We start from the raw sequence: 115343 nt of genomic DNA, 5'->3' as shown, positions 1-115343 counted from the left end.
CTTTTCTTTAACATAATTTTATTTACGAATATGGAGATGGCAAAAACGAAGCTACTGATTGTTACACACGAGATGTCGCCTTTCCTTGAGCTCACTAAAATTTCAGAAATTACCCGCCAATTGCCTCAGGCCATGCAGGAAAAAGGATTTGAAATCCGCATTCTGATGCCTAGGTTCGGAAACATTAACGAAAGAAGGAACAGGCTGCACGAAGTTATTCGTTTATCCGGAATGAACATCATCATTGATGATAATGACAACCCCTTAATTATCAAGGTTGCCTCTATTCCTGCCGCTCGCATGCAAGTTTATTTTTTGGATAATGAAGATTATTTTCAACGTAAGTATGTTTTCAGAGACAAAGAAAGCAAGTTTTACGATGACAATGATGAAAGAATGATTTTCTTTTGTAAAGGTGCGCTGGAAACGGTAAAAAAACTTGGCTGGGCCCCTGATATTGTGCATTGCCATGGCTGGATGACTGCGCTGATCCCTGCATATATTAAAACTACCTACAAAAACGATCCTACGTTTAAGAATTCTAAAGTAATGTACTCTATTTATGACAACTGCTTTACCGAAACTTTAAACGTTGATTTACATAAAAAAGCGATTATGCCTGGCATGACCGCAGAGCACACCAAAATATTTGAAAAGGCAGACTGTAACGCATTGCATATGGGTGCTGTTACGTATTCAGATGCTATTGCTTTGGCTGGTGAACATATTGATGACGCTATGTTAAAATTTGTTAAAGATTCTAATAAGCCAACTTTAGCTTATAATTTAACCGAAAATTTTGAGAACTTCTACAGCATGTACGAAGAAATCTCAAATGAAGAATTGGTTTCAATAGCATAACTCAGGCCTTATTATTTTAAATATGAAATTTACAAAACTAGACTTATTGACCCTGTTGATAAGTCTTTTTCTTTTTGCATCTTGTGAAAACTCTAACACGATTGGACTGGATGTTGACCCCGCTACAGAGATACAGGGTAAACTGATAGACACCATTACAGTTAGTTCTAAAACTTTAACTGATGATGTTATTTCTACGATTGGGCTAACACGGTATCCTTTTGGTTATTTACAAGACCCGACTTTAGGAACTTCAGAAGCCAGCTTAGCGATGGCCATTAATGTACCTAGTACAAGTTTCCGTTTTGGTAAAAACGCAGTATTGGACTCTGCAGTTCTCGTACTTCCATACTCTACCCAATTTTATGGAGATACTACAATTTCCAGATATGCGGTAGAAGTGCATCAGTTGGCCAAAGACATTTCAATGGAGGAAAATTTCAAAAGTAATGTGGATTGGGCCTATGGCGATTTGCTTTCACAGCCTGCTTCCGGAAATGTAAATATCTTTAGAATACAACCAACAACAACTGTTAAGACTACGGACATTGTAACCGGCGCAGCAGATACGATTAAAACTGGCGTAGCACAGCTAAGAATTAAGTTAAATACTGCTGTAATGCAAAACAAGATTGTAAGTATTGACACCTTTAAATTAAACAACAGTGCGGCGCTTGCGGGTATTTTTAAAGGACTCCATTTACGCATCAATAAAAGCTTAAGTACAGGCACTGGCGGTATCATGTTTTTTGACATGAGCGGAACAAATTCAAGAATTGAGTTTTATTACAAAAGACCTAATGCCACAACTTCTACCAACATAGATACTGTAGCCTCGTATTTCCCTATCGCTTATGCATCTAACCCAGTTGCTGCTACTATCAAGCATACTTATACAACAGCAGTAAATGCGCAGCTTAACGACGTAAGCAACACACAGTACAATGTTACTTACTTACAAGGCCTTGGTGGTTTGAGAAACAAAATAACTTTTCCATATCTGGATAAGTTTTACGCAAATTTTGGAGTTAAAGCCGGCACTAAAATAATTGTTAATAAAGCTGAACTGGTAATTGATTTAAGCTCCGGAACAGATGTGACTCCTTTTACACCTGCACCAAGACTTGCATTATATCGTTATGATATCGCTGGTCAGAGAACTAACCTTCCAGACAATAGCAGCACTGATCAAAGAGCAACGGCTTTTGGCGGGTATTATGATGCCGTTAACAAGAAATATGTTTTTAGTGTAACCGCTTACCTTCAAGACTTACTTGATGGAAAACTTATAGATTATGGCACTTACCTTTCTACCAGTTCTTCAACTGAATTTAATGCAACTCCAGCACTTACTTCAAGTGCCAGATCAATCATCGGATCAAAAGCAAATGCGACTAATAAACTGAAGTTGAATGTATATTATACCGTAATCAACTAAGAAATTCCAAAAATAAAAAAGCCCCTCGCTAATCAGCAAGGGGCTTTTTTTGTTTACGAGCTTAGGTTATTATCTCTTTAGAATGGCAAATCGCCCGACAAATCACCCGGACTTGCAGTAAATTCATCTTCATTTTTTTGTGTTTGACCGACACCCGCCAATGGTTGAGCGGCGGTTTCAAAATCGCTTTTTCTACCAAGAATGGTAAAGTTTTCGGCTACAACTTCTGTAACGTACTTTTTCACCTTCTCCCTGTCCTCAAAAGAACGCGTTCTTAACTTACCTTCAACATAGATAAGCTTGCCTTTTTGCAGGTATTTAGAGGCTACTTCAGCTAAACCCCGCCAAAGAACAATGTTATGCCATTCTGTTTGTTCTACCCTTTTACCGTCTTTGTTGTAGGTTTCGGAGGTAGCTAGCGGAAAGCTGGCTACTGTTACACCTCCATCTAAATGCCGAACTTCCGGATCTTTTCCCAGATGTCCAACCAGAATTACTTTATTGATGCCTGACATATATAATTTATTATTTGGTTAAATAGAAGTTTAAAAAATCGGTGATCATTTTTGGCTGAGGAAGCTCCTCTAACTCTGACAGATCTACCCATTTAAATGTGCTATCGTGATTAAAGTTAAGGATATAATTCTCTAAACCAAAAAACTCGGCAAATATAGTTTGATGGGTGAGTAAATGCTTTACTTTCATGATTGGCTTAATAACAACGTTTGCACCAAATTTGTGTTTAACTTTATTTACTAAGCCAGCTTCAAAGAGATTATCTTCCTGCTCCGTTTCAATCATCGGAAAATCGTATAAATGCTGCCAAATATCCCCTGCCCCACGGTGATTTAGTAAAATTCGACCTTCTTCTACGCATATGAAATAGTTAAAATAACGATTTCGTTTGATCAGCTTTTTTAACTTAACCGGCAATTGATTTACCTGGTTATGCTGATAAGCATAACAACCTGACTGAACCGGACAGAGCCCACACACTGGAGATTTTGGTTTACATTGTAAAGCGCCAAATTCCATAATTGCCTGGTTATATACCGAAGCATCCTGACCTTCTATAAGACTTTGCGCGAGTGCAGAGAACTCCTTTTTACCAATGCTACTGTTGATGGGATGGTTAACCCCAAAATACCTGGACAACACTCTAAACACATTTCCATCCAATACCGCTTTTATCTCGCCCGAAGAAAAGGAAGAAATAGCTGCAGCTGTATATTCCCCTACTCCTTTTAACTTAATTAATTCATTATACTGTACTGGAAAAACACCATCATAAAGATCGTTAACTTGTTGTGCGGTGAACAACATATTCCTGCCGCGTGAATAATAGCCCAGGCCTTGCCAGAGTTTTAAAACCTGTGTTTCTGAGGCTGAAGCAAAGTCGCCCACCGTTGGATAAGCCTCCAGGAATTTATTAAAATAAGGAAGTCCCTGCTCTACTCTTGTTTGCTGAAGGATAATTTCAGAAAGCCAGATAACGTATGCATCCTTTGTTGAACGCCAGGGAAGATTTCGTTTATTAATTTGGTACCAGGAGATGATTTCATTTTGAAAATCCATGGTACAAAAATACAAGCTAATTGGTCGCTTTTTATAAAACTTGCAATTCCCTGATTGTTTGGGGCGCAAATAAATCATCTTTTATTTTCCTATCTCATTAAAAAGCAATACTTTTGCAACCCCAAAACACTTATAATATTCAAATAACAATAAACTAATAATAGAAAATATGACTAAGGCAGATATTATTTCAGAAATATCATCAAAAACAGGAATTGAAAAAGTAGATGTACAGGAGACTGTAGAGGCGTTTTTCAAAGTGATCAAGAGCAGTATGATCGGAGGAGAAAATGTTTACGTTAGGGGTTTTGGAAGTTTCGTAGTTAAAAAAAGAGCACAAAAAACTGCAAGAAATATCTCAAAAAACACGGCTATTATTATCCCGGAACACTTTGTTCCAAGCTTTAAACCAGCAAAAGTTTTTGTTGAAAAAGTAAAAAACAACTCTAAACAATTAGCTTAATATTCCAGGCATTACATGAAAACTAACACTCGTTTAAAACAGACAATTATTATAGGGGCAGTAGTGCTTCTTGTAGCATTTTTGTTTACGCGTGATGTTAAAAGTCTTGTAAAGCCGAAGGAGGAAACAACAAATGTTCCGGCATCCGGACAACTTACAACTTCCACAGCGCAGGAAATTAGCTTATCAGAAGTATCAACTACTGGCAAGAATGTAATTGGATCTGCACTAGCTACAGAGATTACCTCATTAGAAACTGCCTTTAAAGCAGCTTCTGATGAGGATAAACTTAAAGAAGCTCAATTGCTGGCCCAAAAATGGGACGATGTAGAGCAACCTGTTCCAAGTGCATTATACCTTGAAATTATAGCCAATAAAGAGGAAACCCTCAACAATTGGCTAAATGCGGGTCTCCGCTTCATGAAAGCTTATGATATTACGAGAGATAGTGTATTACAGCCGGCATTGTTACAAAAAGCTAACGCAGCCTATACTAAGGCGCTTAATCTTGATTCCACAAACACAGATGCGAAAACAGGTTTGGGCATTACCATTGTAAATGGTATGGGTATGCCTATGCAGGGTATAGCAATGTTGCTGGAAGTAGTTAAAAAAGAACCGAGAAATATTAAAGCAAATATGAGTTTGGGCACTTTTGCTATTAAATCGGGACAGTTTGATAAAGCGATTACCAGGTTCAACGATATTATTGCCATTAAGCCATCACCTGATGCTTATTTTTATCTGGCAACAGCATATGAAAACCTGGGCAAAAATAAGGAAGCTGTAAGTGCTTACTTAAATAGTAAGAAACTGGCTGCCAACCCAACTCTTTCTACTTTTATAGATAAAAGAGTGGCGGAGTTGAAAGAAAAAATTTAATAAACAGATTTAAAATATTTAAAAACTAAGATTATGCCAAGCGGTAAAAAAAGAAAAAGACATAAAATGGCTACCCATAAACGTAAAAAACGTTTAAGAAAAAACAGACATAAGAAAAAATAGTCTTTTTTATGTAACCGTACCAACAATGATATATACCTTGATAACTTCATGGTATATATTGTTGTTTGTACTGTTTTTTATAGTCCATGTATTAATAAGGCAGCAATGCCTTGAAATCTATAGCTTTTGGTAAAGGAATTAATTATCGATTCAACTCCTCTTGGAGTAACCATAGCTTTAATTGAAGACAAATACCTTGTAGAACTTCATAAAGAACGCATCAACAACAATTATGCTGTTGGAGACATCTATTTAGGCCGCATTAAGAAAATTATGCCGGGTTTAAATGCTGCGTTTGTTGATGTGGGATATGAGAAAGATGCGTTTTTGCATTATTTTGACCTTGGTCCGCAGGTACAGTCTTTAATAAAGCTTACAAAAATTAAGCGAAATGGTAGTGCTGGCGGAACACTTTTAGATAACTTAAAACTTGAAGCCGATATCAATAAGGCAGGCAAGATATCCGAAATTGTATCCAAAAACATGATCGTCCCGGTTCAAATAGCCAAAGAGCCTATTTCTACCAAAGGACCTCGTTTAAGTTCAGACCTTTCAATAGCGGGCCGTTATATTGTATTGGTCCCCTTCTCTAATGTCATTTCCATTTCCAAAAAAATTAAGAGCAATACAGAACGTAATCGCCTAAAAAAGATTATTGAAAGTATTAAACCCAAAAATTTTGGCGTTATCATCAGAACTGTTTCTGAAGATAAAGGAGTGTCAGAACTACAAAAGGATCTACTTGATTCTGTAGCTAAATGGGAGAATTTCATGAAAAAATTGCCCGATGCAGAACCTTCCAAACGTGTTTGGGGAGAAATGGATCGGACATCGACGTTAATTCGTGATATCCTGAGTACCGACTTTACTAATGTATATGTAAATGATCCCGGACTTTTCGACGATATCAAATCTTATGTTCATGAAATCTCTCCGGAAATGGAGAAGATCGTAAAGCAGTATAAAGGCAAAGAGCCTATATTCGAGCATTTCGGTATTGAAAAACAAATTAAAAACGGCTTTGGAAAAACCGTAAACCTTCCTGGCGGCGCCTATCTTGTTGTAGAACATACAGAGGCCCTTCACGTTATTGACGTAAATAGTGGCAACAGAACTGCCAGTAAAGAGAACCAGGAAGAAAATGCTTTACAAGTAAACAAGGAAGCAGCTAAAGAAATTGCACGTCAGCTTAGGCTACGTGATATGGGTGGGATTGTGGTCATCGATTTTATTGACATGCACAAACCTGTAAACCGTAAAATGCTATTTGACCATTTGCGTGACCTGATGCAACTTGACAGGGCCAAGCACACGATATTGCCGCCGAGTAAATTTGGTTTGGTACAAATTACCCGGCAAAGGGTAAGGCCAGAAATGAACATCGTGACGAACGAAAAATGTCCTGCATGTGGTGGTACCGGTGAAATTAAGGCTAGTATTGTTTTGATGGATGACATTGAGAACAACCTCAATTATATTCTTCAGGAACAAAATGAAAAAAATATTACGCTTTGTGTACATCCGTACATTGAAGCATTTATTAAAAAAGGTATTGTTTCATTGCAGTGGAAATGGTTCTTTAAATTTGGTCAGCGGATCAAAATAAAGGCTGTTTCATCTTACAACCTAACTGAGTTTCATTTCCTTTCATCAAAAGATGAAGAGATAAAATTATAGTAAGCCTATGTCTTTATCACAAGCCTGGTTCTATTTTAGAATCAGGCTTGTTTGTTTAAGGCCATTTTTGGGAAATATGTGGAAGAGCCGGCCCTATATCTGACACAATTGACTAAATTCGAACTTCTAAAAAATAAAACATTGGCTAAAACGAAATCAGCATTTTTCTGTCAGAGTTGTGGGTACGAATCTGCCCGATGGCTGGGCAAATGTCCTTCCTGCAATTCGTGGAATACATTTGTAGAAGAAATTATTGAAAAGGCCGAAGCCAGGGTACCAACCTGGAAAACTGCTAACGGAACCACCCGATCAAATAAACCCAGTAAGGTTAATTTGATTGTATCATCTGAAGAAAAGAGAATATTTACAGGAGATCAGGAACTTGACAGGGTTTTGGGCGGCGGACTTGTAACCGGATCCGTAACCTTAATTGGGGGCGAACCGGGCATAGGTAAATCTACCTTAATGCTTCAATTGGCTTTAAGTTTAAAAGGCAAAAAGATCTTATATATATCTGGAGAGGAAAGTGAACAACAGATTAAAATGCGTGCAGAGCGAATTACCAATACGCCTGATGCCGATTGTTACATTCTTACGGAAACCTCTACTCAAAATATTTTCAAACAAATTGAGGCTTTGGAACCGGAAATCATTATTGTGGATTCTATTCAGACCTTACATTCGGCACATATTGATGCTACGCCCGGAAGTGTATCACAGGTGCGGGAATGCACTGCGGAACTTCTGCGTTTTGCGAAGGAAACCGATACGCCAGTAATATTAATTGGCCATATTACAAAAGACGGAGCCATTGCAGGCCCTAAGATCCTTGAGCATATGGTTGATACTGTATTACAATTTGAAGGCGACAGACATCATATTTACCGAATATTACGTGCCATCAAAAACCGATTTGGTGCTGCAGCGGAGTTGGGAATTTATGCCATGGACAGTACCGGACTACGGCAGGTATCAAACCCCTCTGAGATTTTATTATCGCAAAGAGATGAAGAGCTTAGTGGCATAGCCATTTCGGCTACATTGGAGGGCGCCAGACCGATGCTAATAGAAACCCAGGCTCTTGTTAGCCTGGCAGCCTATGGAACGCCTCAGCGCTCTGCTACAGGCTTTGACACAAGACGAATGAATATGCTATTGGCGGTACTTGAAAAAAGATGTGGTTTCAAACTAAGTACGCGTGATGTTTTTTTAAATATTGCAGGTGGCATTAAAGTTGAAGATCCTGCAATAGATCTTGCAATTTTGGTGGCCATCATCTCCTCTCACGAAGACATATCAATTTCTTCGAAGAACTGTTTTGCTGCAGAAGTTGGGCTTTCCGGAGAAATAAGAGCTGTAAACAGAATAGATCAGCGCATTTCAGAAGCGGAAAAATTAGGCTTTGAACGCATTTTTGTATCAAAATATAACCTAAAAGGAATAGCGCAGGAAAAATATAATATTGAGCTTGTAGGGGTAAGTAAAATAGAAGATGTGTTCAATTTTCTATTTGGCTAACAACGAGAAGTATTTCCCCAAAACTACACGGAGTGTAGAAAAAAACACCCAAATAGAGTATCCCCAAAAAATCAGGCAGATACTGAAACCCATTTATAGTCAAACAATTCCTGTAGTTGTTCTCTGACGATTAGCTTGGGTACGAAATTTGAAAAGAGATTATTGTTCCAATCCGATCATGGGTTTTAACGTAACAATAGGGATGATTATCCTCGCTTTCGTAAGATTGCGAGGATTTTTTTATACAATTAATTGCTATATTTATTAAAAATATAAATATGATCATAGCAATAATCACCATCGCACTCTTTCTGCTAGTTGGAATAGCCATTTACAACTCACTAATTGGCAAGAAAAACCAGGTTACTAATGCATTTTCAGCAATTGACGTAATGCTAAAAAAACGGTATGATTTAATCCCGAATCTTGTTGAAGTTGTGAAACAATATTCAGCATATGAAGAAAACACACTTACAAAGATTACGGGTCTGAGGGCAAAAGCTGCATCAGGGACTTTAAATAATCAGGAAAAGATTGAGCTTGACAAACAAATTGGGTCTGCAGTAAATGGGATGATGCTTACCGTAGAAAATTATCCGGACTTGAAAGCCAACCAAAATTTTTTAAACTTACAATCTACATGGACAGAGAGCGAAGAACAAATTGCAGCTGCCCGAAGAAATTATAATGCTTCAGTTACAGCTTATAACGATGCCATTATGATGTTTCCTGGGAACATTTTTGCAGGCATGATGAACTACCAGCCCATTAATGTTATAGAAAACACCGTAGAAGAAAGGCAAAATATAAGCGCCAAGGACTTATTTAAAAATTGATGTCTCAGGATTATCACAGTCAGCCTGCATTAAATAATGTATTGCAGGAATTAGAGCTGGTACGGCTAAAAATTAAGTCTACCCGGGTTAAGGCAATTACATGGATTGCATTGGGCGCGCTTTACACTACCATTGCTTTTATAATTGGACTTGCCGTTATTTGGGCTTATCTCCCTGGCATCCTGACCTTAATTTATGGAGTCTATTTATATTCCTCAACAGCCACCTCCTTTTCGCAATATAAAAATGATTTTAAAAAACGTATAATAGGCACTGCCTTAAAATCAATTAACGAAAGTCTGGTTATAGAACCTAATACGGGCATGAGCAGGTCAGAATTTGTCTCTTCGCAGCTTTTCTCGCAAAATCCCGATCGATATAGCAGTGAAGACCAGGTAAGCGGGAAGGCAGACAAGACTTCATTTTACTTTTCAGAAGTGCATGCAGAATATAAAACTGTTAGTACAGATAGCAAAGGAAGAAGACAAGAATCGTGGCATGAAATTTTAAAAGGCATTGTCTTTGTTGCCGATTTTAACAAAGATTTTAAAGGCTTTACTATTGTGCGTCCTAAAAGCATAGGCAGTCAAATCACATCCTGGATTTCGAAAGCAATGCCCGGTATCTTTTCATCAGGCAACACCCTGGTTGTGCTGGAAAATGTTGCCTTTAATAACCTGTTTACTACGCATTCAACTGACCAAATAGAAGCCAGATACATTCTTACCCCGGCATTAATGGACAAGCTTTGTAGCCTTAATGATAAATGCAAATACACCATTTCAGTTTCATTTGTAAAAAGCAGCCTCTATATTGCATTTCCTCTGGATCATAATTACTTTGAACCGCCTGTGTACAAGAGCCTGCTCCTACCATCTTGTATAGAAGAAGATTTAAGTGTAATTCGTTTTATGCATGACATTATAACTGATCTGGATTTGAACACCAGGATCTGGAGCAAATCTTAAATCTGCATTTTGCGTATAAAAAAAGGCCCCGTAAGGGGCCTTTCACATATCTATTTACTTAAGTACATAGACTTATCTTTATATAACTTTCTGAAATATGGGTCTTCTAAATCTTTAATGAAACGAATTGCCTCACCTGTGGATTTCATTTCAGGACCAAGTTCTTTTTGAACTTCCGGAAACTTATCAAAAGAGAATACCGGTTCTTTAATTGCATATCCCTGAAGCTTACGCTCAATGGTAAAATCTTTGAGTTTATTTACCCCTAACATCACTCTTGCGGCAATATTAATGTAAGGAACATCATATGCTTTAGCAATAAATGGAACAGTACGTGAAGCCCTTGGATTTGCCTCAATTACATAAACCATTTCATCTTTAACAGCAAACTGAATGTTCAACAATCCAATTACATTAAGCGCCTTTGCTATCTTAATAGAATATGCTTCCATATCAGCAATCACCTTTGCCGACAAGCTAAATGGCGGCAATACAGCACTTGAATCTCCAGAGTGAATACCAGCAGGTTCAATATGTTCCATTAACCCAACAATGTGAACATCCTCTCCATCGCAAATAGAATCTGACTCTGTCTCTTCTGCTCTATCAAGGAAATGATCAATCAAAACCCTGTTTCCAGGAAGATCACCTAATAGCTTAACAACAGCTTTTTCCAGATCTTCATCGTTGATTACGATGCTCATACCTTGTCCACCCAGTACATAACTTGGGCGAACCAATACCGGATAACCTACTTCGTTTGCAACAACAATGGCCTCTTCAGCATTTTCTGCTACACCGTATTTAGGATAAGGGATTTCAAGTTCCTTTAATAAATCCGAAAAACGACCACGATCTTCTGCAACGTCCATATCATTGTATGAAGTTCCAATGATCTTAATGCCATTTTGCTCCAGCTTCTCAGCCATTTTAAGTGCAGTTTGTCCGCCCAACTGAACGATAACACCTACTGGCTTTTCAAGATCGATGATTTCGCGAACATGCTCCCAGAATACTGGCTCAAAGTATAACTTATCTGCCATGTTGAAATCTGTAGAAACAGTTTCAGGATTACAGTTCACCATGATGGCTTCAAAACCACTTTCTTTTGCAGCAAGTAAACCATGCACACAAGAGTAATCAAACTCTATACCCTGGCCAATTCTATTTGGTCCTGAGCCAAGCACAATAATTTTCTTCCTGTCTGACGGTGTTGATTCATTTTCTTCCTCAAAAGTAGAATAGTAATAAGGAGTTTTGGCAGAGAACTCTGCTGCGCAGGTATCCACCATTTTATAAACACGCTTAATACCGAGAGCCTTTCTACGCTCGTAAACTTCATCTTCAGAAACATTCCCTAGCAAATAGGCAATCTGCACATCAGAGAAACCTTTTTGTTTAAGCGTAAAGAAGAAGTCTTTAGGGATATTATTTAACGAATAACGTTTAAGTTCTACCTCCAACTGGACCAGCTCATGGATTTGAGCTAAAAACCATTTATCGATTTTAGTGACCTTACGAATGGACTCAAGAGGCACACCCATGCTCATCGCATCTTTAATCAGGAACAAACGGTTCCAGCTTGGATGCTCCAAACCATGCATAATCTCTTCAATACTTCTATTGTGCCTTCCATCGGCACCTAATCCTGCACGGCCTATTTCTAAACTCTGACATGCTTTTTGAAGGGCTTCAATAAAGCTACGGCCAATACCCATAACTTCACCTACAGATTTCATCTGCAGTCCCAGCTCCATATTAGCTCCTTTAAACTTGTCGAAATTCCAACGTGGAATTTTAACAATCACATAATCCAGAGTAGGCTCAAAATAAGCGGAGGTAGTTTTGGTAATTTGATTTTCTATTTCATCCAGATTGTATCCAATGGCCAGTTTAGAGGCAATTTTTGCAATCGGATAGCCTGTAGCTTTACTTGCCAATGCAGAAGAACGTGATACCCTTGGATTAATTTCGATAGCGATGATATCGTCATTATCAGGATTAACCGAGAACTGCACATTACAACCACCAGCAAAATTACCTATGGCGCGCATCATCTTGATAGCTTGATTACGCATATCCTGATAACAGGTATCAGACAGGGTCATTGCTGGGGCAACGGTAATGGAATCACCAGTATGAATACCCATCGGATCAAAGTTTTCAATAGAGCAAATGATAATTACATTATCGTTGCTATCTCTCAACAACTCCAATTCATATTCTTTCCAACCCAATACCGCTTTTTCAACCAATACCTCGTGAGTTGGAGACGCTTCTAAACCACGCATTAAAGCATGGTCAAACTCTTCCTTTTTATGAACAAATCCACCACCAGATCCTCCAAGTGTGTAAGAAGGACGGATAACCAAAGGGTAACCGATTTGCTGTGCAGCTTCTTTACCCTCAAGAAATGAGTTGGCAATTTTAGATGGAGCAACGCCCACACCTATATCTACCATTAACTGGCGGAATGCCTCACGGTTTTCTGTTTTTTCAATGGCATCGATGTCTACACCAATAATCCTTACACCATACTTTTCCCAAATTCCACGTTCGTCAGCTTCTTTACAAAGGTTTAATGCAGTTTGGCCACCCATAGTTGGCAATACCGCATCAATTTTACGCTCTTGTAAAATCTGCTCAACTGAATCAACTGTCAATGGCCATAAATAAACATGGTCACCAATAACCTTATCGGTCATGATTGTTGCAGGGTTTGAATTGATGATGGATACTTCAATGCCTTCCTCTTTTAAAGATAAGGCAGCCTGGGATCCTGAATAATCAAATTCACAGGCCTGGCCTATAATAATAGGTCCGGATCCGATAATTAATACTGAGCGTATGGAGGTGTCTTTAGGCATATTGGCTTTAAAATTTAGCGCGGGAATTTCTATGCTTTAGAGAGAATATCCCGACTGTTCTGTCGGGATGCAAAGTTACGCTTTTAGAAGATACAAAAGCGAGGTTTTTTAAAAAACACTTTTAATTTAGATAAGCCTAAAGAATTGAAGTCATATAACAGTCAGAAATACCGATTGTCCAGTACCCTCTTGTACTAGTGCGCCACAATCTTCGTTAAATAATCAGATTACCAATGGAGGCATCAGTACTTCATAATAGTTTGTTTGGTTTATACCGGAAGGGCGTAGTTTCCCTTCCGGATTTTTTTGTGTTACATTTGGCATATGCTTAAGAAAATAGCCATTGTTGGACCAGAAAGTACAGGCAAATCAACCTTAACACAGCAACTTGCCAGACATTATCAAACTTTGTGGGTAGCGGAATATGCTCGATACTACTGTGAACATTTGACCCGAGATTGCACCCTACAGGATGAAATTAATATGTTTCATGGACAGATTGCACTGGAAGACTCAATAGTGGCCATTGCTGAAAAAGATTTTATCTTTTGTGACATCACCGTATTAACTGTAAAAATATTTTGTGATGATGTATTTGGAGGCACCCCTCAAATGGTATTGGATGCAGTTAAATCTAAAAAATATGACCTCTACTTATTGATGGATATTGATTTGCCATGGCAAAATGACCCATTACGTGGCTCGGCCGGTAGACGAGGTCATTTTATGGAGGTATGGAAAAAAGAATTGGAGGGTTTAAATGCAAATTATAGAATTATAAGCGGGATAGAAGACAGGCTGATTAATGCTATAGAAACTGTGGACACCTTTTTACAATCTCACTAAATATCTTTGCTAGGCGATTAGAATATTATTTCTACATTTGCCACATCAAAAGGGGGTGCCTTGTTTGTATAAACACAAAAACAGGCTGAGAACATACCCAATACAATTGCAAGCAATTGTATGCACCTGATCTGGATAATGCCGGCGTAGGGATGGAATATGGAGTTTAACTGGACTGTAAGTGCCCCTTACTTACAGTGGTTTAACTAAAAAACAAAACATTGAAAAAATTAATCATTGCACTTTCAGTGCTGCTTGCGCCAGCCTTGCTGAACGCTCAAACTAAACCTAAGGTTAAAATAGCCCGGGACACTACCACAACACTTGACGAAATTATTGTAAAGTCTACCAGGGCTACTGAAAAATCTGCAACTACCTACAAAAATTTAAATAAGCAGGAAATTGAAGTTAACAATTTTGGACAGGATTTACCATTCTTGCTTAATAATACTCCTGGAGTTGTAGTTACATCAGATGCCGGTGCCGGAGTAGGTTATACCGGAATCCGGATTAGAGGAAGTGATGCAACACGTGTTAATGTAACCATTAATGGCATTCCGTATAACGATAGTGAAAGTCAGGGTTCGTTTTGGGTAAACATGCCTGATTTCGCATCATCTGTAGACAATATTCAAATCCAACGTGGGGTAGGAACTTCTACCAACGGTGCGGGTGCATTTGGGGGTAGCATTAATATACAGACTACTGCCACTTCTGCCCAACCATATGCAGAATTAAACAACTCATTTGGCTCGTTCAATACCTGGAAAAACACCGTTAAAATAGGAACGGGGCTAATTAATGATAAATTCAGTTTTGACGGCCGTCTGTCAAGAATTAAATCTGACGGATTTATAGACCGTGCCGCTTCAGATCTAAAATCATTTTTCCTTTCAGGTGCTTATTATGGAAAAACAGATCTGTTGCGAATCAATGTTTTTTCAGGAACTGAGCGAACTTACCAAGCCTGGAACGGTGTACCGGAAGCAAAATTAAGAGGTGATGTTACTGGGCTGAATACCCATTATAATAACAATATCGATTATCTCTACTATACTCAGGCAGACCGCGACAACCTCTTTAGTGCTGATAACAGAACTTATAACCAATTTACTTATAAAGATCAGACCGACAATTACTGGCAAAATCATTACCAGGCTTTGTATGCTAAAGAGTTTTCTGAACAATTTTCATTTAATGCAGCTCTGCACTATACCGACGGAAAAGGTTATTTTGAAGAGTTAAAACCAAAAGCAAAGTTCTCGGCTTACGGACTGCCAAATCCGGTAATTAATGGCTCTGCTTTAACAAGGACAGACCTGATACGCAGAAGGTGGCTGGATAATGATTTTTATGGCGCAACGTATGCTTTCAACTATCAGCCGCAAACCAACCTAACTTTTACACTTGGTGGTGCTTATAATGAATACAAAGGCAAGCATTTTGGTCAGATTATATGGTCTCAGGTTGCCTCTACATTAAATAATGCTGATCATTATTACGACAATAAGGCAAACAAAACTGACTTTAACATCTACGGAAAAGTAAATTACAGCCCTGTAGATAAGCTTAGCCTCTTTGCAGACCTCCAGTATAGAAAAATTGACTACAGCATCAACGGGACTGAAAAAAACATCAATTTATTAGCCATAAAAGACAATCTGGACTTCTTTAATCCTAAAATAGGATCTACTTATTTCATCAATCCTTCAAGCAATGTTTATGCTTCCTTAAGCGTGGCTAATAAAGAACCGAACAGGGACGATTATATCAATACTGAGCCGGGGATAAGTCCTAAAAAAGAACGTCTGAACAATGTTGAAACCGGCTACCGTTTTAAAAACAAAGCGTTTAATGCAGGTTTAAATTTATATGGAATGTTCTATAAAGATCAATTGGTAGTAACTGGAAAAATCAATGATGTAGGCGAGTACTATCGTCAAAATGTAGATAAAAGTTATAGAATTGGAGCAGAGCTCGATGCTTCTTATCAAATTAGCTCCAAACTAGCAATTAATGCTAACGCAGCGCTGAGCAAAAACAAGGTAAAAAACTTTACTGAGTTTTTCGATGATTACGACAATGGTGGTCAACAAACTGTTAATTACAGCAGTACTGATATCTCCTTTTCACCAAACCAGGTTCTTTTCGGAGAAGTGGTTTACAAACTGTTTAGCAACTTTGCTGTAGCGCTACAAAGCAAGTATGTAAGCAAGCAGTACATGGATAATACTCAAAATGAAGGTAGAAAGTTAAATGCCTATTGGGTTAACAATGCTCGCTTAGGTTATGACTTTAGCTTTAAAGGAGTTAAGAATGTTAACCTCGGTGTATTGGCTAATAATTTACTAAACAAGAAATATGAGAGCAATGGATATACTTATCGCTTCTTAAGTGGAGGCGATGTATATACAGAAAACTTTTATTTCCCGCAGGCGGGTACTAACTTTTTAGTATCATTGAACGTTAAATTTTAATTCACAAACCCTCATTGGTCCAGGTCAATGAGGGTATATATTTCTACAATGAAAAAGTTCATAGAAAAACTCCACTTTATTACACACGATATTAAACAGCATACACATATAGAACAGGCTCAAATTGCCTGTGAAGCTGGTGCAAAATGGATTCAGTATCGTTGTTTAACTAAAAGTGATGAAGAACTTTTAACTGATATTCATGCAATTGCTGAGATCTGCGACGACTGGGGTGCTACTTTGATTGTAACAGATCATATCCATTTAAAAGGCCAGGCAGATATACAGGGCTTTCACATTGAAGATATGGATGCTGATTTTGAAGCCTTAAGACTTCAACTTGGAGAAGAATTTACATTGGGTGGATCTTCCAATACCGTTGAAGGCTTAATTAAACTTGCAGCGAAGGGAGTAGATTATGCTGGCTTCGGTCCTTTTAGCGTAACTACCACAAAACCTAATAATGCCCCACTGTTGGGTATAAAAGGTTATGAGGATGGCATTGCCTTATTAAAAGCAGAAAATATAGAATTACCTATACTGGCGGTTGGCGGCATAACAGAAGCCGATATAGATGCCTTAATGGAGACTGGAATATTTGGAATAGCCGCTTCTTCGGCAATAAATCAGGCGCCAGATATGTCAGCGGCCTACCTCGCATTTTACAATAAAGTGAAATAGGTACTTTCAAAAAAGGCTACATTTGTTCAAATCATTTTCTTTTGGACACTCCTGACATTACAGAAAAACACGATTCTTATGCGGCTTTGCGGTATAAAGAATTTCGCTCTTACATGGGCATGCGCTTCTTTTTCACTTTTGCTTATCAAATGCAGGCCGTTATCATCGGTTTCCATATTTATCACCTCACAAAAGACCCGCTTGCATTGGGCCTTGTTGGCTTATGCGAAGCTATACCAGCGATAGGGATCGCTTTATATGGCGGATACGTAGCTGATAAATCAGAGAAAAGAGGCTTGCTTCTTAAAATTTTTATCTGCGTATTTATATGTTCGCTGGTCATGCTGGTATCAACAGCGCATCAAATGCGACCATATATCCCCGAGTCTTACATCGTACCTATCATGTATCTTATGGTTGCTATCATTGGCTTTGCAAGGGGTTTCTTTAGCCCTGCAAACTCTGCATTGATGGCACAAATTGTACCTAAAGCCTTATATCCAAACGCCAGCACATGGAACAGCTCATCATATATGTCTGCCTCTATAGTGGGGCCTGCCGCGGGCGGACTCATTTATGGATTTTTTGGAATTACTGTTACGTATATCATCATCCTGCTTTTTATATTTATCGCTCTCATTTGTATCTTCTTCCTTAATAAACACGAAGCACAATACATTCCAAAAGAAAGTATATATGATAGCTTAACAGAAGGTGTCCAGTTTGTATTTAAAAACAAGATGATGCTAGGTGCCATGAGCTTAGACTTATTCTCCGTGTTTTTTGGCGGTGCCGTTGCGCTGCTCCCAGTATTTGCCAATGATATTTTGAAGGTAGGCTCAGAAGGATTAGGATTTATGCGCGCAGCGGCATCAAGTGGTGCCGTAATTACCATGCTTGCCATGGCACGTTTCTCTCCTATGAACAAACCATGGCGCAATTTATTAATTGCAGTTACTGGATTTGGGACCAGTATCATCTGCTATGGCCTTTCCAAAAGCTTTTACCTCACCTTATTTTTTCTGTTTATGGAAGGTGCATTTGATAGTGTAAGTGTAATTATACGCTCAACAATTATGCAATTGCTAACACCAGACCGTATGCGTGGCAGGGTCTCTGCGGTTAACAGTATGTTTATTGGTTCTTCAAACGAAATTGGTGCGTTTGAATCGGGCTTAACGGCAAAGCTGATGCGCACTGTTCCTGCCGTGGTATTTGGCGGTTGCATGACCATTGCAGTGGCAGGAATCACTTATTTAAAAACCAAGCAGTTTACAAAAGTGACCCTGCAGGACATGAACGAGCAGACTAATTAGTCTCTACCCGTTCGCCTACTTGCTGGCGCCACATCGCATAATACAGACCTTTTTCTGCAAGCAATTCTGCATGTTTTCCTTGTTCAATAATACTACCTTTTTCCAACACGAAAATACGATCGGCATGACGAATGGTAGAAAGCCTGTGAGCGATCAATATGGTCATGTGGCTGGTTTGATCAGAGACCTCCCTGATCGTTGCTGTAATCTCTTCTTCTGTTAATGAATCTAATGAAGATGTTGCTTCGTCAAACACCAGAATATCTGGTTTACGTAATAGCGCACGCGCAATAGACAACCGCTGTTTTTCACCACCAGATACTTTAACGCCACCCTCGCCGATCACCGTATCTAAACCATTTTCTGCTCTGGCCATCAAATTTTGAGATGCAGCCTGCTCCAGTACCTTCAAACATTCTTCATCAGTAGCACCCGGCCTCACAAACTGGAGGTTTTCCCTTATCGTGCCGGCAAATAACTGGGTATCCTGAGTAACAAAGCCAATCCGCTCACGTAGCTGATCCAAGTCAATATCCTTACTTGAGATATCATTATATAACACATTACCTTCTCCTGGCTGATACAAGCCTACCAAAAGCTTAACCAGTGTGGTTTTTCCAGATCCTGAGGGACCAACAAAAGCGATCGTTTCACCATTGTGGGTATTAAAACTGATCTGGTTTAAAGCATTGAATTTGCCCGTAAGGTGTCTAAAGCTAACGTCTTTAAAAGAAAGCGCAGTGATTTTATTTAATTTAACCGGATTTACCGGTTTCTGATCAATAGGTACATTTAAAATTTGTTTAAAATTACCTAATGATACCTCCGCCTCTCTCCAGGCCAAAATTACATTACCAAGCTCCTGTAATGGCCCAAAAAGGAAAAAGGAATAAAACAAGAAGGAGAAGTATTGCCCCGGAGAAATGGTATTTTCAAAAATCAATATTAACAAAACTACTACCATAGTACTTCTAACAAAGTTTACGGTTGTACCCTGCACAAAACTCATGCTGCGTACATATTTAACTTTGCGCAGTTCCAGTCCTAAAATTTTGTAGGTTGTCTTGTTCAGACGCTCTATTTCCTGATTTGCCAGGCCCAGACTTTTTACCAACTCAATATTTCTTAAAGATTCAGTAGTAGAGCCAGCCAACGCAGTAGTTTCTGAAACAATACTTTTCTGTATGGTTTTAATTTTACGGCTCAAAAACCAGCTGACAAAGCTGATGATCGGTATGGCAGAAAAATAGATTAACGTTACTTTATAACTAACCGCAGCGGAATAAACGATGACAAACACCATCCCAATTAAACTAACGAATAAAATACTGATAAATGCAGTAATGAATTTCTCGCAATCTAACCTTACCTTTTGTAAAATACCGAGGGTTTCGCCACTTCGTTGATCTTCAAAAACCTGATAAGGCAGCTCCAAAGAGTGCTTTAAACCGTCTGCATACATTTTTGCACCTACCTTTTGCACAATAATGCTGGTAAAATAATCCTGGAAATTTTTAGCAATTCTGGAAACCATTGCAGCACCAACGCCCAAGCCAACTAATCCCAGTACTCCCCATATGTACTGACTGCGCTCCAATGCGTCCTTTTTCTCTATAAAACGATCTACGATTCTTCCCGTAATATAAGGATCGAGCAGAGAAAAACCGATGTTAACCGCAGCCAGGAAAAGCGCCAGTACAACTACCCACTTGTATTCTTTTAAATATTGTATTAATAAATTCATTGGAAAATTTTGGAGCACAAAAATAAACAAAGGGAATGTAGCTATGGCCACATTCCCTTTAATTTACAAGTATATTATAAACCGAGGTTTAAACTGTCATGATATCTTTCTCTTTTAACTCCGCGTGCTTATCAACCTTAATGATATAAGCATCAGTTATTTTCTGAACTTCTGCTTCGCCCACTTTAATTTCATCTTCGGCTACGCTTTCTGCCTTCAGTTTTTTTATCTTTTCATTGGCATCTTTACGGATGTTACGTACTGTAATTTTTCCTCTTTCCGCTTCTTCTTTAACCTTTTTTACCAGGTCTCTTCTACGTTCTTCGGTCAAAGGAGGTACTACAAGTCTAATTACTACACCATCATTTTGAGGATTAATCCCAATATTAGCCTCCATAATGGCGCGTTCAATAGGAACCAACATATTCTTCTCCCATGGCTGTACAATCAGCGTACGTGCATCTGGAGTAGTAATACTTGCTACCTGGGACAAACCTGTAGAGCTACCATAATAATCTACATATATTCCTTCAAGCATACCTGCAGAGGCCTTACCAGCACGGATTTTGGTCAATTCATTTTCACAATGATCTATCGCCCTATCCATGTTAGCCTGCGCATCCTGAAGTTGTTTCTTTATGAGGTCATTCATCTGTATAATTTTTGTGCAAAAATATAAAAAATATTAAAATCAGCCTTTAACAAGTGTACCGATGTTTTCTCCCTGAGCAATCTTCATGAAATTACCATGCTTATTCATGTCAAAAACAATAATAGGAACCTGATTTTCCTCGCAAAGCGTAAAAGCCGTCATGTCCATTACATTTAAGCCTTTCTCATATACCTCTTTAAACGTAATTTCTTCATAACGTGTTGCAGAAGGATCTTTTTCAGGATCAGCAGTATAAATACCATCCACACGTGTTCCTTTAAGTACAACATCAGCTTTAATTTCAATTGCCCTTAATGCTGCTGCCGAGTCTGTTGTAAAATATGGATTACCGGTACCTGCACCAAAAATAACCACTCTCCCTTTTTCAAGGTGACGTACAGCACGACGACGGATAAAAGGTTCGCAAATCTGTTCCATTTTTATAGCTGTAAGCAAACGGGTTTTTAAGCCTACTTTCTCAAGGGCATCCTGCAGTGCCATACTGTTAATTACAGTAGCAAGCATGCCCATATAATCAGCCTGAGCACGGTCCATACCAGATTTCTCCGCACTCAATCCTCTAAAAATATTACCACCACCTATTACAATGGCTATTTCTAATCCCTGATCGTGTACCGCTTTGATGTCCTCAGCGTATTGTTTAACGCGTTCGTTGTCAATACCATATTGCTTTTCGCCCATCAGCGATTCACCGCTTAATTTCAGTAGGATCCTTTTATATTTCATGACTTCAAAAATAACCATTTGTTTTAATTATACATCATAAAAAAAGCGGATGCCCAATGGACATCCGCTTTTGTATACGAATTTGTATATCTGATCAGATTAAGAACCTAACTGTACACGTTTGAATGAAGTAACCGTTAAACCTTTAACCGTATTATCTAAGAATTTACGAACATCTACTGAACCGTCTTTTACAAACTCCTGGTTTAATAAAGTACTGTCCTTGTAGAATTTATTCAATTTCCCTGCAGCAATTTTTTCAACCATTTCTTCTGGTTTGCCTTCTTGACGGATTACATCTTTGGCAATTTCAATTTCGCGTTCAATAGTAGCAGGATCAACACCGTCTTTATCAACAGCAACCGGGTTCATTGCAGCAATCTGCATGGCAACATCCTTACCAGCTTCAGTAATATCTACGCCATTAGCACCTTCAAATACTACTAAAACGCCCATTTTACCATTAGAGTGGATATAAGAAACGATTTTTTCACCAGATACATTTGCATACTCCTGAATAACGATTTTCTCTCCGATTTTACCGGTTAGTTCAGTAATCGTTTCGGCAACTGTACGTCCATCTTCCAAAGTAATTGCTGATAATTCTTCAACAGATGCAGGATTGTTGGCAACTGCTGCTGCCAAAACAGCCTGAGCTAGATTACGGAAATCTTCAACTTTAGAAACTGGCTCAGTTTCACAAGCTAAAGCCACTAATTTACCATTTGTACCATCCGCTGAAACATGGATTGATACAAGACCTTCAGAAGTAGCATTACCAGAACGAGCGGCAGATACTTTTTGACCTTTTTTACGCAATAAATCAACTGCGGCTTCGAAATCGCCGTTAGCTTCTACTAATGCTTTTTTGCAATCCATCATACCGGCACCGGTCTGTTGGCGTAATTTGTTTACATCTGCTGCAGTAATTTGTACTGACATTTTATTTTCTTTTTAAGTTTTAAATAAAAAAATTATGGGTTGTACGTTGATTGTTGTAAGTAAAACCTGCAACGCACAACACACAACCCAAATTATATTAGTTACGCTTCGCTGGTACCTTCTTCGGTATCGGCATTAACTTTTCTTCTTCTCTCACCAGGAGCAGCAGCTTCAGGTGCATCAGCAGCAGCTTTAGCAGCTACAGCTTCTTTTTCAGTTTCCTCGTCTTTTTCACGTTTGCGCTCATCTAAACCTTCTTCAATTGCTTTGATAATTACATCGGTAATTAAAGAGATAGATTTAGTAGCATCGTCATTCGCTGGAATAGGGAAATCGATGTTAGATGGATCAGAGTTGGTATCAACCATTGCAAAAGTTGGAATGTTTAATTTCAACGCTTCGCTAACAGCGATGTGCTCTTTTTTAACGTCAATTAAAAAGATTGCAGCAGGTAAACGGTTTAAATCCGCAATACCACCCAATAAACTTTCTAATTTAATACGCTCACGTTGGATCATCAAACGCTCTTTCTTAGAAAGAATTGAATATGTTCCATCTTTAGTCATTTTATCGATGTTAGACATCTTTTTGATTGACTTACGTACAGTTTGGAAGTTAGTTAACATACCACCTAACCAACGTTCAGTTACGAAAGGCATGTTTACTTTTTTCGCTTGTTCAGCAACAATTTCTTTAGCTTGTTTCTTAGTTGCTACAAATAAGATCTTACGACCTGATTTTACAATCTGTTTGATTGCTGAAGCAGCTTCTTCAGTTTTTGTTAAAGTTTTGTTTAAATCTATAATGTGAATCCCATTACGCTCCATAAAAATGTATGGTGCCATTTTTGGGTTCCATTTACGGGTAAGGTGACCAAAATGTACACCTGCATCCAATAAGTCTTGATATGTTGTTCTTGCCATTGTGTTGTCTCCTTAAGATTAACGTTTACTGAATTGGAATTTTTTACGAGCTTTCTTACGTCCTGGTTTTTTACGTTCAACCATGCGCATATCACGGGTCATTAACCCTTTAGCACGTAATGCTGGTTTTTTCTCAGCATCTAATTCAACAATAGCTTTAGCTATAGCTAAACGAACAGCTTGTGCTTGTCCTGTAATACCACCACCAGTAACATTTACAGTTACATCATACTGACCAATAAGTTCTGAAACTTCAAATGATTGGTTAACGATGTATTGTAAAGGTAACGTTGGAAAATATTCTTTATGGTCTTTACTGTTAACAGTAATAGTACCGTTGCCTTCTTTCATGTAGATTCTTGCAACAGCAGTTTTTCTTCTTCCTGAAGTGTTTGTAACTGACATTTCTTTCTTCCTTTAATTAAAGTGTAATGGTTTTTGGTGATTGTGCCTCGTGTGGATGCTCTCCACCTGCATAAACGTAAAGATTGGTGTATAATTTAGCACCAAGTTTAGTCTTAGGTAACATACCACGAACAGCTTTCTCGATAACACGTGTAGGATGTTTCGCCAATAACTCTTTAGGAGAAATGAAACGCTGACCACCTGGATATCCTGTATAAGATGTATACACCTTATCGTTCATCTTGTTTCCGGTCAACTTAACCTTGTCTGCATTGATAACAATAACGTTATCACCGCAGTCTACGTGTGGGGTGTAATCAGGCTTGTTTTTACCACGGATGATCATTGCGATCTTCGATGACAAGCGCCCCAAAATCTCGCCTTGTGCATCAACAACAACCCACTGTTTGTTAGCAGTTTTTGCATTGGCAGAGACAGTTTTGTAACTTAACGTATTCACTTGCTTGTATTTAATTTGTTAAACAATTTTGTATTCCCCTAAAATTTTAGGGACTGCAAAGATAGATAGAAATAATTAAACATCAAACAGTTGCTCTATATATTTTTAATTATTCAGTCTTTTCTGGCAATTAAACTCAAGATAACCTGAAAAAGCAATGCCACACTAAATACAAAGCTGTAACAGTAAAGCGTAATCAGTCCCAAACTACTATAGCCGTGCAGCATTGCAGCTTGTATCAAAACAATACCGCTATACAACAGAAATCCAGCAGCAAACAAAACTGGTATTGCTATAAACAGTTTAATGATTGGCCAATAAGCCACATCCTTTCTATCCAATAATAAACAAGCGCAGCAACCCATTACCACCAACATCCCAATAATGGCATAACCACTACCATTCTGCAACCAAATTAATAAGTAAAGCACCGATAAAGCGATATTAATATAGACCACTATTTTTAACATATCATTCTTCAATTACATTTTGAAAGATAATTTTCATACTCAATTCAAACAATAAAGAATACGGAATTGTTAACTTCTTAATTAAAACAATTAGATCATGACAAAAGAAACAAAGATAGTAGCAGGTATATTGGCAGGAGCAGCACTTGGCGCTGCAGTAGCACTTATTTTATCAACAGACAAAGGCGACGATATTAAAGGAAGCGTTACTGACTGGTTATGTGATCTTTTAGATTCTTCTAAAGATAAAATTTCTGACTTAAGTGACTCCGTTAAAGAGACCATATCCAAAGTTCGCGCCTAAAGCTGCTAAATGAAAATAGCATTTCATGGCGCTGCACGTGCGGTAACTGGCAGCAAACACCTCATTACACTCAGTAATGGCACTCAAATTTTATTAGATTGCGGCATGTTTCAGGGCATGGGAGAAATAACTGATAAGCTAAATGGCCGCTTCGGCTTCCATCCATCATCGGTTAATTACATGATCTTGTCACATGCCCACATCGATCACTGCGGCTTATTGCCAAGACTTGTTGCGGAAGGTTTTACAGGAACTATCTATTCTACCCCCGCAACAATGGATCTGGCACGTATCTTATTACTTGATTCTGCGAAAATACAGATGCAAGATGCAGAATATAGTAACAGAACACTAAGAGAAGGAGAGGATATAGAGGAAGCACTCTATACAGAAGACGATGTAATCAAAACCCTTAGTCAATTTAAAATCATAGATTATAATGAAGACTATGAAATCGATAACAGAATTACCCTTCGTTTCACTGATGCAGGTCACGTTGTAGGCAGTGCAGCGGTACATCTAACCATTTTAGATGAAGGCAAGGAAACGAAAATTACCTTCAGTGGTGATGTAGGCCGATACAGTGACCTTCTTTTAAAAAGCCCCCAAACTTTTCCTCAGGCCGACTACATTTTACTTGAATCAACCTATGGTGATTCCTTACATAAGGACCTTGAACCCATACAAGATCGGTTGCTTGAAATTATTAACCATACCTGTATGGTCAAAAAAGGCAAAGTAATTATTCCAGCTTTTAGTGTCGGGAGAACACAGGAATTACTATATGCATTAAATGGCCTTGAGTTAAAGGCCAAACTGCCTGACATTGCATTTTACGTAGACAGTCCACTTTCAATTCAGGCCACGCAAGTTTTAAAAAACCATCCCGAAGTTTACAATAATGGTGTCAAAGAAACGCTCAAAGTAGATGATGACATTTTTGCTTTTAAAGGATTAAAATTTATTCAAAGCATCGAAGAATCTAAATCCCTGAATAACGACACAAGACCCTGTGTAATTATATCCGCATCGGGGATGGCGGAAGGCGGAAGAATAAAACACCATATCCGAAACAACATCAGCAACCAAAAAAACACCATTTTAATGGTAGGCTATTGCGATCCAAACTCCTTAGGGGGTAGGCTCCTGGCTGGTGACAGATCCGTTCAGATCTTCAAAGATGATTACACTGTTGTAGCGGATGTAGAATCGATCCGATCAATGAGCGCCCATGGCGATTATGAGGATTTATTACATTTCATTTCTTGTCAGGATCCAGAACAGGTTAAACAGGTGTTTTTAGTTCATGGCGAATATGATGTTCAACAGAAATTTGCCCAGCGCATTATAGACAAAGGGTTCAAACACGTTGCCATTCCAGAATACCATCAGGAATACGAACTTTAACAAACAATAGCTTATGGATTATATAGACAGCATTTTCGGGCAGCCCATACCATCCTTCCTGCAAAATATCATACTTGCTGTAGTTGCCATTGGAGCTGGGCTATTATTATCCTTTATTTTCCGCAAACTTTTCCTCCTGTTTTCTAAATATTGGCTTACCTTTCTTATTGGCTCAGTCATTAAAAGGCTTTATACTCCTGTAAAGCTTTTCGTCCCGCTCTTGTTGCTCAACATCGCCATTAACTTCATGGAAATGGACAAGGTTTATTTTATTCAACTAAACCGAAGCATAGAAATTGCACTTACTATTGTATTTGCGCTCATTCTGGTCCGCATCATCAAAGTGATGGAAGACTATGTGTATCATAAATACGACTTCAATAAAGAAGACAACTTAAAAGAGCGTAAAATAAGGACTCAATTGCAGTTCTTAAGAAAATTTACCGTTTCTCTAATTGTCCTAATCACAGCGGCCATTGTATTAATGAGCTTTGAAAACATGCGTAAAATTGGCACGGGATTACTCACCGGAGTCGGTATAGGTGGCATCATCATCGGCTTCGCCGCACAAAAGTCACTTGGCAATCTTCTGGCGGGCTTTCAAATTGCCTTCACCCAACCCATCAGGATCGATGATGTTCTGGTGGTAGAAGGAGAATGGGGCCGTGTGGAGGAAATCACCCTCACTTACGTGGTTCTCAACATCTGGGATCAACGCAGGCTAATTCTGCCCATTACCTATTTTATAGAAAAACCCTTTCAAAACTGGACAAGAGTATCCTCAGAACTTTTGGGCACAGTTTTCCTTTACCTGGATTATATGACACCTATCAGTCCGTTAAGGGAAGAACTAACCCGTCTGTTAACCAATCACAGGCTTTGGGATAAACGCGTAAATGTAGTGCAGGTAACAGACAACAAAGAGAACAACATTGAAGTAAGACTCCTGATGAGCGCCAGAAGCTCTTCTCAGGCATTTGATTTGCGTTGCGATGTGCGGGAAGCAATGATTGCATTTATCCGTGAAAATTATCCGGATAGTCTGCCGAAAACCAGATTGGAGTACAAAGCAATTCCATAGAATTTTTACCTTTACCCTATGGATGTTTTTGGAGAAGCCTTAAAAGATGAATTTACAAATGGTGGAGCAGAAACTTTGTGGCTGCATAATTCATATGGAGAGCCAGAAGAAATGCCCGTTGATATTTTCTTTAGAACAGAAACAGACATGCCAGATCTGGAATATAAGGCCTTAGAAATGTGCCATGGAGACATTCTTGATGTTGGTGCTGGTGCAGGAAGCCATGCGCTTGAACTTCAAAGCCAGGGCTTTAATGTTACGGCATTAGATCTGTCTCCGGCAGCAGTCATGATTATGAAACAACGTGGTGTAAAAAACGTAGTTGAACAAGACTTAAACCAATACACAGGAGGGAATTTCGACACCATTCTACTTTTAATGAATGGTATAGGTATAACCGGAACTTTGCAGGGCCTCAAAGCATTTTTGCTCAAGGCAAAAGAACTGATCAAACCAGATGGCCAACTTATTTTTGACAGCTCAGATATTGCATACCTATACCAAAATACACCTAAGCCGTTAAATAAATATTACGGAGAAATAGCCTACCAGTACCAATATAAAGGCCAAAAAGGAAACTGGTTCAACTGGCTCTATATAGATGAGCACAGCCTTATTTCCATTGCAGAAGAATGCGGATGGAATTGCGAGATTGTCATGGATGATGGGCAAGATCAATACCTTGCCCATCTCACACTTTAGCTTAAGCCTTTTCTTCCCAAATTGCTGCAATGTTTATAATAGTTTGAACGGCCTTTTCCATATCCTGTAAAGAAACCCATTCTTGCTTGCCATGAAAAGCATGTTCTCCGGCAAAGATATTTGGACAAGGTAAGCCCATAAGTGATAAGCGAGAACCATCAGTCCCCCCTCTTATACTTTGGTTTATCGGCTTAACACCGGCACGCTCAATTGCTTCTATTCCATATTCAATTACCTGTGGATATTGGTCGAGTACACTCTTCATATTGCGGTACTGCGGACTAATCTTAAGCTCGTAAGATGCATTAGGATAATCTTTAATTACAGAATGAACCACCTGATCTAAAGTTTTTCCATGTATAGCTAATAAGTCATCATCAAAATCACGAAGTATAAAACGCGCTTCTGCCTGTTCTACATTCCCTTGTATGCTTACCGGATGAATAAACCCTTCCTTAAGTTCGGTAGCTTCTGGCGTCAATCTGTCCTTTGGTAAAGCATCGATAATGCCACACAAAATTTTTATGGCACTTTCCATTTTTCCTTTTGCAAAACCCGGATGCGAACTCACACCATTGATGGTGAGTACCGCTCCATCCGCAGAAAAGGTTTCATCCTCAATAGAGCCACAGGTTTCACCATCTATAGTATAGGCAAAATCTGCAGCAAGTCTTTTTAAATCAACATTGTCTACCCCTCTTCCCACCTCTTCATCAGGCGTAAAAAGAATTTTGATCGTACCATGTTTAATATCCGGGTTTTCCATCAAAAAAGCAGTAGCTTCCATAATTTCAGCCAGTCCAGCTTTATTATCTGCCCCAAGCAAAGTTGTGCCGCTTGCGGTTACAATGTCATTGCCAATTTGATGCTTCAAGTCCTTATGCTCGGCCATTTTTAACACTACAGTCTCGTCGTCAGGCAAAACCAAATCCTGCCCCTGATAGTTACGATGAACAATAGGCTTAACATTTAAGCCGCTGCAATCAGGCGAGGTATCCATGTGTGCGCAAAAACAAATTACAGGAACTTCTTTGTTAGTATTGGCAGGAATAGTTGCATACACATAACCATATGGATCAAGCTCAGCATCTGCAATGCCCATTTCCAGTAATTCAGCAACCAGCACTTTCCCTAAATTCTTTTGCTTTTCTGTTGAAGGCGAAGATGTTGATAAAGGGTCCGATTGGGTATCTATTTTAACATACTTTTTAAAGCGTTCTGCAAGGGATTCCGTTTTATTTTGATAGTTTAGCATAATAATAGTAAAAATGTAAAGGTAGATAAATGAAATTAACACTCACAAGCATACTGGTACTTCTGAGCATATTCTCAGGTTTCTCACAATCCAATTTTTATAAATTAGGGATCGGTAGCGGTTTTGGCACCACACATTCTTTCACAGATGTAGAAAAATCAGGTAATGGCATTTCGGTGTATGGTACCGCAGATTACTTTTTCACACCCTTTATTAGTATGGGTGTAGAAGGACAAATCGGTCAGATTGCAGGAGGTGATGTTTTTACAGATTCCAGAAACAGAGAATTTTTAAACAATTATAAATCCTTTACTTTTAATGGAAAACTATATCTGGGAAGCATCATCAATTACGATTATAGCCCAACGGCAAATTTGTTAAAAGGAATATATGGAGGAACCGGTATAGGTCTCATCCAAAATAAGATCATCGCCATCAACAGGAGAAATACTTACGCCAACACCACCTCTCCCGGACAAAATAACTCGTTCAATATTCTCGTTCCATTAAACCTCGGTATAAATGTCTATTTAGCCGACAGGCAGGGCGACTATCGCTATGTCTTAAATTTAAACCTTCAGGGCAATCTAACATTTGGTGAAGGATTAGATGGCTACAACGATTCATCTATACGCTTCAGCAATAACCGTCCAGATGCTTATAGCTATATAAGCGTTGGGTTTAAGTACCTCTTAGGTCCTATGGGCCTTTCCATGAAAACATTTAGACGCCCATAAATAACAAATTTAGTATATTAGCCCTACATGATACAAGAATATTTAAGTGCAACTCCAGTAGCCTCAGTCATTTTCCTTTTTACAATAGTTACCAGCCTTTATGCATTTAATGACCCCTCCTTGTATGGAAAGTTTATGCTGCATCCATATACCGTATCACGTAATTCCAAATTATATACTTTCGTAACCAGCGGACTGATCCATGCCGACTGGATGCACTTGTTTTTTAACATGTTTACCTTTCATGCCTTTGCTTTTGCCCTGGAAGAGCGTATTGGCCACTGGCAGTTCGGTTTACTTTATATTGTGGGCTTAATTTTAAGCGATGTTCCTTCCGTAATTAAACACAAGGATAACTACGGATACAACAGTCTTGGCGCATCAGGAGCCATCAGCGCAGTATTGTTTAGCTATATTCTTTTCAATCCTATGAGTTTAATTGGGATTTTTCCACTGCCTTTTCGTATTTACGCCATAGTATTTGGCTTCCTTTACCTGGTGTATTGCTGGTATATGTCTAAAAACTCGCGAGATAACATCAACCATGATGCACACTTATTTGGTGCACTAACAGGGCTAATCGTTACTATAATTTTAGTTCCGGGAATTATTCAGAATTTCCTTACGCTCTTAACCGGCAAGGGGTAAACAGGCAGGATCGAAATAGCTTAATGGTGCATAAGGATCTTTGATGATCTCAAAAAGCGTATGCCCCCAGGGTTTCCAAAAATTTTCTAACACCTGCCCATATGTTTTATGCTGCCACACATCAAAAAGAGGTTTATTAAACGTTCCTTTTAATGGCATCGCATCTATATATATAGACCCTTCTACCGGCATAATGGCATATTCCGGAAGTCTGTTAAAAAGATAGGCCGAATAAAAAAACCGCGCACAGAGCTCTTCAAACTGTTGTTCAGAAAGTGGTTTATCTTTTATTTCATCCAGTATCTCCTGGTGATATTTTTTATTGGTTCCATTGTCCTGCAAACAGGCTATGATGCCAAAGTCTTTGAGTTTCAAAGAAAAGGTAAGCGTATTGATTTCATCACGAAAACTAAAATAATGATCGGTTTGATCCAGTGGTACCACCACGATAGACCATGGTGTAAAATCTTCAAAAACCACATCCAAGTAAATACCCTGAATCATGGTATTTAAATTCCCAAACTTATGCATCAAACCTTGAGACATGTTTATGCCATCTCCACTAAGCTGCTGTTGCCTAATGGCACCAACCATCTCCACATAGATCAAACTGTACATAAATTTGCCTATCCACCTAAAAAGGTCCTTCTCCTCAATTTTAGAAACGCCGGCATAACCCTCTCTAAAAGCCTGGGCCATCTTTTCTTCCAGTGGGTTCACAAAATGATGAAGCACTTCTTCATTTACGGGCACTTTCAATGTATTGTAAGCGCGGACACTTTCATCCAGCAACTTAATTTGTTCATTGCCACTATAATTTGCTACTTCTAATAACCATGCAGGCAATACAGGGCTTTCTACAAGTGCAGTTTTAAAGGTATCACCACTCAAGAAGCATGTCTTGTACTTAAAATCAAAGTTTTTAAAAGGCTGGTAGATGGAACTGTTCATAACGCCGATAAAATTAGGTATATTATCTTTACATTAGCAGAAGCATACTTTTTTTAACCTTCATATTACTATAGCCGCTATCATGCAAGCACGTTACATTTCTTTTAATCTGGAACTTAAACATACCTTTTCAATTGCCAAATTTTCCAGAACCAACACCCCTTTACTACTTTTAAAACTCACTTATAAAGATGGTGTTATTGGGTACGGAGAGGCGTCAATGGTTCCTTACATGGGCGAGAATTATGAAAGCGCAGAGGCCTTTTTAGCCAAGGTGGATTGGAGCAGGTTTGAGTTTCCTTTTGATTTTAAAGAAATCATAGCCTATCTGGATAGCCTGGCGCCGGGTCATCCCGCCATAAAAGCAGCGATAGACATTGCGCTGAACGACATCAACGGGAAGTTACGGCATAAACCCTGTTATGAAATCTATGGCGCAAATCCAGAGAACATGCCCCTCACCTCTTATACCATAGGCATTGATACACCAGAAGTGATCAGAGAAAAGGTTGCTGATGCAAAAGGCTTCAAAGTATTAAAGATTAAGTTGGGGCGTGACAATGACAAAGAACTAATCAACACCATAAGAAGCATCAGTGATTTGCCCTTATATGTGGATGCCAACCAAGGCTGGAACAATCGAAAAAATGCAATAGAAATGATTTATTGGTTGCATGACCAGGGCGTTGTACTCATAGAGCAACCTATGGATAAAGCAGACCGTGAAGGAAATGCCTGGTTAACCGAAAGAAGCCCAATTCCAATTCTAGCCGATGAAGCGGTACAGCGCCTGGCTGATATGGACAATTTAAGAGGAGCTTATCATGGTATAAATATCAAATTAATGAAAAGCACGGGGATGTATGAAGCACATCAGATGATCCTTAAAGCACGCTCTTTTGGCATGAAAGTTTTAATAGGCTGTATGAGCGAAACCTCTTGTGCTACCCTTGCAGGAATAGCTTTGGCTCCATTATGCGATTGGGCAGATCTGGACGGGCCCTGGCTTACAAAAAACAATCCGTTTACCACCCCAGAGATGATAAACGGAAAGTATGTATTAAAGAATATTCCAGGCCTTGGACTGGAACAAATAGAAAATGCTAATTTGTTTTATCCTTAATGGATTGCTGAAGGTCTTTAATCAACCTGATCTTTAAATAAATAAAAAAGATTGCTGTTGCCACAAAAAGGGCAACAACGGGATAATTATCATTTTCAAGCCCTTTTTTCAAGCCTACTACAGACACAATCATGCCAATGTAGAAGAAAACATTAAGTGCTATTTTCTTTTTCATCTTAGTATACTTGCATGTCAGGATCAAACGCTTCCTGCCAGGCCAATATGCCTCCTTTTAAATTGTACAGGTTAGTAAAACCATGCATTTGCTCTAGTTGCATTACAGCAGCAGCGCTTCTTTTGCCACTTCTGCATTGCATAATTACGGGCTTATCTGTAGCAATTTTTTCCACCTCAATTAAAATGCCTCCCAATGGAATATTCTCACCGTTAAGGTTCGAGGTCTCATATTCAAAAGTTTCCCTAACATCAATCAGTTGGAAATCTTCATTATTGTCAATTTTATGCTTCAGTTCTTCTACGCTTATTTCTTTCATTGCTTTCTTTATCGTCTTGTTTATGACAAAGATAATGATTTAAAATAAACGGCGAAGCGCTCATAAAGCCCAGCGCAATGAAGAATACTGAATAATGCCGTATGGTAAGCAGTAATTGACATGCAAATCAGCTACTTCTTGTAACAAAGCAGCATAACGCGCGTTTAATAGCTGGTTAATTAAAAACTGCTACATATCATGAATGTAATCTCCCGTTTTTTCTGGTTCTGCGCCGGCGTACACCTCAATACATTAAAAAAACACCCTACAGAGTTTAACAAATACATAGGCATTGGCGCCACCATTTTCTTCACCGGCTTGTTTGCAGCACTATCCGGCGGATACGCCATATATTTTGTTTTTAAAGGAGATACAGCCGCAGTTTTGTTTGCTTTATTTTTTGGTCTGCTTTGGGGCCTGGCCATCTTTAACATGGACCGCTATATCGTCTCCAGCATCAACAAAAATGCAGGTACCGGCAAGCAAATCTTACAAGCAACGCCCAGAATTTTACTGGCCATTATGATCGGAATGGTTATTTCGCGCCCTTTAGAACTCAAGATCTTCGACAAAGAAATCAAAGAACGTCTTAAAGTCAGTTACCTCAACAATCAGCAGTCTAAAATTGATACATTAAATAAATCATTTTCCAACAAATACACCATTGAACTGGCCAAATTACAGGATGCAAAACGTCAGCGAGATTCAACCGAAGCAGGAATTAAGAGTGACCGGGAAAAGCTCAATTTTGAGATTTTTGGTAATAAAACGGCAGAAACATCGGGTATCATGGGCTATGGGCCTTATGCAAAAAGAAAAGAAGCAGAGCTTAAGCAAAGGGAAACGCAACTTGACACATTAAGTGCCGAAGTAAGGAGAATGGAGCGCTTTGTAGACGACCGCAAGGAATTTGATGGATTGTTATCTGAGCGGCTTTATACCACCAAGCAATTAGATAGCCTTGCCAATGTAGCAGGCTTTGCCGATAGAAACTGGGCACTGGGACAGTTAAGTTTCAACACCAATGGTACACCAGATGTGAATACCTCACTGGCCATAACCTTTATTGGCCTGCTATTTATCTTTTTTGAATGCCTTCCGGTTTTTGTCAAGCTCATGAGCGCACGCGGTCCATATGACCGTTCTGTTTACAACCTTGAAGCCACGCAAATTCACGAATCAGAAAAAGAAATGCAGTATGAAGTTGCGGTTATAGACAACATCCATGAGACCCGCGTAAGTACCGAAACTGACAAACGCAAAGAATTGATTGTCAAAAAAGCCGCGCATGACTTAAAAAATCACGACTTTAACGCTTAATTTTGCTTACTAACTTACAATCATGAAGAAACTATCACTTTACCTCCTATTTGCCCTGCTTATCACTGGGCAGGCATCTGCGCAAAAAATTAACAAAATCATCAATAAAAAATACGTAGACAATCTTATAAAAACACTAAGCAGTGACGACATGCAAGGCAGGGCAACGTACAGTCTGGGCATTGATAAAGCAGCAAGTTTTATCGAAGGAGAATTTAAAAAGATCGGGCTTCAACCACTTCCAGGCACTACAGGCTACAGACAGAACTTTCATAAAGATTCTACAGATAAACGTCCGTTATTCAATGTGGTCGGTACAATTCCTGGTAAATCTAAAACTAAAGAAATGGTTATCTTTTCCGGGCACTATGATCATCTGGGTATACTAAAAGCAGATGGCCAGGATAGCATTGCAAATGGTGCTGACGACGATGCCTCGGGCATTACAGCCATGATTGCCTTAGCAAAATACTACAAGAAACTTAACAACAATGAAAGAACACTCATTTTTGTTGCCTTTACAGCAGAAGAAATTGGCGGCTTTGGCTCGCAGTATTTCTCAAAACAACTTAATCCAGATGATGTTGTAGCCATGTTTAACATAGAAATGATTGGTAAAGAAAGTAAATTCGGTAAAAATGCTGCTTTCATTACTGGCTACGAACGTTCCGACTTCGGCAAAATACTTCAAAAAAACTTGAGCGGCAGTCCCTTTTCTTTCCATCCAGACCCCTATCCGCAACAGCGATTGTTTTACAGAAGCGACAATGCTACACTGGCTGCTTTAGGCGTTCCAGCCCATACCATTAGTACAGACCAGATAGATACAGACCAATTGTACCATTCCGTTAAAGACGAATATAGCTCACTCGATGTAGATAACATCCTATCAACTATCAAGGCCATAGCACAGAGTGCCATCACTATTGTACAAGGTACAGACACGCCAACAAGAATTCCTAAAAGAAAATAGCTTATATAGCTTTCACCATTACATAATCATTCATAAAGAAACCGTTGCCAATCTCAATGTCAACGGTTTCTTTTATTTCGAAGCCCGCTTTCAAATAAAAATCCCTTGCGGCATTCTCCCGGTTAACATTTAACTCCAGCGTCTTACCTCCACCATTACGCACTTTGTTTACCACTTCGTTGATCAATAATTTGCCTACTCCTTTACCATGCGCTTCTGGAAGCACATAAAGCTTATGGAGTTTGTAACTGAAGTTTTCAGGATCTGTTAGCGAGTAGGATGCAAATCCGAGACTCTCCTCATTATCCTCTGCAATAAGAAACAAATAACCTTTCATCATTTCCTCTAGCAGTACCCCGGTATTATACATTTTATCCAGCATATAATCCACTTGCTTCTGCCCAATAATCGGCAAATAAGTTGGCTCCCATGTTCTTCTGGCCATCACTTGTATATCGGGAATATCATCTTCCTTACCTTTTCTTAATGTAATCATAAACTCAGCAATAGTATATAAAAGTACAATAGTATAAATTATACTGATGTTCTTTTCATCAAACTGTAGAGAAGTGCAACACACTAAAAGTATAGCCTTAAAATAATCCTTTAATAACAAGATAGTTACCAAAATAAGGGTTTAATGGCATGGAGCTTGCGTTTTTGGCTTTCATAACATCACCTAATTGAAATACGTAATCAAATGAGAAAAAACACTCTACCCAGTTTACTCTGCCTCTCCATTCTAATTATCGCAGGCACAACATCCAAAAGCTTTGCTCAGCAGGATACCATTCCAAAAGTTACAAAAAAACCAGACTCAGTTCCCGCTCCAACAAAACCTGCAGCAGCAGCTAAAGACAGTTCGGTTACACCAGTTACACCTGTTGCCACACCAGCGCCAACAGTACAAGATTCCGTAAAAGGTACGGTATTTGACGCTACTGGTCCTTTACCAGGGGTTATTGTTTCCGTGAAGGGCACAGATGCCAAAACAGGCACAGATGCACAAGGTCGCTATCGCATCGCCGCTTCCGGAACCTCTACACTTATCTTTTCTTTTGTAGGCTTTAGTCCCAAAGAAGAGCCGGTAAAGAACCGCAAAACAGTTGATATCCTACTTCAAACACAATCCAAAGTTTTAAATGAAGTTCAGGTTGTAGGAACCGGCTACGGAACGGTAAACCGGTCAAAACTTACAAGTTCTGTGTCAAGCATAGGTGCCGGACAAATCAAAAATGAAGTACTACCCACCATTTCGCAAGCCATCCAGGGCAAAGCGGGAGGTGTTCAAGTTACTCAAAAATCAGGCTCGCCTGGTGGTGGACTCAACATCAGGGTACGGGGTACCACATCCATCAATGCCAGCTCAGACCCCCTTTACGTAGTTGATGGAATACCAGTAAACAGCACCACCAACTTTACAGGAGGTAGCGATTTCAACTTTGGTGGTGGAACACAAGGGATTAACATTCTCGCCTCCATAAACCCATCAGATGTACAATCGGTTGAGGTTTTAAAAGATGCAGCCTCTTCTTCTATATATGGAGCCAGAGCTGCTAATGGGGTTGTCTTAATTACAACTAAAAAGGGACAGGCCGGAGCCAGTACTTTTAGCTTTAATGCTTACGAAGGTTTTTCTCAAGTACCCAATGAACGCAAGTATAAGTTTATGAATACGGCAGAGTATCAGGACTACATGCGTGATTTCTATCAATACATGACAGATAATGCCGGAAATCCTACACCAATGGCACCACCGGCCTCCATATTAGCCAACTCCAATATCAATACCGATTGGCAGAATGAGATTTTCAGAACAGCCCCAACAAGGAATTATGAACTTTCGGCAAGTGGGGGATCTGATAAAACTCAATATTATACCTCTGTAGGTTACATGCGTCAGGGTGGTGTAATTCAAAATTCCGATTTCAGCAGGATCAGTGCACGTTTAAATCTCGATCACCAACATAGTGAAAAACTGCGTTTCTCTGCCCGTATTAACTTAACCAGAGCATTAAATGACAGGGTACAGGAAGAAAACTCTAAAGAGGGCTCTACAAAAAACGGGATCGCTGCACCCCCAAATTTACCAGTATACAATGCAGACGGATCCTATGCACTAGACCAGGTTACACTGAACCGGGAGAATCCTATTGCAATGCTCTTACTACCCATAAATAAAGCTGAAACTTTCAGAGTACTGGCCAGTACTTCTGCAGAGTATAAGTTTATCCCTCAGCTTACCTTAAAAACCAGTTTTGGGGCAGACATGAGTTATATAGACGAAACATTTTTTATGCCTCCTAATGGCATCCGTGGCTTTGCCAGCCAGGGTGGTATAGGGGCACAACGAAATACACGGGACCAGCTTTGGATCAATGAAACTACCCTTACCTATGACAATGTATTTGGCAACCATAGCCTTAATGTTTTAGCCGGCGGATCATTGCAAGGCTCAAAAATTATATTTGTAGATGCACGCCGATCTAACTTTCCTTCAAACGACATTGAATACATTTCTGCTGGTGGAACGCTTACAGGCGCTAATTCATATCCCGAGGAATGGAGTATAGCCTCCGCATTTTCAAGGGTAAACTATGATTATAAGGGTAAATACTTGCTTACGGCAACTCTAAGGGTAGATGGTTCTTCCCGTTTTGGCTCCAATAGCCGCTATGGTACATTCCCTTCCGCTGGTGTGGCCTGGCGCGCATCTGATGAGGATTTCTTAAAAACTTCAAAGGTCATCAGCAACCTTAAATTCAGGGCCAGTTGGGGAGTTACCGGTAATCAGAACATCCCTAATTATGCCAGTTTTTCATTATACAGCGGCAGTAACAATTACTTAGGAAACTCAGGATATATTCCAAATGTTCTAGGCGATAAAAACCTTAAATGGGAAACAACAGAACAGAAAAACTTTGGTCTTGACCTCGGATTGTTTAACAACCGCATTTCCATTTTAGCTGATTATTACATCAAGAATACCTCAGATCTGCTTGTAGGTATTGCAACACCAGGAAGTTCCGGCTTTTTAAGCAGATTCACTAACGTTGGTGAAATCCAGAATAAAGGTTTTGAGTTCGAATTGACCACCAAAAACTTAACTGGTGAATTTAAATGGAATACTAGTTTTAACATGTCCTTTAACAGGAATAAAGTGATTTCCCTTCCTGGCGGCGAGTTATATGGTGGATTAGGAAACCTAAACATTGCCAGAGAAGGATTGCCTCTTGGAACTTTTTATGGTTGGAAAATGCATGGGGTAAACCCTCAAACCGGACTGATTGATTATGTTAAACAAGACGGTTCCCTGGGCACGCCAACAGATGTGGCCGACCGGGTGATCATTGGAAATCCAAATCCTGATTTTTATGGAGGTATCACCAATACTTTTCAATATAAAAATTTTGATTTCAGTGTTATGGGGCAATTCTCTTATGGAAACGATGTATTCAACTACAACCTGGCAACAGGACTTGGTGGCAGCAGCTTAAGCAGCAATGGCTTTACCGACTGGACCCGCCGCTGGAGAAATCCCGGTGATGTTACAGACATTCCCCGCCCTACGCCAAACAGTTTTGACAACTCAGCAGTTTCAGACCGGTTTGTAGAAGATGGATCATTTTTTAGAATTAGAAATATAACCCTTGGTTATACCCTCGGCGATAAAGTTGCACAAAGCTTAAAAATAAAAAGCCTGCGCATCTATGCCACCGTCCAAAATGCCTATGTATTTACCAAATACAAAGGATATGACCCTGAAGTAAGTTCAAACCAGGGAGGTGCAAATCAGGGGTTAATTTATGGTTATGACTATGGAAGTTACCCACAACCACGAATTATGACTGCCGGTGTTAATCTAACTTTTTAAGCCAACTCTTTACACATTTACACATGAAAACGATTATCAAATATATTCTAGCCGCCACCGTTATACTGAGTGTTTCATCTTGTAAAAAGTTCCTTGATAAGGAACCAATTGCACAAGTAACCCCAGATAATTTCATCACCAACGAACAGAATGCAAAAGCTGCTGTATCCGGAATGTACCGCACAATGTTAAGTGCTTATTCTTATGGTCAATCTACTGTAATCATCCCCGAATTTTCGGCGCAGCATGTTAATCATGCTTCCAGTTACCCGGAATTTGTAGAATTTTCACAAAACAAGATTCGTGTAGATAATCCCTGGACAATGAACATCTGGAATGCCACCTATGCAACCATTAATGCCGCAAATAACATTATAAAACGAGTAGCCGAAATTCCTGCTAATGCCATTAATGGAGAAAAAAGGCAGCAATTTATTTTAGAAGCTAAGTTTGTTAGGGCTTTAAGTTACTTTACACTGGTTCGGGCATTTGGAGCTGTGCCGCTACTTGTTGTTCCAACAGCAGAAGATAGTGATTTAAGACCAAGCAGAACACCAGCAGAACAAGTGTATACACAAATCATTACCGATTTAACAGAAGCCGCAACTTTACCAAATGGATATGCAAATACAGCAGAAACTAAAGGTCAGGCTACAGGATTTGCTGCTAAAGCATTGCTTTCAAAAGTAAACTTATATCATGCTAACATTACCAATAATTACTCAGAATCAGCCAGATTGGCAAATGAGGTAATTACCACAGGGGGCTTCATACTCCCAGACGATTTCAGCTCGGTTTGGACAGATGAAAACACCACAGAATCCATCTTCGAACTCCAGTTCGATGCACAAGCAACCAACACGTTGGCTTCTGTAAGTAATCCAAGTCCATCTATGCTATTTTATGCTCGCGATGCTTCCATAGCAGATCTCTATGAAACAACAGATGTAAGAAAGAATTTCACTATTTATCAAGGTACTGCCCCCGATGTAAGGTATTATATTGGTAAATACAGACAATTCAGTCCACCCGTACAAAACTTCCCTGTAATACGCCTGGCAGAAATTTTACTGATACATGCAGAGGCCAAAGCACGTTTAGATGGCAACGTAAGCGAAGCAGCTTACAGTTCTTACAAAAAAGTTAGAGATAGGGCAAACCTAACTACAGCAGCCCGCAGCAGCTTTACATCCGTAGCACAATTTGTTACCGCTGTACAAAAAGAGAAAAGACTGGAGTTGATGTTTGAAGGCGAAGCCTGGTTTGATTACTGCCGCACGGGATTGGCTTTAACAGAAATGATGAGCATTGCGAACACTGATTATTACCTTTATCCAATTCCTGCTTCAGAAAGACTGGTAAACACCAACTTAAGTCAAAACAAGGGATACTAGTTCTTTTTGTTTTAAAAAAGGCGCTATTTACAAGTACTCTAACTAGTAAATAGCGCCTTTTAGGTTATAGCAATTCACTAATCAAAAGGTATGGTACATTAAAGGTAAATTCTACAAATCCATCTTTAATCACTACAAAATCTGCCTGCTCGTTTTGCTTCAAATTACTGGTTTCAAAATAAGCATTTAATGCAATTCTAAAAACACTGCCTTCCGTTTTCCAAACCCTAAATCCATTGGGTATAGCATATGATTTTTCAAGTTCATTGAACAATACAATGTTGATGCTTGGAATATAATAGTCAAGATCTATGAGCTTCTTATCCTTCGCAATAATATTTACTGCGGGGTATTTTTCAGAGATTAGGTAATTCAGTACCGTATTAAAGTCATCACCAGGCCCAGCTATGGCTTTTGTATTTTCCTGGAAAGCTTTGCCATCAACAGGATTAAGTACAACATCAACCTTTAAGCCAAGGCTAATGATCTTTTCATAAGCCCCGGAATTAACAATTAAAGTGGGGCTCCATTCCAATAATTGGCCCAAATATTCTTCATCAAAAGCCCCCAGATCATGAATATACAGGGCAGGCTCTTGCTTTTCTCTTACGATGTGATGCGATGACATCCTGCTAATATAGGTTATTCCTCAATTATAAAATGCCGCGTTTGATTAAAAGTCCTGTCAAACATATCTGTAGCTTTAACAGAAATAGTATGTTTCCCCACAGGGAGAACGGTAGGTAAAACGCCCTTCCAGAGGTGCGTACTTTTCGCGGGGTTAGAAGGCCGCCTTGCTTTCTTAGTTTTGTCTGTGATGCTTTTCCAAATGACATAGTAAATATCGTTCAAATCATTTAACATTTTTTCACCCACTTTCAGTTTTGAAGTTTCTAATATCTACAAACCCAAATCAATAAAAAATGAATAAATTAAATTATCTATTATTACCAGCGTTATTAATATCATCTTCTGTGTTGGCTGTTGAAAGTGAAAAAGTTGTAAAATCTAAATTTGAAAGTATTGGACTAGAGTCTTCAAATTTAACCATTTCCGACGTCGAAGACAGGGTAAAAAACGTGATCGTTGAGCAACTAGCCGTTGACTTAGTGGAAGTTGTCGGCACAGCAAGGTTGGTCGAGGATTTAGGAGCAGACGATCTGGATCTCATCGAACTTAGATTTGCACTAGAAGAGGAGTTTGAAATATCGATCCCTGACGAGGATTGGGAGAGGTTAACTTATGTTCAAATAATAATTGATTATATACTAAGTGAAATGCGAAGAAGGAACCGTTTGCCTATGGGTGAATTTATTTTTGCAAGTACCCAGAACCCAATGATAACACGTTTAGATTGATATCATATGGCTTTAGTCACAAAATATTAATTTAGATACCTAAATTCTAGTGAGGAGGTAATTTATCATGCGATTACCTCCTTTCTTATTACACATTATCATTTGGTAGTTAGCCGCAGGATCGCATTTCAACTGTAGGAGATTTCGCTGCTGTTATATTTACATCCTCCAAGCTTCATTCTAAAATAGCATATACATCAATTGTTGCCATTTAGCAACATTTATCTTTTGAAATAAGCTTACGAAGTAAACGTAATCCTTGCTTTTTGTGTGTTTTGATGGTATTTATACTGAGTCCCATCTGCTGTGCTATTTCTGCATTCTTTAATTCCTCTAAATAGCTCATACGAAATATTTCCTGATAATTTTTCGGAAGTGTAAGTAGTGCGCTATGTAATTCGGAAATAACTTCTGATCGCATGATTGAATTTAAACATATTGGTTCTTCAGATGGATTATTGTCCTGGATACTTAAAAAAAAGCTTTCGAGTCTTATCCGTCGCAGTTTGTTTAAACAGGCATTTCTAACCGAAGAATAAAAAAAGGGTTTTACCGATTCGGGTTTAAGATGAAGCTTATCTTTATGAGTCCAATAGATGATAAATGTTTCTTGAACTATATCTTTTGCTGAATCTGCATCATTTAAATATTTGCAAGCAAAGTATTGAAGATTAGCTTGGTGACAATTGAATAATTCGTCAATCGTCATTTCTGAGAGTTTTGATTGTGTTAACATAAGAAAGGCTATTAATCCAGGGAGTTGTTGTATCTAAATTAGTTTTAGCAACAAGAACCGCAAAAAACAAAATCGGGTGAGCCAAAATAAAAAATAAAATTAACTGACCTTTTAAATGAGAGATCTTCACGGCAAGTTTCACACCGTTTGCTGAAATTTACGTCCCTAGCCTAGATTAAACAAAGATCTATTAGTTCTCAGTAATTTGTAACATATTCAATACAATATGTTACCTTAATATTAGGCAAGCTAATTTTTATAACCTTTTTAAGAGTAGATTTGACTTTTTTAAAATAAAGTCTGAGCCATCAGCCTTTAAGATTACCTTCAATTGCGATAGATATCCATAAGAAACCTGAAAAATCAATGGACAAAAGAAATCGAAAATATTCCTCAATAGGTTTAAGAATACAAAAAGCTCCCTGCAGCGTCCGAATCTCCGATTAATTTATCTTTAACATTCCAATAAGACAACAAATGCTTCTTGCACAATGTCTTTTGCATCATCATCATCGCTCATGAACTGCCGCGCAAAATGACATAACTTCGCATAATTGTCATTAAACAACCGGGCAAAGGAATCATCATGTTGTGCTTGTTTTAACATTCAGCTCAGGCATCAGGATAAAGTATCTATCAAAAATAGCGTTTATCTGCCAGCGATACAAGGCTCAGATGATCCTTTACTCCAGGATGAACTATAAAGGCAAATTAAAAATCACTTTCTTCAGGGTCAACCTCGTGGGCTCCATTAATGGAGAACAAAGTTGAAGCGATAAAAACTAGTATGTTAATGCTAAACAGCGTAATAAGTATATTGATCATGATTGAGTCCTCCTAAGGTTTTATATTGGTTAGTGTTTGTAGCAACAAGGTACAGTATATAATGTTCAATTCGTCATTCATTTTATTCAAATAAAATTTTATTTATTAGTAGATACCAGACATTTAATATTAACTGACCAAAGAGTTAAAACAATATGGTTTCTTTTGCCTTTATAAGGACATTAAAAGCTTAATCGGATCGCCTTATAAAAAAACAAAATTAAACGGATGAAAAACACAGAAGTAAAGATCAGTTCAGACCTGCAGAAATTCATTGACAAATTTGAACCTAACAAATTTAAGCTGATGGCTAAAGGCATTGAAATCAGGGGTATCAATGACTTGCACAGAAACATCACACAGGCAAAAGAATTGATAGAGAAATTAAAGCTCAAACTTATCGTGTCCCATAATGCAGAAATGGTATGTTATGGTGGTTTTGAAGTAAACAACGTATAAAAACTCAAATTCTTGGTGAGTAAGGACTTATTCACCAAGAATTATTAATGGATGGCTTTACCTCAGATCCAAATCCATCTGAATATCGCAGCGTTCATAAGGTGATGGGTATCCTAAAATTTTCTGGAATCCCAATTTATTATAGAGGTTTATCGCAGGTTTTAACACTGTATTGCTTTCCAGATACAATTTATCAGCCCCTAGTTCCTTTGCCTTTTTGATGGCTGCTTGTCCCAGCAACCAACCTACCTTTTTCCCTTGGGCTTTTGGAGAAACCGCCATTTTGGCCAACTCATAGTCATATACGGCATCATTCATTTTTATCAATGCGCAAACACCAATCGGCTCTCCCTCATGCAAGGCCACCAAAATGCATCCTCCTCTGCTCAAAATATATCCTTCAGGATCATCCAATGCTTTATAATCCATTTCTTCCATCTTAAAATACTGGCTAATCCATTCTTCATTAAGATCTTTGAAAGCCGAAGCATACCTGGGCGTATAGTCCACAATGTGTACTTGATTATAAAATTCCATTATCATTGGTTAAGTAACTAGTCCGGCAATTTTAGAATATACAAGTTGCTTCTCCAAATAGGTCGCGGATTCATGACAAAATCTTAACAACAATAGTAGATTTGTGCTTGTTAAAGTAATTAGATGAAAGCAATAATTTTAAAAGATTTTGGAGGTGTGGAGAACCTTGCAATCACAGAACTGGAACAGCCTAACATTAAACCAGAAGAGGTATTGGTAGCCATAAAAGCCATTAGCATCAATCCTATTGATGTAAAAACAAGAGCGGGCAAAGGAGTTGCTGGTTTACTAAAAGATGAACAACCCATCATTTTGGGTTGGGACATTTCGGGTATCGTAGAAGAAGTTGGAGCTGAAGTCACCATCCTTAAAAAAGGAGATGAAGTGTTTGGCTGTATCTCCTTTCCTAAATCAGGAAAAACTTATGCCGAATTTGTTGCCGCTCCCGCAGCGGAACTGGCTATAAAACCTGACAACATTAGCCATCATGAAGCCGCAGCAGCAACGTTAGCTGCCCTTACTGCTTTACAGGCACTCCGTAATTACGCAACTATAAGACCGGGGAATAAAGTATTGATTCATGCCGCATCAGGGGGCGTTGGCCATTATGCCGTCCAAATTGCAAAACAAATGGGGGCCTATGTAATTGGAACCTCTTCTCTCCAAAATAAAGATTTTGTTTTGTCATTAGGAGCTGATGAACACCTGGATTATAAGGCCAAACCAATAGAAAATGTATTAAAAGACATTGATTTTGTACTGGATACCATTGGAGGAGACACCATCGATGCTTCTTTAGCCGTTATGAAAACCGGCGGTACAATTGTAAGTATCCCTTCTGGCTTAAATGAGCAGGTCGTTGATAAGGCTAAAGAAAGCGGCAAACATGGTTATACCATGAAAATGAAGCCTAGCGGTGAGGACATGAAAATTATAGCCGGATTTTTGGAACAGGGTACCCTTAGCTCCCATGTTTCTAAAACCTTCTCTTTTGAACAAATGGCCGAAGCACATTTACAGATTGAAAGTGGAAGTACTGTTGGTAAAATTGTTATACTACCAAACCAGTAAAACTTTTCCGCTAGCCTTATGTTAGTTCATTGAACTTGCCAAAGCAAACAACCCTTATGAGAACCAATAACATGTCTGCCAAATTCATCCAAGCCATTATTCTAAGCATTGTAATAACCAGCTGCGGAAACTCTGACAATAAAGATGCACATAAAGGGACCGATTCTGCAGCCGTTACAGACTCATCAGCAGTTACAACTCAAACCCAGCCAGATCAGTCGGCAGCAAGTACAGAAATTTTCAAAGACTTTGATTGGACTACTGTGGCTCAATCAAACGCAGTAATAGGCGCCTTCCCTTATATTAGTGCTCCCGAAGGCTTTTACATTCAGGAAAAAGATAGCTACAGCGAATCCAAAACCGGATATTCATACTACAAAGATTTTAATAAGCTATTCATATTTAACGGACAGTCTTTTTATAATGCAGAAGGAAAAGTTGCCAAACTGAAATTTCGCATGAAAGGAGAAAATACAGAATGGAATCAGTACAAGTTTGACAGCAGTGTAGACAAATATTTAAATAGCATCGGAGCAAAGCTATTAGGAAAGCTTAAATTAAGTGATGAGCAGGAGAAATTCTTAAACAAGGATGATGACATGGCTATCCACAACCACCTTATCGGAGACCCTTACAACGTACCTGTACGGTTTTACGCATTAAACCACGCTAAGGGTAAGATCATGTTCCAGGTATTTTCCAATACAGCAAGTGCTGAAGTTGGCGTGGTAGAATTAGCTGCTTTTGAACAAACCATTAAAGCCCCTACTGCTGTTGAGATGAAAAGAGACATCGATGCAAATGGTAAAGCTATATTGAACATCAATTTCGATACAGATAAATCTAATCTACTACCTGAAGGCCAAAAGATCGTTGACGAAATCCTGATCCTGATGAAGAACAATCCCGATCTAAAAATTGCCATAGAAGGCCATACGGATAATGCTGGCTCAGCCGAGCGCAACAAAAAACTATCTGCAGAACGGGCAAACACCATCTTAAAATCTATCACCGGACGCGGGATCTCTGCAAGCAGGCTTAGCGCCGCCGGATTTGGAGCAGAGCGTCCACTTGTAGCTAATGATAGCGAGGCTAATATGGCCAAAAATCGAAGAGTTGAACTGGTAAAGAAATAAATGTACCATTTAAAGCGCTTACTATTCAGCATCGCATTTTTTGTACTGATTTTTGCAACAACTTATCTTTCGATGCATGATTTTGCAGATCAACCATCAGCAACCTGCATGGATTGTTCTTATTTAAAAGATGTATTTTTCTTTTCCATATTTTCCCTTTTTTTATTTCATTTCGTTCTATTCATCATGAACAAAGCGAAAATAAATAAAACACCATTTTCACTGATCATTTCTGCAATCTTTATCCTACTTATATTCATAAATAATTTTAATCTGTTCAAAGACAGGGTCTCTTCCTGGAGTTCCTACAGCTTTAAAGACGAAGTTATTGCTACGATACTTCAATCGTATCCTTATGTAATGACGGGCGGTATAATAGTATCCGCCATTTTTTATAGCTTTTACAAAATAGATCAAAAACGCTGATAAGCTATTTTACAGATGACTTGCATAATGCAGCAGGTCTTGAGGATGACTCATATAACCCACTCCCGCATGGTTAAACATAACGTTAACTTCATTTATCTTTTAAGCCAGCAATAAATTGCTGGCTTTTCATTATCTTTCAACTCTTGCATGAGCCGATAGAGCCGCTAATTAGCCTTCCAAAATGGAGATCAGATCTCCGTTAATATAAAAGACTTCTTTTCCTTCTTTTGTTGCTTGCAGAATACCTGCATCAACAAGCTCGGCAAAATATTTAGTAAGGGTTGTCCTTGAAGTAATCCCCAGCAAATCACCAATAAACTTAGGTTTAATGTAAGGCTGACTAAAAATCGCCTCATTAACCTCTTTATTGTACCATTTTATTCGCCCTCTTGCATGTTCAAGGGTAGCCTCCATCTGGTCCAGAATACTAACGATTAATTGACTTGTTAATAGTGCCGTCTTCTCTATAGCCTCTAGCATATAAAGTATCCACGGTTTCCATGATCCTCTTTGAGTTACAATGCCCAAATTGTAGTAATATTCGTCTTTATTTGCAATGATGTATTTCGATAAGTACAAGACTGGTTGATCCAATAATCCCTTATGCACCAGATAAAGCAGGTTTAATATCCTTCCAGTTCTCCCATTTCCGTCACGAAAAGGGTGTATAGCTTCAAATTGATAATGAGCGATACACATTTTAATCAACGGGTCGGAGGAATGTTTTCGATCGTCATTTAAATACTCCAATAGGTTTTCCATTAAATACTCCAGAACGCCTACACCTCTTGGCGGAGTGTAAATAACCTCACCTGCACGAAATTCGCTTTGTCCGCGATTGATTACTGTTAACGATTGAGGAGCGCGTAAACCATCTGTAGAATTTTTGATTTTCCTAAAAATCCCTGTAATACATTCCAGATCAATTGTTGCTTTATCACGCAGCAAATCATATCCTTGCCACAATGCTTCTCTATATCTTAGCACTTCTTTTGTACCGACATTAGCATCACTCTCTTTCACTGAATCTGACACCGCCTTATACAATTCATCTTCGGTCGTAAAAATATTTTCTATAGCCGTTGATGCTTTCGCCTCCTGTAAAGCTATGGTATTTATCAGCATATAAGGGTTTGGCAATCTTTTAACTGTGCTATTTGCAGCAGCAAGTGCCCGCGATGTTGTTACGAGTTTTTTTAGAATCTCTATATCCTCTACGTCCTTAGATGGAGGAAGCAGTGGAAGATCATTAAAAGGCTTAACTCTATCGTAGGCCATACACGTGTTCACTTTATGATTAAAAATTGGACATATATGCAAATTAAAGCATAAATATGAACATATCAAGTACACATGTTCATATTATTTCAAATATTGGACACGTTACATGTATTTGTTCAATTTTAATGCGCAATTCTCTATATGTCTAGATTTTGAAATAAATAAGGCCCCTAGACATTCGTCTAAAGGCCTTGTATTAAAATCTTTATCCGATAAAACTCTCGGATAATCATCCCATGTTATTCCCAAGATGGGAAAAATTTTGTGGTCCCGACGAGAATCGAACTCATATCTAAAGTTTAGGAAACTTCTATTCTATCCGTTGAACTACGGGACCAATATTTTAACTGTTCGCATCAGCACTTATAAAGCGCTGATAAACAACCTGTCAATTCGATTTCAGTACATATAACCGAACATTAACTGGCGCAAAGATAATTAAAGTTTCTTTGCTTTTACACAAAACTCATCATTTTGCCGAAGCCAGCAGGACTTAAAGAACAAAATCCCTCACAAAATGAAAAGCAATTACTAAGTCCGACTTCAACGTTAAAAAATACAGTAAGTAAACGCATCTGGAAAAGACCATGCTTAGCAACTCATTTACAGGAAGGCATGTCGTAAAAAAACGGCTAAGCAATCCAATAAAACACTGCAAATAAGATAATTATTAATTTTAGATGCTATATTTGGTTAATTTTAGGGCTTTTAATTATCAAAATTAGGTATGGGATTTTCGCTCAAGCGCATTGACGGGTTTATTACGGCATTATTAAAACGTGAAACCGACCCTATCAATCAGGCTAGAATAAGAGTACTAGCATATATCATCCTCGGTTATATCTTCTATTCAGGTATCCTAATTGTGGCCTATATCCTGGAAAAGGAGATGCTGCAACTCATTAGGGCAATTTTCACCTTTGTATCCTGTTTTGTCTTTTTAAACATTATTAAAAACTTCGGCTCCTGGAAAGTAGTGTCACACCTCATTATATGCTTTCTCACGCTAACCGTATGGAGCAACCTATCAATTTTTGTAATGGGGGTTAATGTCGCCACACTCCAGTACGTTTGGTTTGCCTGCGCGCTTGGTTTTTATATGCATGACATAAACTGGGCATGGTTTTATTCTGCCATGAATGTACTCCCAATAGTCATCTATACCGCAACAGACAATAATTTTTATTTCCTGGGTTCAGGCCCACATCATATCGCCCTCAACACCTATATTTTTGTAATCTGTTATAACTTCGGCTTTATTCTTTTCCTCCATTACTACTTTTTTAAAGCCTTTCATAGAAATTTCACAAACCTTACCTACGCCAAAAACGAACTTAAAGAACTCAATGAGAAATTAAAACTGACCTTAACAGATTTAGAAAAACTATCCAAAGATCGGATGAATTTCCTTTCTACCATGTCGCATGAACTCAGAACCCCAATGAATGGTGTTATTGGAATTTCTAATGAATTATTGTTGCAAAACCCAAGAGCAGATCAGGAAGAAAACATGGCCATCTTAAAGTTTTCAGCAGACAATCTATTGGCGCTGATTAATGATATCCTTGATTTTAATAAGCTGGAATCCGACAAAGCAGAACTCGAAAATATCGCATTCGACCTGCACATCTTGCTGGAAAATAACTTTGCCAGTCTAAGGCCAAAAGCCCAGGAGAAGCAACTGGACTTTAGATTTGAGATGGACGAAACGATTAAAGGGAAGGTATTAATTAGTGATCCAACCCGTTTAACACAAGTTTTATGCAACTTACTTAGCAATTCCATCAAATTTACTGCGGAGGGTGCTGTTCATCTCTCAGCAAAACTTGTAAAACAAACCGCAGATTTAATGAGGATACAGTTCTTGGTTGAAGATACCGGCATTGGAATTGAATCTCACCGGCAAGACGAAGTTTTCGAAGCTTTCGTACAGGCCTCATCAAGCACCAACCGCAAGTATGGAGGCACCGGCCTGGGACTTCCTATTGTAAAGAAAATCCTGCACATGTTTAACAGCCAGATTAGTTTAACCAGTGAAAAAAATGCCGGCACAAAAATTTCCTTCTCCATAGATTTCAGGTATACTGAACTGGATTTATCCAAAATAGAAACCATAAGAAATAAACCAGCAGAACTTGGCCACCTCAGGGTATTAGTTGCAGAAGATAATCACGTCAATATTTTGGTGATCAAAAAAACGCTGGAACGATGGGGTATCTCTCCTGCAATTGCCGAGAATGGTGTCCAGGCACTTGAACAGTTAGAAAAAGAAGATTTTGATGTAATTTTAATGGACCTTAACATGCCAGAACTTGATGGTTACGAGACATCCATTGCCATACGTAATTTACAGGCACAATCTAAATCATCCATTCCTATTATTGCGTTCACCGCTACAACAAATAACAATGTTTCCAGAAAGATCTTAGAAGCAGGTATGAATGACTACATGCCCAAGCCATTTAAACCAGAAGATTTATTTGATAAACTCCAGCAACTTAATGCTGTAAAAAGTCCTAATTAACTAGATCTATACATAGCATAGCAAAGTGCAGCGCCCAAAAATATCAGGCGCTGTACTTCTAAATTACCTAATCACGCTGCCGTTCACATGGTTTTGAACAGGCGCAACAAAAGTTAATTTTCCATCCGAATTTTCGGACATCAAAATCATTCCCTGAGATAAAATACCTTTAATCTCTCTTGGAGCAAGGTTCACCAATACACTCACCTGCTGTCCAATAACTTGTTCAGGCGTAAAAAACTCCGCAATTCCAGAAACAACCGTACGCTGATCAAGGCCTGTATCCAAAGTAAGTTTCAATAACTTCTTCGTTTTTTCCACCTTTTCTGCAGCAATAATGGTTGCCACACGGATGTCCATGGCACTAAACTGGTCAAAATCTATATTTTCCTTTGCGGGAGCAGCAACAGCATTCGCCAAAGTATTGTCTATTTTACTTTGGTTCAGCTTATCAATCTGCGCCTGAACTTCAGCATCCTCAATTTTCTCAAACAACAACACAGGTTCGTTCAGCTGGTGCCCACGTACCAATAGGTTCATTTTACCCGCATCTTCCCATTGATGACCGCCATAGTTCAGCATTTTCATCAATTTATCAGCAGTAAATGGTAAAAACGGCTCAATTAAAATTTCAAGCGTAGCAATAATCTGCAAGCCAATATTTAAAATTGTACGCACCCGGTCCTCATCCGTTTTTATCACCTTCCAGGGTTCCGTATCTGCAAGGTATTTATTACCAAGGCGCGCCACGTTCATTACCTCTGTTAAAGCCTCTCTAAACCTGTAATTTTCAATAGAAGCACTAATCTTTCCAGGAAACAAAGCCAGTTCATCAATCACCTGCTGATCCTGTTCCGTAACCTCCATCAACATTGGCACCTTACCTCCAAAATATTTATGGGTCAACACCACTACCCTATTCACAAAATTGCCAAAAACAGCAACCAGTTCATTGTTATTGCGCGCCTGAAAATCTTTCCAGGTAAAATCATTATCCTTTGTTTCCGGAGCAGTAGCTGTTAATACATAACGCAAAACATCTTGCTTATCCTTAAACTCAACCAAGTACTCGTTTAACCATACCGCCCAGTTTTTAGAAGTAGAGATCTTCTGACCTTCCAAATTCAAAAACTCGTTTGCCGGCACATTATCAGCTAAAATATAGCCACCGTGTGCCATTAACATCGCAGGGAAAATGATACAATGGAAAACAATGTTGTCTTTCCCTATAAAATGAACCAGTTTAGTCGCATCATCTTTCCAGTATTCCTCCCAGCTTCCCTTCTCCATCCCGTTTTCGGTGATGTAGTATTCCTCTGCTTTTGGGTTCCAAACATCCAGTCTGGCATACTCAAACAATTCTTTCGTAGCAGAAATATAGCCAATTGGCGCATCAAACCATACATATAGTACTTTGCCTTCAGCATCCTTTACCGGAACCCGTACACCCCAGTCCAAATCCCTGGTCATGGCACGGGGCTGTAAACCTGCATTTAGCCAACTCTGACATTGTCCATAAACATTTGGCTTCCATTCCTTATGGCTTTCAATATAAGCCCTTAAACGTTCCTCATACTGCTCCAAAGGAAGAAACCAGTTCTTCGTCTCCTTCCTCACCGGAGGCTCGCCAGAAAGTGTAGATTTAGGGTTAATTAAGTCCGTTGCATTTAAAGTACTGCCGCAATTTTCGCACTGATCGCCATAAGCATTTTCAAAGCCGCATTTAGGGCAAGTACCAGTGATGTATCTATCTGCTAAAAATGTCTTTGCCGACTCATCATAATATTGTTCTGTAATCTCTTCCGTAAAAACACCTTTTTCATATAAGGTTTCGAAAAAATCAGATGCCGTTTGGTGGTGCATTGGAGAAGAAGTCCTGTGGTAAATGTCAAAAGACACCCCAAATTCCTTAAATGAATCGCCAATAATTTTATGGTATTTATCAACTACAGCCTGCGGGGTAGTCCCTTCCTTTTTAGCCTTTAAAGTAATTGGAACACCATTTTCATCCGAACCACAAATAAATTTAACATCTCTATGATTTGAACGCAAATAGCGCACATATGTATCCGCAGGTAAATAAACGCCTGCCAGGTGACCAATATGCACCGGACCATTGGTATACGGCAAGGCCGCAGTTACTGTATATCTCTTTATTTTACTGTTATCCAAAACTATTTTTATTATTTTGGCAAAGATAAGTGTTTTACGAATGATTAAGCAGCCAGCATATTTAAAAAAGAACGACAAAGTAGCAATCGTTTGTCCCGCAAAGAAGTTGCCCAAGTCCATTGATGCGGCAATTACCATTTTGCAAGACTGGGGTTTGGAGGTTTTAACCGGGGAAACGGTTTCTGCATCCTACCATCAATTTGCCGGAGATGATGCACTAAGAACCAGAGATCTTCAGAAGTATTTAGATGATCCGGAAGTTAAAGCGGTCATTGCTGCACGTGGTGGATACGGCACCATCAGAATTATTGACGAGCTGGATTTCAGTGCTTTTAATGAAAACCCCAAATGGATTGTAGGCTTCAGCGACATTACCGTACTGCTTTCGCATGTATTTAGTGTTTTAAATACACAGAGCATCCATGGGCAGATGCCTTATACCTTTCAGGATGGAACGCCAGAATCCCTGGAGTCTCTGCGAAAAGCCTTATTTGGAGAACCATTAGCTTATAAATATACAAGCGAAAACAAGGTTCCAAACCGTAGTGGAAAAGCAGAAGGCATCCTAATCGGAGGCAACCTTACCTTATTAACCATGCTGGAAGGTTCTGCTTCAGAAATGGATTATACAGATAAGATTCTATTTTTAGAAGATGTAGGCGAGCAGGAATTTTCCATAGACCGCATGGTGCACATGTTAAAACGCAGCGGCAAATTGGCGAAGTTAAAAGGATTAATTGTGGGTGCCTTTAATGAAATTGAAGTAGAAAGCATTCCTTTTGGACAAACGGCAGCAGAAGTAATCTGGGAATTGGTAAAGGAATATGATTATCCGGTTTGCTTTGACTTCCCAACCGGGCATATAGAAGATAACAGAGCAATGGTGGTAGGAAAACTCATAACTCTTGATATAAATAAAAAGGCTGCCTCGTTATATTGAGACAGCCTTAGTAATTTTCATCTAAAATCTTAGTTAGATAGTCTATTGCACAACTTCTATGGTAAAAGTTTGTTGTGCTGAATTGGCATTTTGACCAATTGTTAACGATTTACCATCGGCTGTCTTAGCACTTACTAAGGTGAAGACCGCAGTCGAACCAACAGCAGCATTAACAGGTATTGTCAAAGACGCGCTTGCTTCTGTCTCTTCAGCAGGAAAAACTACGGTTGCAGAAGGTGTATTAATAATGCCAGTTACCTTATAAGTTGCTGTGACAGATTGCTGCAAACTTGTTCTCATTTGTAAGGTCACATCTACAACATCTCCAGCTGCAACTTCAATATCCTCTAAGGCTTCTATAGTTACATAAGGAGCAATGCTATTACTGAAGTCATAGTTATCTCCTGGAGAGTCTTCTTTTTTACAAGACTGAAAGGCAGATATTGTTAAAATTGAAATTAATATTATAAATTTTTTCATGATATACTTATTAAAGGTCAAACCACATTTTCTCCGTAAATACAATTTTGTTCTTTGGTGCATTAGGATTTGTTGAAATCTCATTCGTTATCGGATACTCATACCTTCTAAAAAGCGGGCCAGCCGGAGCGCCGGTCGGTAAAGTTAAAACTGGTGTTTCATTTCCTTCTGAACCAGATCTTCTCCATTGAGTAAATGCATCTATTCCCCTATCCATTTTGTCAACCCAGTTATGCATCTGAATGGTCTTAACTCCTGCTGTTCCTGCAGCCAGGGCTGGCAATGATTCACCAAAGTCGTCAGCGTCGTCAGTGCTAACTCCGTAAAACTTGCAAGATTCCACTACACCCTGCCTATACAAACCTTCTGCAGTTGCCAAATTAGTGGCAACACCTATACCTCTTGCATATATTTCAGCTTCATAAAAAAGCTGCTCTTGGTAACTAAAGAAAACCTCTGGTTCAATTGCTGTTTGCAAGGAAGTTGAAATTCTTACGTTCACTGCATTTGCTGCAGTCTGGCCGCTTGCTATACCAACATAGTTAGTTGCTGCGGCTGGTTTATCAAAGAATTTAGGTCGCCTAGGATCGCCTAAAGTATTCATAAAATCAACAATCTTGTTGCTTCCAAAAAAGAATGGCACATTATTGTTGTATTGTTCACTTATTAAATACTTAGGATTTTTCTTTCCTGAAACATCCTGATAGGCTATTAAACAATTATCACTAGCTGACCCTATGAAGTCATGGGCAGTCATTAAAGTGCCTATTGCCGCTGCCTTAGTCGGATCCTTGTCAACCATAGTCAACAAAATTCTTAATTTTACAGAATTAGCTAGCCTTTTCCACTTATCTAAATCTCCTCTATAGAAAAGATCGTAAGCTTCATCATTTTCCATTCCAATCTTCAATGGGCTACTTGTATCAAACTGAGCAAGCGCTTCATCTAGTAATGCAATGCAGCCCTCCATAACCTGTTTTTGTGTATCAAACTTTGGATAAGCAATATTAGTATTCCATGCTTCAGAAAAAGGTACATCACCAAAGACTGTTGTGGTCTCAAAAGCCGACATCGCCAAAAGGATTTTACTTTGCGCTGCCGCATTATTGTTAATTGGAGATGATGATTCGGCAAGTTTTATAGCCTCTTTAAGATTTGAACCAATCGTGGTATAATATGCCCTCCAAGAATTACCAGTACTAAAAGAAGAAATTACGTATTGCTCTTCAGATGGTATTCCCCATCCTGTCGGATTGTTACCGCCAGTAGCCATAGACTGCCCTACCAAAGCAAAAGGAATATTTAAATCACCACCTGATCGCAAATTAGCGAAAGATACCGCTGCAAATGAAAAAAGTAGTTTTGGTTCTACCCTTTCTGCTCGGTTGGGATTTGAATTTATATCCAAGTATTTTTTACATGATGATAGTCCTATGCTTGATGCGAGCACTAAAATCAATATATATATATGTGTATTTTTCATCTTTCTAAATTTTAAATTTTCACACGTAAATTAAATCCTATAGTTCTCGTTGCAGGGAAGTTATTGAATTCAACACCATCACCATTACTAGATGTTCCAAAAAGGTTTGATTCCGGATCAATATGCGGAACATATGACTTAATAAGCCATAAATTACGTCCTTCTAATCCCGCCTCTAATCCTTTAATAAATTTCAATCTTTTTTGTAAGAATCCTGCTGGAATTCTGTAGGATAAGTTAACTTCCCGAAGCTTGATAAATGAAGAATTGAAAATGCTTGACTCAGTATTCGTAGACGTATACTGACCCCAATAATCCTCCATACTCTGAACCGGCACTGTATTGGTTACGTAGTTATTACCTTGTTTAATAACTCCCTTATCAATAAATATATTCCCCCTATTAGCCAAAGTCTCTTCAGCTAAACCTGTACTTCTTAATGTAGCAACAGTATTTGAGAACATTATACCACCTTCTTTAATATCAACAAGAAAGCTTAAGTTAAAGTTTTTATATGACAAAGTATTATTAATTCCCATTGTCCAATCAGGCGCAGTATTACCAAGACGCTGGTCTACAATGGTTTTTCTTAATCCAGTGTTGGCGTCAATTACGATATTTCCATTAGGATCACGTTCCCAGGCAGATCCATAGATTCCAAATGCCTTTCCACTCTCCACTTTAACCTGTAAACCGCTCCATCCACTAGCTATAGAATAAGATGCAACATCTTCAGGTAGGGTAACAACCTGCTTGTTCTTAGCAAAATTAACATCCAAATTCCATCTAAAATCTCTAGACTGTACAGGAACTAAACCTAATGCTACCTCAATACCGCTATTTCTTATTGAGCCAGCATTTACTGTTTTCGAAGCAAAACCAGTAGATTGAGGTAATGCAAGATTAACAATCTGGTCAGTAGTATTTGAGTTGTAATAGGTAACATCTAAGCTAATTCTATTCTTTAGGAATTTCAATTCGGTACCAAATTCCAGCGAATTTTGATTCTGAGGCTTCAAATTAGGATTCGGTATAATTGAAGGGATGCTATAAGCTAATACGCCATTAAATGGAAAGCTAGAACCAAATCCATACTGCGCGAAAGCAGTCGATTGTCCACTATATACAAAAGCCAACAAGTATGGATCACTATCACTTCCTACATTTGCCCAACTCGCTCTTAATTTACCATAACTTAGCCAATCATTTTTGGGCAGAAGTTCACTAAAAACAAATCCACTACTTACAGAGGGATAAAAATAAGAATTATTTTCCTTAGACAAGGTTGAACTGTAGTCATTACGTCCTGTAACGTTCAGAAACAGGTAATCCCTATAAGACAACCCTATATCTCCATATACACCTACAATTCTTCGTTTAGCGGATGTATTCTGATTTATTATAGAAGCGGCGTTTGAAAAATTATATAGTTGATCAACTGTTAAGTTCTGTGCATATGCTTGATCAGATCTAGAATACGTTTCATAAATATTGTGTCCCGCAATGATTTTTAAATCAAGGTCATCGCTTAATTTCCGGTCTGCGGTTACAATAAGGTCATTATTTATAACTCTATTGTAGAGATTAGCTGACAAGAAATTACCTGTAAGTGCACCAATTGTACCTATTCTAGTCGGTATAAAACGACTTTCATTGTAAAAATCTGTCCCAATATTATCGGAAATGGTTAACCAAGAAATAGGTTTATAAGTAAGAATACCATTTCCAAAAACCCTATCAACTACACTAGTAGAGGTATTATTGTTAATAATCCAAAATGGATTATTTCCGTTTCTGCTAGTAGTGATTGGAATTTGCGCCTTTAAAACATCATCATAATAATTATCTCTAAGCTGCTCTATGTCAAAATTTGTAGGAATATAATTTGTCCCGATTAAAACGTTAGGATCATTAGAGCTTTGAGTGGGCATCCCCTCCCCTTTAGTCCTAACATAATTTATGCTAGCACGAGCCTCAAATTTATCTGAGAGCTTGCGACCCGAATTAAAAGAGAGCGCATTTTTATTTAATTTCTGCTTATCAACAATTCCTGTTTGAATTGTACTCGTGTAGCCAAGACGATAATCGCTTTTTTCGTCAGCACCGTCGAATGAAATTGCATTAATAAAAGTTTGACCTGTTCTAAAAAAATTCTTAGCATTATCAGGATGAGCAACCAAAGGAACTTGATTTCCTAAAAAGTCAGGAAAAGTACGTCCTTGAACTTCTGTTAGTTTAGGTCCCCAAGCATTTAAAGTTTCTGTATTATATAAACCCTGAGTACCTTGTGCATATTCATTTTGTAAATCAGGCAGCTTCAAAATATTGTCAAATCTAGCTGAAGAATTGAAGGAGATGGATGACTGCCCTTTTGCTCCTCTTTTTGTCGTAATCACAATCGCTCCATTTTTAGCTCTAGCACCATACAATGCTGTTGCAGCGGCGCCTTTCAAAACGACCATCGACTCTATGTCATCAGAATTTATATCTGCTGCACGATTACCAAAATCAGCTCCGGCACTACCTTGTGGCACAGCGCCAGATGTAGTTGATATCTGAGGCGAACCATTATTAACAGGTAAACCATCAACTACAAATAAAGGCTGACCAGAGTCGTTGAAGGAAGATCCGCCACGAATTACAATTTTAGAAGAACCCCCTAAAGTACCCGATTGGGCACTAACTCTCACACCAGCAACTTTTCCTGTTAACGCATTCACAACATTCGTTTCTCTTGCTTTTGTAATTTCCTCCCCGCTAACTTTTGTCACAGTATAACCAAGCGACTTTGCTTCACGTCTAATTCCCATCGCAGTAACTACCACTTCGCCAAGAGATTTGGAATCAGTTGCCAAAACTACATTAACTACGCTTGACGTACCTAATGTCAATGTTTGCGATACATAACCAATAAATGAAAATTGTAATCCTGTACCTCCTGAAGGCACTTTGATGCTGTACCTACCATCAACTGATGTAATCGTTCCTCCTTGAGCGCCTATCACACGTACGCTAACCCCAGGTAACGGTAATCCGCCATCTGTGTCTGTAACCGTACCAGTAACCGTCCGCTCCTGTGCCAACGCAGCTCCTGCAAAGCATAGGAATACGAACAAACTTAGTATAAGTTTTTTCATAAAAAATAAAATTTAGATTTAGTAATAATTAATTATGGCAAATATATCAAAACTGAAGCCCCAAACTAAAAATTCTGTTAACAAAAATTAACATTTGAAAATTATAAGCGCCTATTTAGGCTTTAAGGTGGTTTTTTAACGAATTTAATTTCATTTATATGACAGAACCACTATATAATTTTGAATACAGACTTAGTAGACAATTTTAGACACACTGTAGTGCTTTCAGAACAGCCAAATAAGTACTGAAAAGATATTTCAAAAAATAGGTTTTATTTTCACAAAAGGTTTAAAAAATAGATGTTAAACGATGTGATACGCCCATTCAATATTATATAACAAATGGCATTAAAATTTGTTTTTATTGATATTAAAAGCCACCTTGATCTGGTTCCGCATGAACGAGAAGTACTTTCAATCCCACACTTGTCCCAAGCCCGAGAAGACAATACCCCATCCATACTCGAAATGACTCTACCATGTCTCCACGATGAGTCCACCTTTTTAATAGAAAAAACCTGGACTCATACTGCTCTCATATTCCCTGCATCGCGGGATTTACTCAGTAAGAGTCCGGCATCTTACCCGGACATGCCTCGAAAAACTAATTCACTAAAAAAACAGCATTCATAAACAGGCCTTTTCCATTCTCCCAAAATGACCGGAACAACACATCCGGCGCAAGGTAAATGATCGTGCCTTTGCCATAAGATTGTACGCCAAACAACAAGCCGGTGTTTAAGCGTGATTGCACATTCTTACCCACAATGCCGGCCATAAAAGAATCTGATTTTAAGACACCTACATTGTAACCTTTAGTCAAAGGCTCATAGATTTTATCATCAGTTTTTAGTGTATAATAATATTTACCCAATCCAAAAGTCAAGGGGTGACTTTTATCCAAATTAACTTTATAAATTGCTCCCGGAATTGCTTCCGCAAAGTCATCCCGCTCCTTATTGCTGTATACCGCAACATTCTCTTTTTCCTCTTTCTTTGAAGGTTCCTTCTTTTTAATTTCAAAAGGCTTTTTCCCTGCCACTGCTGTAATCGCATCCTCCATTAAAATCACCTTTCCTCCCCTGCCAATCCAGTTGTCCAGCCTTTCGTTCAAATCTTTTGGATACTTCCCATCAGGTAAAATAAGAACGTTGATCACGTTAATATCCAGTTCCGCCAAATCTTCCACATCAATTAAAGTCACTTTCCCGTCCAGCTCCTGCTCAAAAATATGCCACACCTGCCCAACCGCCTGCGAAGAAATATCCGGGCCCGATACCACTCCAACTTTAGCCACTTTAAGCAACTGATAACCAGAAGTCCCTAAATCCCTTCCTTTCTCTACAAACCCACTTGCAATGGTGTAAAAAGACTTATGATACTTCTTTTCCAACGATTCCATTAAAGCAGGAAGTTCCCTGATTTTTTTTTCGTTTTCTGCCCTGTAAACCAGCAAAGAACCCTGCCCATAATCCCTTCCTTCAACCTGAAATCCTGTCTCAGCAAACCTAACCCGCACACCGGCCTTTTGCAAAATCATTAAAATCTGGGCATCCGAAGTAGCGTTCCATGGCAAAATCCAGGCATAAGGCTTTTTAACCCTGGCAACATCAGGTTTCCCCTCCTCTATGTCCCGATAAAGTCCTTTAACAGCCTCCTTATTTGCATAGGCTGTTAAACCATAGGCATAAGGCAAAGCCCAGGCAGTGATGTCATACGTATTAGAATCTGTGATAAAGGTTTTCGGTTCAAACAGTACATTTGCTAAAACCGCAGCAGATTGATGCAGGTTAACCACAAGATCATTCCTTTCAATCTTATACGTATTGTTTTTCTGGGTTTCAAAATTATATCCGTTAAGCGTTCTGTCTCCGCCATAAGCAAATTCAATATGGTTCCTTTTTAGCAATTCAGCCAGTTTCTTAACCTTATCCAGATTGTCTGCCTTCACCACAAAACTCTCATAATTCCCTGGAGGCGAAACAATGGATTGTTCAAAATACTTCTTAAATTCCCTCAACAATAAATGCGCATGAGAAGATACCGTTTCCAGCGTTGCAATCCCTGTTGTATAATGATGGTCAATCCTGTCCTTTAAGGTCAATGTATCACCCGCAGCAGTAACCACAGCCAGGCCAGCATTTATTCCGCCCTGCTCATACGTCATTCCAATAGCCCCGTTATACAGCGGATAGGTATCTCCATAAGAAGGATACAGCAAATCAAACCTTTCCTTAGTAAAATACTGCCAGCCATTTTCATCAAAATACTTTGCATTATTTTTTCCTACCGTTACCTGGAACGCCCGCTGAAAAGCAGTAATATCCTGATGTACCGGTTCTGCAGCAGGTGCAAAATAATAAGGTTCATTGTAACTTTGCTCATGAAAATCTACATGCACTTCTGGCATCCACTGATGGTATAAAGCCAGACGTTGCTGCGTCTCCACCTGCGTTTGCCATGCCCAGTCACGGTTAAGGTCATAATAATAATGGTTTGACCTGCCCCTTGGCCAGGGCTCACTATGCTCCCTCGCATCCGGATTAGCATCCGGATTTTTACCTTTTACCCCGGTAAAGAAATTTACGTAGCGTTCCCTTCCATCGGGGTTCAGGCATGGATCTATCACCACTACAGTATTTTTTATCCAGTCATTTATGCCTTTCTCTTGTCCCGTAGTCAATGCAAAAAGCATTTTCATCGCTGTCTCCGTAGAACTGGCCTCATTACCATGAACATTATAACTTAACCATAAAATAGCAGGTTGCTTTTTGAGGTCTATAGCTGTCTTTCCGGCTTTTCGCAAGGAGAGGTTATTCCGCCTGATCTCCTCCAAATGCTCTATATTTTCTGCCGAAGAGACTATTGCCACCATCAACTCACGTCCTTCATACGTCTTACCATAGCTTACCAGCTTTATTTTTTTTTCCCCGGCGCTTAGATACTTAAAATAATCTACCACCCTTTGATGCGGGGTAAAATGACTTCCTAAAGCGTAGCCAAGATACTCATCAGGTGATTTTTTCTGAGCAAAGGTGCTGGTAAACGGAACAAGGATCAACAAAAAAAGACGCAGCAAATGTTTCATAGAAATAAATATATTAATTTTACATCATACAATACGTATCCCTCATGGCAGACATCGAATTATTATATCAATATTATTTAAAACACAGAACGATCTGTACAGACACCCGAAATATTACCGAAGGATGCCTGTTTTTTGCTTTAAAAGGGGATAACTTCGATGCCAATACATTTGCCGCGAAAGCCATCGCCGATGGTGCTGCTTATGCAATTATTGACAATGCAGCTTATGAGGCCGATTCGCATTTTATACTGGTAGACAACGTACTGCAAACGCTCCAGGACCTTGCCCGTCACCATAGAAAACAATTGACCATTCCAGTAATTGGCCTAACCGGAAGTAATGGAAAAACCACCACCAAAGAATTAATTAAAGCCGTATTGGCCGAGAAATATAAAACCTTTGCCACAAAGGGAAACCTGAACAATCACATTGGCGTACCACTTTCGTTGCTGGCCATGCCAGAAGATACTGAAATTGCAGTCATAGAAATGGGTGCAAACCATCAAAAAGAAATAGAAATGCTTTGCGAAATTGCACAGCCTACCCATGGCCTGATCACCAATGTTGGTATGGCCCATTTAGATGGTTTTGGTGGTTTTGAAGGTGTTAAAAAAGGAAAAGCCGAATTGTATGCGTATTTAAAACAACACAATGGCATGGTGTTTATCAATAAAAACAATGCATATCTGCTGGAAATGAGCAGTACTGCAAACCTCGATAACCTTGTTTATTACGGAACAGAAACGGAAAACGCAGTATCAGGCCATCTTGAAAAATCTGATCCCTTATTAGAACTGATCTGGAATACAAATAGCAGCTCTTACGCAGTTAAAGCAAACCTTACCGGCTCCTATAATTTTGAAAACATCCTCGCAGCCATCTGCATTGGCAATTATTTTCAATTAACACCAGAGCAGATCAACACGGGACTTTCAGGTTATTACCCCGTTAATAACCGCTCACAAGTTACTAAAACAGCACAAAACACAGTAATATGTGATTTCTACAATGCCAATCCAAGTAGCATGGCAGCAGCACTGGCCAATTTATCAACCCTTACTGCGACCAGAAAAGTAGCCATCATTGGCGATATGTTTGAACTTGGGCCAGAATCCGCACAGCAGCATCAGCAAATTGCAGAAATTGCAGAAAAAGTAGGCCTGGAAAACCTGATATTTATCGGGCAGCAATTTTACACTTTAAAAGATACCCATCAGGGCCTCTTTTTTAACAATCCTACAGCAGCAGCAGACTATTTGGTAGCCAATACAATTAAAGATAGCCTTATTTTACTAAAAGGATCACGAGGCATGGCCCTGGAAAAGCTACTACCGCTCATCTAGCGCTATGCTTAAACCAGCATCGCTAACCTCTTTTAAGGGGTTATCCCGCATGTTCTGCTCTATCTCTATCTCGTACCGTCCTGCTGCCGGAAAATAGTACTGGGTTAGCATGGCCCAGTTGTGCGTAAACAAGTTCCCCGAACCAGATCCAAGCCATTTTCCGTCTGCCTCAGCCATCTTAAATTCGTATCTTTTGCTCAATTTCTTTTGCCCGGCTGGTTTAATATGAAGTAATACAAAGACATTAGAATAGCCATAATCAGCAGTGTTACGCAGCCTGAAATAGAGCTTATATGGCTTACTTGCATCGTTGATGTCAACACTGGCTTTAATCTTATTCACATAACTCCAGTTGCGCTGAGGCATCTCAATATTGATGTCAACCAGATTACCATTAGTACAGCCAAACAAAAATATGGCCGCAACCCCTAAAAAACAACGTACAAAAAGCTGATACCTATTCATTCTTCGGCTTATCCGATGCGGGCTTATTACGCCTCCGGTTATTCCTGTTCCTGTTATTTCTATTTCCTGTAGGCTGAGTTGAACCATTGGCTTCTCCGGTATTTCCCCCCTCAACCTGAACTTTAGCTACTGGTGCAGATTGCTGCTTAGGGCCCTGCTGCACAGGTTTTACCTGTTGTGGTGCCTTCAATTGCGGCGCAGGCTTACTTTGCTGTGCCGGTTTATGCTGTTGCGCAGGTTTACCTTGAGGCTGGCCTGGTTTTCCATTACGGTTAGCACCGCCTTTATTGTTGTGATTACGGCCCGATCTGCTCCTGTTTTTATCGTCCATACGGGTCAGACTATCCTGACCAACCACGTTTTCGTAGTCCGGGGTTTTCTCTACCGCTGCTGCAGTTTTCAGCTCAACAGCATCATCTTTAAGACTTACCGGTTTCATGCCCTTTTTATTCATAGCCATGATTTCTTTAACCCTATCCACCTTCAAAGGAATCCAGTCTTCCGTATTCGGATAAGCAAACCACATCAGCTTCTTAAAAATGTCCGTTTTCTGATGACGGGCCACGCCAATTTCAGTTTGCAAGCTTTCAATGCGGTCCGGAATATCCTTTAACGCATCAAGATAAGTATCCAATTCATAATTTAAACAGCATTTCAGCTTACCACATTGTCCGGCCAGCTTAAGTGTATTTAAAGACAAATTCTGATACCTTGCGGCAGCCGTAGAAACCGTTTTAAAGTTGGTGAGCCAGGTAGAACAACACAACTCCCTGCCACAAGAACCAATTCCACCAAGCCTTCCGGCCTCCTGGCGCATCCCAATCTGGCGCATTTCAATCCTGATCCGGAAGGTTTCGGCCATTTTTTTGATCAGTTCCCTAAAATCTACACGACCTTCAGCCGTATAGAAAAAGGTAGCCTTGGTTTTGTCGCCCTGGTAATCCACATCACTAATCTTCATAGATAAGCGCAGTTCCAGTGCCAGTGTCCTGGCTTTGTGCATGGTTTCCCACTCCAAATCCTTGGCAATTTTCCACTTGTCAACATCCTGTTCAGTAGCCTTTCTGTATATCTTTCTGGTTACCTGGTCCAGTGGTGTTTTACGCCTTTTCATTTGGATCCGCACCAATTCTCCTGTTAAGGAAACATGGCCGATATCGTAGCCACCAGTAGGTCCTTCTACCGCAACCAGCTCTCCAATTTCTAAATAAATGTTATCGTTATTCAGGAAAAACTCTTTCCTTGCTCCTTTAAACTTTACTTCAATAACCTGAAAAGGCTTATAATTTGATGGCATGTCTAAATTAGACAGCCAGTCCTGAACTTCCATTTTTCCGCATCCGCCGGTAAGGCATGAGCCATTACTTTTGCAGCCTGAGGGGGCGCAACCGCCACCTGTAGAACAACTTCCACATCCCATAACTAATTGTATATATATTGAGTCCCCTTGGGGAGCGATTTAAACTTAATTGTTTTTACCAGTTGTAAAGATACATCTAAAAATAAGATTTTCGGATTAGCATTCCGTTCAATGTGGTAATGTGCTTTTTCCAGCTCCTCAATTAGTGCGGCAGCCATATTCAAATTCAGCACGTGTGTACTTAGTTTTTTTGCCGTGTCCAGCGTGCGCTCCGGTAGTTTCACCAGTTCATCCGCGCCACTCAACAACAAGCTACATTCCCTTAAAAAGCTAATGCCGTACTTCAAAAAGTTCTTTTGATTTTCCCTGCCCCAACTGGCAGCCTGTTCTGTAAAACTGATCAAATCGGGCACCCGGTTGCCGTAGCCCATACGTAACCATTCTGCAAAACGTTCGGCATGATCGTTTTGCGTATGCGCCACCAATTGTTTGGCTTCCACCATATTTCCATCTGCCAAAAAAGTATAGGTAGTTGCCTCCTCTTCCGGCAAACCATGCTGTTCCATTAGATAGCGCTCAATAATGGTGTCCGCTAGTTTTGGTATTTTTACAATTTGCGTACGCGATAACAACGTTGACAAAATCTGTTCCTGGTTGTTACCCACTAAAATAAAGAGGGTATTTTTAGGCGGTTCTTCAATAATCTTCAGCAGCGCGTTCCCTTCCTTATCCAAAAATTCAGGGAGCCACATAATCAGCACTTTTGTTTCTGCTTCAAAGGCCTTATAACTTAACTTCTTGATGATATCATGACATTCAGCAATGTTAATATTAGCTTGTTTATTTTCAGCATTCAATCTTGAGCGCCATATATCCAAATCAAAATACGGATCAGAAAGCAGCATCGTACGCCATTCATCCAGTACATCAGTCGCAATTTTTACATCCTTAGAGGCGAAAAAAGGATAAGAAAAATGAAGATCAGGATGGATATACCGCTCGTATTTACGACAGGACGAACAGACCCCGCAACTGTCTGAGGCAGATTTATCCAGGCAATTGATATACTGAGCATAAGCGATGGCCAGCAGCAAAGCACCACTGCCATCACAGGAAAGAAACAACTGGGCATGACTCACCCGGTTCTCTGCTATTGTTTGTATCAGCCGTTGCTTAATACTTTCCTGACCTATGATTTCTCTAAATTGCATTTGGTGCAAAATAGGTAATTTTTTTAGAAACTTACTGCTCTACCTTTGCCAACACACCCTTAACCTTATCTGCCTGGTAAACTTTCTTGTAAAAATCTACCAGCGAATTGTATTTTTCAGGTGCATATTTTTTACCCAGCATTGTTTGGGTACGTGTATAAATCACCGTATTATCTTTCATCACTGCCTTAGCCGTATATTTCCCAAATTCAGATTCAATAACCACCTCTTTAGGTAAAAAATCAACCTTATACCCTTTAGGAATAGTGTAAACAATCTCATCCTCATCACGATAACCGTAAGGAACGCCAAAAAAAGTTTTTCTTTCCTCTACTTTTGCGGGCACGCTTTCCTTTCTATTGGTCAGGTTTAGCGTCAGAAACAGTTTATCCGCACCACTGGTTAACAGTTTCGGACATTTTAAACTGATACTTTCATTGATTACCGCAACCGATTTATCTGGCTGATCATACTTTAAGGTCCCCAACTGCAGGTTTGGGATATTTAATCCGTTAATAACGCGTTTCCGCTGTTCAAATGGCTCCAGAAACTGCATGTAATAACAATCATCATATTGCCCGTCGCCATAAGAAGTCAGCATATTGATGTCCGCCACTCCCTCATCATTAAAAGCAACCGTAGTTTTCCGCTTTTGAAAATTATCTTCAGGCCGGTAGATTGGTGTGCGCACTAGTTTGCCGCCATCCGCTGTCACCAGCAATACGTTTTTATCAGAACAGCCACCATTTAAATGGCCTGCAGGAACATGCTGACTCGTACATTCCAGCCAAACCGTATCTTTTTGTAAGGGCACGCATAAAATCATGTGGTTGGCCTGGTTTAAACTCGCAAACGTCGGGTTCATCGATGGCATATCATAACCAATCACCACCAGGTTAGAAGGAATATTAACTTCATTTAACAAAGCTTTCATGTAGTTAGACAAGGCTTTACAATCACCGTAATTTACTGCCGCAACTTTATCCGCATTAATGGGCTTAAATCCACCCACGCCAAGCTGCACGCTCACATAACGGGTATTCCCCTGCAGGTAATTGTACAGGCGTTTTATTTTCTCCTTTGGTGTTTTAGCATCACTTACCAATGCAGCAACCCTTGTTTTTACCGCAGGAGGCAAAATCTGGGGCTCACTATTTAATTTGTAAATCCAGGCCCCAACGTTTTTCCAGTTCTCCAAATTACCGACTGAACTGTCATATTCAAAATCATTTGGCGCCAGCATCACCCAGGGACTAACATTTTTAATCCCTGCGCTTAAAGGCTCATAATCCAGCGGTTTAAAATTTACCGTACTCCATTTGTATTCCGTTTTGCCTTTCACTTTTACAGAGTCCGTTTTCAGGCCCGGGCTCTTGATGTATTTAAAAGTCATTCCCTCCGGAATCTTAAATACATATTCAGACTTCTCTACCGCATAATTGAAAGATCCAACAGGGCTCCAGGAAGGGTAACTGGTGATCCCATAATAATCCTTATTGTAACTGTACTCAATCGTATAAGGATAGGTTGCATTCAAAAAGTCCAGCTCCTTTAAACGTCCATCATCATAAATCGTTCCATCAGAAATGGCACTCCGGTCTTTAAAATCAGCCAGTTTATAATCTTTGATTTTATTTCCTTTTGCATCGTACATACTGGCCCTCAAGCTCGAAATACTGGAGAACTTATCGTAAAACTCCCTCATAGCAGACTCGTCTTCGCCATTTTTGTTCACGATGGTCAACACCACCTTATTGGTATAAGTTGCATGACTGGCATTCCTGACATCAAAAGTCTGTTGCTCCAATCTCAATACCACAGAAGCATTGGTAAGCAACTCTGCAGGAATTTTGTCTACATCATAAGGGTTTTGCGCAGCAACATGCATGCTGCTAAACATCAATACAGTGGTAATTATTTTTTTCAAGGCCTTATATTTTTTTAAACACAATCTGTTGTGCTTGTTTTTCCACAATGTTTTTAAACAGCTCTTTAAGAGAATGGTACTCTTCTGCGGTAAATACGGATTTCCCTACACTAATTTTACTACTGATGCTAACCTTATTTTCCTCTGTGGCAAATAGAAACGTAAAAGAAGCCTCATCATTTGGCAGTTTAATTTTACCGTTTTTTGGCAGCTTGTCCAGCTGATAGCTTTTAGGGAACTCAATGTTAACCCTAAAATTTTCTTCCAATGGGTAGGCAAAATCTACAGGAAAGTTGCGTTCGTCCATCTTAAACGGGTTTTCAGTAGTACGTTCATACAATAGTGGTGTTAAAATCACCAGGTTGCCTGCCTCTTCCACATTATCCTCAATGGTTACATCCATCGTTTCTGTTAAAGCCTCCCCCAGGTTATCCAGGTTTTCAATTTTATAATTCTTGATTTCCAGCCCCGGCTTGTCCTTTTTATAATTCTTTAAATACTCCGCTTCGTTCGTTGCAGAAGCATAACGGTTTCTATGGTTTACTGCTGCGTAATTGGTGTAAGAAAGGTATAAATTGCCTGTAAGCTTATTATCTTCCGTTAACACCAAATTGTAAAATGCGTTGTTCCTGCTCGGCTTAGTCTGCTCTAAAGAAATCCAGGCCCCATTTTTCGCCTTCGTGTCAATTTTAAAGCCCTGGTGACAAAGGTTTTCATAAGCAATCACATCACTACATAAAAACTTATCCGTTGCATCCAGTAAATGAACCACGCTATCTATCTCAACCTGTACAATAACATTGTTAAATTTACTCAGCATGGGGTATCCCGGGTGGGTACCATTTTCACGGGTACTCACCAATACCGGCGACGCATTAAATCCTGCTGTCGTTAAAAGATTTAGCAATGAGAAATTAATATCGGCACTACTGCCAGATTTCTTTTCCAGGACTGCTTTTATACTGGTTTCCCCGGTATATCTACGGTACTTATCATCCCATTTCACCGTCCTCTTAACATAATCGTAAATCAGTTGCATTTGAAGCTCGGGGTTCTTCTCCCCTTTTAAAATCGCAGGGAGGATAGATTTACTGTAGCTGTTTTTTGTAATGAACTTTCCAAAATTCTCATCTTCCAATAAATCCTCTACAATTTTTTCCCAGTTTGAAGTCAGGTCTTTATATATGCTTCCCGGATAATGAGTTGCCGTAAGTTCGAATTCAACTTTTGAAATATAATCTTCCAAAGTGGTAATGAATTTTTCATTCTTTATGGCAGGAACATTAGCCACATTCCATTTCATTTCAAGCGCATTGGCCGTTATGTTTCCAGCGCTACTAGTGCTGGTAGAAGGAATGTAATAACTCTCAGAGATGCTTTCTCGTTTTAAGGGATTGAGTTGAATATAGCCCTTGCCAGCTAATTTGTATTTAAAATACTCAGGAATCCTCACATCAAATTCAGAATACAACGTGGGGAGTGATCCTTGAAAGTACCAGTCGCGCAAATTAAAAAGGTAGTCAGATTTAATTTTATACCTATACTCTACAATAGATCCTTCTTTAACATTTGGCAAGGTAAATTTTTTAACCGTCCAGTTTTTATCATGCTTTTCAGAGAACCTTGCATCCCTGGCCAGTTTACTGACTACAATTTTATCATTTTCTAAGTTATAGGTAGCCGCATCCATAAAATCCAGAACTTCTTCAGGCCCGTTGCCGCTGTGGTAAAGGTTCACGTCAAAATCGGCCAGGTCGTAACCAGATTTGGTCAATACTTTATAACGCATATGCCTTTCAAAAACATATACAAAGTTTCCCGTTTTGGGGCTAACTTCAAACCAGCCCTTACCTACGTCGAAGAGCTTAACCCCATTGGCAGCAGAATCCGGACCGGAAACCTTGGTGTCAAATTCAGAGCGTTCAACCTTTCCAAATTTAAAAGTTCGTTCGGCAAGCCCTTTTTCCTGGCCGTATGCAGAGAGTGCAATCCAGAGCGCGGAGAGTAAAAATAGATGTTTCATATTTGTTGGTTTGATTTTGAGCTTCGTTATTTGGATGCCGAAGTGTTGTATTCTACAATTAAAGACCTAACAAAGTCAAAGTTAAACTTGTCTTCCGCTTTATACCGATCAGCAACGTGGGCATTATCTTGCACCAGATTAAGGAATTTGGCTTTCCTCTCCTTTCTACTGCCCCAGATCTCAGTAGTTTTTATATCAATTAATTCACCATTATCTTTTTGCGCATACCATGATTTATTACTCATATTATACGTGCTGCCATAACCAACGCCACCAAAACCAGCTCCTGGCGTACCCATAGAGGATCCATAAATCGTACTGGTTTTAAAATATTCGTATAACTTGATTTTGCCGTCTTCCAACACCTGTAAAAACACCTTTTTCTTACTCTTAGGAGTTAGTAGCGATCGAAAGATCCCATGACCGGCCTTGTAGGTTTCTTTAATGTCAGAAGGTTTATATTTTTTGTTCTTCTCTTGTCCCGCCGCTTTAAATTTAACCTTATCTACACTATGGTTTTTAACCTCGCCCATAATTTTAGTGCCATCGTTGGTAATCACATAATCTGTTTGGGCAAAGATATTTGCAGTTGAAAGGGTAAAAAAAGCAAAGAAAAGCGCAATCAGCAGTCGTTTTGTTAAGTTATTCATCTTTATGTTTGTTTGGTTAAGCTTGTAAAATGAAGGATACGCTGCGCAACTGATTTAGCGAAATAGAAGCAGTGGAGAAGAGTAGAGCGTTCATTTAAAAAATATATTACCCTTATCCCAGGGTAGTATTTACAGGAGTAAAGCTATTAATTAAGTTTGATGATTACAAAATAAAAAAACAACTATTCAAGTAGTTACCTCCTTGCAAATAGTCTGACCCTGCCGTCAAAAAAAACATAAATTTGCACATGAACCGGATCGACCGCCTTTCTGCCATCATTATTCAGCTTCAATCCAGAAAAACAGTGAGGGCACAAGATATTGCCGAACGTTTTGACATTAGCCTCCGTACCGTTTACCGCGATATCCGTTCATTGGAAGAAGCAGGGATACCTATCATAGGAGAGGCTGGCGTTGGGTACTCTTTAGTGGAAGGCTATAGGTTGCCTCCGGTAATGTTTACCCGGGAAGAGGCTGTAGCGTTTATTACTGCAGAAAAGCTGGTAACCAGGCTTACCGATGCTGCAAATGGCGCATTATATAACACTGCACTGGATAAGGTAAGGGCTGTACTTAAAACCACAGAAAAAGATTACCTGGAAAACATAGACAACAGAATAGAAGTATTTAAGAGCAATCGTTTGCCAGATCTTAATCCCCAGCACAACCCTCTTCAAAATATTTTAAAAGCAATTGCTGTTAAAGCAGTTATACAACTTGAATATTTTGCCTATTACAGGCAAGAACACACCAAAAGATTAGTAGAGCCTATTGGTGTTTTTTACTTACAGGGCTACTGGCACCTTATTGCCTGGTGCCGGGAACGCAAGGCCTGCCGTGATTTTAGGTTTGATAGAATTACAGAACTTTCCCTAACAGATGAAACCTATGTAGACGTCCATTGTGCTTTTAAAGACTACCTGGATGATCTTTATAAAGAAATGAAACTGGAAGAGGTTACCATTTTAGTTGACCATAAAGCAAATCAACATCTTGGCGAACAGAAATACTATCAGGGTTTTGTAGAAGAACAGCATACCGCCCAAGGTGTTGAAATGCAGTTCCTGACCATGTCCATGGAAGGTTTTGCACGCTGGTACATGAGCTTTGCAGATTACGCTACAGTAATAAAACCAGCAAGCCTGCTTACCAGGGTAAAAGAAATTAACAGTGCCACTGCAAAAAAAATAGCAGATAAATAAAAGCTACTGACATAGGGTTGTCACCACCCTGCTGTTTCTTTGAATTATAAATCAAAAACAGAAAAGATATGTCAACTTTAAAAGAATTTTTAAACGAATTAGAAGAAGAATCTACGGTAACGCGTAAAATGCTAAGCCGCATTCCTGCAGATAAATACGACTGGCAGCCTCATGTAAAGAGCATGACCATACATCAACTTGCTGGCCATATTGCTGAGTTACCAGGATGGATGAGTATGGCCTTTACCACCAATGAATGGGATTTTGAAGCGAACCCTTATACTTCTCCTGTTTGGAAAAGTAATGAAGAGCTGATGGAATTCTTCGAGAAGAATTTTGCACAGGCAAAAACATTCCTCGAAAATGGCAAAGAGGAAGACTTGCAACCAGGCTGGACTTTAAGAAACGGTGCCCAGGTGTACATGAACATCACCAAAGCAGAACTGGTACGCCATGCCATAAGCCAAACCATCCACCACAGGGCACAATTGGGTGTATATCTGCGTTTATTAGACATTCCTATTCCCGGAACTTATGGCCCTAGCGCAGACGAAAACTTTTAAATTGAAATCAGCTCTTCCGTTTAACCATTTTTAGCTCATCGCCAACATTCACAAAACCTGAACCTTCATGGATCAGGTTTTGTCCAAACATTACCTTTTTATTGATGGTTCGGTAACCTGCCAGCGTTTTCAACGGCTCTGCTCCTTTTAATCCTGTTTGTTGATCTACAGTAGTCAATACGCATCTTGCGCAGGGTTTAACTGCCTTAAATGATACATCGCCAAGATAAAATGAATCAAAACTATCCTCTATATGCGCGTCACCGCCAGTAAATACGAAATTGGGGCGAAAACGATCCATTGGCACCGGCTGACTTAATTTTCCATTCAGCCCATCAAGAGATGCCTGGCTAATCAACAAGAATGGAAACCCATCCGCAAAACCAACTATTTCCTGATTAGCGGCATATTTTGGATCTACTAAGCGTTTTTCCTGTGCTGGCATTTGCACCAACCGAACATTAGTTTTCATAAAATCAGCACACCACTCACTAACCTCTTTGCTTACTTCTAATCCTTGAGATATATCATCCCAAATATTGACGGCGATGCTTTCACCTCTGTGCGTCTCCAGATCAAATGAAACCCTGTTTGCCAAATCACTTTTATGATGTATAGAAAGCCGGCCATTGTCAATAGTCACCCCAAGCAAAGCCAGCTCCGGGTGTTTCCGCTGACTAACAAAAGTGCCTGTTTCATCAATCAACATCCAGCGCCTGTCATACTTCAAGCCTTTTTCTGCCACCTCTGCCTGCTGCAAACTAATTCCTCCTAAAGATTTAACAGGATAGACATTTATTTCCGATAAGTAAAAGTTGTTCATGATCTAAAAATACAAAGCCTACCTAAACAATTCAAAACTGTACTGCGCATCGCTCCAAAATTCATCCAGCGCAATAATTCTTGGTTTAAAAAATGAAATCAACGCAGGCCAGTCTTCCTTTTTTAAAACACTTACGTCTGAAAGGTTTTTATAAATCCTGCTAATCGTTTTACCATATTCATCCTGACCATGCAACTGCCACTCCCATTCCTCATTCAGCGCAACCTTTAATATATTTTTAAAGGCCTGGAATTGTTCAAACATCAAAGCTTGAATGTCCGGATCAGGATGGCTCATTTCTATTGAAACTGTAGCAGAACGATGATCCGCCTGCATCTTAAAATACAGGTGCTTAAAACCAGTTTTGTAGTTGATCCAGTTAATTTTTAAACCATCCGCAGAAGGATGCGGAGAGATGTATTGGCCAAAAGCCGTCCAGAATGCTTGTTTAAGTTGAGAAACCTGATCTTTAGTATACAATTCTTGTGTTGGTAAAGTTATCCTATACAGGAATGAGTTTACAATAAAACAATTACAAATACTTCTTATACAAGTTATACAAAATCAATTTATCGTCATCACTAAGCACCGGGTTTTCATCCGTCTGCACAAAATGAAGTTTAAAAGATTTTATGGCGTTACTTAAGTTCCGCGTATCGTACCCGATAACACGAAGGGCAAGTACAGGGTCAAAATCTACCGTAGGATGAATCAGCAGCCCATCCTGCCAATAACCAAAGCCTTTGTCTGCAAGCTGCTTCCAGGGAAATTTATACGGATCTACTTTACGTCCAGGGGCAATATCTGCATGGCCGATAAAATTGGCTGTCGGGATGTTGTATTTCTGCTTTAAGGTACCCAGCAATTTAATCAGGCTGGCCATCAATGCCTCAGAATAAGGCTCACCCAGCCCGCTGTTATCCAGTTCTATCCCAATAGAAGAAGAATTAAGGTCTGTATCGTTACCCCATTTACCCACACCTGCATGATTGGCCCTCAGGTAATCATTAACCATTTGCACCACTTTGCCATCTTTGCCAATCACATAATGCGCACTGGTTTGTGTACTGGCAAGTGTAAAAGTCTTTATGGTTTGCTCTACCGAGTCCTGGGCAGTATGATGAATAATCACAAAATTTGGCTTACGCATGCCAAAATTTACAGAAGCTACCCAAGTTTGCTCATTAACAGGTAAAGAATCGATTTGCTGTTTAACAGGGGGCATTTCTTTAATCACCTCAGCAAAGTCATTTGCTTTATCTTTATAAACCTTGTTGGTGGCAGCATATTTATTGGTACTACAGGAAATACTAAATACGGCTATCGCCAATAACAGGCCGTAACATTTGGAATTTTGGAACATCTTTTGAGTTTAATGCTGTGAAATTACTAATTTTATGCCTTTTATTAAGATTTACAATTCATGAATCATTCGAGCAGAGCATTTCTCTTTACCGCAGCATGCCTTATCACAACCGGATTTACAGCCTGCAACAACACCCAGGAAAGCAAAAAAACCGAAAGCACAAAAACCATAGCTGTAGAAGACAGTCTTCAGGAATATGCCAGAAAACGATTGAGCATTTATGAAAGTGTTAAATTGACTACAAACTTAAATGAACTTACACCCAACGACCGTAAAGTACTCCCACTGCTGATCCAGGCCGCACAAATTATGGATGGTTTATTTTGGCAACAAACCTATCCGCAGCGGGATAGCCTGCTTAATGTATTAAAAGACGAAAACACCAAAGCTTTTGTGAGGATCAACTACGGACCCTGGGATCGTTTAAATGGCGACAAACCTTTTGTTGCAGGAATTGGTGCTAAACCTGATGGGGCAACATTTTACCCTGCCGGATTAACTAAAGAAGCGCTCGAAAAATCAGACCTTAAAGATAAATTTAACCCCTATTCCGTAGTCAGACAAGATAGCGCCGGAAAACTTTCCCTCGTTCCTTACCATACCTTATTTGCTGCCGAGCTACAAAAAGCATCTAGTCTGCTCAAACAAGCCGCTTTAATCACAGAAGATGCTGGTTTTAAAAACTACCTTAACTTACGTGCAGATGCACTGGTTACCGATAATTATACCGCTAGTGATTACGCCTGGCTGGACATGAAAAGTAACGGTCTGGATTTGATTATTGGCCCTATAGAAAACTATGAAGATAAGCTGTACAATGCCCGCACTTCCTTTGAAGCATATGTATTGGTTAAAGATAAAGTATGGAGCAAGCGACTGGCAAAATATGTACAGCTACTTCCCGAATTACAGAAAGGGCTCCCGGTAGCAGAGAAATATAAAAAGGAAAAACCCGGAACAGATTCTGAACTGAATGCCTATGATGTGGTTTATTATGCCGGAGATTGTAATGCCGGTTCCAAAACCATTGCTGTAAACCTCCCGAACGATGAATTGATTCAGCAAAAAAAGGGAACACGCCGCTCGCAGCTTAAAAATGCCATGCGGGCCAAGTTTGATAAAATCCTGGTGCCCATCAGCACCGAGCTGATTGACAAGACGCAACAGCAATACATTAAATTTGATGCGTTTTTTGCCAATGTGATGTTTCATGAAGTTGCACATGGCCTCGGCATCAAAAAAACCATCAGCGGAAAAGGATTTGTACGTGACGCTTTAAAGGAACAATTCTCCTGGTTAGAAGAAGGAAAAGCAGATATCCTTGGCCTATACATGGTAACAGGGCTGTTAAAAAAAGGAGAACTTACCGGAGATGTCAAAGAATATTACACCACATTTATGGCGGGGATACTCCGTTCTGTAAGGTTTGGCGCGGCCAGCGCGCATGGCAAAGCCAATATGCAATGTTTCAATTTCTTTAAAGAGAATGGCGCCTTTTTAAGATCAGCCAATGGCACTTACAAAGTAGATTATGTAAAGTTTGCCGAATCTATGGATAAACTTGCAGCAATGATCCTTACCCTTCAGGGCAATGGCGATTATGCATCGGTTCTAAAAGTGCAGCAGGAAAACGCTGTTATCCAGCCTGAGTTACAGGCAGACCTGGATAAACTGAGTAAAAAAGGCATTCCGGTTGATGTGATATTTGAGCAGGGTGTAGACGTGCTGGGCGTTAAATAGAAGCGGCACCAAGATGCTTGCTGATGATGTTTTCAAGCTCATGAATATCAAAAGGCTTAGATAAATAACCATCTGCCCCGGCTTGTTGCGCCAAAGAGGCTACATCGTTATTTGCCGAGAAGTAAATTACGGGTATGTTTTTCAGTTCCTCGTGCTTTTTTAGTTCCCTTGTAGCATCAATACCGCCCACATCAGGCAACCAGTTGTCCATAAAAATAATGTCTGGTGTATAGGCATTCACCTGATCAATGATGTTGTTAGAGGTAGAAGAAGTTTTAATTTCATAGCCTGCATCTTCCAAAATAATGGTACACAATTCCAGGATATCAACGTTGTCATCAAAGACAAACACTTTTTTATTTTTACTCATTACGGGTTGTATTTTTGGTCAAGTTAACAAATTTATAAATTCTGCCATAGCTTCAATACGCAGTACAGCATCAATAGCCACATTTTTTATCGCCTGTTCCGGCATATAAGGAACCTGGGCGCTTTCAGGATCTTGTACTATGGCCAATCCTTCCCATTCCTTTACGCTTTTTAAGCCCTCTACGCCATCGCTGTTAGATCCGGAGAGCAACAAGCAGGCCAGCTTGTTTTTATAAACCTCAGCAGCCGTTTGAAAAGTAACATCAATTGCAGGCCTGGAGAAATTGATCTTTTCAGAATAATCCAGTGAAAAAGTATGGTCCTGTTCTATCAATAAATGGTAATCTGATGGCGCAATGTAAACGGTTCCCGCCTTAATGGCTTCCTTTTCATCCACCTCTTTTACTTTCAATGAAGTACGACTGGACAAAAGATCTGGCAGCAGTGAATCCGTCCCGTGCTTACGGTGCACAACGATGATAACCGGAAAGCCAATTTCAGGATCTAAAGCCGGCAATACCTTGAGCAATACGTCTAAACTGCCCGCAGAACCTCCAATAATCAATGCTTTACATCCCTTCATCATCCTTCCTTCCTCCATATCTTATCACCCGGCAACCGCTTGTATGCTTTCGCATTTTTAGAAAAGTCAATTGTTTCTTTAGTACCTAAAGCCAGGTAGCCAAAGTTTTCCAAACTCTCATCAAACAGCTCAAATACCTTATGCTGAAGCTCCCGGTCAAAATAAATCAATACATTGCGGCACAAAATGAGTTGAAATTCATTGAAAGAATGATCCGATACCAGGTTATGGGTAGAGAAAATCATTTTGCGCTTTAAACTATCGTCAAATTTAGCCAGCGAATAATTGGCCGTATAATAACTGGAAAAATCCTGCGTACCGCCAGAAAGGATGTAATTCTCAGAATATTGCTTCATATGGCTTAACGAAAACATACTCTGTGCCGCTTTTTCCAGCACTTCCGGATTTAAATCTGTAGCATAAATCAAAGACTTATGGAGCAGGTTCAGCTCTTTCAAGATAATGGCTATAGAGTAGGCCTCTTCTCCTGTAGAACAGCCGGCCACCCAAATACGGATAAAAGGATAAGTACCCAGCCTGGGCAAAACCACATCCCTCAGCGTTTTGAAAAATGAAGGATCTCTAAACATCTCCGTAACATTCACTGTAATCTGCTCTACAAAGCGTTTAAAGTAACTGCTGTCGTCGCTAATCCTGTACCTGAATTCCGCAAAACTAACGGCCTTATCTAAAGAATAGAGCCTGGCAATGCGCCTTTTTAGTGAGGCCTTAGAATAGCCGGTAAAATCATAGCCATATTCTTCCAGAAGATCTGAAAGCAATAACTCTACCTGTTCATCACTAATTGCGCCTAATTCCAATGCTTTATACTATATATTGTGTAAGTAATTTTGTTAAATCGTCTACATTGATGGGTTTAGAAACATAACCTACCGCACCAGCATCTAAACAGCGTTCTCTATCGCCCAACATCGCCTGTGCCGTAACCGCTATAACAGGTATGTCTTTTAATTCAGGGCTATTGTTCATTTTTTTAATGGCCTGGTAACCATCCATCCCCGGCATCATCATATCCATCAATACCACCGCAATCTCCCGGTCTTCCATCAAAATATCAATTCCTTCTTCCGCTCCGGTTGCAGAAACACATTGATACCCTTTTGCCCTTAATACTGCCGTTAAAGCAAAAATGTTCCGGTTATCATCATCAATTATTAAAACTTTATGAGTCGCCATATTAAACTTTATCATACAACCAAACACGCAACAATGAAATCAACTGATCAATATCCACAGGCTTAGAAATATAATCTGATGCACCGGCAGCAATACATTTTTCCCTGTCTCCCATCATTGCCTTGGCAGTAACAGCCAAAATAGGCAATTGTTTGTAGGCACTTATTTTTCTGATCTCCTTTGTACTCTCATAACCGTCCATTTCCGGCATCATCATATCCATCAGCACAATATCTACCATGGGGTTTTCTTTTAAAACCTGTAAGGCTTCCTTCCCATCCGTAGCGGCAAGCACCTTCATTTTATGCTTTTCCAATGCCTTGGTTAAAGAGAAAATATTACGGACATCATCATCTGCAATCAGCACGGTTTTATTGTTCAGCACTTCATACAAACCGCCCAAACGCTCAGAAGATTGTTTCTTATTTTTGGTATCCGATTCTTTTTCCTCCACCAGGTGTAAAAACAATCCCGCCTCATCTAAAATACGCTGGTAAGAATGTGCCGTTTTAACCACTATAGAATCAGCATATTGTTTAATCCTGTTTTCTTCTCCTTTAGAAAGGTTTTTACCCGTAAAAATAATGATCGGCAGGTTCTCCAGTCCCTCCGTCTTTTTAATCACTTCCAGCGTATCATATGCACCTTTATCAGGGATCCCCATGTCCAGGATGACAATATCAACTTCTTTTTTCTTCAGGGCACCCACACTCTGCGACACATTATCTGCCACCTCGGTCTGAATGTTGTAATTGCTTAAAAAATAGCTCAATGCTTCCGCATGTTGCCTGTTCTCTTCTACAATCAATACTTTTTTAGGATGCCTGCTCAAGGCATGTTCAAGCTTGGAAAATATCTGCTGCATGTGCTCCAGCGCAACCGGTTTATTGATAAAATCAACCGCACCTTTTAACAAGCTCTCCTTTTTAACTTCCAGAGAAGACATAATGTGCACCGGAATGTGGCGTGTAGCAGGATTGGATTTCAATTCCTCCATTACCTGCCAGCCATCTTTAACAGGCAGCTGTATATCAAGTAAGATGGCTAATGGCTTATAATGGTTGGCCAGCTCTATGCCTGAATCTCCACGAACGGCCACAATACCTTTATAGCTCCTGTTCCGGGTAAATGTCAATAGCGTTTTAGCAAAGGCCGTATCATCTTCTACAATCAGTATAATCTTATCGCCCGGTTGGATAGTGTCCCTGTCGTCCTCTATTTCCTGTGGTATACGGTCTACCGTAAATCTTTCTGCTATAACAGGAAGAACTTCATTAGCTGCAGGAGCAAGTACCTCTAAAACATCCTGCATTTTAGCGGCAACCGCAGCACGATCAAATGGAACAGAAAAAGTAAATTCACTACCTACGTTTTCTTTGCTGGTCAATTCAATTTCGCCACCTAAAAGTTTAGCCAGTTCCCTGCTGATGGACAAGCCTAAGCCCGTACCGCCAAACTTGCGGCGGGTAGAACCATCTGCCTGCTGAAAGGCTTCAAAGATCAGCCCCTGTTTATCTGCAGGAATACCGATCCCCGTATCCGTTACTTTAAACAGCACACTTTTAATAGATTCATCTTTGCTGATGGTAAGGGTGATTTTCCCCACAGTAGTAAACTTAAGGGCATTAGACAACAGGTTTTTGAGTACCTGTTCTACCCTCATTTTATCTGTATTGATTGAGGTAAGCCCCTCTTCCAGGTCAATCAGCAGTTCCAGGTTTTTGCTTTTGGCCATCGGGTTAAACATTGACCGCATATCTGTAGCCACTTCAGTTAAACTTACATCTGCAAATTCCAGTTTCATCTTTCCTGCCTCTATTTTCGAAAGGTCCAGGATCTCATCAATAAGTCCCAAAAGTCCCTGTCCCGAACTTTGAATCACTTCCGCATATTCAATGTATTCCTTATCCAGCTCCTTGTTATCCGACATCAGTTTAGACAACAGCAAAATGGAATTTAGCGGTGTACGCAGCTCATGCGACATATTGGCCAAAAACTCCGATTTATATTTGGTGCTTTGCTCCAATTGCTCGGCCTTCTGCTGAATGTCCAGGTTACGCTCCAGGATCAGCTGGTTTTTTTCTTCCAGCAGTGTAGAGCGCTCTTCCAGTTCCTGGTTGCTTTGCAGCAACTCTTCCTGCTGCACCCTCAGTTCCTCTTCAGAAGTTTGTATTTTCTGAGTCTGCGCTTCCAGTTCTGCATTTAAGCCTTCCAGCTCCGTATGTTGTGCCTGTAGTTCCTCGGCCTGTGCCTGTGTTTCTTCTAAAAACTCCTGTAGTTTCTTCCTGTTCTGTGCCGTATGTATGGCAATACCGATGTTGGAAGATACACTACTGAAAAAATCAAGTTGTAATTTGGTATAAGGTAACAAGGCACCAAACTCCATCACTCCTATTACATAATTGTCCCTAAAAATAGGCACTGCCACAATATTTCTTGGTTTCAAATTACCCAGCACATACGAGATTGACAATTCATCATCAGGAATATCTGTCAAAAGCATTTGTTTCCCAGATTTAGCGGCTTGTCCTGCTAATCCATCGCCCAGACCAATAAAACTGCGCTGCTTATCCCTCATAAGCGCATAGCTGGCCGTTAAACCTAAAGTCCTTTCTTCCAATAAGTATAAAGCCGCTACCTGACTGTTGGTATGGGCAACAATATTTTCAATGACAGCATTGGCCAGTTCAGGAACACTTTTTTCGCCCACCATCTTATCATTCAGCGAAGCAATGCCAGACTGAAGCCATTCCTTATCAGCAAGTAAACCAAAAGAAAACTGAAGGGATTCTGCCATGGCATTTAAATATCCCGAAAGACTGCCCAAGCCATCCTTTTGTACCTCATCTAGCCTAACCTGGTAATTACCGTCAGAAATTTGGCTCGCAATATCTTTAATCACAATAATCCTGCGGTCTATCTCATCATTTTTATCCTGTAGTGCCTTCTGTAAAATCAGGCGCTCAGTAAAATCTGCAGAAACTTTACGATAAAAGAAAAATGTAATTAACACAGCTAATAAAGCCGCAATAACAATGAACAATGGCGTATAACCAGCCATTTTATTCAATTCTGATGTCCTGTCGTCCAGCAGTCTCTTCTCTTCTTTCTGCATGGCACTAACCAGGGCACGTGCCGAATCCATGTATTCCTTACCTTTCAACAGCTCGGCAACAGTTACGCTTCCGCCTTTTCCTTTTACATCTATCGTTGAACTAATGATAGAAAGCCGTTGCTCAATAACTTCCTGCAATTTTTTTACGTTCTCCTGCTGAAAAGGATTGTCTTGCGTTTCGGATGCAATGTTGTTTAACAAATCAAGGGCTTTTTCCTTTGCGCCCGTGTAAGGCTCCAGAAACACCTTATTGTCAGTTAGCAAATATCCCCGCTGACCGGTTTCTGCATCCTTTAGCGTAGAGATGATGTTATCAAGATTACTAATCACCTGATTGCTGTGGGCCACCAGATCTGAGCTTTTAATTAAGTTGCGAATGCTCATGAAGGAAGCCAGGGAACTGATAAAAAGCACCAGCAAGGACAGGCCCAGACCTATCCGGAGATTGTTCTTTAATGTCTTTTGTGCTGTAACGGTCATAGTTTATTCTTTTTCTGAATCAGAAATTAATGGAATGATAAAATAAAATTCGGAGCCTTCTCCCAAAACGCTCTTAACGCCAACCTCTCCGCCGTGTCGCCTTATAATTTCTGCTGAAATATATAAGCCTATGCCCAGTCCCTGGAACTGTATGGCTGTTTCTTCTACACGGTAAAACTTATCAAATACGTTTTTTTGTTGCTCGGGGTCTATACCAATACCAAAATCCCTCACCCCTACATACACACGGTCGCCCTCCACGTTAACATGAATGCGGACTTCATTTGTACCTGGTGAATATTTAATGGCATTGGTTAAAAAGTTAATGATGACCTGCTCAATCCGCATTTCATCCCCGTAAATTTCTTGCGGGGCAAACCCGGTTTTGGTCAAAGTAAACTCCGGATTGCTCTGGTTAATGATCTCCATTACACTCTCCAGCGTCTCATCCAGTATAAAGTTCTTTTTATTAAACTTCAACTTTCCGCTTTCTATTTTTGAAATGTCCAGCAAATCGGCAATCAGGTCATTAAGCTTCTCTAACTGTACCTGTGCCTTAGCCAGATGCTTTTTAACCGTATCCATATCTCCCCGGTCTACGCTCCGCTCTAAAAGCTGCACATATCCCTTAACACTGGTGAGGGGCGTTTTTAATTCGTGACTGGCAATACTAATAAATTCATCCTTTTTATTTTCCGCCTTCTTACGAAACTCTATCTCTTCCAGTAAAGCATTTTGAATTTCAATAAGCTTGCGGCTTTGCTCGTAAATGCGGTAAAAGGTTTTCACTTTTAGCAACAGGATGTCCATATCAACAGGCTTGGTAATGTAATCCAGCCCGCCCGATGAATATCCTTTAGTGATAAATTTAGACTCCGTATTTGCTGCCGAGAGGAAAATAATGGCTGTTTCTTTAGCTTTGCTATAGCCAGAAATTGCTTCAGCTACTTCAAAGCCGTCCATCCCCGGCATTTGCACGTCCAGAATAATTAATACATAGGCATTTTTAAGGACCTTTTTCAAGGCTTCTTCGCCAGAGGCGGCGGTATCCACTTCAAAGTTATTTATTTCCAGAACCTTTTTTAACGAGATCAGGTTCTCTGGTGTATCATCTACAATAAGGATCATTAGCCATAAATAATTTACGTTGCTAAAGGAAGACCATACTGGCAGGCCTTGTCGCAGCGCATAAAAGTCGTAAAACTATTTGAAATTCACTAAAGTTGTTCAAAATTGAAAGTATCGCCCTGCTTAATGTCGCCGGTTTCAAAGCCTTTCCTAAACCATTGCATGCGCTGTGCCGACGTTCCATGCGTAAAGGCATCTGGCACTACCTCTCCCTGTGCCTGCTTTTGCAACTTATCGTCGCCAATAGCATTAGCCGCATTTAAGGCCTCTTCAATATCCCCATCTTCAAGTTTAAAGTCTTTCAGGTTTTGAGCATCATGGGCCCAAAGGCCGGCAAGGAAATCAGCCTGCAATTCTAGCTTAACAGACAATTTATTGTATTCCTTTTCACTAAGCTGTCTCCTGTACTTATCCATCTTATCAGATATGCCAAGCAGGTTTTGCACATGGTGTCCAACCTCATGGGCAATCACATAAGCCTGGGCAAAATCTCCCGCAGCACCAAAACGGTCTTTTAATTCATTATAAAAACTAAGGTCGATGTATACTTTATGATCGGCAGGGCAGTAAAAGGGGCCTACAGCAGCGCTTGCATTTCCACAGGCCGATTGTACAGACCCTTCAAACAGCACAAGTATGGGTTCCTCATAGGTTTTGCCCATTTTTTGAAACTGCTTTTCCCAAACCTGGTTGGTAGATTCCAGCACACCATCAACAAATTTACCCTGGGCATCAGTAGGGTCAGTAGGTTTAACCTCAGTTTGGCTCCCCGTATTTAATGGCAGCTGGTTAACCACACCGGTAAGGTCTGTACCAAAGATTAAACCGAGCACCACGACAATGATCCCGAGGCCGCCACCAAGGACTGTTCCTCCACTCATTCCCCTGCGGTCTTCAATGTTACCGCTACCTTTACCAAACCATTGCATAGTATCTAATTAGTTTAAAGCTTCCAAAGCATAATTTATCCTGCTTATGGCCTCATCTGCACCCAGCGTTAACGCAATATCAAAAACACCAGGGCCAAACTTTCCACCCACCAGCATAATCCTAAAAGGTAACATCAGCTCTCCCGGCTTAATTTCATGAGCTGTTGCCAGTTCTTTAAATTTATCTTCCAGGGCTGTCGCGGTATCAAAGTTTTTCAATTCCTGCGCAAACTCCTGATAGAAAGCCGTTTTTGCTGTAGTCCATTTTGGTTTCACCGCAGAGAGGTCATAATCCTTAGGGGAAACAAAAAAGTAAGCGCTTTGTGTTAAAAAATCTGTTAAAAGATGACAACGGTCTTTGATCATCTCAATAACCTTTTCTAAATAAACACCATCCGCTACCTGGATGCCATTTTCAGAAAGTTGTGCCGCTACCAATGGCGCCAGCTTTGCTGCCTCCGCATGTTTAATCCATTCGTGGTTGTACCATTTTGCTTTTTCAAAATCAAACTTAGCCCCCGCTTTGCTGATCCTGTCAATAGAAAAACTAGCAATCAATTCTTCCATGTTAAAGATTTCCCTGTCGCTACCGTCGTTCCAGCCCAACATGGCCAATAGGTTAATAAAAGCTTCCGGCATAAAACCAAGCTCTTTAAAGCCCTTGGTTAAATCCCCTGTCTTTGGATCTGTCCAGTTTTGCGCATAAACCGGGAAGCCCAATCTGTCGCCATCACGTTTGCTTAATTTTCCATTGCCATCAGGTTTTAAAATCAGGGGCAGGTGTACCCATTTAGGCATTTCATCTTCCCAGCCTAAATATTTCCAGAGTAAAATATGCACAGGTGCAGATGGGAGCCATTCCTCTCCTCTAAAAATATGACTGATTTCCATTGCGCGGTCATCCGCCACAACGGCCAAATGATAGGTTGGCATACCATCTGCTTTAAGCAATACTTTATCGTCAACCAGGTTGGTATCAAAACTCACATGGCCTCTAATCAAGTCTACAAAAGACACATGTTCATCTTCCGGAACCCTGATGCGTACCACATAAGGCGTTCCCTTTGCCAAAAGCTCCTGCACTTCTTCTTCCGAAAGTGTCAGCGAGTTTTTCATGTCCATGCGTGTAGCCTGTCCGTATAAGAAGTTTGGAAATTCTTTACGTTTAGCATCCAGTTCTGCTGCCGTATCAAAGGCATAATAGGCATAACCATCGGCAATCAGCTGTTCCGCGTATTGTTTGTATGTATCTTTTCTCTCGCTTTGGCGATATGGGCCATAGTTGCCCCCAACTTGTGGGCTCTCATCCGGCGAGATGCCGCACCAGGCTAAGCAAGCAACAATGTATTCTTCTGCACCCTCTACAAACCTGGTTTGGTCTGTATCTTCCACACGTAAAATGAAGGTTCCGTTATTTTTTTTCGCAAACAAATAATTGAACAAAGCGGTGCGTACACCACCTAAATGAAGGCCTCCTGTTGGACTTGGGGCAAATCTTACTCTAACTTTCTTTTCCATATCTGAACCACAAAGATAGATTATTTTGTAATTTGCGTTTATATTCTATGAATCCATACGAGAAAAAACGCCGCTGGAAGTTCTTTTTACTAATTTTCGCTATTGTAATTGGTACGGCATCTGTTTTTTATAGCGACTTTTTTGTTAAAAAAATGGAGCGTGAAGAACGGCTTCAGTTTCAGCTTTATGTAAAAGTAACCGAGCAATCGCTGGTGATGTATGATGATGGTAATTATACCGGTCTGGTAGATTTGATCCGTACCAACACAAAACTTCCGGTAATTATGACAGATGCACAGGGCCAAATCCTGGCTACACAAGGGCTGGACTCAACCAAAACCAATTATAACCTGGAGAAAAAAGAGAACATCACTTACGATCCTGCTTATTTTGCAAGAGAGCTACGCAAAATGAAGAAACAGCATCCACCTACCGCCATTACTGGTTTAGATGGATCTAAATGGTTAATTTATTATAAAGATTCCTCTATTTTAACCCAGCTCCGGTATTTTCCCTATATCCAGCTGGCCGTAATTGGACTATTCCTACTCACCGCCTATGTGGCCTTCAGTTCGGCTCGTAAAGCAGAGCAGGACCAGGTATGGGTTGGACTGGCCAAAGAAACCGCACATCAATTGGGAACGCCAATTTCTTCTTTAATGGCATGGGTAGAATTGATGAAATCCCGTTTTGATGCAGAAGATGACCCCTTGATTGCCGAAATGGAAAATGACATCAGGCGTTTGGAAGTGATTACCGACCGTTTTTCTAAAATTGGCTCTAAACCTGTGCTGGAAGACCATGTGGTATATACAGTAATTCAGGACTTCATCGAATACTTTCAGCTGAGAACATCAGATAAAATTAAATTCAGCATCACAGGAGATGATCAGGTACGTGCCATGCTCAACATTCCTTTGTTTGACTGGGTAACAGAAAACTTATTGAAAAATGCGGCCAATGCCATTGAAAACGACGGAAGCATTAGTGTAAACATCATTGAAAACCTGGCCAAAGAAGAGGTCTTTATCGATGTTACGGATACCGGCAAAGGCATTCCACGCTCTAAATTTGATGCCGTGTTTCAACCAGGATATACTACCCGTAAGCGGGGCTGGGGCCTTGGTTTGTCTTTAACCAAACGTATTGTTGAAAATTACCATAGCGGGCAAATCTTTGTTAAAGAATCCGAGGTGGGCAAAGGCACCACCTTCAGGATTGTCTTAAAAAGCAGCATTACTTACGAACCTACCGCATAAAAAAACCGTATAATTTTGTTTGATACGGTTTTTCTTATTTTTTTCTTGATAGCGCTTAGCAAAGTCATCTTTACAAAGCACCTCTTCGTCATCTCGACAGAGCGAAGCGACGAGAGATTTATTTGTTTATTTCTTAAACGTAATCGGTAACTCAACAGAGGTTTTATCCCAGCCAATCACCAATGCAGCACCATCAGTAAGCTCCTTAAAGGTAATAGAAAGTGCTTCCACTACATTTTCTAAAGGTTTTACCGGTACATCTACACGAACAACATCTTTAGTTTCATCGTAGGTATAAGCACCCCATCTGTCTGTTTGTTTATTGATGATGATGGTCCACTTATCAGCAGCAGGAATGGCAAAAAAGCTATAAGCACCTGCAGCAAGTGCTTTTCCTCCGATAGTAACCGGTTTAAAAAACCTGATTTCGTTGCTTTCGTTTGCGCCAATACGGTTTACTTTACCAAATTCTACCAGCGTACCAAATACCTCACGGCCTTTTTTAGAGGGACGGGCATACAATACCTTAATAATCGGTTTAGCCTCTTCTCCTTTTTTAACCCTGGTGGTGTTTAGCGGATAATAAGCAATATCAGCAGGACTGCTGTCTAAAGCAGGAAATTTAACGTCCTGGGCATGAACCGAAAATCCGATCAGGCTGGACAATACAATAACTTTTAGTGATTTCATGGTGCAAATTAGAATTATCGTATTAAAAAAATAACAAGTAACGTGATTAGTACACTCTACCTTTTACAATTTTATTTAAAAATAGCGCCGCAATGATGAATCCTACAATGCCACCCAATAAGGAAGCACCAAAGCTATGCGTAGCAATAGCAGCAGTTAAAATTCCAAAAAACAGGCCTAAAACGTAATAAACCCAGTCAAAACTATTGTTGTTTTCTTCTTTATTCATCTTAATAAATTCTTATGAGCCAAAGGTATTGAATTATTGTATTTTTTACGAATTATAAATTATCCCTTTAACGTAGCAAGGAGGCTCGCCTTAAAATCATGCATTTTTTAAGGTGACTGCATTCTGTGGCATGTACTTTAAGGTCAGATTTAAAGCTCACCTTAAAATCACTCATATTTTAAGGTGAGTGACTTGGCAAAGAATATTTTAATCTTAATTTCCATTCTTAAGCTTCTGAAATTTGCCTTGATAAATCATCAACAAAAGTATTCAGCTTAACGAGCTTATCCTTCATTTTCTGGATTAAAGCTAAAGATTCCGATTCGTCATCTAACACGACATAGTTATAATAAATTAAATCTTGCAAATATTGAAGATTGTCAGGATTGTGTTTTACCAACAGTTCATACGCCCGCTTTACGTCATCAAGTTCGTAAAGAGTTAATGTTTCTTTGCTATCTACAAGCTGCAATGTATCTGCGAAGAGGCTCATAACTCTATGATTGGTAAAGAAAGCCTTTTCTAACTTCTCGTACTTTGACCATAAGCTCGATTCATCATCAACCTCAGCCCTCAGGTCTTCTAATCTTGCATCAAGATCAGTTTCTGCAATTTCATATTTATCAATTATATCTTTTATATCTATTTCCATTTCTTAGTTTATCTAAAAGTCTCTGAACCTAACTTTGCATGGAAGGACATCTAACTTACAATTAGGAACTTTAAATGTTACTGCTGGTTAAGTTAGCAACATAACCCCTAAACAAAAGCAATAAACAGTAAGTCGCTGCAAATCTGGTCTTTATATTGTTCTGATAAAAAATACATATCAAACTCAATATCTATTTTGTACTCATTTAATCTACTCACTAAATCCTTGTTAAATTTAAAGTAGGGATTGTAATCATAAAAGTAAGCATAACATGAAACGTGATTTGTAGGATATTTTTTAAGGACACTAAGCAGACTCTCTTTTTTTGCATCCATAGAATCTAATAATTCCTCGAATACTAAGGTGGTCGATGCTTTAGGAGTGACACTGGATTACCTGGTAAAGGATGCCGTAATCAGAACATCGACCAAGATGCGCTGGAACGCTTGAAACTGATTGAAAAGCTGCCACAGGACGAACGTTCACACCTGTTCGCCACATGAGATGCGTTCTTTGCTAAAACAAGCTACAGGCACTCCTGAATAACCTCAAAAACAAGTTGCGCAGTTTTTTATCCCTTCGACAAAGCGAAGGCAAATACTTTTTGGGTACCCAAAAACACAACTTGAAGATTACAAAACAAAATAGGCTGCATAAACACTTATGCAGTCCATTAGCTAATCAGCAAAGTCTTAACAACACTCAATACTATCTCAAATTATTTTGTTTTAGAAAGTCTAGTATTTCCTTTCGTATTTTATAATCCCTTGTATTGTCCTCATATTTTTGTTCGTTAAGAAAATCAGTTACCGTCAGTTCTTCCCTTAATGATTCATTATGAGCTTGTCGGACAAAACAATATTTAGGTATTTTTGCCTTTTTATCTATAATAAGATATCTTAATACGTTCAGGTTACCATAAACAATCGAATTTGAAAGAGGCCCGTGCCCTTCTGTGTAATCATATTTATTTATATCCGCACCAGATTGAACTAGTAACTTTATTACCAAAACACAATCATTTTTAGTCGCCACCATTAAAGGTGTTTCTATTGATCGATAATTGGAGTTGGCATATTGTATATCAATCTCATCATCCACTTTCCCTCCATGATTAATTAGTAGTCTCAATACCGATGTATCACAATAATTCTTTTTATAAATATGGTCACAACAAATAAAAACTGGCGTTAAAATCTCATTAGTAGAGGATTTCGTAATTGAACGTTTATTCGGATCTGCCCCTAGCTCCAACAACTTTTTTACTGAGGCTTTTAGATCATTTGCGACAGCCAACATCAGTAAAGTATGACCAAATTTAGGATCCACGGCATCAATAGATATTTTCCTCTGAACAGCTATCTCACCTATCTCATCAATAGCCTCGTTTTTGACAGCCAATGCTAATTCATAACTTGGAGTTCCTTTAAATAAATTAAAATCAAAACCCGGTAAATCTCGATTGCAAGAACAAAACATTATAATTCCTGCCAAAAATAGTTTCTTAAAAAAGTTCATGTTAACGTATACTTTTAATAACACTCAAAATGCTATGTCCATCCCTCTTAGCAGCAGACCCTTTAGGGCTTATCATTTTTACAGTTCCTACCGCACCTGGTAATAGTGTTGCATCTTGCAAAATCGTTAATGGATCTGATTTAAGCTGATAAGCGGTAACTTTGTCGGAGAACGAATTAAAGCCTGCCATAAATCCGCCATATTTCATTTTTGTAGGTATGCTAATGCCGGAAGCGTTAAAAGTCATAGCCTTGTCACCAGTTACTATAGCATTAACACTAGCCTCACCCCCTCCTAATGAATGTCCAACATATGTAAGTTCTGAACTACCTAAACTGGTCTTGATAGCTTTAGCATTATCCACAGATTTATCATATTGCGCCGATGTACCAAATACTTGAGCCGCATTAGCGACTACATCCTTAGTATCCTTAATATCAACCATTTCAGTGCCAGCAGTAGCATAAACATATTCAGTTTTACCATCCACTGTTCTTTCATATAAAGCAGATTTTATACCGGTGTTTGAATTTGTATAATCTGAGGCCTTCAATCCAACATCTCTATTACTAACAGCCCATCCTCCTTTTAATTTTATATTATCTTCAGCACTACCATATACATGAGCAGCTATGAGTGCGGCTTCTTCAGGTGTCGGTTCATCAGCAAACATTCCATCAACATCGATGAAACGTATCGGGTTATTAAGCGCATAACTATAAGGACTATTTCTTCTAGAAATTTCAGAAAGCGGGTCTATCGTACTGAAACGCCCAATCACCGGGTCATAGAACCTTGCTCCGTAATCAAGCTGATCTAAACCAAGTTCGTCCTGCTTTTCTTTTCCATTGTATTTATACTTGTTTGCCGGACTTGGTGTTAAATTATTTCCGGCATTCATCTCAAGGCCAAAAGCATAATAATCCTGGACCTGAATAATATCACCATTTTGCTTAATGGTAGCACGCGTATTGCCCAGATGATCCTTTAGCATATACTCATAGCTGTAAGCAGAACCTGCAGCAGGTAAAGCCCTGCCTTCTTCTGTCTGAATAAATTCTATAACACCATTATGGTACTCAATGCCCCCAATATAATCCCTTACGTCAGTTCCAAAAACCTTTTTTAGCTTCCTTCCTGTAGCATCATAAACATAACCCAGTGTAGCGGCAGTACCCGTTTTAGTAATGATTTGCGGAAGGTTCAGCAGGTTATAGTTTATCGATATGGCTTTCCTGCTATCCGTTTTTTGATTACCATTTTCATCATATGTATAAGAACTACCCTGCGCTGCAGTACCCAAATCAGTAACACCCAAAAGTTGATTGCCACTGTTACCATTCACGCCATAATTATACGTAAAATCATTTAAAAAACCCGAAACATTATTCTTACGTTTCAAATTGGTCATGTTACCCATCTGGTCGTACTTTAATACTTCATTGAATTTATCCACGGTCCCCGCAGTGGTGTAACCAGCTTTTTCCAAACGGTTCAGTTTGTCATAATCGTACACATAGCTTTGCAGCTGTTCTATAAGCCCCATGCCAACAGGCACCTTCGTTTTCCAGTTTATTCCGCCAATATTTCCATTAAAAGCATCCGCTTTATTGCCATACAACAATTCCATTCCAAAAACAGTACTGCCATCAAGGGCAGAAGGATCATTAATTTTATTCAACCAACCACGCTCATTATAGAGATAACCATTATGCTGGGTAAAATTTGTATCATCCTCGCTATGTATAGATTTGGTTAGCAACTGTCCAATTTCATTGTAATCCAGTTTACTCAATATGACTTCAGTAGCAGCATTAATCGACTCCTTGGTAAGCAGCTTTCTACGCATGTGGTCATAAGTATATTTATTAACAATACTCGTTTGGTTTGCACCCACATGATGAATACGTGTACTTTCCAATAACTGATCTGTAAAGGAATACGTATTTTTTACCTCGTCGTAATTCTGTGCATTCTGAGCACCAGATAAATAATGCTGTTGAAATACCTTTTCTGCCCTGCCCTTATTGTCATAAAAAGTCAGGCTTAACAGCATTGTAGACGTTCCAAGTACCTTTACCTTAGTCCCCGTAAGCAAGCCTTTAATCATGGCGCTTCCAGCGGCATAGCTATAAGCATTACCGCCGGGAAAGTTATAATTATCGTAGTAATTTACAGTAAGCTCTTCAGTAGAACTTGTCGGAAATACAGCATTGCTATACTCCGCACCCGCATCACGGCTTTCCCACAAATTTATCGTTTGTGCATCAACCGTAGTTTGCAAACCAGAACGGTTAGATGTGCTAATGCCACTGTAAATACCTGTACTTACCAGCCTGCCCAATCCATCATATTTACTATACAGCCATTTATTTTCCAGCCGCTGATTCGCATCCTGGCTCAAAACCAGCTGATCTATCTTATTGTACACCATATATTCCCAGCCTTTGCCAGGCAGTTTCTTTTCGATCAAACGATTTCTGCCGTCATAACGGTACTGATAACAAAAATTATCCAATGTCGTTTGACTGATACTCCCCGCATCAGGATTTGCCCCCGGAGGAAGAACAAAACTTAGGTTACCGAAGTCATCATACACGTAGTAAGTAGAAAGCACTTCTATTACATCGGTTGCGGTTCTGTTAAATATACGTTTTAGTACAATCTGGCCTTCCTTATCTTTATATTCTTCAACAGTGCCCGCCTTGCCATCAGTAATTACCCAGTTCTCGTCCTTACTAACTACCAAAAATAGCTGACTCGCCTCATAAAAGCCCGTACTCGACAAAGTCCGTTCATGTGTATGGCCAGATGTAGTAACTAGAACCGCATCAAAAAGTCTTACTGCAAAACCCGTAGTCGAAAAATTCTGATCAATGGTATTGGCACCATAAACTAGTTTGCTGGTATGCCCACCAATCTGCCAGCTTGCCCCAGGTGCACCCTGTTCCTCTACCCTGCTTAGTGGAGAAAGCTCAAATTTTGTTTCCGAAAATGGCGTATTAAAAGTAACAGCATGACCTGCCTGAGGGGCATTATAATAGTCAATTACCTTGGTCAGGCCATCTGCTTTATAAACGCCGTTATTTGTGGTACTCGCATAAGGCAGGTATTTCCTCATTTCCCTTCCAAACGAATCATAAGCAATAGGCACCACCAAATCTTTTAAGCCATCTCCACTCCCTTTAACCTGTACATTCTGTAAAGGCCTGCCCAAACCATCTATATACTGAATATCGGCCTGTACCTTCATTTTATCACAACTGGCTCCAATAATCGCAAACTCAGAGTTCAGGTCCTTTACCAAAGGCGTATAGGTCAGGATATAGTTCTGATCCTGACTTGGATTTACACATCCTACAGGTAAGGAGACAGCAATATCCAGTGTTGTTACACTACTTCCACCTGCATTTAGAGCGGTAATTGTATAAGTAGTTAATGCTGAGACAGCAGTCGGTGTGCCGCTTATTTTGCCATTTAACACATCAAAACTTAAGCCAGCAGGCAAAGAGGGGCTTATTTTAAATGCTTCACTCTTTATTAATAAAATCTGAGATTGAGCATTACATACATAAATATTTCCAGCCTTATCCAATGAGATCGCAGTGAGGTAATCGAAATCAGAGCTTGGATTTACAAGGGTAGTAACCTCACCCTGCGCAGTAATTTTCCTTACCGTTGACATCCCTGAACAAATGACATAAACATTTCCATATTTATCAACATCGATATCCATTGGATGGCTAAAACTTGATGCCGTACCTAGTCCGTCTTCAACACCATCAACACCGCTCCCCGCAAAAGTACTCACTACACCCGCCGGCGTAATTTTTCTAATTTTATGATTATTGAAATCAGCAACAAATATATTATCATCTCCATCAACAGCAATGCTAGTCGGACCATTGAAGGTAGCGTTTGCCGCCAAACCATCCAAAGCACCCGCAGCCAAATTTCCAGCTACGGTAGTCACTAAACCTGAAGGCGTAATTTTCCTTATTTTATTGTTACTATAATCGGCTACATATACATTGCCGTTCCGGTCATTGGCCATTCCCGATGGTAAGTTGAATTTTGCCGCCGTTCCTTGCCCGTTATCATCACCACTCCAATAGCTACCAGCAAATGTACTTACTACACCACCGGTAATTTTACGAATTACATTCACATCTTCAGAAACATAAAGATTACCCCATGCATCAACTGTTATTCCAAACGGACGATCAAACTGCGCTTCCGAAAGATTCCCATCTGTTGATCCTGGCACCGTATTACCTGCTAAAGTAGTGACAGTCCCATCCGGCATCACCTTACGGATCTGATGATTATTATAATCTGCTACATATACGGTTCCTACGGCATCAACTGCCAATCCTGACGGAAAATTGAATGTCGCTGCTGTACCTACTCCATTTTCTGCACCAGCAACTCCGCTGCCCGCCAATATGGATTCTATAGGGCCTTCAGAACCGACCGGACCGCCAGTGTTATTTGGGATCAAAGGAGTGATCGCACTACCAGCTATAAAATTTGCGGGGCCGGCATAAGAGATAGCAGGTGCTAATACTGTAGGTTCAGCTGGGATGGAACCAACAGCTATATTTAAAATCGTGGTATGGCTACCAGAACCATTCGTTGCCGTTACCGTGTAAATTGTTTCAGAAGAAAGCTGCGACGGCTGCCCGCTAATCGTTCCACTAGCCCTGTCAAACACAAGTCCCTCAGGTAAAGACGGGCTTATGGTATAACCTATAGCCTCTACTTTCAAAATCTTATTCTCCTGATTGGCGATAAATATGTTGCCCTTATCGTCTACCGCAATAGAGGTAGGCGTGCCAGGATTAAGACCTAACCTTCCAACAATTGTAGACACTTTACCTTCAGGGCTAATCTTCCTTATACTTGAGGTACCTTCACACACAATATATAAATTATCAAATGCATCTATCGCAATATCCAGCGGAGGATAAAATGATGCAGCCAACCCAATACCATCAACTTCTGCAGGAGTTCCGCTTCCCGCAAACGTTGTTACAAGGCCTGCCGGAGAAATCTTTCGGATTACATAATTATTGCGGTCGGCTACGTAAACGTTGTCATGACTATCTACAGCTACACTAGAAGGACTATTAAAACTTGCTTCGGTGCCAACCCCATTAAACATCCCCACCCAACCCGCACCTGCAAATGTTGTAACCATGCCTTGTGGTGTAATCTTCCTGATGCAATGGTTTTCCGAATCTGCAACATACAAGTTACTCATTTCATCAACGTCCATACCCGATGGAAGATTAAATTGAGCCTGTGTTCCGGGACCATCAGCGTAACCCGGAAAAAAAGAACCTCCCGCTAATGTAGAAACCATCGTCTGGTTTGAGATCTTTCTAATTTGGTTAGCATCCTCAGATACATACAAGTTTCCAAATTTGTCCAGTGCTATTTCATATGGGTAAAAGAACCTTGCCAAAGGTATAGGACCATTTACAACATCTGGAGATCCATTACCAGATAATGTAGTTACATCACCAGATGGCAGGATTTTCCTTATTAAATGGTTTAAATAATCTGCCACATAAATTACACCCAAGTTGTCTACCACTATCCCACCTGGCCTGTTAAAACTGGCAAAAATCCCATGGCCGTCAACAGCTCCAGCATTGCCATTGCCGGCCACTAATTTCTGTGTGTCGTAATACACTTGCCCTCCAGTGTTGGTTGGTACCAGCGGTACGATTTGGCTTCCCGGACTAAAGACCAGTTTGCCAGAAACCGAATATGAAATATTAGGTGATTGAGAAAAGCCTTGTTGCCAAAAGCTAAACCCAAAAATTAGAACAACGTTTAATTTTACAAATATATTTAAGTAAATATTTCTCATAATAAGTATTTTAAAAAATTTTAATAATTTAATCGGAAACCTGTAAATTATCCATTTTCAGAAATCGTCGTTTTATTAATTATTACTTCTATAATGATATTCATAGGTTTTAAGGATACTTCCATTTTGATCTTTTATACTTTTTAATCGTTGAAATGTATCATATTCATAATAAGTAGCTATCCCTTTACCATCTGTCATGCTCGTTATACCAATTAATGGATCATAGCTGTATGTAGAAATAATAGAGTTCGGAAAGGCAGCTCTTATTGGAGAAATAAAATTCTCGATAGCGGTCCTGCTAGGATACAAATTACTAAATGCATTTAGGCTTGCATTATTTTTAATCAGCTGTAATTCTGCATATGTTACATTTTTTAATTCCGCCACCGGCAATGACGAATTGTAGCTCCATATATAACAAGTACTTACTCCAAAATCATCATTCATCGCCAGCATATTTCCAAATAAGTCATATCTCGTAAAATTAGATTTCTTTATATCTGTGCCTTCTGCAGCCTGCTTTTCAACCGACAAAGGAGTGTATAAATTTGCTGATGGTGAAAAATAATTTGTCCTAACTAAGCTTATCTGATTGTTGTCCAACATTTGTTTTTCCTCGACAATTGGAGATAACATATTTCTGGAAACCATACTCGTATACACTGGATTTGTAGGAAAATCTACAGGGTATTTATAAGCTGTCCTAATAAATTTCATTTTGCTATTTAACGATTCCTTGAAATCAAGGTACTTATAACTTTGTGGCCTATAAGAATATTTAACCTCGTTAATGACTGGACTACCTGTATCATTAAATAATGTATCAACGACATTAACAATATTTATATCATCTGAAGCAATTGCACAGTAAAATAATTCTACGACGGCATTAGGATTAAGATCTGCTCCATAATATTTCATCGCCCAAATCTCATTTCTCCGGGTAAATTTATATACATTGTTAGTTACATGGATTTTAGAATACTGCTCCAACGGACCTGAATTATTTCTATACTGCACTTCTTTTAACAAAAGACCATTAAAATTGCTGTATCCATTTTTAATACCTGGAAAACGGGAATAACTATGATCATACACAATGTCTGCTTGGTTATGATAAAAAAACTCTGTTTTAGTCCGCTGTAAATTCTCATTTTTCTTGTACTCTACAACTTTAGAATACCCAATCCCGGCAGCTGCCGCGTTAACATCCGTAACTGGGGAGGAGTACCTATTCACCAATCTGGAAAAACCGCCAACGATGCCAGTCGAATAACTGAAAGTGCAGTAAGAAGGGATTGAAGGTACAATACCATAACTTCTTTTAACTACAGTATCTTGTTGTGTAAATGGGCTTTTTATTTCTTCGAAATAATTATAAACATACTCTGTTTTCATTGGATGTAAATCCTGATCATTTGCTTTAGTTTCTATCGACTTTACCCTTAGTCCCCCTCCTAAATAGGTCCATTGGTTTTTATATTCTTGAATCGGAAATAAAGTATTTGAAAAATCGCTCCTTTTTGAGTTTGACAAGTCATAATCATTAGTTTGGTAAATAAATTTTGTACTCCCACCAGTCGGAAACATTATTTCCTCTAATACGAAACATTGATTAAATAATGAGTCAGGCTCTCTGTTTGCACCTAATACATCGAACGCTTGACCAACCCCCCCTTGCATCAACCTTATTCTCTCTTTAGCAATTAAAGAATTGTTCGTCGCATTGCCATTGAAATACCCCCAATGATCCCGGGCATAAGAATTCTTTTTAGGTAACAGCACTTCATTATATTTAAAATTATATTTTTGGAGCTCAGACTCAACACCAACCTCAAGAGATTTTAACTTTAGTCGTTTGTTCAGCAAATCGGGGTGAGTACCCTGTTCGACAGCCGGAGATGGTGCGGTAAAATTACTTATGAAATAATCATAATTAAATTTGAAGTTTTTTATTAGTGAATAGGAATCATTTTTTAAATTATATATCTTGACCTGATCAATTCGTTTTTCAAATTGAACGTCATTACGATTTCCGTATGCTATTTCTATTTTCCCATTCGGAAAAGTAATTCCCGTAAGTAAATGCGTAGAAAGGTGTTTATTAGAAAGACGGGTATAGTTAACACTACCATTAGCTGAATTCTCTACCTCATTTAATCCCGTGACATCCCTTATAGAGTTTGTATCCCTTGGTAGATAGATAAAATCAATCCGATCATTATTAGCCGTCTCAATTCTTGTAACAAACCAATTTGATTCGAAAGTCAATGGACTTTCTACCTGTGGCGTAATATATGTAGTCTCCTTTTTTTCGAAAAAATAATGGTTTCCATCTCTGTCATAGATATTCCAGGTGACCTCATTATTTGAAGCTTTTGAAAATCCGATCTTCGAATCTGTTGGGTTCTTTTCAACCGCAACTCCATTTCTCTTTAAAGCAAAGGTTGTCGAGAAATTTCCAACACTTAAATGATAGAGGTCAGGTTCATATTCAGTAGAATTATATTGAGTTGACGTATGAGACATATAACCTGAAAAATCTGTCGTTTGGTTTGAGCAAGCTGCACCTCGTATCGACATTGGGTAGAAAATACCCGCAGAACTTATTGCTGAGGCAATATTCGCCGTGATAGGTGTACAGATCTTATAGGTTTCAATGTTAAAAGAATTCTGTTGAGTTGGATAGGGTATTTTGTCTTCAAAACCAGGTGCATAAGCTGAAAAATATGGTGAACGAATGTCATCATTGCCACGTACTTCATGCATTATCTGCCCACCTAAATTTATACTCCACCCTAAACCAACCACACCAGAATCTTCATTTACTTTAATTCCTGAAGAATTATAAGCTAATGAAATTGGAAGTTTAAATCCTTTTGTATCAATGTCAAAAATTGGGATATCTATTTTTGGAATACCTTTATATTTACTTACAGGAAAATCTATAAATTTAGCTAAGGATGCACTATTTGGTGTTGTCATAGTTCCTTTTGGCAAAAAGGAATTTATATTTTGCGCATCAGCGTTAAAAACTATCAATGATATAATTAAGGCAAAAAGAGGTTTTATAATTTTCTTCATACAAATAATGGATTAACAAACATCAATAGATAGTTTATCAGTTGAATTAGGCAATACTACAAAACCCTACTGCAGCTGGGCTGCAGTAGGCAAAATAGTTGAAAATATTTCCCACCAGGCTTTAACCCTAAAAAACCGCATTCAAGCTACCAAAAACACGATTTTAAGTATCAAAACCTTCTCCTATTAAAAAGTCTCAAAATTTCACCACTGCAAAAAATCGAATGTTCACAGCTTAAAAACAGAGAACCCAAAAAAGAATTTTGTCTAAAATGTATTGTGTATTGTGGCCAATATTTCTTTCACCAATCTTGCTTTATAATCCTGGATATTGCCGATATACAATTCGAATTCCCGTGTGTAATAATAGGTCTTCCTTCTGTGGCAATAATCTATGGGGGCGTCCCACCGTTTCTTCATTTCTTTAAGGTAATCATAGAGCGAGCGCTCTGAAATGTCAAATTTTTCTGCTAAACAGTTTGGACAGCCAGTAGCACTACTGGCAATGGATGCGTCAAGTCTTTCAATAAGCGTTAAATCTACTCTCATAATAAGGAGGCTAAAAAGGATGATATATATATTAATTAAAAACTATTACTCATTTGGAACATTGGCAAATACATCGCAATCAAAATCACCCCGACCACCAAACCTAAAAAGATGATGATGATCGGTTCCAGCAGACTGCTGATTGCATTGGTTTTAAACTCCACCTCTTCCGTATACTGCTGGGCAATCTTTTCAAAAAAGTAATCCATGCGGTTTACCTCTTCGCCAACCTTAATCAGCTGGATCATTTTGGGCGGGTAAAAAGAAAAAGCAGAAAGACTTTTGTGCAGCGATTCGCCTTTTAAAATCTCCTGCTCCACACTCAGCAAAGAAGTTTCAATAGGATAAAAATCAATCATCTGCCGCACCAGCGCAATAGAGCGTAACAAAGGCGTATCCGTGCTCACCAGTAAACGCATTGTATTGGCAAACCTTGCCAGGTAAATCTTCTTTACAATGTCACCCACAATGGGCGTCCGCATCAACAAGGCAGAAGAAAACCGTCTGAAACTTGTACTGTTCCGTTTCAAAAAGTACAAAACTACTAGCGCCACAATCCCCAAAACCATCCACATAAAATATTGGTCAAACCAGGTACTGATGCTGATGATCGTCGCCGTAATCCAGGGCAGCTTACCGCCAAAGCGTAAAAACACATCCGCAAACATGGGCACCACAAACTTGATCATAAACAATACCGCCCCCATAGAGGTACAAAGCACAATCACCGGATACGAAACCGCACTGATGATCTTCCTCCGCTGCTGAATTTTACTCTTATAATACTTCGCCAGATCCGTCAGCACCTCACCTAGCCTGCCCGTTTCTTCGCCAATTTTTAAACTAAAATACTCGTAATCACTAAAACGCTCCGTTTCCTTTAAGGCCTCAGAAAGTGCTAAACCCGCTAAAATCCTGGCCCTGATCCCTTCAAATAAAACCTTATCTTTCGCATTTTCCTGGTCCACTAAAATCAGTTCCAATGCCGTCCGCAGGTCAATGCCCGAAAGCAACAAAGTGCTCAGCTCCACATACAAACTTTCTTTCTTTTTATCCGGCACCTGCTTGCTGCCAAAACTAATGTCCTGGTTCAAAAAGGCCAGCAGGTCTTTCCCTTCAGCAGCAGAAGCTGAACCTTTCGCTTTAGAAGCTTTCTTTTTCGGGTATCCGGAGATGTCTATAGATGGCATATGTTAATCAAATAAATCCTGGGCACTGTACAATTTTTTATAGTTGAGGATCAGCGCTGCGCCCTCCAGTTGTGTTTCAAAATGCAACTGATCTACCTTTCCATCAGCTTCAGCAGGTTCCCCCTCAAAGAAGAGACCGGGGGCTTTCACCGCAAGCTTAAACGTATCTATCCGCAGCGCATGCTGGTCCCGCAACAGGTAAGCCTCGGCAAACTGGTACGTAATCAAACCCTGTGGCGTTTCCAACTCTAAACCTTTAGCCGTACCATCAGCCAATTTTACAATCCCTTTAGCTTGCAAAAAGTCCTGTCTCAGCAGTTTATCCGCGGTTAAAAAGGTAGCCAGCCTTTCCTGTTTCTGCGCATAAGTCACATAAGATCGACTCACCAGCCGATAGGCCGTATACGTAATGCCCAGTACAATGCTGATCAGCAGCATGGCAATCGTTACCTCCAATAGCGTAAATGCGGCCAGCTTCCTCATTTCTTGACGATCTTACGTGAAAGCCCAATTTCTTTACCCCGCTCAACTGCCTTCACCGTAATCAAGAGCAATGAAGTATCCTGTTCATAAGGCGCAACAGTTTTCTGCAATTCGATACTGTCGCTAACCAGCACCTCATCTTCCCAGTTCCGTTCCATAACACTTTGCTCCAATACATTTTCTGTTTTTACCCGCATTTCCTGCTGCCTAAAAGAAGGAGAACTGCGCAGTACTCCAGTATAAATACCCAGTGCAAGTACAAAAACCACCATGATCACCACCATGGCCACAATCACTTCCACCAGCGTAGAAGCTTTGATCATCTTTATACCTAGTTTAGCCATTTCAATACATTTTGGTCAGCAAGCTTTCTTTTAAACAGAGGCGAACTCAGGTAATACTTACTCAGCAATTTCCGGTTCAGCAGCAGGTCAATCAGGTAGTTCTCATATAAAGTAGCCGGAGTCTGCATAATAAAGCGCTTGGCATACACTTTCCCATAAACCTGCACCTGTTTTTCCAGTTTGATATATCCCGTAGCATATACCTCCCCTTTAACCAGGCAATCTTTAGCCAAAGAAATCAGGGTTTGCAAATCGCTCCTTTTTTGTTCATAACTCAACAATAAGCCCGAAAAACGGGTACCCGCAGCCAGACTGATCTTCGCCTGGATCCTGCCACCATCTGGTTTAAACACCCCAATAAAAGAAGGGTACAAAAAAGTACAGCCCTTACCCACCACTACAGAATCCCTTGCAAACAACTGGCAGCTGCCCTTAAAGCCTTCAGAAACCACGATAGATGGCGCATAGATTTGCACATCCTCTAATACCGCTCCCGCTTTAATGTACACTACGGTGTCCGATATCAAAATTACTTTTCCCTTTATCGCAAGGCCCGACAATACCGTATCTGCCAATCCCATTTTTAACACCAGGGCGGGGTTAAAAAAAGAATTGTTTAAAGAATCTTTAACCGCAAAAGCCAAGGTATCTTTCCGCTTAAAATTATCCAGCAAAGTTTTGATCCATTTCTCATTTAAGGGAGGCAAATCACGTGTACTGTTGCGGATGGCACCTCTAATCAGTTCCTTCCCAGCATAAGGCTTACCATCTACGTAACTTTGTTTCAAGCCCGCTTTTGGCAGTTCCCCATCTCCTGTTATTTGCGTATTTCCACTTACAGAAAGCGGCCGGTCCTCATCTGCCAGGTAAATCGCCGCCGGATCCGTAAAAGAAATCCCGGACAAAAAGGCGCTTTTTAAAGTATCCGCTAGCTCAAAAGCCTTTGCCGTATTTAAAGTATAAACACCCCAGCCTGACTTTTGCAATACCACACTGTCCTTACCATCACCATACAAATCTTTGGAAAGCTCAGCATCATAAGCCAGGTAATCGCCACTAAGCAACAAAGCCCTGGCAGATTCCAAACTGGAGCATAAGCGGTCGGTACGGGCTTTCTTCTGACTCTCCGCACGGTAATAATAGGCAATAGTCAGCAACGAAACCGAAATCATCCCAATCAACAAAGCAATGATGATCACAATATACAGTGCCGCTGCTTTAACCATATCATTTAGCTGCTTTTTTGTGAAAGATGCGTTTGATAAAAGCAGGCGTACCTATTTTAATTTTGGGGAAGAAACGTTTAGGCTGTACCACTTTTCCTTTTCTATACTTCATTACCTGTACACTATCGGCACCAGCAGCATTCTTAATCCCCGGGTATAGCAATTGCTTTCCATGTTTTAGCCCATGCTTCCATTTTACCTCTTCCTTCAGCAAACCTTCTTCATTCCAGCTTTTCCATACCCCCTCCTTCAAGCCGTTTTTATACCCCCCGGCTTCCTTTAAGTTTTTGCTGAGGTAAAAATCCTGGTAGTAGCCATGGAGCAGTCTGCCGCTATAACCGCCTTGTGTTATCCTGATGTAGTGGCCCGAAAACCAGGTGTAAGACAATTGACTGTCTGTAGCAATTGCTTGTACAGGTTTTAAATATGCGGTTACCGTGTGGTCGGGGTAGTTTACCGTTACCTTTCGGTTTTGTAGAATATCCTCGTAAGATTGCCCATAGGCGGTCATTGCGCCCATTACCAATAGCCATAACAGCAAGAGTTGTCTGTTCATCATCCTCATTGTTTTATATATTTTTGTTTACCCTGCCACAATACCAGGATAGAATCTCTTTTATTTTTAATCAGTTTCAAGCCCTCAAAAACCTCCCCTTCGCCCAGCATCCTTTCTCTCCCGTTTACCGTTACAATAGAAACTATTTTTTTGGTTACCGGGTTGGTAATGGATCCCGTATACTGAATTGCTGCCCAATTGATAACCGGAGGCAGGGGCTTTACAGGCAAAGGAATTACTTGAACCGCCGGTTTAACAGGAGCTGTAACGGTCGTCGGGCTTTTAGCCAAAGCACCCAAAAACGGGTCCCTGTAGTTTAATGCAAGTTTAAAAGTATCCGGCAGTTCTGCGTACTGATCATAAGGTTCATGAACCATTTTCCGCTCCGCAAAAGCAGGTTGATAATCTTCCGCAACCTCCGCAAAAAACAAACGGTAAATCACAATACCCCATACTGCCGCAACAGCGCAGATCAGCAGGTAGGTAAGCTTTTTATTTTTAACCGGCTGCATATCACTAACTACAGAATGGTAAAACTTCTCAACTCTCCTGCCGCACTGGTATTTCCTGCATCATCCACCGCCCTCACTTCCCAGTACACTTTTTCTCCGCTAATGCCTAAATTAAATACAGAAGACAGCGTAGTGGTGGTCAGGGGATAATTGCCATTGTACAGTACGGAGCCGTTGTTTTTGTACACATATACCATGTATTTTTTGGCTGTAGCAGCGGCCGACCAGCTCAGGGTAACCGGCTTAGACACCGATGCATTGTCTTGCGGGACACTCAATACCACCACTGGCGGAGGTGTCGCATCATAAGTAATGGTTTGTATTGGCGACCATTTCGATTCTGCCGTATCATTCTGTCCCTTTACGCGCCATTGGTACGTTTTTTCCCTTGTAAAAGTAAGCGCATAATCCAGGTTTACCGTAGTATGGTCAAGGTACAGCGAATTCTCATCCGCAAAATTATTGGTGTCAATTTCCAGCCTGTATTTTGTGGCACCATACAAACGCATCCACTTAAACTGGGCAGTATTCAGGTTACTTAGCGTAGCATTAGCGGGCGACTGCAATTGAACCTGCTGCGTGGTAATAGAACCCGGATAAACTGTAAAAGCAGCTACAGCATAAGCGGTTGCGCTGCTCCCGTTTTTCGCCCTGATCCGCCACTCATAACTCCCCGGATCCAGCGAAAAGCTAAACCTTGTTCCCGTTACCAGCGTATCCAGCACCAGTTTTACTGTATGGTCAAAGTCAGGTGTTACTACCTGCAAGTGATAACTCAGCGCATCATCAATCGCTTCCCACCAAAAGGTTTGTGCATAATCTTTGGTTTCCGCACCATTTACCGGTGCCCGCAAAACAACTTTGCTGTCCGTAATAGCAGGTTCAATAAATTCACTGCAACCTGCCAGCAGTACCATGCTTAAAACAACTGTTAAAAGCTTTCCGTAACCGATGTTCCCTGTCCTCATCATTTGATTTCTTTATTTGCTATTGCCCTAAAATCTAACCTCAATACACATTGCGCATTGCGTGTGCCGCCCGCAGCAGCCCCGCTAAAATTGCCTTTGTCTTTCGGGCCTTTCAACTGCAGGGCAGATAATTTACCGATACCCGGCGTGCGTTCCAGCGTGTCAATCACTTTTACCAGCTGGGTAAAACTGCCGTAACAATGCAGGCTTTGCGCCATACCCGCCAACGTGGTATCCCTTTCCTGTGTTTTCAGCACCGTATAATCAATGGTAGCACCCTGTTTTGCCGCAGCAGCAGAGGCTTTCATCCATAAAGTATTGCTCCAAAGCTCCTCTTTAACCTGGTAAGCTTTTAAAATACGTTCCAGGGCGGTCAGCTTTCGCTGCGTATATACCGGGTTAAATGAAATGTCGTTCCTTAAACTTTCCTGCTCTGTGAGGTCCTGGTTTAAGCGCAGGGCATCAAAAGTCTTACTAAAAGCAAGTACCCAGCACAACAAAATGCCGGCTAAAGCCATCAATGGCAAGAACCTGTTTTTCTGCTGATAACTGATCCTGTTCCACATCGCTAAAAATTCAAGATTAAAGTAAACACCTGTGTCTGCTGCTGCTCATCAGCTAAGTATTTTTCCAGCTGCACCTTTTTTATCCAGGGTTTTTGTTTCAACACATACATCCAGTCGTTCAGTACATACACATTCTCTGCCTGTCCTTTAAGCCTAACCGTAAAAGGCTCCGCCAGGCTTTCCTTCAGCAAACTGCTGCCCGTAGTCAATAAATTATTTACCGTTAGTTCTGTCAGGGTAATGGTTCCCGGAACGGTTTGGCCCAGCTGATCGCAGAGATAAGCATAGGGCAGTCCCTTATTCCAGCCCAGGTTTTTAACCATAGCCTCTTTCTCTTTCACATCTGCTTCCATCTTTTCCTTGTTTACCGTAACGCTGGTTTGTTGCCCTGCCCTTCCGGCCATTTCCTCGTTGGCGGCATTGTAATGGCTAAACACTAAAAAATTTAGGAGCAGGAGCACAAAAATACCCCCCAGTACCAGCATGCTGTTTCGTTTAAACTTCAGCTTTGCGGTATATTCTGCCAGCTGTTCCGCCAATCCCTCGGTTTCTACTTCTATCAGCTCAAGCCGCTCGTGCAGCAACAACTGAAAAGCGGTGGCATAAGCCAAAATAAACTGTTCTGGCATTACCTCAATGTCTATTTTTAGCGTAAAGCCCGCATTTAAGCCTGGTGTATACGTATAATCCTGCCATTCCTTTTCCTGGTTAAGGCTAACCTGGTGACCGTCAAAATTCAGGTTTCCATTGTAGCTATTCAGCTGTGGCAGTACCTGATCCGCCACAAAAGGCCCCAGGCTCATCAGCATCACCGTTGCACCCTGCTTTTTAAAAGCTTTCAAAATCGCATCGGCAACTTCCCTGCGCACAATGGCCACATAAGATGTGCCCCCGGAAACAAAATGCTGCACATAAAATTCCGCCAGTTTTAAATTGGGGAACAAATGCTGCAGGTTCTGCTCACTGAGCAAATCCAGTTTGCCGGTTTTTTTAATCAGCACCCCTCTTCCCGTCAGGGTAATGGCAAGCGGCGCTTTCAATTCCTCTGGAAGTATTTTGTCCAGACTAACGGTATATTCCTTTTTACTTTCTACCAAAAGCTGCGAAGCCTGTAAAGAAATGTGCAACAAGCGCAGCTCAAAAGTTCCATCCGCTTTGATGAAAACCTCGGCTCCTGCGCAGCCACTCAATCCCTTTTGTCCCTTCCAGCTAAATGCCATAATTAATAAATGATGGTGGGTTTAATAAATACCACGGTAACTACCTTATTGTTGGATTTAGTCCTGCTGCTAAACAGCCATTTTAAAATAGGGATGCGCGATAAAACAGGCACTCCAGAACCACTTTCGCTGCTCTCTGTACGCTCTATCCCGCCCAGCACAATCATGTCCTCATTTTTTGCCCTCACAATAGATTCAAACTTACTGGTAGAGGTTGGAGGCGGTGCATTCAGAGGCGGATCGCCAATAAAATCAGTAATCGCTACTTTCACGGTCAGCGTCACCTGGTCATCCCCGGAAACCACGGGCCGGATATTGATATCCAGGTTGGCATCTACGGCTGTAAACTGTTCCGTAACTACCGTTTGCGTGGTTAATGAAGGAATCACATTCTGCGTTCTGGTACTGTAATACCTTTTGCTCCCGATGCTCAGGTTGGCTACATGCCCGTTTAAGGTGCTGAGTTTGGGCACCGAGCGGACTTCAACATTGCTGTTGTTTTCCAGCGCACTCAAACTCACGTAAAAGTTGGGGGTTACCCTACCCAGGTTAAGCGAACTGTTCCTACCCAGGCGCGCAAGCAGGTTGTTGATGGACTTGGAACCAAATGTATAATCCAAGCCGGGGAATACCGTTCCCCCTGTTTGAATACTGTCAGACACCCCTGCCGAAATCCCCGTTTTCACGGCTTTTCCCTTTCTGATGTCTATCATGGTTACCTCAATTAAAATCATCGGTACCATTTTATCCAGCTCCCTGATGTAAGCTTCAATTTCTGTAATCTGCGGACCAGCGCCCGATAGCAATATCGTATTCTGCTCCCTGAATTCTTTAATCTCCACACCCCGTTTCCATTCCTGTGGAATCATCGTTTGAATGGTATCCAGCGAACGGTTTTGCAGGTGTACCAGTTTGTGTGCCCGAAGACCCTCCAAACGACGGTCCCCAATTAAATACACTCCGTTTTCTTGTCTAAAGGTAAAGTCAGTACCCTGAAAAACAGCGGCCAGTAAATTGTCGTAAGTGATGTCGTTTACCCTGATGGTAATGCTGCCCTTTAAATCAGAATATAAAAAATAACTGGCATTGGTTTCCTGTGCCGCCTGTTTCACCACATCATTGATCGGCACATTGAGTGCATCCAGGCTCAGCAGTTTTTTACCCTGCAGCGTTCTGCTTTGCATGCTGAAATTAGCGCCGCCGGCACCAGCGTTTACAGGCTTCAAATTTCTTTTTACCGCAGTATTACGTTCACTGTTGATGTACAGCTCTTCCCCTTCGCCCAGAGCCTGAAACAGGTAAACATTGTCGCTCGTCTTCACCATTTTAAGGTCATTGGCATAGGCCAGTTTCTCCAGCGCAGTTTCAAAAGGCGCATCCGCCAAAAAGGCCGTTACCTTTCTAAGCAGCAGGTTACCCGGCACCACTACGTTTTTACCAGAAACCTGGGTAATTTTTCTGGCCACCTGTGCAAGGGTATCGTTGTTCAGCTCTACGCTAAGCGTATTGTTTTGCGCATTGTATTTGGCTTTAATCTCTCTCAAAGGAATAATTATCCGGGGTTCCGCAACTTTGGTGACCGACATAATAGAACCAATTAAATTGATGTCTAGCCCATACTCTTTAGCCAAAAATACCAGTACGTTCAATGCCGTTTCATTGGTAAAGTTATTGAATACCTTAAAAGTAAGCTGGGGGTCGATGTTAATGTTCAGGTTGTTGGCCTGTGCCAGTGCCCGCAGAAACTCCTGGGCAGATACGCCCGAGACGTTCATCTGCACCTTTTGGTTCAGGCCGGGAACAGTAATGGCCAGGTTGTTTAACCTTTCCTGCACCAATCTAACCCGCTCTGCAGCCGGCGTATTGGTTGGCGTTTGGGCATAACTGCCGCTCATACCCAATGCTAAAAGCAGGATGCAGCAAAGCAGTTTTTTAGTCCCATAAACAATAGGTAATAGTTTCCTCATCAATTGGTAAATAAGAGTGGATAGATTTCTTCAAGTGTAGTTTGTCCCGCAGCAAAAAGTGCGAAAGCATTTTCGCCAAGCGTTTTAATGCCCCTTTCTGCCAGCAGCGGGTTAATGTATAAATTGCCCTGTTTGGCTTCCATAGTCAGCTCATGGTCCAGCGGAATCACCTCGTAAACAGCCTTCCTGCCACTGTAACCCGTATAATAACACTGCTCGCAACCTTTGGCTACAAAGTGTTTGCTAACAGGGGCAAAAGGTTTGAACTGTTTGGGATAGGCTGAATCCTCAAAATCGGCTTCTTCTTTGCAGTGTTTACAAAGCAGGCGGATCAGTCGCTGCGCAACAGTAGTATTGAGCGTATTAGCGACTAAAAAAGCGGGAATACCCATATCCATCAAACGGGACACGGTGCCCCATGCAGAGTTGGTATGGACAGTAGAAAGCACCAGGTGACCAGTTAAAGCTGCCCTGATGGCCATATTCGCTGTTTCAGGATCACGAATCTCCCCTACCATAATTACATCAGGATCCTGGCGCAAAAAAGTCCGCAGTGCAGAAGCAAAAGTAAGCCCGATACTTTCCTTCAGCTGCACCTGGTTAATGCCCTGAAGGGTATATTCAATCGGGTCTTCAATGGTTAAAATATTACGGGTTTCTTTATTCAGGTATTTTAGGGTGGCGTACAAAGTAGTGGTTTTACCAGATCCCGTAGGTCCGCTAATCAGGATAATGCCATTTGGCCGTTTTACCCCTTGCAGGTAATTGGATAAGTCAAAATCAGAAAAGCCTACATGCTGCAGATCTATGTTCGCCGCATTGTTGTTGAGCAGCCTCAGCACCACCTTTTCGCCATGCAGGGTAGGCAATACCGAAACACGGATGTCGAAAGCTTCCTCTCCATTTTTAAAATTGATCCTTCCATCCTGGGGCAAGCGCTTCTCTGCGATGTCCAGGTTAGACATGATTTTAATTTTATTGATCAGCGCCGGGTATTCAGATTTTTTAAGGATATACCTTTCCACCATCATGCCGTCAATCCGGATCCGAACCCTGCACTTCTCCTCATATATTTCAATGTGGATATCACTACTTTTTAAGCTCCTGGCCTCCCGGATCAAGTCGTTCAGGAAACCATCACCCTCCATGGCCGATACCATTTTTTGGAATTGGTGCTGCCCGTTTTCCTTTTGGTAATGTTTGTGCAGCAGCAGACTGATGGTAGCGGCTGGCAACTGTTCTAAGATGATATTTTTACCCAGTACTACTTCCAACTCATCTTTAAGCAACATAGGCTGTACCTCCTCATCGCAGCAAAGGGTGAGCTCAGCTCCTGCACTTGCCTTTGGCAAAATGCGGTAATGCCAGGCTTGTTCCCTGCTAATGGCATGGAGGGCATCTGTGTTAAAATCCGTATAGCCAGGCATCGTTATAAAGTTTAATTTGAGGGATGAAAATAGAAAGCAGCAGCACGGCAGCCAATATGATGGCTTGTAAGCCAGCCAATGGAATGTGCGGGTTTGCGGGTTTTTCAGCTTGTTGCATTAACCTCGTTCCGGCTACGTACAACAGCACCAGGACTAAACTGCCCATGTAAAAAGCAATGTAGTTGACCGGCGAAAGGTAAAAAGGCAGAATAGCAAGGAACAATACATCGCCCCAACCCAAATGTGCGGCTGTAAGGTCTACAGGTTTTTTATGTTTCAGGGAGAAATAGGCCCATAACAAGAGCAACTGTAAGCCGAAAAAAGAAAGGCCGATTATTGAGTGCCAGAGCGAATCCTCTGCACCAGCTTTTTGATATTTCAGGAAAAGCAAAAGTGCACCCAATACAGGGAAACAAATCCAATAAACGGCCCGAAACCGGAAATCCTGGTAGCAAATGAACACCAGGAAGAAGAGAACGATAATTTCAAGGAAGAGCATGTTAATCTGGTGTTACTTCTTTGAGATTTTTGTCCTGATCAATTTCCCAGACGTTAAAGGTACCGTCACCATCAAAATCTGCGACGGCTGTAGCGCGGGCAAGGAAGGCTGTATTGTTGGCGCTTACAATTTGAATTCTGTAATTGGCCCTGCCGTCTTTTCCGTCAGTAGTCAGCTTTTCCTGGATAAACCCGATCTCATTCAGGTCTGCACTGTACTTCGATTTTTCGTAGAAAAAGCTTTTTTCAAGCGTAGAGAGGTGTTCCAGTTGTACTTTGGCCTCTGTACTTTTGGCCTTGGTAATTAAGGGGAGCAGGTTTGGCAAAGCGAGTAAAACAAGAATTCCGATGATTACGAGTACCACCAGTATTTCAGTAAGCGTGTAAGCCTTAACCTTGCGGGTAAGTAAGTTTTTTTTCATTCCTTAGCGTTTTAGCTCTTTTCAGCGGCAAGGAGATGATTAGAAATGTTGGGTTTTATAAGCCAACAAGGCTGTTTATTCATTCCGGGTTAGTCTGAAAATGACCCTAGCAAGATACAAATGAATATCGGATAAAGCAATTGGTGTTTTGGAAATAAATATTGGCCTAGCGTGTACATATCAGATACAAAAACACAACATTTTAAAACTGAGGATATGTGCACTGAAATTATTCGTGTGTATTTAAAGAATAGATTTTAGCTTCAAGTCCCAGAATATTCATTAATTTAATATTCTGATAAAATTCATTTCTGGTAATTCATAAGCAAGTAGCAGTAACCTAAAATAACATCTAATTACTTCCAAAATATGAACATGCTATTCCATGCATTTTCGTACTTTAAATTAAGTTTATTCAATATGTCCTGTTCAAATTTTTTTTTCGCATTCATATTGTCTTCTCTATTTAATTCATGATTAATTGTTCTCCACCCTCTATAATCAGATCCTTTATTAACAGCAACCAAAAAAAATAGTGGCTTTCTTAGAATTATTTTCTATAAAAAAGAAAAACAACAATCCAGTGTCTTTGAATAAATCACAACATTATAATGATTAGTTAATGCATCAAGGCTATCGGGTTCATTCATACTGGAAGGGGGATTAAATACTGGATTTGCAGTCTTTAAAGCTGTAACTGCTTTGATTAGATGAGCACTATTTATATTGAACTCATATTTTTGGGCATATCCATAATTGCCCGCACCGAAAGCTTCCTAAAAAGGCAAATACTAAGATTATGAGAACAACGATACAAATAATAATTCCTTTAGATTTCATTTTACCTGAATAAGATTTCCCTAATTGATTTTTGTAGTTGAAAAATATAGATAAACGTCAAAAAGATACAAAGATATTAGCTATCCCCCAATAGCAGAAATTGAGTTGCTAAGGTTTCTGCTCATTCTCATAAACAGAATAGCTCGGGTTTATGTAACCAAAATTCAACTGGTTAAAGTCAAGAGTCCATAATTTCATCGAACACATGTTCATTCAGATAAAAAAATTTTAATATGAAAGGCAATGTCAAGGCGGTTGACATGACTATGGGCATAATTATAGTATTCAAGTAAATGCCAAATGCAGATAGCGACAGTACAAGAAACATGTAGTAAGAAAGCGATGTGAGATAAATTAGCTCTACACTTGTTTCCTCATCTGTTAAATATTTAAAAACAAATTTACCTTCTCCAATCCTTTTATGAAAATCGTATCTGGATTTGCTTCTGTCACTGAATTCATCTTCTGCAAAGATAATATACCCTTGGCCCCTTTCGGTAATCCTGTAAGAGTTATTATTCAAATAAGTATCTATTTTCCCTTCCAAAACCTCAAATCGTACCTCAAGGGTCTCTTTAACTTTATATTTTAAATTCATATCAATATCCTCCATGCCAATTCATTGTATTAACATATCGTTCTGTCAGGCCTTCTCCCGGAAGTCTGTAGGCGGGACCTATCCATGTAGTAACATCAACATTCAGAGCGCCACCCCCACATCTATAATCGTCACTCAGAAGCTTATAAATGGTTCATTTCAACAAATCATATCCTCTTTCTTTGAAACTCCCATGTATAGTATTAATGGCCTATTCGTTTCTAAATCAAGAAGCAGATTTAGTGATAAACTGATTAGTTTAATAACAGTGACCTAAAATAATTGGAACTTTCACAATACCGCCGGTTCCATCGTCCCACTTAAAGTAGAACTTGGTAATGCGGCAATAAATATAATTAAAGAAATTTATCTCTTAACTCAAAACATTTGAATTTCGGTTCATCTATAGCCATATAATAAAATCACTTTCTTTTTTCTAAGTAATGATTTCGATCAGGATCTAAGAGCAATTTTGGCTCTCCAAAAAAACATCTAGTTAATGAACCTCTAAAAACGGCCTCCCCAAATTCATATTTATAATATAATTCAATTTCGGTTCCTACAAGCGTGTAAAAAATCTTATAAGTCCCTTTGCCCCAAAAATGACTTCTAAATTTGTTATTTTCAAATAACCTCAAAGTATCTTGTTCGTACGGAATTTCTGGTAGAAAAGGCTCATAGTCATAATTCTTATTCACGTACTCTCCCACCAGCATGCCTTTAGAAAAAAAATTGTCATAGATGAAATATATTACTGATGTTAATATAGCTCCTAAGATTAAAAATTTTATAGTTTTCATTTACTCAAATGTAGATAAGTCTGGTATGTATTAGTTTTAAATATGTTATCATGCCAATTTCCCATCAAATCTTGACTCCTCGTATTTCTTTCATGATTTGTGACTGGAAGATGGTAATAAAAAGAAGTCATCGACTTGGAATCCATTATTAGGGCAAAGGCTTTATTTCCCAATTTATAAAAACTCACATTATAGCTTCCCATCATCTGTACCTGCATATTTGTTCCGGTTAAAAAATTATCTAGTATAGGCCAAAAGTCTACCTTATCTCTTTTCTTTGACTTATCCGACGCGATAAAAGCCTTCTCCTTTTTTTCAAATAAAAAGTTTAAAGTTATATCGGAAACAGATGGATGTTTACCATTAAATATACTTTTTTCAGGACCATATCCATCCGCCCACTCGTCATAAATATTCCACCAACCATGATTATAATCCCTAACTTCCCCAGATAGATATTTTCTCCCATTTAAAATACTATTCCAGTTTCCGTTTCTATCGGTGATGTAGGTAATTTGCTTTCCATTTTTAAAATCATGATAAAAATCAACCCCTATATCATCCCCCACGGTAGATGTCTTTATCCACTTCCCTTCCGCATTTTTTTCATATTCTCCATCAAATCCCCCATCTGGATCCACTCTACTCACAGGATTATTTCCCATTCCTACGTAGGGTGAATAATATTGACCCATTGGGTCTGTACTCATCCATCGGCCGATTTCCGAGTCATACATCCTGAAATCAAAATTATTCCAACCTGTTTCTTTATCAACCTCAGCAAACTGCCCCTGGTAACCATACCGATAATCATTATTAACTAAGGTAAGCGGACTTCCGAACGGGTAATAATCTGAATAGTAAACTACATCAGCTGCGCCATTTATTTTGCTTTGGTTAATTACTACACGTACATTGCCTAAATTATCATTTAGTTCGTACTGGTAACTGTTATCGCTCCTTTTATATAATCCTATACGACTGGATGCATATAAAGGTAATTCTTTTTGCTGTAATGTTGAACCATTATTATCATAAATTGACAGCAAATTACCTACACCATCGTAGACATAATACGT

The 115343-nt window shown here is 39.8% G+C and carries 100 protein-coding genes, 1 tRNA gene and 1 pseudogene (1 of these 102 running past the window's edge); 34 read left to right on the top strand and 68 right to left on the bottom strand.

Annotation, left to right across the window (positions count from 1 at the left end):
• The first annotated feature begins 36 nt into the window (after positions 1-36).
• A complete protein-coding gene (locus tag LPB86_RS04345; protein WP_230641319.1) occupies positions 37-861 on the top strand; it encodes a glycogen/starch synthase in 825 nt (274 codons plus the stop codon).
• A 22-nt stretch (positions 862-883) separates the two neighbouring features.
• Positions 884-2299, top strand: a complete 1416-nt coding sequence (locus LPB86_RS04340; protein ID WP_230641318.1) for a DUF4270 family protein — start codon at positions 884-886, stop codon at positions 2297-2299.
• Between the two features lie 77 nt (positions 2300-2376).
• Here the strand turns inward: LPB86_RS04340 and LPB86_RS04335 are convergent, their stop codons facing one another.
• Positions 2377-2814 (bottom strand): single-stranded DNA-binding protein, encoded by a 438-nt coding sequence (locus LPB86_RS04335; protein WP_230641317.1) that lies wholly within the window; start codon positions 2812-2814, stop codon positions 2377-2379.
• Positions 2815-2824: 10 nt separating this feature from the next.
• Positions 2825-3874 (bottom strand): A/G-specific adenine glycosylase, encoded by a 1050-nt coding sequence (gene mutY / locus LPB86_RS04330; RefSeq protein ID WP_230641316.1) that lies wholly within the window; start codon positions 3872-3874, stop codon positions 2825-2827.
• Positions 3875-4043: 169 nt separating this feature from the next.
• Here mutY and LPB86_RS04325 point away from each other — a divergent pair, with 169 nt between their 5' ends.
• The 6 genes from LPB86_RS04325 to LPB86_RS04295 all read left to right on the top strand — a co-directional run bounded on the left by LPB86_RS04325 (position 4044) and on the right by LPB86_RS04295 (position 10341).
• Positions 4044-4337, top strand: coding sequence for an HU family DNA-binding protein (locus tag LPB86_RS04325; protein WP_230641315.1), 294 nt, complete (start codon positions 4044-4046; stop codon positions 4335-4337).
• 15 nt (positions 4338-4352) lie between these two features.
• Positions 4353-5219, top strand: coding sequence for a M48 family metallopeptidase (locus tag LPB86_RS04320; RefSeq protein ID WP_230641314.1), 867 nt, complete (start codon positions 4353-4355; stop codon positions 5217-5219).
• 249 nt (positions 5220-5468) lie between these two features.
• Positions 5469-7019, top strand: coding sequence for an Rne/Rng family ribonuclease (locus tag LPB86_RS04310; protein ID WP_230641313.1), 1551 nt, complete (start codon positions 5469-5471; stop codon positions 7017-7019).
• 141 nt (positions 7020-7160) lie between these two features.
• Positions 7161-8537 (top strand): DNA repair protein RadA, encoded by a 1377-nt coding sequence (gene radA / locus LPB86_RS04305; RefSeq protein WP_230641312.1) that lies wholly within the window; start codon positions 7161-7163, stop codon positions 8535-8537.
• Positions 8538-8815: 278 nt separating this feature from the next.
• Positions 8816-9373 carry a LemA family protein gene (locus LPB86_RS04300; protein WP_230641311.1) on the top strand — a complete coding sequence of 186 codons (558 nt, stop codon included), beginning with the start codon at positions 8816-8818 and terminating at the stop codon, positions 9371-9373.
• Positions 9373-10341, top strand: coding sequence for a DUF3137 domain-containing protein (locus tag LPB86_RS04295; protein WP_230641310.1), 969 nt, complete (start codon positions 9373-9375; stop codon positions 10339-10341). Before LPB86_RS04300 ends, LPB86_RS04295 begins: the two co-directional genes overlap by 1 nt.
• Positions 10342-10391: 50 nt before the next feature.
• On the opposite strand, the gene carB is transcribed toward LPB86_RS04295, so the two are convergent.
• Positions 10392-13208, bottom strand: a complete 2817-nt coding sequence (gene carB, locus LPB86_RS04290) for a carbamoyl-phosphate synthase large subunit (protein ID WP_230641309.1) — start codon at positions 13206-13208, stop codon at positions 10392-10394.
• A gap of 324 nt (positions 13209-13532) precedes the next feature.
• Here carB and LPB86_RS04285 point away from each other — a divergent pair, with 324 nt between their 5' ends.
• The 4 genes from LPB86_RS04285 (at position 13533) to LPB86_RS04270 (ending at position 18528) form a co-directional block, all read left to right on the top strand.
• Positions 13533-14054 carry an AAA family ATPase gene (locus LPB86_RS04285; RefSeq protein WP_230641308.1) on the top strand — a complete coding sequence of 174 codons (522 nt, stop codon included), beginning with the start codon at positions 13533-13535 and terminating at the stop codon, positions 14052-14054.
• Positions 14055-14275: 221 nt separating this feature from the next.
• On the top strand, positions 14276-16531 hold the full coding sequence (locus tag LPB86_RS04280; RefSeq protein WP_230641307.1) for a TonB-dependent receptor: 2256 nt from the start codon (positions 14276-14278) through the stop codon (positions 16529-16531).
• A gap of 48 nt (positions 16532-16579) precedes the next feature.
• A complete protein-coding gene (locus tag LPB86_RS04275) occupies positions 16580-17212 on the top strand; it encodes a thiamine phosphate synthase (protein WP_230641306.1) in 633 nt (210 codons plus the stop codon).
• Between the two features lie 41 nt (positions 17213-17253).
• Positions 17254-18528 (top strand): MFS transporter, encoded by a 1275-nt coding sequence (locus tag LPB86_RS04270; protein WP_230641305.1) that lies wholly within the window; start codon positions 17254-17256, stop codon positions 18526-18528.
• Here the strand turns inward: LPB86_RS04270 and LPB86_RS04265 are convergent.
• The 8 genes from LPB86_RS04265 to LPB86_RS04230 form a co-directional block, all read right to left on the bottom strand.
• Positions 18521-20272 carry an ABC transporter ATP-binding protein gene (locus tag LPB86_RS04265; protein WP_230641304.1) on the bottom strand — a complete coding sequence of 584 codons (1752 nt, stop codon included), beginning with the start codon at positions 20270-20272 and terminating at the stop codon, positions 18521-18523. The two genes, LPB86_RS04270 and LPB86_RS04265, sit on opposite strands and share 8 nt — an antisense overlap.
• Before the next feature lie 88 nt (positions 20273-20360).
• Positions 20361-20924, bottom strand: coding sequence for a ribosome recycling factor (gene frr / locus LPB86_RS04260; protein WP_230641303.1), 564 nt, complete (start codon positions 20922-20924; stop codon positions 20361-20363).
• A 39-nt stretch (positions 20925-20963) separates the two neighbouring features.
• Positions 20964-21671 (bottom strand): UMP kinase, encoded by a 708-nt coding sequence (gene pyrH / locus LPB86_RS04255; RefSeq protein WP_230641302.1) that lies wholly within the window; start codon positions 21669-21671, stop codon positions 20964-20966.
• Positions 21672-21770: 99 nt separating this feature from the next.
• Entirely contained in the window at positions 21771-22613 is an 843-nt protein-coding gene (gene tsf / locus LPB86_RS04250; protein WP_230641301.1) for a translation elongation factor Ts, read from the bottom strand.
• A 101-nt stretch (positions 22614-22714) separates the two neighbouring features.
• Positions 22715-23536 carry a 30S ribosomal protein S2 gene (gene rpsB / locus LPB86_RS04245; protein WP_230641300.1) on the bottom strand — a complete coding sequence of 274 codons (822 nt, stop codon included), beginning with the start codon at positions 23534-23536 and terminating at the stop codon, positions 22715-22717.
• A gap of 18 nt (positions 23537-23554) precedes the next feature.
• On the bottom strand, positions 23555-23941 hold the full coding sequence (gene rpsI / locus LPB86_RS04240; protein ID WP_230641299.1) for a 30S ribosomal protein S9: 387 nt from the start codon (positions 23939-23941) through the stop codon (positions 23555-23557).
• Positions 23942-23957: 16 nt separating this feature from the next.
• Positions 23958-24401 (bottom strand): 50S ribosomal protein L13, encoded by a 444-nt coding sequence (gene rplM, locus LPB86_RS04235; protein WP_230641298.1) that lies wholly within the window; start codon positions 24399-24401, stop codon positions 23958-23960.
• A 113-nt stretch (positions 24402-24514) separates the two neighbouring features.
• On the bottom strand, positions 24515-24871 hold the full coding sequence (locus LPB86_RS04230; protein ID WP_230641297.1) for a hypothetical protein: 357 nt from the start codon (positions 24869-24871) through the stop codon (positions 24515-24517).
• Between the two features lie 97 nt (positions 24872-24968).
• Between LPB86_RS04230 and LPB86_RS04225 the strand changes: the two genes are divergently transcribed.
• Genes LPB86_RS04225 through LPB86_RS04210 form a run of 4 tightly spaced genes read left to right on the top strand, consistent with a single transcriptional unit; the run spans position 24969 to position 28365 of the window.
• Positions 24969-25175, top strand: coding sequence for a YtxH domain-containing protein (locus LPB86_RS04225; RefSeq protein ID WP_230641296.1), 207 nt, complete (start codon positions 24969-24971; stop codon positions 25173-25175).
• 9 nt (positions 25176-25184) lie between these two features.
• Positions 25185-26582 (top strand): MBL fold metallo-hydrolase RNA specificity domain-containing protein, encoded by a 1398-nt coding sequence (locus LPB86_RS04220; RefSeq protein ID WP_230641295.1) that lies wholly within the window; start codon positions 25185-25187, stop codon positions 26580-26582.
• 13 nt (positions 26583-26595) lie between these two features.
• The gene (locus LPB86_RS04215) at positions 26596-27663 is read left to right on the top strand and encodes a mechanosensitive ion channel family protein (protein ID WP_230641294.1); all 1068 of its coding nucleotides are present in this window, start codon (positions 26596-26598) and stop codon (positions 27661-27663) included.
• A gap of 18 nt (positions 27664-27681) precedes the next feature.
• Positions 27682-28365 carry a bifunctional 2-polyprenyl-6-hydroxyphenol methylase/3-demethylubiquinol 3-O-methyltransferase UbiG gene (locus LPB86_RS04210; protein WP_230641293.1) on the top strand — a complete coding sequence of 228 codons (684 nt, stop codon included), beginning with the start codon at positions 27682-27684 and terminating at the stop codon, positions 28363-28365.
• A 1-nt stretch (position 28366) separates the two neighbouring features.
• Here LPB86_RS04210 and pepT read toward each other — a convergent pair whose 3' ends face one another.
• Positions 28367-29620 carry a peptidase T gene (pepT, locus tag LPB86_RS04205; RefSeq protein ID WP_230641292.1) on the bottom strand — a complete coding sequence of 418 codons (1254 nt, stop codon included), beginning with the start codon at positions 29618-29620 and terminating at the stop codon, positions 28367-28369.
• Positions 29621-29649: 29 nt separating this feature from the next.
• Between pepT and LPB86_RS04200 the strand changes: the two genes are divergently transcribed.
• Both LPB86_RS04200 and LPB86_RS04195 read left to right on the top strand, forming a co-directional pair.
• Positions 29650-30357 carry a hypothetical protein gene (locus LPB86_RS04200; RefSeq protein WP_230641291.1) on the top strand — a complete coding sequence of 236 codons (708 nt, stop codon included), beginning with the start codon at positions 29650-29652 and terminating at the stop codon, positions 30355-30357.
• 27 nt (positions 30358-30384) lie between these two features.
• On the top strand, positions 30385-31005 hold the full coding sequence (locus tag LPB86_RS04195; RefSeq protein ID WP_230641290.1) for a rhomboid family intramembrane serine protease: 621 nt from the start codon (positions 30385-30387) through the stop codon (positions 31003-31005).
• Here the strand turns inward: LPB86_RS04195 and LPB86_RS04190 are convergent.
• The gene (locus LPB86_RS04190) at positions 30988-31956 is read right to left on the bottom strand and encodes a hypothetical protein (RefSeq protein ID WP_230641289.1); all 969 of its coding nucleotides are present in this window, start codon (positions 31954-31956) and stop codon (positions 30988-30990) included. The two genes, LPB86_RS04195 and LPB86_RS04190, sit on opposite strands and share 18 nt — an antisense overlap.
• 82 nt (positions 31957-32038) lie before the next feature.
• Between LPB86_RS04190 and LPB86_RS04185 the strand changes: the two genes are divergently transcribed.
• Complete coding sequence (locus LPB86_RS04185) at positions 32039-33079, top strand: dipeptide epimerase (RefSeq protein WP_230641288.1); 1041 nt, start codon at positions 32039-32041, stop codon at positions 33077-33079.
• Here the strand turns inward: LPB86_RS04185 and LPB86_RS04180 are convergent.
• Both LPB86_RS04180 and LPB86_RS04175 read right to left on the bottom strand, forming a co-directional pair.
• Complete coding sequence (locus LPB86_RS04180; RefSeq protein WP_230641287.1) at positions 33060-33254, bottom strand: DUF6358 family protein; 195 nt, start codon at positions 33252-33254, stop codon at positions 33060-33062. The genes LPB86_RS04185 and LPB86_RS04180 overlap by 20 nt on opposite strands.
• Before the next feature lies 1 nt (position 33255).
• Positions 33256-33573, bottom strand: coding sequence for a rhodanese-like domain-containing protein (locus LPB86_RS04175; RefSeq protein WP_230641286.1), 318 nt, complete (start codon positions 33571-33573; stop codon positions 33256-33258).
• 198 nt (positions 33574-33771) lie between these two features.
• Between LPB86_RS04175 and LPB86_RS04170 the strand changes: the two genes are divergently transcribed.
• On the top strand, positions 33772-34893 hold the full coding sequence (locus LPB86_RS04170) for a DUF4407 domain-containing protein (RefSeq protein ID WP_230641285.1): 1122 nt from the start codon (positions 33772-33774) through the stop codon (positions 34891-34893).
• A 22-nt stretch (positions 34894-34915) separates the two neighbouring features.
• Positions 34916-35866 (top strand): M28 family metallopeptidase, encoded by a 951-nt coding sequence (locus tag LPB86_RS04165; RefSeq protein ID WP_230641284.1) that lies wholly within the window; start codon positions 34916-34918, stop codon positions 35864-35866.
• A gap of 1 nt (position 35867) precedes the next feature.
• Here the strand turns inward: LPB86_RS04165 and LPB86_RS04160 are convergent, their stop codons facing one another.
• Positions 35868-36362: a GNAT family N-acetyltransferase gene (locus LPB86_RS04160; RefSeq protein ID WP_230641283.1), complete on the bottom strand. Its 495-nt coding sequence runs from the start codon at positions 36360-36362 to the stop codon at positions 35868-35870.
• 204 nt (positions 36363-36566) lie between these two features.
• Between LPB86_RS04160 and LPB86_RS04155 the strand changes: the two genes are divergently transcribed.
• Together LPB86_RS04155 and LPB86_RS04150 are read left to right on the top strand one after the other, a co-directional pair.
• Entirely contained in the window at positions 36567-39740 is a 3174-nt protein-coding gene (locus LPB86_RS04155) for a TonB-dependent receptor (RefSeq protein ID WP_230641282.1), read from the top strand.
• 23 nt (positions 39741-39763) lie between these two features.
• The gene (locus tag LPB86_RS04150; RefSeq protein WP_230641281.1) at positions 39764-41134 is read left to right on the top strand and encodes a RagB/SusD family nutrient uptake outer membrane protein; all 1371 of its coding nucleotides are present in this window, start codon (positions 39764-39766) and stop codon (positions 41132-41134) included.
• 64 nt (positions 41135-41198) lie between these two features.
• Here LPB86_RS04150 and LPB86_RS04145 read toward each other — a convergent pair whose 3' ends face one another.
• Positions 41199-41762: a thiamine pyrophosphokinase gene (locus LPB86_RS04145; protein ID WP_230641280.1), complete on the bottom strand. Its 564-nt coding sequence runs from the start codon at positions 41760-41762 to the stop codon at positions 41199-41201.
• 14 nt (positions 41763-41776) lie between these two features.
• Complete coding sequence (locus LPB86_RS04140; protein WP_230641279.1) at positions 41777-41998, bottom strand: calcineurin-like phosphoesterase C-terminal domain-containing protein; 222 nt, start codon at positions 41996-41998, stop codon at positions 41777-41779.
• Positions 41999-42183: 185 nt separating this feature from the next.
• On the opposite strand from LPB86_RS04140, the pseudogene acpP reads away from it, so the two are divergent.
• A pseudogene (acpP, locus tag LPB86_RS04135) lies at positions 42184-42408 on the top strand (acyl carrier protein); the annotation flags it as partial.
• A 295-nt stretch (positions 42409-42703) separates the two neighbouring features.
• Here acpP and LPB86_RS04130 read toward each other — a convergent pair.
• Positions 42704-43228, bottom strand: coding sequence for an RNA polymerase sigma-70 factor (locus LPB86_RS04130; RefSeq protein ID WP_230641278.1), 525 nt, complete (start codon positions 43226-43228; stop codon positions 42704-42706).
• Between the two features lie 454 nt (positions 43229-43682).
• A complete protein-coding gene (locus tag LPB86_RS20940; protein WP_370632796.1) occupies positions 43683-43835 on the bottom strand; it encodes a sigma factor in 153 nt (50 codons plus the stop codon).
• Positions 43836-44281: 446 nt separating this feature from the next.
• On the opposite strand from LPB86_RS20940, the gene LPB86_RS04125 reads away from it, so the two are divergent.
• Positions 44282-44512, top strand: coding sequence for a hypothetical protein (locus LPB86_RS04125; protein WP_230641277.1), 231 nt, complete (start codon positions 44282-44284; stop codon positions 44510-44512).
• Between the two features lie 57 nt (positions 44513-44569).
• On the opposite strand, the gene LPB86_RS04120 is transcribed toward LPB86_RS04125, so the two are convergent.
• Complete coding sequence (locus tag LPB86_RS04120; protein WP_230641276.1) at positions 44570-45049, bottom strand: GNAT family N-acetyltransferase; 480 nt, start codon at positions 45047-45049, stop codon at positions 44570-44572.
• 123 nt (positions 45050-45172) lie between these two features.
• Here LPB86_RS04120 and LPB86_RS04115 point away from each other — a divergent pair, with 123 nt between their 5' ends.
• A complete protein-coding gene (locus LPB86_RS04115; protein WP_230641275.1) occupies positions 45173-46120 on the top strand; it encodes an NADP-dependent oxidoreductase in 948 nt (315 codons plus the stop codon).
• Between the two features lie 56 nt (positions 46121-46176).
• A complete protein-coding gene (locus LPB86_RS04110) occupies positions 46177-47256 on the top strand; it encodes an OmpA family protein (protein WP_230641274.1) in 1080 nt (359 codons plus the stop codon).
• Positions 47257-47853: 597 nt separating this feature from the next.
• Here the strand turns inward: LPB86_RS04110 and LPB86_RS04105 are convergent.
• Both LPB86_RS04105 and LPB86_RS04100 read right to left on the bottom strand, forming a co-directional pair.
• Positions 47854-48963 carry a Fic family protein gene (locus tag LPB86_RS04105; RefSeq protein ID WP_230641273.1) on the bottom strand — a complete coding sequence of 370 codons (1110 nt, stop codon included), beginning with the start codon at positions 48961-48963 and terminating at the stop codon, positions 47854-47856.
• A 268-nt stretch (positions 48964-49231) separates the two neighbouring features.
• Positions 49232-49303: transfer RNA gene (locus tag LPB86_RS04100), tRNA-Arg, on the bottom strand.
• A gap of 390 nt (positions 49304-49693) precedes the next feature.
• On the opposite strand from LPB86_RS04100, the gene LPB86_RS04095 reads away from it, so the two are divergent.
• Positions 49694-51490: a response regulator gene (locus LPB86_RS04095; RefSeq protein WP_230641272.1), complete on the top strand. Its 1797-nt coding sequence runs from the start codon at positions 49694-49696 to the stop codon at positions 51488-51490.
• Between the two features lie 63 nt (positions 51491-51553).
• Here the strand turns inward: LPB86_RS04095 and metG are convergent, their stop codons facing one another.
• Positions 51554-53662 (bottom strand): methionine--tRNA ligase, encoded by a 2109-nt coding sequence (metG, locus tag LPB86_RS04090; protein WP_230641271.1) that lies wholly within the window; start codon positions 53660-53662, stop codon positions 51554-51556.
• Between the two features lie 40 nt (positions 53663-53702).
• Here metG and LPB86_RS04085 point away from each other — a divergent pair, with 40 nt between their 5' ends.
• Entirely contained in the window at positions 53703-54602 is a 900-nt protein-coding gene (locus LPB86_RS04085) for an LD-carboxypeptidase (RefSeq protein ID WP_230641270.1), read from the top strand.
• Positions 54603-54644: 42 nt separating this feature from the next.
• Here the strand turns inward: LPB86_RS04085 and LPB86_RS04080 are convergent, their stop codons facing one another.
• From LPB86_RS04080 to LPB86_RS04065, 4 genes are all read right to left on the bottom strand, one after another.
• Positions 54645-55082, bottom strand: a complete 438-nt coding sequence (locus LPB86_RS04080) for a hypothetical protein (RefSeq protein ID WP_230641269.1) — start codon at positions 55080-55082, stop codon at positions 54645-54647.
• A gap of 10 nt (positions 55083-55092) precedes the next feature.
• Positions 55093-56565: a SusD/RagB family nutrient-binding outer membrane lipoprotein gene (locus tag LPB86_RS04075; RefSeq protein WP_230641268.1), complete on the bottom strand. Its 1473-nt coding sequence runs from the start codon at positions 56563-56565 to the stop codon at positions 55093-55095.
• Between the two features lie 11 nt (positions 56566-56576).
• On the bottom strand, positions 56577-59702 hold the full coding sequence (locus LPB86_RS04070; RefSeq protein ID WP_230641267.1) for a SusC/RagA family TonB-linked outer membrane protein: 3126 nt from the start codon (positions 59700-59702) through the stop codon (positions 56577-56579).
• Positions 59703-60306: 604 nt separating this feature from the next.
• Entirely contained in the window at positions 60307-62790 is a 2484-nt protein-coding gene (locus LPB86_RS04065; RefSeq protein ID WP_230641266.1) for a M14 metallopeptidase family protein, read from the bottom strand.
• Positions 62791-62834: 44 nt separating this feature from the next.
• Between LPB86_RS04065 and murF the strand changes: the two genes are divergently transcribed.
• A complete protein-coding gene (gene murF, locus LPB86_RS04060; RefSeq protein WP_230641265.1) occupies positions 62835-64136 on the top strand; it encodes a UDP-N-acetylmuramoyl-tripeptide--D-alanyl-D-alanine ligase in 1302 nt (433 codons plus the stop codon).
• Here murF and LPB86_RS04055 read toward each other — a convergent pair.
• From LPB86_RS04055 to LPB86_RS04030, 6 genes are read right to left on the bottom strand one after another with little or no spacing between them, the layout of a single operon-like run.
• Complete coding sequence (locus tag LPB86_RS04055; RefSeq protein WP_230641264.1) at positions 64122-64601, bottom strand: gliding motility lipoprotein GldH; 480 nt, start codon at positions 64599-64601, stop codon at positions 64122-64124. The two genes, murF and LPB86_RS04055, sit on opposite strands and share 15 nt — an antisense overlap.
• A complete protein-coding gene (gene ricT / locus LPB86_RS04050; protein ID WP_230641263.1) occupies positions 64594-66021 on the bottom strand; it encodes a regulatory iron-sulfur-containing complex subunit RicT in 1428 nt (475 codons plus the stop codon). The genes LPB86_RS04055 and ricT overlap by 8 nt, the downstream gene beginning before the upstream one ends.
• Before the next feature lie 2 nt (positions 66022-66023).
• Positions 66024-67172 carry a hypothetical protein gene (locus tag LPB86_RS04045; protein ID WP_230641262.1) on the bottom strand — a complete coding sequence of 383 codons (1149 nt, stop codon included), beginning with the start codon at positions 67170-67172 and terminating at the stop codon, positions 66024-66026.
• Positions 67173-67203: 31 nt separating this feature from the next.
• Positions 67204-69099: a DUF3857 domain-containing transglutaminase family protein gene (locus LPB86_RS04040; RefSeq protein ID WP_230641261.1), complete on the bottom strand. Its 1896-nt coding sequence runs from the start codon at positions 69097-69099 to the stop codon at positions 67204-67206.
• Between the two features lie 4 nt (positions 69100-69103).
• The gene (locus tag LPB86_RS04035) at positions 69104-71122 is read right to left on the bottom strand and encodes a DUF3858 domain-containing protein (RefSeq protein WP_230641260.1); all 2019 of its coding nucleotides are present in this window, start codon (positions 71120-71122) and stop codon (positions 69104-69106) included.
• Between the two features lie 26 nt (positions 71123-71148).
• Positions 71149-71772, bottom strand: a complete 624-nt coding sequence (locus LPB86_RS04030) for a hypothetical protein (protein ID WP_230641259.1) — start codon at positions 71770-71772, stop codon at positions 71149-71151.
• Between the two features lie 248 nt (positions 71773-72020).
• On the opposite strand from LPB86_RS04030, the gene LPB86_RS04025 reads away from it, so the two are divergent.
• Together LPB86_RS04025 and LPB86_RS04020 are read left to right on the top strand one after the other, a co-directional pair.
• On the top strand, positions 72021-72974 hold the full coding sequence (locus tag LPB86_RS04025; RefSeq protein WP_230641258.1) for a YafY family protein: 954 nt from the start codon (positions 72021-72023) through the stop codon (positions 72972-72974).
• A gap of 68 nt (positions 72975-73042) precedes the next feature.
• Positions 73043-73537, top strand: coding sequence for a DinB family protein (locus LPB86_RS04020; protein ID WP_230641257.1), 495 nt, complete (start codon positions 73043-73045; stop codon positions 73535-73537).
• Positions 73538-73544: 7 nt separating this feature from the next.
• On the opposite strand, the gene LPB86_RS04015 is transcribed toward LPB86_RS04020, so the two are convergent.
• Genes LPB86_RS04015 through LPB86_RS04005 form a run of 3 tightly spaced genes read right to left on the bottom strand, consistent with a single transcriptional unit; the run spans position 73545 to position 75723 of the window.
• Positions 73545-74360 carry an MOSC domain-containing protein gene (locus LPB86_RS04015; protein ID WP_230641256.1) on the bottom strand — a complete coding sequence of 272 codons (816 nt, stop codon included), beginning with the start codon at positions 74358-74360 and terminating at the stop codon, positions 73545-73547.
• Between the two features lie 18 nt (positions 74361-74378).
• Positions 74379-74840 (bottom strand): DUF4268 domain-containing protein, encoded by a 462-nt coding sequence (locus LPB86_RS04010; protein ID WP_230641255.1) that lies wholly within the window; start codon positions 74838-74840, stop codon positions 74379-74381.
• A gap of 52 nt (positions 74841-74892) precedes the next feature.
• The gene (locus LPB86_RS04005) at positions 74893-75723 is read right to left on the bottom strand and encodes an N-acetylmuramoyl-L-alanine amidase (protein WP_230641254.1); all 831 of its coding nucleotides are present in this window, start codon (positions 75721-75723) and stop codon (positions 74893-74895) included.
• 60 nt (positions 75724-75783) lie between these two features.
• On the opposite strand from LPB86_RS04005, the gene LPB86_RS04000 reads away from it, so the two are divergent.
• Positions 75784-77466 (top strand): Zn-dependent hydrolase, encoded by a 1683-nt coding sequence (locus LPB86_RS04000; protein ID WP_230641253.1) that lies wholly within the window; start codon positions 75784-75786, stop codon positions 77464-77466.
• Here the strand turns inward: LPB86_RS04000 and LPB86_RS03995 are convergent.
• The 8 genes from LPB86_RS03995 to gltX form a co-directional block, all read right to left on the bottom strand.
• Positions 77459-77836, bottom strand: a complete 378-nt coding sequence (locus LPB86_RS03995) for a response regulator (RefSeq protein WP_230641252.1) — start codon at positions 77834-77836, stop codon at positions 77459-77461. The two genes, LPB86_RS04000 and LPB86_RS03995, sit on opposite strands and share 8 nt — an antisense overlap.
• Before the next feature lie 18 nt (positions 77837-77854).
• Positions 77855-78436 carry a chemotaxis protein CheB gene (locus LPB86_RS03990; RefSeq protein ID WP_230641251.1) on the bottom strand — a complete coding sequence of 194 codons (582 nt, stop codon included), beginning with the start codon at positions 78434-78436 and terminating at the stop codon, positions 77855-77857.
• Positions 78418-79239 carry a protein-glutamate O-methyltransferase CheR gene (locus tag LPB86_RS03985; protein WP_230641250.1) on the bottom strand — a complete coding sequence of 274 codons (822 nt, stop codon included), beginning with the start codon at positions 79237-79239 and terminating at the stop codon, positions 78418-78420. Before LPB86_RS03985 ends, LPB86_RS03990 begins: the two co-directional genes overlap by 19 nt.
• A gap of 4 nt (positions 79240-79243) precedes the next feature.
• A complete protein-coding gene (locus LPB86_RS03980) occupies positions 79244-79615 on the bottom strand; it encodes a response regulator (protein WP_230641249.1) in 372 nt (123 codons plus the stop codon).
• A gap of 1 nt (position 79616) precedes the next feature.
• Positions 79617-83210 carry a response regulator gene (locus LPB86_RS03975; RefSeq protein ID WP_230641248.1) on the bottom strand — a complete coding sequence of 1198 codons (3594 nt, stop codon included), beginning with the start codon at positions 83208-83210 and terminating at the stop codon, positions 79617-79619.
• Between the two features lie 3 nt (positions 83211-83213).
• Positions 83214-84338 (bottom strand): hybrid sensor histidine kinase/response regulator, encoded by a 1125-nt coding sequence (locus LPB86_RS03970; RefSeq protein WP_230641247.1) that lies wholly within the window; start codon positions 84336-84338, stop codon positions 83214-83216.
• A gap of 89 nt (positions 84339-84427) precedes the next feature.
• Entirely contained in the window at positions 84428-85267 is an 840-nt protein-coding gene (locus LPB86_RS03965) for a neutral zinc metallopeptidase (protein WP_230641246.1), read from the bottom strand.
• Between the two features lie 9 nt (positions 85268-85276).
• A complete protein-coding gene (gene gltX / locus LPB86_RS03960) occupies positions 85277-86785 on the bottom strand; it encodes a glutamate--tRNA ligase (RefSeq protein ID WP_230641245.1) in 1509 nt (502 codons plus the stop codon).
• A gap of 47 nt (positions 86786-86832) precedes the next feature.
• Here gltX and LPB86_RS03955 point away from each other — a divergent pair, with 47 nt between their 5' ends.
• Positions 86833-88044, top strand: a complete 1212-nt coding sequence (locus LPB86_RS03955) for a HAMP domain-containing sensor histidine kinase (protein WP_230641244.1) — start codon at positions 86833-86835, stop codon at positions 88042-88044.
• Positions 88045-88170: 126 nt separating this feature from the next.
• Here the strand turns inward: LPB86_RS03955 and LPB86_RS03950 are convergent, their stop codons facing one another.
• From LPB86_RS03950 to LPB86_RS03840, 23 genes are all read right to left on the bottom strand, one after another.
• Positions 88171-88734, bottom strand: coding sequence for a DUF2911 domain-containing protein (locus LPB86_RS03950; RefSeq protein ID WP_230641243.1), 564 nt, complete (start codon positions 88732-88734; stop codon positions 88171-88173).
• 46 nt (positions 88735-88780) lie between these two features.
• Positions 88781-88963 (bottom strand): hypothetical protein, encoded by a 183-nt coding sequence (locus tag LPB86_RS03945; RefSeq protein ID WP_230641242.1) that lies wholly within the window; start codon positions 88961-88963, stop codon positions 88781-88783.
• Between the two features lie 226 nt (positions 88964-89189).
• Positions 89190-89615 carry a hypothetical protein gene (locus tag LPB86_RS03940; protein WP_230641241.1) on the bottom strand — a complete coding sequence of 142 codons (426 nt, stop codon included), beginning with the start codon at positions 89613-89615 and terminating at the stop codon, positions 89190-89192.
• A gap of 708 nt (positions 89616-90323) precedes the next feature.
• Positions 90324-91133 (bottom strand): ankyrin repeat domain-containing protein, encoded by an 810-nt coding sequence (locus LPB86_RS03935; RefSeq protein WP_230641240.1) that lies wholly within the window; start codon positions 91131-91133, stop codon positions 90324-90326.
• Position 91134: 1 nt separating this feature from the next.
• Positions 91135-97011, bottom strand: a complete 5877-nt coding sequence (locus tag LPB86_RS03930) for a DUF6443 domain-containing protein (RefSeq protein WP_230641239.1) — start codon at positions 97009-97011, stop codon at positions 91135-91137.
• Between the two features lie 75 nt (positions 97012-97086).
• A complete protein-coding gene (locus LPB86_RS03925; RefSeq protein ID WP_230641238.1) occupies positions 97087-100098 on the bottom strand; it encodes a hypothetical protein in 3012 nt (1003 codons plus the stop codon).
• A 267-nt stretch (positions 100099-100365) separates the two neighbouring features.
• Positions 100366-100647, bottom strand: coding sequence for a hypothetical protein (locus LPB86_RS03920; protein WP_230641237.1), 282 nt, complete (start codon positions 100645-100647; stop codon positions 100366-100368).
• A 35-nt stretch (positions 100648-100682) separates the two neighbouring features.
• Positions 100683-101837, bottom strand: a complete 1155-nt coding sequence (locus LPB86_RS03915) for a type II secretion system F family protein (protein WP_230641236.1) — start codon at positions 101835-101837, stop codon at positions 100683-100685.
• 3 nt (positions 101838-101840) lie between these two features.
• Complete coding sequence (locus LPB86_RS03910) at positions 101841-102320, bottom strand: type II secretion system protein J (protein ID WP_230641235.1); 480 nt, start codon at positions 102318-102320, stop codon at positions 101841-101843.
• The gene (locus LPB86_RS03905) at positions 102317-102664 is read right to left on the bottom strand and encodes a hypothetical protein (protein ID WP_230641234.1); all 348 of its coding nucleotides are present in this window, start codon (positions 102662-102664) and stop codon (positions 102317-102319) included. The genes LPB86_RS03910 and LPB86_RS03905 overlap by 4 nt, the downstream gene beginning before the upstream one ends.
• Positions 102652-103890 carry a hypothetical protein gene (locus LPB86_RS03900; protein WP_230641233.1) on the bottom strand — a complete coding sequence of 413 codons (1239 nt, stop codon included), beginning with the start codon at positions 103888-103890 and terminating at the stop codon, positions 102652-102654. Before LPB86_RS03900 ends, LPB86_RS03905 begins: the two co-directional genes overlap by 13 nt.
• 1 nt (position 103891) lies before the next feature.
• A complete protein-coding gene (locus LPB86_RS03895; protein ID WP_230641232.1) occupies positions 103892-104449 on the bottom strand; it encodes a toxin-antitoxin system YwqK family antitoxin in 558 nt (185 codons plus the stop codon).
• A gap of 2 nt (positions 104450-104451) precedes the next feature.
• Positions 104452-104958, bottom strand: coding sequence for a hypothetical protein (locus LPB86_RS03890; protein ID WP_230641231.1), 507 nt, complete (start codon positions 104956-104958; stop codon positions 104452-104454).
• An 8-nt stretch (positions 104959-104966) separates the two neighbouring features.
• Positions 104967-105929 carry a hypothetical protein gene (locus LPB86_RS03885; protein ID WP_230641230.1) on the bottom strand — a complete coding sequence of 321 codons (963 nt, stop codon included), beginning with the start codon at positions 105927-105929 and terminating at the stop codon, positions 104967-104969.
• A complete protein-coding gene (locus tag LPB86_RS03880) occupies positions 105926-106492 on the bottom strand; it encodes a hypothetical protein (RefSeq protein ID WP_230641229.1) in 567 nt (188 codons plus the stop codon). Before LPB86_RS03880 ends, LPB86_RS03885 begins: the two co-directional genes overlap by 4 nt.
• Positions 106493-106494: 2 nt before the next feature.
• The gene (locus LPB86_RS03875; protein WP_230641228.1) at positions 106495-107712 is read right to left on the bottom strand and encodes a PilN domain-containing protein; all 1218 of its coding nucleotides are present in this window, start codon (positions 107710-107712) and stop codon (positions 106495-106497) included.
• A gap of 2 nt (positions 107713-107714) precedes the next feature.
• Positions 107715-109679 carry a type II secretion system protein GspD gene (locus LPB86_RS03870; RefSeq protein WP_230641227.1) on the bottom strand — a complete coding sequence of 655 codons (1965 nt, stop codon included), beginning with the start codon at positions 109677-109679 and terminating at the stop codon, positions 107715-107717.
• Entirely contained in the window at positions 109679-111106 is a 1428-nt protein-coding gene (locus LPB86_RS03865; RefSeq protein WP_230641226.1) for a GspE/PulE family protein, read from the bottom strand. Before LPB86_RS03865 ends, LPB86_RS03870 begins: the two co-directional genes overlap by 1 nt.
• Entirely contained in the window at positions 111084-111605 is a 522-nt protein-coding gene (locus LPB86_RS03860) for a hypothetical protein (RefSeq protein WP_230641225.1), read from the bottom strand. Before LPB86_RS03860 ends, LPB86_RS03865 begins: the two co-directional genes overlap by 23 nt.
• A 1-nt stretch (position 111606) precedes the next feature.
• A complete protein-coding gene (locus LPB86_RS03855; protein WP_230641224.1) occupies positions 111607-112026 on the bottom strand; it encodes a type IV pilin protein in 420 nt (139 codons plus the stop codon).
• Between the two features lie 1018 nt (positions 112027-113044).
• Positions 113045-113479 carry a hypothetical protein gene (locus tag LPB86_RS03850; protein WP_230641223.1) on the bottom strand — a complete coding sequence of 145 codons (435 nt, stop codon included), beginning with the start codon at positions 113477-113479 and terminating at the stop codon, positions 113045-113047.
• Between the two features lie 407 nt (positions 113480-113886).
• Positions 113887-114264, bottom strand: a complete 378-nt coding sequence (locus tag LPB86_RS03845; protein WP_230641222.1) for a hypothetical protein — start codon at positions 114262-114264, stop codon at positions 113887-113889.
• On the bottom strand, positions 114261-115343 hold the 3' portion of the coding sequence (locus LPB86_RS03840; protein ID WP_230641221.1) for an RHS repeat-associated core domain-containing protein. 5355 nt of this gene lie beyond the right edge of the window; the window shows 1083 of its 6438 coding nt (coding positions 5356-6438); its start codon lies beyond the right edge, outside the window; it ends in the stop codon at positions 114261-114263. Before LPB86_RS03840 ends, LPB86_RS03845 begins: the two co-directional genes overlap by 4 nt.

The organism is Pedobacter sp. MC2016-14 (assembly GCF_020991475.1).
Lineage (GTDB): Bacteria > Bacteroidota > Bacteroidia > Sphingobacteriales > Sphingobacteriaceae > Pedobacter.
This window is presented reverse-complemented; position numbering and strand designations above follow the sequence as displayed.

Bases quoted from the DNA above. Each gene is read 5' to 3' on its own strand.
- LPB86_RS03855 (WP_230641224.1), bottom strand. From the start codon at position 112,026: ATGAAAAAAAACTTACTTACCCGCAAGGTTAAGGCTTACACGCTTACT.
- LPB86_RS03910 (WP_230641235.1), bottom strand. From the start codon at position 102,320: ATGAGGAAGCTGGCCGCATTTACGCTATTGGAGGTAACGATTGCCATG.
- rpsB (WP_230641300.1), bottom strand. From the start codon at position 23,536: ATGGCAAGAACAACATATCAAGACTTATTGGATGCAGGTGTACATTTT.
- LPB86_RS03925 (WP_230641238.1), bottom strand. From the start codon at position 100,098: ATGAAGAAAATTATAAAACCTCTTTTTGCCTTAATTATATCATTGATA.
- LPB86_RS04005 (WP_230641254.1), bottom strand. From the start codon at position 75,723: ATGTTCCAAAATTCCAAATGTTACGGCCTGTTATTGGCGATAGCCGTA.
- LPB86_RS04220 (WP_230641295.1), top strand. From the start codon at position 25,185: ATGAAAATAGCATTTCATGGCGCTGCACGTGCGGTAACTGGCAGCAAA.
- LPB86_RS04125 (WP_230641277.1), top strand. From the start codon at position 44,282: ATGAAAAACACAGAAGTAAAGATCAGTTCAGACCTGCAGAAATTCATT.
- LPB86_RS04215 (WP_230641294.1), top strand. From the start codon at position 26,596: ATGGATTATATAGACAGCATTTTCGGGCAGCCCATACCATCCTTCCTG.
- LPB86_RS04015 (WP_230641256.1), bottom strand. From the start codon at position 74,360: ATGAACAACTTTTACTTATCGGAAATAAATGTCTATCCTGTTAAATCT.
- LPB86_RS04345 (WP_230641319.1), top strand. From the start codon at position 37: ATGGCAAAAACGAAGCTACTGATTGTTACACACGAGATGTCGCCTTTC.
- LPB86_RS04265 (WP_230641304.1), bottom strand. From the start codon at position 20,272: ATGAATTTATTAATACAATATTTAAAAGAATACAAGTGGGTAGTTGTA.
- pepT (WP_230641292.1), bottom strand. From the start codon at position 29,620: ATGCTAAACTATCAAAATAAAACGGAATCCCTTGCAGAACGCTTTAAA.
- LPB86_RS03905 (WP_230641234.1), bottom strand. From the start codon at position 102,664: ATGGCTAAACTAGGTATAAAGATGATCAAAGCTTCTACGCTGGTGGAA.
- LPB86_RS04340 (WP_230641318.1), top strand. From the start codon at position 884: ATGAAATTTACAAAACTAGACTTATTGACCCTGTTGATAAGTCTTTTT.
- pyrH (WP_230641302.1), bottom strand. From the start codon at position 21,671: ATGAAATATAAAAGGATCCTACTGAAATTAAGCGGTGAATCGCTGATG.
- LPB86_RS04190 (WP_230641289.1), bottom strand. From the start codon at position 31,956: ATGAACAGTTCCATCTACCAGCCTTTTAAAAACTTTGATTTTAAGTAC.
- LPB86_RS03945 (WP_230641242.1), bottom strand. From the start codon at position 88,963: ATGAATAAAGAAGAAAACAACAATAGTTTTGACTGGGTTTATTACGTT.
- LPB86_RS04030 (WP_230641259.1), bottom strand. From the start codon at position 71,772: ATGAATAACTTAACAAAACGACTGCTGATTGCGCTTTTCTTTGCTTTT.
- LPB86_RS04320 (WP_230641314.1), top strand. From the start codon at position 4,353: ATGAAAACTAACACTCGTTTAAAACAGACAATTATTATAGGGGCAGTA.
- LPB86_RS03980 (WP_230641249.1), bottom strand. From the start codon at position 79,615: ATGGCGACTCATAAAGTTTTAATAATTGATGATGATAACCGGAACATT.
- LPB86_RS04000 (WP_230641253.1), top strand. From the start codon at position 75,784: ATGAATCATTCGAGCAGAGCATTTCTCTTTACCGCAGCATGCCTTATC.
- carB (WP_230641309.1), bottom strand. From the start codon at position 13,208: ATGCCTAAAGACACCTCCATACGCTCAGTATTAATTATCGGATCCGGA.
- LPB86_RS03940 (WP_230641241.1), bottom strand. From the start codon at position 89,615: ATGGAAATAGATATAAAAGATATAATTGATAAATATGAAATTGCAGAA.
- LPB86_RS03895 (WP_230641232.1), bottom strand. From the start codon at position 104,449: ATGATGAACAGACAACTCTTGCTGTTATGGCTATTGGTAATGGGCGCA.
- LPB86_RS04095 (WP_230641272.1), top strand. From the start codon at position 49,694: ATGGGATTTTCGCTCAAGCGCATTGACGGGTTTATTACGGCATTATTA.
- mutY (WP_230641316.1), bottom strand. From the start codon at position 3,874: ATGGATTTTCAAAATGAAATCATCTCCTGGTACCAAATTAATAAACGA.
- LPB86_RS03915 (WP_230641236.1), bottom strand. From the start codon at position 101,837: ATGCCATCTATAGACATCTCCGGATACCCGAAAAAGAAAGCTTCTAAA.
- LPB86_RS03845 (WP_230641222.1), bottom strand. From the start codon at position 114,264: ATGAAAACTATAAAATTTTTAATCTTAGGAGCTATATTAACATCAGTA.
- LPB86_RS03880 (WP_230641229.1), bottom strand. From the start codon at position 106,492: ATGTGGAACAGGATCAGTTATCAGCAGAAAAACAGGTTCTTGCCATTG.
- LPB86_RS04200 (WP_230641291.1), top strand. From the start codon at position 29,650: ATGAAATTAACACTCACAAGCATACTGGTACTTCTGAGCATATTCTCA.
- LPB86_RS03935 (WP_230641240.1), bottom strand. From the start codon at position 91,133: ATGAACTTTTTTAAGAAACTATTTTTGGCAGGAATTATAATGTTTTGT.
- LPB86_RS04325 (WP_230641315.1), top strand. From the start codon at position 4,044: ATGACTAAGGCAGATATTATTTCAGAAATATCATCAAAAACAGGAATT.
- LPB86_RS04150 (WP_230641281.1), top strand. From the start codon at position 39,764: ATGAAAACGATTATCAAATATATTCTAGCCGCCACCGTTATACTGAGT.
- LPB86_RS04335 (WP_230641317.1), bottom strand. From the start codon at position 2,814: ATGTCAGGCATCAATAAAGTAATTCTGGTTGGACATCTGGGAAAAGAT.
- LPB86_RS04075 (WP_230641268.1), bottom strand. From the start codon at position 56,565: ATGAAAAATACACATATATATATATTGATTTTAGTGCTCGCATCAAGC.
- LPB86_RS04185 (WP_230641288.1), top strand. From the start codon at position 32,039: ATGCAAGCACGTTACATTTCTTTTAATCTGGAACTTAAACATACCTTT.
- LPB86_RS04195 (WP_230641290.1), top strand. From the start codon at position 30,385: ATGATACAAGAATATTTAAGTGCAACTCCAGTAGCCTCAGTCATTTTC.
- LPB86_RS04275 (WP_230641306.1), top strand. From the start codon at position 16,580: ATGAAAAAGTTCATAGAAAAACTCCACTTTATTACACACGATATTAAA.
- LPB86_RS04105 (WP_230641273.1), bottom strand. From the start codon at position 48,963: ATGGCCTACGATAGAGTTAAGCCTTTTAATGATCTTCCACTGCTTCCT.
- LPB86_RS04025 (WP_230641258.1), top strand. From the start codon at position 72,021: ATGAACCGGATCGACCGCCTTTCTGCCATCATTATTCAGCTTCAATCC.
- LPB86_RS04080 (WP_230641269.1), bottom strand. From the start codon at position 55,082: ATGAAAAAATTTATAATATTAATTTCAATTTTAACAATATCTGCCTTT.
- LPB86_RS04295 (WP_230641310.1), top strand. From the start codon at position 9,373: ATGTCTCAGGATTATCACAGTCAGCCTGCATTAAATAATGTATTGCAG.
- LPB86_RS04145 (WP_230641280.1), bottom strand. From the start codon at position 41,762: ATGTCATCGCATCACATCGTAAGAGAAAAGCAAGAGCCTGCCCTGTAT.
- LPB86_RS03990 (WP_230641251.1), bottom strand. From the start codon at position 78,436: ATGGAGGAAGGAAGGATGATGAAGGGATGTAAAGCATTGATTATTGGA.
- LPB86_RS04055 (WP_230641264.1), bottom strand. From the start codon at position 64,601: ATGAATAGGTATCAGCTTTTTGTACGTTGTTTTTTAGGGGTTGCGGCC.
- LPB86_RS03995 (WP_230641252.1), bottom strand. From the start codon at position 77,836: ATGAGTAAAAATAAAAAAGTGTTTGTCTTTGATGACAACGTTGATATC.
- LPB86_RS04175 (WP_230641286.1), bottom strand. From the start codon at position 33,573: ATGAAAGAAATAAGCGTAGAAGAACTGAAGCATAAAATTGACAATAAT.
- LPB86_RS03870 (WP_230641227.1), bottom strand. From the start codon at position 109,679: ATGAGGAAACTATTACCTATTGTTTATGGGACTAAAAAACTGCTTTGC.
- LPB86_RS03970 (WP_230641247.1), bottom strand. From the start codon at position 84,338: ATGATCCTTATTGTAGATGATACACCAGAGAACCTGATCTCGTTAAAA.
- murF (WP_230641265.1), top strand. From the start codon at position 62,835: ATGGCAGACATCGAATTATTATATCAATATTATTTAAAACACAGAACG.
- LPB86_RS20940 (WP_370632796.1), bottom strand. From the start codon at position 43,835: ATGTTAAAACAAGCACAACATGATGATTCCTTTGCCCGGTTGTTTAAT.
- frr (WP_230641303.1), bottom strand. From the start codon at position 20,924: ATGAATGACCTCATAAAGAAACAACTTCAGGATGCGCAGGCTAACATG.
- LPB86_RS03850 (WP_230641223.1), bottom strand. From the start codon at position 113,479: ATGGAGGATATTGATATGAATTTAAAATATAAAGTTAAAGAGACCCTT.
- LPB86_RS03885 (WP_230641230.1), bottom strand. From the start codon at position 105,929: ATGATGAGGACAGGGAACATCGGTTACGGAAAGCTTTTAACAGTTGTT.
- LPB86_RS04115 (WP_230641275.1), top strand. From the start codon at position 45,173: ATGAAAGCAATAATTTTAAAAGATTTTGGAGGTGTGGAGAACCTTGCA.
- LPB86_RS04160 (WP_230641283.1), bottom strand. From the start codon at position 36,362: ATGATTACATTAAGAAAAGGTAAGGAAGATGATATTCCCGATATACAA.
- rpsI (WP_230641299.1), bottom strand. From the start codon at position 23,941: ATGTCAGTTACAAACACTTCAGGAAGAAGAAAAACTGCTGTTGCAAGA.
- LPB86_RS04110 (WP_230641274.1), top strand. From the start codon at position 46,177: ATGAGAACCAATAACATGTCTGCCAAATTCATCCAAGCCATTATTCTA.
- ricT (WP_230641263.1), bottom strand. From the start codon at position 66,021: ATGGGATGTGGAAGTTGTTCTACAGGTGGCGGTTGCGCCCCCTCAGGC.
- LPB86_RS04210 (WP_230641293.1), top strand. From the start codon at position 27,682: ATGGATGTTTTTGGAGAAGCCTTAAAAGATGAATTTACAAATGGTGGA.
- LPB86_RS03955 (WP_230641244.1), top strand. From the start codon at position 86,833: ATGAATCCATACGAGAAAAAACGCCGCTGGAAGTTCTTTTTACTAATT.
- LPB86_RS04085 (WP_230641270.1), top strand. From the start codon at position 53,703: ATGATTAAGCAGCCAGCATATTTAAAAAAGAACGACAAAGTAGCAATC.
- LPB86_RS04020 (WP_230641257.1), top strand. From the start codon at position 73,043: ATGTCAACTTTAAAAGAATTTTTAAACGAATTAGAAGAAGAATCTACG.
- LPB86_RS03875 (WP_230641228.1), bottom strand. From the start codon at position 107,712: ATGGCATTTAGCTGGAAGGGACAAAAGGGATTGAGTGGCTGCGCAGGA.
- LPB86_RS03965 (WP_230641246.1), bottom strand. From the start codon at position 85,267: ATGCAATGGTTTGGTAAAGGTAGCGGTAACATTGAAGACCGCAGGGGA.
- LPB86_RS03865 (WP_230641226.1), bottom strand. From the start codon at position 111,106: ATGCCTGGCTATACGGATTTTAACACAGATGCCCTCCATGCCATTAGC.
- LPB86_RS03920 (WP_230641237.1), bottom strand. From the start codon at position 100,647: ATGAGAGTAGATTTAACGCTTATTGAAAGACTTGACGCATCCATTGCC.
- LPB86_RS03890 (WP_230641231.1), bottom strand. From the start codon at position 104,958: ATGCAGCCGGTTAAAAATAAAAAGCTTACCTACCTGCTGATCTGCGCT.
- LPB86_RS04285 (WP_230641308.1), top strand. From the start codon at position 13,533: ATGCTTAAGAAAATAGCCATTGTTGGACCAGAAAGTACAGGCAAATCA.
- LPB86_RS04165 (WP_230641284.1), top strand. From the start codon at position 34,916: ATGAAGAAACTATCACTTTACCTCCTATTTGCCCTGCTTATCACTGGG.
- LPB86_RS04180 (WP_230641287.1), bottom strand. From the start codon at position 33,254: ATGAAAAAGAAAATAGCACTTAATGTTTTCTTCTACATTGGCATGATT.
- LPB86_RS03930 (WP_230641239.1), bottom strand. From the start codon at position 97,011: ATGAGAAATATTTACTTAAATATATTTGTAAAATTAAACGTTGTTCTA.
- gltX (WP_230641245.1), bottom strand. From the start codon at position 86,785: ATGGAAAAGAAAGTTAGAGTAAGATTTGCCCCAAGTCCAACAGGAGGC.
- LPB86_RS04300 (WP_230641311.1), top strand. From the start codon at position 8,816: ATGATCATAGCAATAATCACCATCGCACTCTTTCTGCTAGTTGGAATA.
- LPB86_RS04140 (WP_230641279.1), bottom strand. From the start codon at position 41,998: ATGTTAAATGATTTGAACGATATTTACTATGTCATTTGGAAAAGCATC.
- LPB86_RS03975 (WP_230641248.1), bottom strand. From the start codon at position 83,210: ATGACCGTTACAGCACAAAAGACATTAAAGAACAATCTCCGGATAGGT.
- LPB86_RS03950 (WP_230641243.1), bottom strand. From the start codon at position 88,734: ATGAAATCACTAAAAGTTATTGTATTGTCCAGCCTGATCGGATTTTCG.
- LPB86_RS04045 (WP_230641262.1), bottom strand. From the start codon at position 67,172: ATGCAATTTAGAGAAATCATAGGTCAGGAAAGTATTAAGCAACGGCTG.
- LPB86_RS04120 (WP_230641276.1), bottom strand. From the start codon at position 45,049: ATGGAATTTTATAATCAAGTACACATTGTGGACTATACGCCCAGGTAT.
- LPB86_RS04035 (WP_230641260.1), bottom strand. From the start codon at position 71,122: ATGAAACATCTATTTTTACTCTCCGCGCTCTGGATTGCACTCTCTGCA.
- LPB86_RS03860 (WP_230641225.1), bottom strand. From the start codon at position 111,605: ATGCTCTTCCTTGAAATTATCGTTCTCTTCTTCCTGGTGTTCATTTGC.
- LPB86_RS04230 (WP_230641297.1), bottom strand. From the start codon at position 24,871: ATGTTAAAAATAGTGGTCTATATTAATATCGCTTTATCGGTGCTTTAC.
- LPB86_RS04170 (WP_230641285.1), top strand. From the start codon at position 33,772: ATGAATGTAATCTCCCGTTTTTTCTGGTTCTGCGCCGGCGTACACCTC.
- tsf (WP_230641301.1), bottom strand. From the start codon at position 22,613: ATGTCAGTACAAATTACTGCAGCAGATGTAAACAAATTACGCCAACAG.
- LPB86_RS04155 (WP_230641282.1), top strand. From the start codon at position 36,567: ATGAGAAAAAACACTCTACCCAGTTTACTCTGCCTCTCCATTCTAATT.
- LPB86_RS04225 (WP_230641296.1), top strand. From the start codon at position 24,969: ATGACAAAAGAAACAAAGATAGTAGCAGGTATATTGGCAGGAGCAGCA.
- LPB86_RS04070 (WP_230641267.1), bottom strand. From the start codon at position 59,702: ATGAAAAAACTTATACTAAGTTTGTTCGTATTCCTATGCTTTGCAGGA.
- LPB86_RS04130 (WP_230641278.1), bottom strand. From the start codon at position 43,228: ATGTTAACACAATCAAAACTCTCAGAAATGACGATTGACGAATTATTC.
- LPB86_RS04065 (WP_230641266.1), bottom strand. From the start codon at position 62,790: ATGAAACATTTGCTGCGTCTTTTTTTGTTGATCCTTGTTCCGTTTACC.
- LPB86_RS03900 (WP_230641233.1), bottom strand. From the start codon at position 103,890: ATGGTTAAAGCAGCGGCACTGTATATTGTGATCATCATTGCTTTGTTG.